We start from the raw sequence: 101,138 nt of genomic DNA, 5'->3' as shown, positions 1-101,138 counted from the left end.
GCGGCTTGGCGGAATTGGTAGACGCGCTCGACTCAAAATCGAGTTCTAACGAGTGTGGGTTCGAGTCCCACAGCCGCTACTTTTCACTCACTGCGACAGCCGGTTTTTCCCCGACACACGCAGCATGGCATCTCCCACCACGAGTCCCCGGACCATCGGAATCATCGCCGGCAGCGGCGTTTATCCGGAGGTTTTCATCACGGCGGCGCGGCGGAAATCACCGGGAGTCCGGTTGGTGATGTGCGGGTTTCCGGGCGAGACGAGGCCGGAAATGGAGAGTCTGGTGGATGCCACCGAGTGGGCCCGCGTGGGACAACTGAGCAAGCCGATCAAGTTTTTCCGCCGCGAGGGCGCGAACGAGGTGGTGATGATCGGTCAGATTTCTCCGAAGAACCTCTTCGAACTGCGGACGGACCTGCGGGCTCTGATGATGTTCGCACGGCTGAAGGCGAGGAATGCGGAAACGATTTTTGGCGCGATCGCCGATGAGCTGGGAAAGGACGGGATCACCCTGCTTCCCGCCACGACTTTTCTCGAAGATCACCTGCCGGGGCCGGGGTCGGTTTGCGGGCCGGTTTTCAAAAAGCGCCAGCTTGCGGATGCGGAGTTCGGCTTCCGGATCGCGAAGGAAACCAGCAAGCTCGACATCGGCCAAAGCGTGGTGGTTCGTCACGGCACCGTGCTCGCTGCCGAGGCATTTGAAGGAACCAACGCTTGTATTAAACGTGGTGGTGAACTTGGGCGGGGCAAGGATGTGATGCTGGTGAAGGTTTCGAAACCGAACCAAGATTTCCGTTTCGACGTGCCGGTCATCGGCCCACAGACCATCGAAACCTGCGCCGCCGCCGGGGTAGGGTGCATTGCGATTGAGGCAGGGAAGACTTTACTCTTGGAAAAGGAGCGGGTGGCGGAACTTTGCGTGAAACACCAGATCGGCATTCACGCGGTGGAGTGACCGCTACGGCAGCAGGTCGATGTAAGTCCCTGGATCGCTGCCGGGAATCTCGATGGCTCCGCAGTTTTTCGCGTAGAATTCCTTGGGGCCGACACCGCCGATGATGGCGTAGGCGTAGCCGATGTCGCGCAATCCTTCGAGCGCTTTGAACAACAGCGCTTTTCCCAATCCGAGGCCGCGGGCCTTTTCGGAAACGCCGGTCGGACCGAAAAATCCGCGTCGGGTTGTCTCGTAGCAGGCGAAGCCGAGGATTTCCTTGTCGCGGGTGGCGATGAAGCAGGAAATCGGCTGGCGGGTCATCGCGACTTCGACCTCGCTGACCCATTTTTCGGAAAAATTGGCCTTCGTGAAGGCGGCGACCGTGTGCTTTTCGAAGGCCCGCGCACGACGGAGCGTGACGCCGCTGGCGGCTACTTTCCCATAAAGGTCGGTGGCGTCCGGCAGGTCATAGAGTCGCACGAGCATGTCGATCATGCCGGGAGTAAGAACCCACCGGAACGCCCGGGAAAGCAGGATCTTTTCAGAACTACCAATTCAGGGAGTGATTGTATGCAATTCTATGCTAGACCTCCTAAATCGCCTTCGTATGTTCGCCCCAATGTTACGCTACATCGCCTGCCTTGCCGCCACCACCGCCGTGGTTCACTCCGCTGAATGGTATCAAGAAATGAAAATTGGCCCCGCATGGTCGAACTCCTTCAAGGACACGTTTCAAGGAAGCGAACGGGTCGCCGCGAAAAAGGGAATCCTCATCGATCTCGGCGAAGGTTATCACGCGCTTTTCGACACTGAAACGCTGCGTCTCGTAACTGCTTACGACGGAAAATGGAAATGGGGCGGCACGCCTTGGACCGGACAACACGGAGTCCTTATCGCCCTAACCGATGAAAAGCCTGTATTCAATACCGCAGCGCTTGCGGGGTGGGCGGATGCGTCCGGTTCGTTCGAAGACAGCCGGGAAAATCCAGGCTACGGCAATTTCAAACACGCCATGTTCAAGGGCTACTATCGCGATGGCGACAAGATCACATTGAACTACTCGGTCAACGGTGCCGAGGTTCTTGAAACGATCAGCCGCGACGGTGCGACGATCACGCGCTCGTTCAAAGTTTCCAAGCGCGCGAATGACCTCCAACTCGGAGTCGCGGACGAAAAAGGAGCCTTCACCGTCGGTGCGGATAAAGCGAAATCCGCCGATGGTCTCGGAGTCACCACTACCGGCGGCGTGAAGCTGGCGGCCGACCCGAAAAACCCCGGCCGTTTGCTGGCGAAATTCTCCAAAGGCGACACCGCGGTTTTCCAAATCGCCCTGGCCCGCGACGTCGAACCGAAAGCTGCGGCTGCTCCTGATTTCAAGGCTCTGACTTCCGGCGGCAAACCGCTCTATCCGGAAATCATCGAGACCAAAGGAAAGGTTTCCACGGACAAGGAAGCGCCTTACGTCACCGATATCGTCACCTTGCCCACGGAAAATCCTTGGAAGGCGAACCTGCGCTTCGGTGGCTTTGATTTCATCGACGAGGATTCCGCCGCGCTCAGTTCGTGGAACGGCGACGTGTGGGTTGTTCGTGGATTGAAAGGGGACTGGAGCAAGCTCAAGTGGCAGCGCATCGCCTCCGGATTGTTCGAGACGCTCGGTCTCAAGGTCGTGAAGGGCAGCATCTACGTCAACGGTCGCGACCAGATCACCCAGCTCATCGATCTCAACGGCGACGGCGAAACCGACTACTTCAAAGTGTTCAATCGCGACGTCATTGTTTCCGAAAATTTCCATGAATTCGCCTTCGAGCTCCAGACCGACAAGGCCGGTAATTTCTACTTCGCCAAGGCCTCGCCGGTGCGCGGTGGCGGACGCGGGTTCGACCGGATCCTGCCTAACCACGGGACGGTCATGAAGGTCTCGCCCGACGGCAAGAAGATGGAAGTCGTCGCCACCGGACTTCGCGCTCCGGGCGGGCTCGCCATCGGACCTAACGGAGAAATCACCACCGGTGAGAACGAAGGCACCAACCAGCCTTGCTGCAAGATCAACTTCATGAAGGGCGACGTGCCGAAATTCTTCGGCACCGAGGCGTCCCGTCAGTTTCTAACGGGTGCCTCCTACACAGAGCCGATCTGCTACCTGCCGATGGATGTGGATAACTCGGGCGGATCCCAGGTGTGGGTGCCGGAAGGGGCGAACTTCGGTGTCGCCGCAGGAACGCTTCTTCATCTTTCCTACGGCCAGTCGAGCGTCTTTGAAGTTCTAACGACTCCGCGGAGCGAAACGATCCAAGGTGGCGTGGTGAAACTGCCGATTGCCTTGCAATCGTCCGCCATGCGCGCCCGTTTCCAGAAGGACGGATCGCTCTACCTCCTCGGCTTCCGCGGCTGGCAAACCAACGCTGCCACCGAGTGTGCGTTCCAACGGATCCGCCACAATGAAGGTGTGGTCGTTCCGGTTCCTACGAAACTGGAATATACGCCGAAGGGCATCCGACTGACGTTCCCGACGAAACTGGATGCGGAACTGGCGGAGGATGTTAGCAGCTACGGCTCGGAGCGTTGGAACTACGTCCGCGGCCCGCAATACGGGTCCGGCGAATTTTCCGTCGATCATCCGGATGTCGAAGCCGAAAAGAACGCGCTTGAGAAGGAGTCGAAGGACCATCATGTGCACGACACGGTGAAAATCGAGTCCGCCAAATTGCTTCCGGACGGTCAGACTATCGATCTCGTGCTGGAAGGCATGAAGCCCGCCATGACGCTGAAGGTGACTTACGATCTCGAAGACAAGGACGCCAAGGTGATGAAGGGCGAGTTCTACGGCACGGTTTACGGCAAATAATTTACATTTAAAAGGCACAACCTGATGGGGCGGATACACATTTGCTGTGGGTATCCGCTTCATCCGTTTTAATCTCCAGACATCATCCGTTTCGAACCCATGTCCTTCAAAGCCCGGCCACTGTTTTTTCTGTTCGCGACCCTCGCCGTCATTCCTGCCAAGGCGGAGCTTGTCGCCACGTTTACCCGTGACGGTGTCACCGATTCCCGGCTCGACCGTTTTCCCGCGCTGGCGATCCAGCCGGGCGAACCGGTAACGCCATTCGTGACACCGGGTGCTTTCCAAGTCGTATGGAAGGGGAAACTCGTGTTGCCACGTCGCGAGCGATTGGTTTTTTCCTTCGAAGGCGAGGGGACCGCCAGTTTGAAAATCGACGGCAAGGATATTCTATCAAGAACTAACAATCTCGCGGAAAAGCCCTCGGAGTCCACCCGCCTCAATCCCGGCGACCACGAAATCGAACTCAGCTACGCCAGCAAGCCGGATGGCTCCGCCGCATTCCGGCTTTACTGGGAAGAGGCGTCGTTCACCCGTCAGACCATCCCACCGTCGGCTTTCAAAGCGGATGCCACAGAGGCTACCACACTCGGTGCGCTGCAGCGCCGTGGGCGTGTGCTTTTCGCCACCCAGAATTGTGCAAAATGCCACAGTGCCGCGTCAGGCTTCGGCACGTCTCCCATGCCCGAAACTGCCGAGATCGGACCGATTCTTTTCGGCTCCGGTGACCGTGTCAGCGAGGAATGGCTGCGCAAATGGATTGCCGGTCCGCAAGCACTCAAGCCGACCACCAACATGCCCGCTTTGGTGGACAGCTCCACCGAGGAAGGCCGCCAACAGGCTGGCGACCTCGCGGCTTATGTCGCCAGTCTAAAAACCGGAGCACCGGCCGGCCCCGCACCCGACGCGGCGCTCGCGCAGGAGGGCGGTGTCAATTTCCACGAACTCGGCTGTGTCGCTTGTCACAATCCACCGGACAAGGGACTAACCGATCCGAGCCGCGTACCGCTCAACAACGTCGCTTCGAAATACCTTCCCGGCGCGCTCGTCGCATTCCTGAAGCAACCGGACGCCTATCATCCATTCATCAAGATGCCGAACTTCCGGTTGTCCGATGCCGAGGCGAATTCCATCGCCGCATTTCTAACGAAATCCTCCACCGGTCAGGAAACCAAACCCGAACACGAAATCCCCGCTGGCGATGTCACCCGTGGCGCGAAGATCGCCGGCTCGCTCCAATGCGGAGTCTGCCACCCCGGCATGCCGATGACTCCGGAAACAGCGCCCGCCAGCATGGATGTGATTTTCAAAAAGGATTGGTCGGCAAGCGGCTGCGTTGCTTCCGCCGACAAGCGCGGCAAGTCACCGCATTTGAACATCGACGACAACGACCGCGCCGCCCTCGTCGCGTTTTCCAAAGCAGGCAGCGATTCCCTCAGCCGTGACAACCCAGCCGAATATGTGACCCGTCAGATCGGCGCGCTCCGCTGCACGGCGTGCCACGGCATGGACGGGCAAGCTCCGCTCCTTTCCAACTTCCAGTCCGAGACGGCAGCGCTGATTGCCCATCTTCCAAAGCTCAATGAACGCGTCGATCAATCCCGTCCGCAGCTCACCTACACGGGTGAAATGCTCTACACGACGGCCATCGAATCGATGATCTCCGGCACCTCCGATCCACGTCCCCGGCCATGGCTGGCGATGAGGATGCCGTCCTTCAAGACTGCGGCTCCGGCGCTTGCCAAAGGATTTTCCAAACTCCACGGCGTCGAACCTAACAAACCCGCCGAGATGAAAGTCGATCCTGCGCTGGCGGAAATCGGCAAGACTTTGGCGGGTGGCACGGGCTTCGGCTGCACCACCTGCCACGCCATCGGAGATTTGAAACCGACCGCTGCTTTTGAGGTTGAGGGCGTCAATTTCAAGCTCGTTCCGAATCGCATTCGCGAGGATTATTACCACCGCTGGATGGACGACCCGAAATCCGTCACGCCGAGCACCAAGATGCCGCTCTACTCGAAGGACGGCAAATCCCAGCGCACGGATATCCTCGACGGCGACTCGAAGAAGCAATTCGAAGCCATCTGGCAATACCTCCACCAGTAAGGAGCGTGGACGCCTTCGTCCACGAAGCCGATGGGGAGCGAAAATCCAGTGCGAAGCGCTTCTATTTCTCAATTCATCGGCCAGGTGGGCCACAGTGCCACTCTCCATAACCATCTCGCTTCGCTTGTCAGTTGACCCCGCGATTCCGGCTACCTAGCCTGCCGCCGTTCCTATGAAAACTCCCATTACCGTTTCCATCACGGGTGCTGCCGGCCAGATCGGCTACGCCCTGCTTTTCCGCATCGCATCCGGTTTCGTCTTTGGTCCTGACCAGCCGGTCAACCTCCGCCTCATCGAAATCGAGCCCGGTCTTCCAGCCCTGCAAGGCGTGATGATGGAACTTGATGACTGTGCTTTCCCGCTGCTCAACAAAGTCGTCGGCACCGCCGATCTCGACGAAGGATTCAAGGACGCCAACTGGTGCCTTCTTGTGGGTTCCGTGCCACGCAAGGCCGGGATGGAACGCGCCGATCTTCTCGGCATCAACGGCAAGATTTTCACCGGTCAGGGCCAAGCCATCGCCCGGAACGCCGCCAAGGATGTCCGCGTGCTTGTCGTCGGAAATCCCTGCAACACCAACGCTCTCATCGCGATGAACAACGCCGCCGGCATCCCCGCCGACCGTTTCTTCGCCATGACCCGGCTCGATGAAAACCGCGCGAAAAGCCAGCTTGCCCAAAAGGCCGGCGTCCATCAATCCAAGGTCACCAACCTCTGCATCTGGGGCAACCACTCCGCCACCCAGTATCCGGATTTCACCAACGCGAAAGTCGATGGCAAGCCAGTCACCGAAGTCATCACCGATCACGAATGGCTCCAAGGAGAATTCATCGCCACGGTCCAACAACGAGGTGCCGCCGTCATCAAGGCCCGCGGTCTTTCCTCCGCCGCTTCCGCTGCGAATGCCGCGCTCGACACCGTGAAAAGTCTCATCACCCCAACACCGGCAGGCGACTGGCATTCCGTCGCCGTCTGTTCGGACGGATCGTATGGCATCGCGAAAGGCATCATGGCCTCCATGCCGATCCGCACTCTCGAAGGCGGCAAGTGGGAAGTCGTCCAAGGTGTCCCGGTTGATGCCTTCAGCCAGGGCAAGATCGATCTAACCATCGGGGAGCTGCTCGAAGAGCGCGAGGCGGTGAAGAATCTGATTCCCGGCTGATGTAAAGGCGATCACCGGTCGCCACGTCCAGACTTCAAAATCCCGCGCGATGCTCGGCATCCCGCGGGATTTTCGTGTCGGGGAACAGCTGCATTTAACGAATTCATCCGCATCTTCGCCGCGCCGAATCACGATGACGGTCCACTGAAATCCTGTTCGCCGTTTGTCGGTCTATCGCCGGCCGGAGAATATCCTATTTCTCATAATGAAACCGGCACTGCATGATGATGATCGTTTCGTTTTCACAGCGGTAAACCAGCCGATGCTCCTGAGTGATCCTGCGTGACCACCAGCCCTTGAGATTTCCCTTCAACGGTTCCGGTTTGCCAATGCCCGAGAACGGGTTCCGCAGGGTGTCCCGGATCAACTCGTTCACCCGCGCGAGGACCTTGCGATCCGCTTCCTGCCACCAGAGATAGTCCGCCCATCCTCCGGGCAGCCACATCAGTCGCATAGTTCGCCGGATTGGAATTTCCCTGAGGCATAGTCATCCAGCCCCTGGCGGATGCGATCCGCGTTCGCCGGGGTGGATAGCAAATGAAGCGTTTCCTCCATCGCCGCGAATTCTTCCGAGGCCAGCATCACCACGGTTCCCGCTCCGTTGCGGGTGATCGTGATCGGCTCGCGGTCGCGTGTGGCCGATTCCATGAGACCGGCCAATTGGTTTCTCGCTTCGGTGTAGGTAACCGTTTTCATGGCCTGACTATGCGACCTGTACAGAATTCTGTCAATTTAGGATTTGAATGGGAAATCAGGTGCCCAGCATGACTTCGACCCCAAGGCCGTGGAGCTTCTCGACAAACTCCGGGTCCGCCGCCTTGTCCGTGATCAGGCACGTTAGATCGGAAACCTCTGCGAAGAAGAAGGCGGATTTCTCCCCGAGCTTGGAATGATCTGCTAGGAAAACGACGTCCTCCGCGTTTTCGATAACGCGTTCCTTGAAGGCCGCCTGGCGGGCGTTGCTTTCGCTGACGCCGCGTTCGAGATGGAGGCCGTTTCCCGAGAAAAACATCCGGTGGATGTTGTAGCGTTGGAGGGATTTCTCGGCGGTCAGGCCGATGAACGAGCGTGACTTGGCGTCAAACAAACCGCCGGTGCAAATCAGGTCGATATTCGGTCGATCCGACAGGGCGGTGAAGACATTCAGGGCGTTGGTCAGGATGGTCAGCGGGATTTCAGGCAGAAATTCGGTGAGCGTCAGGACCGTCGAGCTGGCATCCAGAAAGATGGTCTCGTTCGGCTGGATCCGGCCCGCTGCGAGCCGAGCGATCGCCCGTTTTTCCTCCCGGCGGATGGCCTGGCGCTCGGTGAAGGGGAGTTCCTCGCGGATCCGTTGCGGGCGGCTGGCCCCGCCGTGGGTCCGGATCAGATCGCCGCGTTGTTCGAGGATTTCGAAATCCTTGCGGACGGTTTCATCGGTCACCCCGAGTTCGGCGGCGGTGTCGGTCGTCCGCAATGAACCTGCCTCAAGGAGAAGTTCTAAAATCCGGCGTTGGCGGTCGATGGCGAGCATGATTCGTGTATTTCTTTGTTTTCTTGGGAATGGTTGGTTTTTGGTTTGACTTGTCAATCCAATCCTCCAAAAACCACGGCAACTCATGGCCGCGACGGAAACCTTAGGGAAAATGCTGGAACTCTCACGCCAACTTGGCCGCGAGGAGCGAAAACTCGCCATTCTGGGCGAGGGGAATACCTCGGCCCGGCTTTCGGCGGACAGCTTCGTCGTCAAGGCGTCCGGCTCCAGCCTCTCGACGCTCAGTGAAAGCGGCATCGCGGAATGCGGGTTTGGGAACCTTCTGCCGCTCCTCGCTTCCGAAGGAATGACGGATGCCGCCATCGATGAAGCGTTGTTCGCCGCACGCGTTTCGACGGATGCGAAGAAGCCTTCGGTCGAAGCGATTTTCCACGCCTATCTGCTCACCCTGCCAGGCGTGAATTTCGTCGGCCACACGCACCCCGTCGCAGTTAACGTGCTGCTATGCTCGAAGCATGGCCGCACCTTCGCCGCGCGCCGGACTTTCCCGGACGAAATCGTCTGCTGCGGCGTGGAGAGCGTGTTCGTTCCCTATACCGATCCCGGACTGAAGCTCTCCCAGGCGATCAAGCTCGCCGTCGAGGAATACATCGCCCGCCTGTCGCGCCCGCCGCGGATCATCCTGTTGGAAAACCACGGCATCATCGCCTTGGGAGCCACACCCGAAGCGGTGATCGCCTCCACCCTGATGGCCGTCAAGGCCGCCGAAATTTTCGCCGGCGCGGCCGCCATCGCCGGTGAACCGCAATTCCTAACACCCGAGCAGGTCGAACGCATCGCCGGACGCCCGGACGAACACTACCGCCAGAAAGCCCTCGGTATCTAACTAATCACCTCGAAAACAATCCATCATGTCCAACTACAAACACGTCAATTACCTCTGGGACGATGCCAAAGCCGCGTCGCTTGATCCCGTCGGCCGCCTGATCTATCGCTCGAACCTCCTCGGCAGCGACCAGCGCATCACCAACACCGGCGGTGGCAACACCTCCGCGAAAATCATGGAGACCGACCCGCTCACCGGCGAGTCCGTGGAAGTCCTCTGGGTCAAAGGCTCCGGTGGCGACCTCCGCACCAGCACCCGTGAGAATTTCTCGTCGCTCTATCAGGAGAAACTCATCGGACTTCAGAAGATTTACGATGCCCGTGAAGACAAGGGGCTCAAGTCGCAGGCGGAAGACGACATGGTCGGCATGTTCTCGCACGCCACGTTCAATCTGAACCCGCGCGCCTCGTCCATCGACACCACGCTTCACAGCTTCCTCCCCGGTAAGCATGTCGATCACATGCACCCGAACGCGATCATCGCCATCGCCGCATCGGAGAATCGTGAGAAGCTAACCAAAGAAATTTTCGGCGGTGAAATGGCTTACGTGCCGTGGATGCGTCCGGGATTCGAACTCGGCCTTGCGATGGAAAAAATCGCGCAAGAGCAGCCTGACGTCAAAGCCATCATGATGGGCCAGCACGGTTTCATTTCGTGGGATGACGACGAAAAAATCTGTTATGCCCACACGCTCGATTTCATCGAAACCGCTGCGAACTACATCGAGGCGAAATACGCGGCCAAGGGCGGCGACGCCACCGCCTTTGGTGGACAAAAATACACCACGCTCGATCAGGAAACCCGCGATGCGACGTTCGCCGCGATCCTGCCGTGGCTGCGTGGCAGGGTGTCCGCCCAAAAGCGATTCGTCGGCACCGTGCAGGACGATGAGAAAATCCTGCGTTTCGTCAACTCCCACGACGCCGCCCGTCTGGCCGAGCTTGGCACGAGTTGCCCCGACCATTTCCTTCGCACCAAGATCAAGCCGCTTTACGTCGATTGGAATCCGCAAACCGAGGATGTTGAAACCCTCCGCAACAAAATCGCCACCGGTCTCGAAGGCTATCGCGAGGATTACGCGGAATACTATTCGTTCTGCAAACACGACAACTCGCCCGCCCAGCGCGATCCGAATCCGACCGTCGTGCTCATCCCCGGCCTTGGCATGATCGCCTGGGGCAAGGACAAATCCGAAAGCCGCGTCACTGCGGAATTCTATAACTGCGCGGTCGAAGTCATGCGCGGTGCCGAAGCCATCGACACCTATGTATCACTGCCGCAACAGGAAGCATTCGACATCGAATACTGGTTGTTGGAAGAAGCGAAACTCAAGCGCATGCCCGCCGAGAAGGAACTTGCGCGCCAGGTGATCATCGTGATCGGCGCCGGTTCCGGCATTGGCAAGGAAACCGCCCATCGCCTCGTTAGAGAAGGCGCGCACATCGTTTGCGTCGATCTCAACGAAATCGCCGCGCAGGCGACGGCGAAGGAAATCACTGACAAATACGGCGTCGGCATCGGTGTCGCGGGCACCGGTATTTCCAACTGCGGACCAGCTATCGGACTCGCCGCAAACATCACGAACCGCGAGAGCATCCGGAAAATGTTGGATCAGGTCGCGCTCGCCTACGGTGGTTTCGATTCCATCTGCGTCACCGCGGGTATCTTCGTGCCGAGCGACACCACCGGCCACATCCCCGACGACAAGTGGGCGCTCACCTTCGGCATCAACGTCTCCGGCAGCTACTTCGTCGCCGACGAGGCTGCGAAGACCTGGAAGGATCAGGGCCTGCGCGGAAATCTTGTCCTAACAACCTCAGCCAACGCAGCGGTCGCCAAGAAAGGCTCGCTCGCCTACGACACGTCGAAAGCCGCCGCGAACCATCTCGTCCGCGAACTCGCCATCGAGCTTTCACCGCTCGTTAGAGTCAACGGGGTCGCTCCGGCGACTGTCGTCCAGGGATCCGCCATGTTCCCGCGCGACCGCGTCATCGGCTCGCTCGCCAAATACGACATCCCTTACTCGGATGACGAGGAAACGGATTCGCTGGTGACCAAGCTCGCGCAGTTTTATGCCGACCGCACGCTCACCAAAGCTCCGATCACTCCGGCGGATCAGGCGGAGGCGTATTTCCTGCTGGTGACGCAGCGTCTCAGCAAGACGACGGGTCAGATCGTCACTGTTGACGGCGGGTTGCACGAGGCATTCCTTCGCTAACAAAATATTCACTTGGAGAGCCGCAACCGGTTCGTCCGGTTGCGGCTTTTTTATTTTTCGCCGGCCTCGATCCGCTTGAGCAGTCGCAGGCAGTAGATCAACGGGATGATGCCGATCACGCCAAACGAGCAATCGATAAGCCGCCAGTACAACGGAATCCCTCGCAGCGGTCCGCAGATCATCGCCAGCGGAATCACCGCCACACACGCGGCGATCCCCGTCCAAAGCGTGCTTTTGCTGGAAAGCGGATTGATCAGCGGCCCAACGAAGAATCCCGCAATGACCAGATGGCCGAAGGCGAGCCAGTCGGTCCCGTAGGCAATCCACGGGTAGCCAGCATAGGTGGCTTCCAACCCGTTTCTAACCGTGATGATCCAGAATGCCAGTCCGCCGTGGTCCTGTGGTAACGAGTCCGGAGCTGCATCCAACAGCCGACCCAGCAGCCTCAGCTCAAGAAGCAGGGGAAATGCCGTCAGGCCGCTGATCGCAAGGCCGATGATGAATAGAAGCATCGTCATGCGGAACCGGAATAGCGGGGATTTGAGACTCATCCGGATAAATTTGGCGATTCCGGGACGAAGTTCAATGGCGGACAAAAAGCACCCGCCGAGCGCGATCCTCGGTGTCCACCGCGTCGGGGGTGGAGGTGCTGCCGAAATTCTCGATCTGCCACTCTTCAAAGGGGGCAGGACCTGTGTAATGACGAGGCGCACCTGTTAATCCCGGTCCCAACAGTTGCCCGCAGTTTCCCTTGGAAACGAAAAACGCTCCACCCGCGGATGCAGGTGGAGCGGATGTTTCACAGCCGGCAACCTTACTTCACCGCCTTGAGGCGGCCGAAGAGCGAGGTGTTGGCTCCTTTCGGAACGGTGACGGTCACCGTTTGCACTTGGTTAGGCGCTGTTCCAGTTGGAGCTCCGGTAGAGACTCCCGAACCCGGAGTTGGGGTGATGGCTACGTCCGTCCAACCGGTCAGGTTTGATCCATACTGGAAGGTCTGGACCGTGTCTGCGGCGGAATCCACGCGCTGGGTGAAGGTGAACACGAAGTTCGCCCCCGAGACGTTGACCGTCGGCAGAATCAATGCCGGGGATTCGGGGTTCAAAGGGTCGCCGTTGAGAACGTATTCCAGGAGGTTGGAAATGCCGTTCAGGTTGGGATCCTGGGCGGTTTCGTTGTTGCCTACCGTGAGTCCCTTGGCGGTTGCCCACGAGGAATAGCCTTGCGACACGAGCGAGAGGACGCCGGTGGCTTCGGTGAAGGTCCAGGTGTTGCCACCGTCCACTTTGGTCCAGACGTTGGCGGCTTCCGTGAAGCCTACAACGGTGAAGGTGGAACCGAAGGTTTTGGCGGTGGCATCCACGATCGTCCAACCGTTGCCATTGACGATGCCCGCATTGGTAAAGTCGAAGGTGAAATCACCGTTGAGGGTGGCGGTGCCTGCACCCGTGACCTTGTTGTTCACGCCATTGAGACCGATCACGAACCTCAATCCGCCGTTATCTTCCAAGGCCACTTCGCCAGCGCTGATATTGGTATTGCCGGTATAGGTGTTGATGCCGGACAGGGTGAGTGTGCCGATGCCAACCTTGGTCAAGCCGGTGGCTGCTGTGGTGGTGATGGTGCCTGAGTAGGTTGTGCTCGTGCCCTTATCTCCTACGATGTAGTTGACCGCCCCGCTTAGGTTCCCGGTCGTGCCGGTGCTCGTCAGTGCTCCGAAGGTCCAAGAGCCGCCGTTTTTCGTCCCGGTATAGCCGTCAACGTTGAAGGTGGTGTTGACCCCTCCGTTGGCAGCAGTGGTTCCACGGTCATCGATCGAGGAACCCGCAGCCACATTGACTGTGCCGAGGAAGTTGGTGAACTGCTTCGCGTTTGAAGCGGAGAAATTCATCGCCTGAGTGCTCGGGTTGATGTTGATCACGCTGCTGGCGTTACCGGTGAGGTTGCCGGAGTAACCATTGGCGGTGGCACTGGATTTGAAGGTGGTGGACCCGTTGACCGTGATGGCGGTACCGACAAACGACGAGTTGCCACCGGTAGCGGACAGTGTGAAGGTTGTTCCCGTGTTTAATGTGATGGCGCTCGCTACCGAGCCGGGATATTTGATTTCGAACGTTCCGGCGTTAACCACCGTGCCGCCAGCGATGTTGTTCGCGCCCAAGATCGTGAGCGTGCCGGTCCCGTTCTTGTTGAGTGTGCCGCTGCCGGTCATGCCGGTGTTGACGGTATAGGTTGTGCCGGGATCCGTGGTGATGGCGCTGGTGGCATTTCCAATCGAAATGGGACGCGTGGTGGTGATGTTGGCGGTTGTTTCCAGCGTGCCGGCGTTGATCGTGAGAGACCCTGTCGAATTCCCCAGGCTGTTGGCCGAGTTGATGACGACAGTTCCGGCGTTGATCACTGATGCGCCGGAATAGCTATTGGCGGAGCTGAGAGTCAGTGTGCCCGCTCCCGATTTGTTGAGTGTGCCCACAGAGGCACCGTCATCGCTCATCGTGCCATTAAGGGTGAAGTTGAACCCTGGGTCCACGCTGATCGTACTCGATAGGCTGCCCAAATAGTAGTTACGGCCGCTTGTGATGTCCGCCGTCGCCCGGAGTGTGGCCGCATTGAGTGTCGCAGTTCCGCTACTATCCCCGAGGCTGTTGGCAGAATTGATGAGCACCGTGCCGCTGTTGATGATCGTTCCGCCATCGTAGGTATTTGTACCATACAGGGCGAGGCTGCCCGCGCCGGCTTTGCTGATACCGTTGGTAAAGAGACCGCTGATTTCTCCAGAGACGCTCAAGGTGTCGCTGCCTCCGGTCACCGTGAAGGTGGCTCCATCTCCAGAAGATACTACGAGGGGAGCCTGGATCGAATGGCTGCCTGCCGAATCGGTCACATAGGCACCCAGTCCTAAGTTGTCCAGAGTGATGGACGAACCGCCCCCGTCCGCGAGAGTGTAGGCGACTGCGTTGTTAAACGCGAGTGTGCCGACGGTATAGCCACCGTTCACCGTGATGGTGTGCGGAGTGGTGATGGGGACGCCGCCTCCGCCAAATGATACGAACTTGCCCGCGGCATTGGGAGTGGCGGTGGTCCACGAACCCGGGCTCCAGTTGCCATCGGCGTTCGCATTCCAATAGGAAACGGCCACCAAGGAGTTGGCCACGGTCAGAGTCACATAGCTGCCGGAATCGCCGAAGGTATAGGTCTTGTTCGCCAAATCCTTGTTGGTGATGTTCAGCGATAGGGCGCTAACACCCGTTCCGTTGATCGAACCATTGTGGCCGATCAGGTTATAGACTCCATTTGCTGTGAATGTCCCGGCGGCTCCGTTTAAATTGAACTGGCCGCCGTCGATCGACAGTCCGCCACTATTGGAAACCGTAATCTGATCCAAGGTGGATGTGTTGGTGATATCGAAGTCAAGTTGTGATCCGCTGTTGAGGGCCAAAGAAGCAACTGTCAGGTTTCCGATTCCACTCGAAACCCCAACCACACCTGGTGCGAGATGAGAATTCGATGCCGCAGTCACTCCGCCGGTGACGGTTCCGTTTCCGGCCAAGGTTTGCGAGCCCACCAAGTCGAGCGTTCCGAATGCAAGTCCGGTGGCATCAAGGAAGGCTCCCGATGCGACGGTGACCTTCGCTGACGCGCCGAGGTTGTTCGGGCTACTTGCGTTACCGAGCTTTAGAGTGCCTTGAGATACCGTGGTGCTGCCAGTGTAGTTCGTCGGCCCGTTGAGGGAGAGAATTCCAAGGCCTGTCTTTGTAAGACCACCCGCTCCGCTGTTGCCGACGGTGTTGGCATACGAGACGTTGTTACCATTGGTGTCGATCGTCGCGATACCTGTGAGTGTCACGTTCTTTGCCACACCGGCCACACCCAAACCTCCATCGGAAGTGTCTTGGGTGATGTCCAGAGCGCCATTCAAAGGAGTCGAGTTGTATTGAAGTGTGCCGCCGCTTGCCCCAAAAGTCGTACCGCCGTAAGCACCGCCACCAAGAGCCCACACACTGTTGATGTTGAGAGTGCCGCCATTGATGGTGTTCACACCCGTTTGGCCGTTGCCTCCTCCGTTGAGAGTCAGCGTCCCCGAGTTGACAGTCAGTTTGGTGGCACCGGCGATCTGACCGTTATATTCCGATGTGCCACCCGCGTAAATCAATGTCCCGCCACCATTCACCGTCTGGTTGGCTGCGGTTGCGGTCGCGTCGGTTGTCAGTCCTGCCACGGTCACGCTTTGGCCGTTGGTATTGAGAGTGCCGTTGGTGGCTCCGAGTCCAAGCACGACCGAACCCAATTTTGTTGCCGCGTTCGCCTGAAGCGTGCCGAACTGGATGGCGGTCGTTCCGGTGTAGTTGGGATTCGCGCCCCCGATGGCCAGTGTCGAGACGTTGGTGGTGCTATTGAGGGTCAGCGAGGTGACTTTTGAATCCAGATTTCCGCTGAGTGTGACCAGTCCGGTATCGTAAAAATCCCTCAACGCGATGTTCGCCCCGGACGTGCCGATGTCGCTGTTGATGATGACGCCGTTGCCCGCCTTTTCCGTGCCGCGGAAATTCAGGTTGTGTGCGATCGTGGCGTCACTGGTGTTTCCGGCGTTGTTGAGGGTGGTGGCACCCAGTGTTCCGATCGAGAGTCTGGAAGTCCCGGAAGTAGAGAAGGTCGCTCCCAGGTCAAGATCCGTGTTGAACATGGAAATGTTCGCATTCAAGACGCAGGTGTTGATGCTGGAACTTTGGCGGACCGCCGCAACGTTTGTATTTCCAAAAACATTAGCTCCCATGCCGGTGGCATCGAAGGTGAGCGTCCGGTAGGCGACGCCATCGTAATTGATGTTCCAGCGGGCTCCGCCGCTGCCGGACACGTTCTGTACCTGGCCGATCGTGGCATCGGTGTTCAGAGTGACCGCGTCATTTCCCGCGCTCGCGCCGGTGATCTTCACGATCGCCGCGGTCGCATTTGGATAGGTCGCGCTCTTCCAGTCCGTGGTGGTGCTCGTGCTGTTCCAAACGCCCGTGACATCTCCGGTCGTCCAGGTGAACGTCGCGGCGCTTGCCGAGGTTGCGAGACAGAGGATTCCGAGAGCCAGAGGAACCAGGCCGGAGGAATAACGAACGGATGAGGAGACGAGGGAGCGGAACTTAGGTTTCATCAGGCAGATTTTTGAGATAGGATTTGGAATTGATAGAGATGCCTTCATTCATATCGGGAGGTCATCGCCGAAATTCTTGACATGCCCTCAAGATCGATTTCCCAGGCTCATCCCGCTATTACACAAATGGAGTAGCTCCGTGGGGTGGGGGATTCCCGATAATCAGATTGGCGCTATTCACGACAAAAATCGCCGAGTCAAATCCCTGAAACGGGGAAAATCATCATCTGGAAAATGCCTCGTGTGCGGATTCCGGAACCTGGCCACGGAATTGACCTGAGGTCGGCTTCTCGTTCCCTCCGTGGCGCAAAAGTTCCGCGAAAAACTCGCGGTGAAGCTTGAAGCTTGAAGCTTGAAGCTTTGAAAATCAAGGAATGCACCCGGGTGAAACTCTCGATGATGGGCGGTCAAGCCCATTTCTGCCAGATCTCCGCCGTCGATCAGGAGTGGGATCATGTCTATCCGGCAAGTCTCGCGGCGACCGATAAGGAGGCCATCCATGTAGTGATCCGCGATCAGGCGGTGTTTCATCTGCGAGGCGGCGACAGACGGTTGCCGGAGCGGGTGCGCACGATCGATCTGCCGCCTTACTACCCCGAGCTCAGCCCATGCGAGCAATTGTGGGACATGATCAAAGACGAGATCGGCAACAAGATTTTCGCGACGGTGGAAGAGCTGAGGGAAGCCTCCAGGCCGGCGCTAAAACGGTTTTCAAATGATACCAAGTCAGTCCTGAGCCTGATGGGTCGTAACTGGCTGCGGTCTCAAGCAAACACTACGCATCCAATGCTGGAGCCACTTTAATTTGAAGAACTGGTATCAGGATTTATCTAACGAAGGTGTGCCGGGTGATAGAGGATTAAGTGGATGCAAATCGAGGGAGCTCCGTCAGTCAGTTTCTGGTGGCGGATATTAGGTCGGCCGCAGTTGTAACCCGGCGCAACGGAGGGTGAGTGTTTCCCTCATTCAGAGGCGTCCCGGTCAAATGGAGATGCGGATCCGGTTAGGGTGGCAGTGTGCGAAGGCCGGTCGGCACCAACTCATGTCCCCCGTGAAAAGCCATGCAGTCTTCGTCGGGAAACCAACCCGTCCGACTCTACTCCACACGGGGTATTGAAGCGATTTGCCCGCATATCCATTGTTTATGAGCATACAAAAACCCAAATCTGTAATGAAACTCAAAAAAGGAAACCTCCTGTGCCTTGCCTCCATCTTTGTCTCTCTCTCCGGCCATTCGTCGGCTGCTGAAATTGTCCGGGCGAATGTCGCCATTGCCCTAAACGATCCCACCGCCTGGGTCGGCGGCGTTGTCCCCGGTTCCGCGGATATCGCCCGCTGGGATAGCACGGTCACAACGGGAACGAACTCTTCAACCGCTGTTCTCGGAGCCGACACGACCTGGGGACAGATCAAAGTCGTAAATCCGACCGTCGTTGCGGCCAGCTCCGTCATCATCCCGGCTGGAAGTCTACTTACCCTTGCCGGTGTCTCCGGAACCGGAATCGACGTGAATTCCACCCAGAACCTGGTCATCACCTCGCCCTTGACCTTGTCCGGGAACCAGGAGTGGAGTGTCGGAACCGGCCGCACCGTGACAATCAATGGAGCCACCGTTTTCGACCAAGGTTCGAGCAGCATCACGATGAACGGTCTCGGGGGCGTTCTCATCAATTTCCTGAACGGGATTGCTGCTCCGACTTCCACCGGATCGTTTACGGTAAATCGCGGTCAACTCACTGTGATGTCAGCCAACAGTGCCGGCTTCCCGGGACACACCAACGTCCTCAGCCCGAACACACCGTTGATCATGGGTGGCGGCACTTTCCAGGGCCAGGTAGGCAACAGCGTCGGCACCTACACCCAGAATATGGCCAGCCTGACCATCAATGCGGGAGCATCCGTGCTCACCCAGGTCCGGGGATCCAGTTCCACGGTGGTGAACAGCTTCGGTAGCATTACCCGCAATCTGGGAGGCACGCTAAACCTCACTCCGACCAACAACAACAGCGGCTTTCGGGTTGCTTCCGGCACCTTTCCGATAGAATTGGTGAGCGGCGGGATCACGCTGACCAGCAGTGATTTCGTCCGGGCTGCCACAGCCGCCACTAACATGGCCGCCGCCACCTACACGGCGGACACATGGGCTACAGGAAACCGCACCAATGTCACTGCGGATAGCAGCCAGACGGGTGCCACCACCGGTGCGCTTCGGTTCGCCGCCGCAGGTGCCCGCACGATCACTCTTGCCGGGACCAACATCATCGAATCCGGCGGATTGCTCGTCACTTCCGCCGTCGCGGCGAATACCACCACCATCAGCGGTGCTGGAACTTTGGCCGGAGCCGCCGGCGGCGGGCTCATCGTCCACCAGCACAACACGAGCGCTCCTCTAACGATTTCCTCGCAGATCGTTGACAACGCCGGACCCACCGCCTTGACCAAAACCGGCGCGGGAACCTTGGTTCTGAGCGGGAACAACTCCTTCACCAACGGCGTTTACATCAATCAAGGCAGTATCCAGCTCGGCAATCCCGGAGCACTGAACTCGACGACTCCCAATGCGGTGACATTCACCAACAACAGCGGCGGCAAACTGCAGCTTGGAGGAAACAACTCCACCGTTTCCAGCTTGCAAACCACCTCGGTCGTGGCGGTTGTTCCGCCGGTCGTCGAGAACGTCAGCGCAACCAACGCGACCCTCACGGTGAGCAACGCCTCCGCGGTCCTCTATGCCGGAACTCTCCAGGATGGAACCGGCGCGGGCAAACTCGGCCTCACCAAATCCGCGGCGGGTGTGTTCACCTTGTCAGGGGCAAGCACGGCCTTCACGGGCGCCACCACCATCTCGCTCGGCACGCTCGCTCTCAGTGGCAGTGCCGTACCTGGCACTTCCAATACGGTTTCCGTTGCTTCCGGCGCGATCCTCGACGTGACGGCCCGCACCGGCGGCTCCCTAACCATTGCGAACGCCCAGAATCTCACCGGAGCGGGTAGCGTTGCCGGTGCCATCGTCACTGGCTCAGGTTCGATCATTACGCCCGGCTCCGCAGGCGTGGGGACTCTAACGACACAGGCTCTTGCCGTGGGTAACGGTTCCACGTTCAACTTCGAAGCGAGCACCGGTTCGACCGACCTGCTCGATGTCACCGGCAGCAACAGTTTGACCATCGGCTCGGGCAGCGGCATCAACCTCTACGTTCCGGGAACCCTCAACAAGCTCCAGACTAACGGAGTTTACCGGCTTTTCAAATACGTCGGCACGATCCAGGGAGCCGGAGTGGCGGCGCTCAGCTCCGCGAACATCCTCAACCCACAGGGTGGATTGTCCTACAGTTTCGCGGAAAACGCCGGCTACGTCGAGGTCACCGTCTCTGGAACACCGGTAGTTTCCTCGATCTGGACGGGCACGGGTTCGGGAAGCTGGGGTGATACCACCAAATGGGACACCGGAACCGTTCCGAATCTAGCAGGTGCCACCGCCACGCTCAATGGTGCGATCCTGGCCCCCAGCATCGTTTCTTTGAATGGCAACCGCTCCGTCGGTTCGCTGGTTCTCAACAGCGCCTTCGGTTATACCGTCAATGCGGGAACGCCCACGACCAGCATCCTCACACTCGATAACGGCGCGGGCAACGCCACCATTGTCGTTACCAACGGAAGTCACACCATCAACACGCCGGTCACGCTTCTTTCAAACACATCCGTCACCGTCACCAACCTCGCCGACACGCTTACCTTCACGGGTATCGTTGACGACGGCGGCGGTGTGAAGGGGATCACCAAATCGGGACTCGGCACTCTTAATTTCGCGGCGGCATTTGAAACTCCCAACACTTTTTCCGGTGGCTTGACGGTCACTGCGGGCACCGTCCAGTTCAATGCCCTCGACAGCCTCGGCAGCGATTTCATCACTGTGGCTGGCGGAACCTTGAGATGGGCGTCCGGCATCACCGATGACGTGGAGGATATTTCCACCCGCATCGTCACCATCGGCTCCGGCGGGGCTATTTTTGACACTAACGGAAATGATGTGAATTTCATTGGTGGCATCGGCAGCGGTGGCGTCGGCGGACTGACCAAGACGGGACTCGGCACCCTCACCATGGGTTCCGGCAACGACTATACGGGCGGTGTGACGATCAATGCCGGTGTCCTGCAGATCCCGGATGATTCCGGTCTCGGAGCCGTTCCCGGATCGCCCTCCACCAAGATCACATTCAACCCCGGAACTGGCAATACCTCCACGCTCAAACTCGGTGCCTCGGACGTCACCATCAATGCGAACCGCACCATTCTCATGTCCAGCGGAACTGCCGAATTCGACACCAATGGCGTGAATGGCACCTACACAGGCCTGCTGTTCGGACCCGCCAAGTTCAAGAAATCCGGTGCAGGAACATTGACTGTCACCGGCGTGAACAACGTCAACGCCACCGGTGGCACCGTCATCGATGCCGGCACCATCGGCATCAACAACGAGTCCAATCTTCCCGCCGGAACCGTCACCATGAACGGCACTGCGGCGATCAATACCAATGGGGCGTCGTTCCATGGCAACTACGTCATCAACGGAACCAACTCCATTTCGGAAAACCCTGCGGGCGGCGGTGTCATCACCACGATCGGAGCCCTGACCGGTACCGGCAGTTTCACTCTGAACAATGTTTTCGTTTGCGACTACGCCGCTAACAGTTGGGAAGGATTCAACGGCACCATCAACCTCGGTGGTGGCACCCGACTCAACGGCACCGCAGGCAGTGCCGCGGTGACATTGAATCTCGGAATCTATGGAGTTAGCGTCCGCGACGGCAGGACGGCGATCGCCATTGGTGAGATCCAAAGCCCCGCCCCCGCCGGCATCCTCGGCGGTTCGACAGGCGGTGGCGTGCAGACAGTCACTTGGAACATCGGCGGCAAGAACACCAACTCGCTCTTCGGCGGCGTGATCGGCAACGGCGGTGGACCGTCCGCGATCAACAAAGTCGGCAGCGGTTCGCTGACTCTCTCCAACACCAGCAACCACACGGGACCATCCACCGTTTCCGCTGGCTCCCTCATCTTCAACGGCGGCGGCTTCAGTGCCGGTGCCCTTACTGTAGCAGCCGGAGCGACCCTGACGGGAAATGCCACCCTCGCGGCGGTGACCGTGTCCGCCAATGGCATCATCGCTCCGGGAATCGCCGGCATCGGAACGTTCTCCACTGGAGCGACGGTTCTGGCAGGACTCTTGCAGGTCGAAGTTGACGGCACCACGAATACCGCGGACATGCTGGCTGTTACCGGGAATTTGAATCTCACGGGTTCGACCATTAACTTCAGCTCCATTGGTGGTGCGCTCACCCAGCCAACCTACATCATCGGCAGCTACACCACGCTGACGGGAACACCCACCTTGGAAAGCAACGTTCCGTCAGGATATCGTGTGGATTACAACTTCCACGGGCTGAACCAGATCGCGATCACCACCGAGCCCGCCGATCAATACAGCACCTGGGCGTCCGGCTTCGGACTGACCGGAGGAAATGCTCCGAAGTCTTCGGATACTTCCGACAGCGATGGCGTCGCCAACATCCTTGAGTTCATCCTCGGCGGAAACCCTAACAATGGAAATACCTCGTTCCTGCCGCTTCAGAACACCTCTGATCCGAACACGCTCGTATTCTCCTACAACAGGGCCGATGCGGCGCTCCTTTCCGCCACCGAAAAGGTCGAAGTCAGCGCCGATCTCAGCGATTGGAGCACCATCCCGCCGATCACCGTCGGCGCGGGGAATTCCAGCGGCCCGGGCTACACCGTCGTGATTACCGACAACGGGGCCACGGACCTCGTCACCGTCACCATCCAGCGCGCCGCGAACACGAAATTGTTCGCCCGCCTTCATGCTGAATTCTAAGCGCACGCGCTCGGATTCGCCAAAGGGCGTCACCTTCCGGGGTGGCGCCCTTTTTGGTTTGCGTCCGGTTGGTTTCCTTCGCGGCGGAAGATGCACCGTGGGACTACTTCATTTGCGTCATTGACGTTCGGAGCGGCGATTCGCGAACCTTCCCATGATAGGCTATCAGAATGCCGGTCGTTCGTTTTCCAGTGGGAAACGAGCATCGCCGTCCTAACCCTTTTCAAACCCAAAACCCAACAACCCATGAAGCCCCGTTTTTCCGCATCGCCGCAAACGAAATCTAACAAATGTTTCGCGCCCCTGCTGTGGACTATGACCCTGGTGGCGGCGCCACTCGCCCACGCGAGCAGCGCGGCATGGAACGGCGCGGCGGGTACGGCCCTGTGGTCGAACGTGAACAATTGGGTGGGACCTCCCGCCAGCGTCCCGGGTTCGGCGCAGACCGCCACCTTCAATGCCGCCGCCGGTGCCGGTGGTGCCGTAATCACCACCGGAAACATCACGCTCCGCCATCTCACTTTCGACACTGCCAGCGCGGCGGCCTACACCATTGGCGGAGCCTCTGCCGGCACCGGTCAGATTCTTCATGAGACGAGCGGCACGATCAACCTGAACGCGACCGTCACCACTAATCAGGTGATCAATGCGAACATCCTGCTGGGTTCCTCCGGAGTGATCAGCACCCATACCGTCACTAACAACGCTGCCGGCCGCTCCTTGACCTTTGGGGGGAATCTTACCGGAAATACCGGTGGAACTCCCGCCGCCAAGGCCCTCACTCTTACCGGCGCAGGCCCGATCATCGTCAACGGGGCCATTGCCAATGGCGGAGCGGCGGCCGTCAATCTCACGAAAACCGGGACCGGCCTTCTGACCCTCGGCGGTTCCAACACCCATGGCGGTGAAACTCTTCTCAGCGCCGGGGATATCACTCTAACCGGAATGATCAACGCCTCATCCACTACCGGTTCCATCCGCATCAATCCCGCCTCGGCCGCTACTTCGACGATGAACATCAACGGCGGCACCGTTCTCGTCGGAGCGGCCGGCACCGGCAATACCATCGTTGTCGGCGCGACCACCGGCGGCACGGGGATTCTCAACATGACAAGCGGCTCGGTGACCACCGGCGGTGTCGCAACGGACTTCCGCGAAGTCCATGTCGGCCGGGCGGGATTCGGCGTCGCGAACGTCAGCGGCGGCTCGCTGACCGTCGGCGGATTTCTTGTGGGCGGCATCTCCACGGCGGGTGCCGCGGGCATCTGGAACATCAGCGGAGGCTCGGTATCCATCGCCACCAATGGTGTCTTCGGAGCCACTCTCGGAGCGACGGCGGCCACCACCGGAGTCATGAACATCACCGGCAACGGCATTTTCAATTCATTGCCCGCCGGTGTGGCAGGTGGTCTCTACGTCGGCGAGGCCGGCACCGGGACTCTCAATCTATCAGGAAATGGACAGGCCAATCTCGGCGGGGCCGCCACCTCGGCGAACCTGGTCATCGGAAGGAACAACGTCGCCACCGCCGTCGGGATCGTGAACCTCGGCGGGGTGGGAATCGGCGGCGGAACCATCACCACCAACCGGGTGCAGAAACCCGGTGCCTTGGCGACCGGCTATCTGAATTTCCACGGCGGCACGCTCAAGGTGGGAACCGTTCCGAATGCCGCGTTCATGACCGGCTTGAATGGCGCATACATTTATGGAGAAGGCGGGAAAATCGATACCGACGGGAAAGACATCACCATTGACCAATTTCTCATCGCTCCCCAAGGCGATGGGGTGACCGCGATTTCCTCCGCGGCTGCCGGCTTCACGACCACCGGCTACACCACCGCACCGCTCGTCACCATCACCGGCGGTGGTGGAACCGGGGCCACCGCCGTCGCCACCGTCAATGGCAGCGGAACTCTAACCGGAATCACCGTCACCAATCCCGGCTTCGACTATACCTCCGCTCCGACCGTGACGCTCTCCGGCGGCGGACTGGCCACCACGTCGGCCAGCACGGCGGCCGCCACCCTTGTTGCTAACAACAGCGGCGGATTCACCAAGCTCGGTGCCGGCACGCTCACGATGAACGGAGCCAATACCTATCTTGGCGCCACCATCCTCACCGCGGGCTCGCTCTCGACGAATTATCTCAACGACGGCGGTTTCGAAAGCGGGATCGGAGCCTCGACCAATGCCGCGGCCAATCTCGTCTTCGACGGCGGCACCCTCAGCTACACGGGAGGCGGCGCGGCTGTCTACCGGAATTTCACCATCAATCCCGCCAAGACAGCAGGCATCGATGTGACCACCAGTCTCGTCGACCTCACCATGGGCGGCTCGTCCGGAGCAAGCACCGGTGGCCTTGCCAAAAGTGGTCCGGGGGGGCTTCTCCTCGGTGGAATTCACGGCTACACCGGCACCACCGCGGTCAACGCGGGAACCCTCGGTGTTCTAACGGGATCGGCGCTTTCCACCACGTCCGTGACTGTCGCCAATGGGGCGACTCTCAGATCCGCCGCCGGAACTACCTTCGCCACGACAACGGTTTCCGTTGCGGGTGGCGGCATCCTCGAGGGCGCGGGATCATTCACCGGAGCCACCACCGTCGCCTCCGGCGCGCGGCTCGTCCCCGGCGAATATGGCACGGGAGGGGGATTTCTAACTACCGGATCCCTGAATCTATCTGCCGGAACTTCCGTGGATTTTGAAACCACCGGCACCGTCCCCGGAACCGACCGGATCACCGTCACCGCCGCTGGCGGACTCACACTCGCCGGAACCACCGTCAACCTTTACTCCGCTGGGGCCACCGCGCCGGTGGCGACTAACGGAATCTATCCGCTTTTCGGCTACAATACCTCCTGGACCGGCTCGTTGGCAAACCTGACCATCGGAAACCCGACCGCCGGTAAAATCTACGCGTTCACCGACAACACCACCACCAAACTTATCAATCTGGTCATCAGCAGCGCCCCCGGCGGCCAGTGGAATGTCAATGGCGGCGGAACATGGGGAACCGGAGGCAACTGGACCGGCGTCATCCCCAACGCGGTATCCGCATTCGCGAATTTCAACCAACCCTCCAGTGCCGCAAGCGTTCCGCTTTCGTTGAACCTGCCGGTCACGGTCGGCAGCATGAAATTCAGCAGCACCGCTCCCTACACCATCACCCCGACCGCCGCTAACACCATCACCCTTAACAACGGACCGAGTCCGGCGCTGGTTGACGTCGTGACAGGGAGCCACACCGTCAACGCCCCGCTGGATCTAACGGGAGCTCTGCGGGTCACCGCCGACATCGGTTCGGCCCTTACCATGTCCGGCGGCATCTCCGGCACCCAGGCGCTTACCGCCCTCGGTCTCGGCACCGTGACGCTCGGCGGGACCAACACCTTCTCCACCGTCACCCCCGGCCCCGGTGTCCTCGTTCTCGGTGGAACCAACACCTTCGCCACACTCGCGCTTTCCCAGGGAACCGTGACGCTTGCCGGAACGGAAAACTACACCAACACCGCAGTCAGTGGCACCGGCAAGCTCGTTGTGGGGAATGGTGCCACCGCCGGTTTGCTAGGAGCCGGACCTGTCGCCCTTTCCGGCACCGCCGTCCTCGAGTTCAACCGCAGTGACAATTCCACTCTTGCTAACGACTTTACAGGTGTCGCCACTTCCATCACCAAGCTTGGCACGGGTGTCCTGACACTGTCCGGCACCGGGAGCAATGTCGCCGCGCCCCTCACGGTCGAAGAAGGCGGAATCACTTTCAGCGGAAACCATCAGACCGGCGCGAATACCACATCGCTGGTCACCGTGGGGAACGTGCTGGGTAAAAACGCGAAGCTAACAGTCACCGGCAGCCTCACCGCCGGCAAGACCAGCATTCCGGGTCTCGTCGCCGGCGGTGTGCTCGGATCCGCCGGCTCCATCCGGAATGACGGTGGCGTCCTCGCTTCGACCTCGGAAATCTGGCTCGGAAACAAGCTCGGATCCTACGGCGCGATGACCCTCACCGCCGGAACAACCACGTCCGGTTCATTTCTCGTCGTCGGCAACAGCGACGACACCGGCATCCTCAATGCCAGCGGAACCGCCGCCTTGGTGGTAAGCACGAATTTCATGACTCTGGGTGCCGGGACCAGCGCCGCGTTCGGTATTGCCAGTTTCTCCGGTTCCAGCAGCTACAGCACGACCGCGGCGACCGGCAGCCTGGTCGTCGGCGAGTTCGGGAAGGGGATTCTAACGGTCTCTGGAAACGCATCCGTAACCACCGGAAATTCTGGCACAGGCATCGAGTTCGGCCGGGTCAACACCGGCAGCTCCGGCATCGTCAACCTGTTGGGCGGAACGATCACCACCAACCGCGTCGTCAAGTCCACCGTCGGCGGGATCGCTACTTTCAACTTCAACGGCGGCACTCTGAGGGGGAACGTCAACAACGCCGCGTTCATGGCCGCCCAGACCGCATTCAGTGCCCAGATCCAGAGTGGCGGAGCGGTCATCGACTCCAACGGATTCAACATCGGCATCACCACGCCGTTGCTCGCGCCGGTTCAAGGTGGTATCAGTGCCGCCGGCCTGACGGTTAGTGGCGGAGGCTACATCGATACTCCGCTGGTGGAAATTACCGGCGGCGATGGATCGGGAGCCACCGCCGTTGCCACCATCAACTACGCGACGGGCGCCCTGACCGGAATCGTCATCACCAATCCGGGATCGGGTTACACCGTGCCGCCCAACATCACCCTCATCGGCGGTGGCGAGGAAAATTCCGGCACTGTCGGTGGTGATCCGACCATCATCAGCAACGCCGGCGGCGGGCTCACCAAGGTCGGTCCGGGAAATCTAACTCTCAACGCGGTGAATACCTACGACGGAATCACCACCGTGGGCAGCAATGCCAGCACGGATGCCAGCCGCCTGATCGTTTCAAACGCGTCCGCTCTCGGCAGCAGTCTTGCGGGAACTGTCATCAACGGCCAGACATCGGCAACCACCGGAGCCATCCTCCAGATCGGCACCGGAGTCACCGTTCAGGCAGGCGAGTCGCTGGCATTCGCCACCGGAGCCGCCGGACAGCGGGCTTCGCTTTATGTTGGGGGCCCCGCCGATATCGGAACTTGGGGAGGAAACCTCGTTCTATCAGGAGCTGGAATGGCCCAGTTGTATTCCGATGGCAGCGGTGCCAGCAGCCTCACCATCGGAGGCACGATCACCGGTTCCGCCACGGAAGGACTGCAACTCCGCGGCGGTGCTTCCTCTTCCGCTGTTGGAAAGACCAATGGGCAGATCAGCATCGGCACCACACCGCTGTTGAAGACCGACGGCGGCACCTGGACGCTGAATGCGGCTGCCAACGTCTTCGGGCCGACCACAATTGCCCAAGGCGTTCTCAAAATGGGAATCAACGCTGCGCTCCCGGCGACCACCGATGTCACGATCGGGCAGGCGGCGTCGAGTGCCGTGCTTGATTTGAACGGCACCGGCCAGACCGTCGCCGGTCTGGCGGATGTCACCAGTGTCGGCGCGCCCACCATCACCAGCACCTCGGGTGCGGCACTTACCGTCAACAACGCCACGCCCAAAACCTTCGGCGGCAATGGTGGCGTCATCACCGGCGCGATCGCCCTGACCAAATCCGGAACCGGACTCCTGACTCTATCAGGTGCCAACACCTACACCGGAGACACCACCGTCTCCGGGGGGACGCTCCGCCTCACCACTCCGTATCTTGCGAATGCCGCCAGCGTCCGCCTGACCACTGGTGCCGCGCTTGATCTGACTTATTCCTCCGGAACCCCGGACACGGTGAACGCGCTCTACATCGACGGCGTACAGCAGACCAGCGGGACATGGGGATCGCTGGCATCATCCGCTGCTAACAAAACGGCGCTCATTACCGGCACCGGCATCCTCCAGGTCACCACTTCCGGCGATGTCTATGGGTCATGGGTAAGCGGCTATCCGCTGCTGGTCACCCCGACCGACAAGCTGCCAACCACCGACTTCGACAACGACGGGTTTTCCAACCTGATGGAGTTCACCCTCGGTGGCGACCCGGGCGTTTCCTCGCAGTCCATCAGGCCGCTTCAGACTCTCAATCCGACCCAACTGATCGTCAGCTTCAAGCGCACCGACAGTTCGGAAGCTCCCGTCACCACCCAAACCGTCGAAGTCAGCGCAGATCTTGCGAACTGGACATCGGTTATGCCACCCATCGTGATCGGACCCGGAAACTCCAGTGGAACAGGCTATTCGGTAGCCGTTACTGAAATCGGCGCTGTCGATGACGTGACCGTTTCCATCGACCGGGGTGCCAATTTGAAACTCTATGCCCGTCTGAAGGTGGTGAAATAATCACTTCACCACCTTCACGTCGGAATCCAAGCGGACGACCTGGCCCGGTTGGGTGTCCGACTGGAAAGTCTTGTCGCCATGAGCCGTCCTGAGCTTCGACACGAATGTGAATGATCTCATTCTTTCCAACCCAAACGGCTAACCTGGCAAGGGGATTTTTGATGGAATAAGGGAAATGCGCCGATGGAACGGACGAGCTTCGAGTCATCCCAGATTATTTGCCGCTCTTGCGGGCGCTGTCTAGCAGGACAAAACCGCCCAGTGTGTTCACTGTGTCGCGGATGTGCAGGTCGGACAAAGGCTTGATCGGCGGCAGCTTGCATTCCTAAACGACTTTGCCCCTTCCTCCGGCGCGGCCGGCGCTGGGGGCCCCGTAGGTCCAGCCAGCAGGAATCGGTTTGCCCGGTCCACTGATCCCGCCGGCAAATGTGCATGTCGCGAACAAGAAGGCAGCGGGTAACAGGTTGCGGTCTTTCATGGGCTTGTAGGGATATTCCGTATCGGCCGTGGGAAGGTCGATACCCAGTTGGGGTTAGGAAATTAGCGATCTTTCCGACGAACGAAAAATCCCGCAGGCTGGCGGACCAACCTGCGGGAAGTTTTTTCGAAAAAGTGGAGGCGAGGGGAGTCGAACCCCTGTCCGAAACGCCGTCAACACTGGCATCTACACGTTTAGCATGCGGTCTGGAGTTTCGGATGAACTGGGCCCACACGCGGCGTTGCTCATCCTAGAAACCTGTTTGATCTCGGAAAGAAGCCCGGTTACCCGACCTCGATCCCAGCCTGCTAAGTTGTCGCCATCCCCCTCAGCAGGTGTCGGGGTTCTGACGTGGTCGTCAATTAAGCGGCCAGTGCGAGCTCGTTAGAGTCTGCATTTATTTGTTTTGAGCGGCTTTTTAAGGAGGCCAACCGATCAACCTCCACGTGCAACCAGCGCGTCAAACATCCCGTCGAAACCAGAACGCCCCCGTCACTTGTGACGTGGGGAAGATGCACCCGTCCGGGTTTTTATCAATGGGAAATATCAAGCGAGCCTTTGATCGGCGGAGCCAGGGTGGTGATCAGTCCGGTACTGAGGCGGTAGATCCAACTGTGAATGGCGATCTCCTGACCCCGTTCCCAGGCATCCTCGAGGATGGTCGTGCGGGCGACATGAGCGGCTTGCGAGAGGACGTTGAGCTCGCAAAGGCGGTCCACGGCGGTGTCGGTATCGAGTGCGTCGAGTTCCTCCTTGTTCCTGCGGGCGAGCGATCGAATGCCGGCCAGCCAGTTGTCGATCATCCCATGGCGGAAATTTTCCAACGCCGCGCGCACGCCGCCGCAGCCGTAGTGGCCGCAGACGATGATGTGGCGGACTTTCAGGACATCGACGGCGTATTGCATGACGGCGAGAACGTTGAAATCAGTCTCGACGACGATATTTGCGACGTTCCGGTGAACGAAGATTTCCCCCGGCGCGAGGCCGGTGATCTGGTTGGCGGGGACGCGACTGTCGGAACAGCCGATCCAGAGGTATTCCGGATTCTGCTGGGTGGAGAGTTTTTTGAAAAATTCCGGATCGTTCGCGAGAATCGAGTTCGCCCAGGCGCGGTTGTTTTCCAAGAGTTGAGTGAGACGTTCCATAGTGAATTCTAAGCGGGAGTTAAGCCAGTTTCGGTGCTTTCGTCCATCGCAGGTTTTTGAAATGATGCGGGACTACCCGAATAACGGCTTGACCAAGAGGTCAATTTTCACTTAAGAATACGCCGCTCACAAGCCCATCGGCTTTTGAGTCACCCCCACCACCATCACCCCCCAATGGTATGAAATCGTTCCGAAGGTCACTTCGTGTACTCGCGTCGTTGTTTTGCGCCAGCTTTGGCGTGGCGATCTGTGAAGCTCAGACCCCGCCCATGCGCATCATGCCGTTGGGAGATTCGCTTACCAGCGGTGTCACCAGCGGGACCACGGTCGAAGGCGCTTATCGCAACAAGCTCTACAGTTTGCTGACCACTGCTGGCTACAATGTGGATTTCGTCGGCACTCAAACGGATGCGACCAATCCGACGCTGCCGGACAAGGATCATCAAGGGATGGGGGGCTATCGGATCGATCAACTTCAAGCGGGACTGCCGAGTTGGCTGAATGTGATCGAGGATCCGGATGTGGTTTTGCTGATGATCGGAACCAACGATTTTTCCCAGAATTTCAACATCGCCACCGCGCAAGCCCGACTTTCGAGTCTGGTGACGGACGTGGCGACGAGGCGGCCGTTTGCCAAAATCATCCTCTCGAATCTCCCGTTGCGCACCGATAGCGCAACGTTTGAAGCCCAGCAATCCGCCTTCAACGCGTCTATTCCGGGGATCGTCAGCGATCAGGTCGCGCTCGGGCGGCAGGTGACTTTTCTGGACATGCACTCAGCACTATTGGCGACAGATTTGAGCGAAGGTGTCCACCCCACGGCGGCGGGATATGATAAAATGGCGAACGCGTGGTTTCCGGCGATCACCGGCGTGATAGCTCCACTGGGAACAACCAATCCACCGGCCATCGTTCGCACCGAACCGCCGGTTGATTTGCAACACCTTGCCGTGAGATTCAGCAAGCCTCTCGCGGACAGCTCCACGGCTCTGGCGAATTTCAGCCTGAACGGTGGGTTGAGCATTTCCCAAGCGGTGCTGGATCCGGTGACAAAACGCACCATCACGCTGACAACCAGCGCTCAGACAGCGGGTAAACTTTACACGCTCACGGTTAGCGGTGTTCGCGACCGCACGGCCGCGCAGACCTTGATCGCGCCTGGTTCGACGGTGAATTACTCGTCGTTCACTCTCGCAAATGGAAGTTTTGAAGCTGGCGAAACCGGTTGGACGATGACCGGAAATCGCTTGAACTACGGGTCCGACGGAACGTATGTCGCGACGAACGGCACGAAGATGATGGTGCTCAACGGCGGCAACACGACCCCGAACGCCATCATCACCCAAACGTTCGCCACGGTTCCGGGGCAGTATTATGTGCTGAATTTCGACGTCGGAATTCTGGCGGTCAATGCGGCCACCCAACAGTTGGGCGTTTCGGTCACCGGTGCGAGTACGTTGGTTGCTCAAATGGAAGTGTTGACTGGAAACAGCCTGGGCAACTCGGTGTGGACGGGCAAGAGCTACGCTTTCGTAGCCGACAGCGCGTCGGCGATTCTGGCGTTTCAGGACCAATCCTCCTCGTCCAACGGCATCGACCTGCTTCTCGACAACGTAAGGATCACCGCGACTCTTCCTCCACAGAATACCGCTCCGGTGGCGGTGGCGGATTCCTATGCGACCACGCAGAACCTTGCACTTTCGATTGTCGCAGCGGGTGTTCTCACGAATGACACGGATGCCGAATCCAACGCTCTCACCGCGGTTTTGAACTCCAATCCAAGCCATGGTACGCTCGCTTTGAATGCCAACGGCAGTTTCACCTACACGCCGACCACAGGCTACTCGGGAGCCGACTCGTTCACCTATCATGCCAATGACGGCAGTTTGAACTCCAATGTTGTCACCGCATCCATCGCGGTGAATCCGGTGGCCGTGGGGTCGTTGATCAACGGCAGTTTCGAGTCGGGTGAAGCCGGTTGGGCGATGACCGGAAATCGATTGGTCTATCAGTCCGACGGTACCTATGTCGCCACCGACCCGCTGCCGACCGTCACGGCGTATATGCTGGTTCTCAACGGCGGACCCGCCGTGCCGAACGCCGTCATCAAACAGGATTTCGCCACAACACCCGGACAATCCTACAACTTGTCATTCGATATCGGAGTGATCGCCATCAATGCCGCCGAGCAGAAACTCAACGTCACCGTGACCGGTGCGGGCACGCTGCTCAACCAGACGGAATCCGTGTTTGGAAACAGCGTGGGCAACTCCGTCTGGGCTTCCCGAAGCTACTCCTTCGTCGCCGCCGGCAATCTAACGACTCTCGCCTTCAGCGATATTTCTCCGGCGACCTCGGGGATCGACATGCTGTTGGACAACGTGAAAATCACCACTTCCGCTCCGGTCAACACCGCGCCGGTTGCCGTGGCGGATTCCTATTCGACCAATCAGGGCGTCGCACTTGTCGTTCCCGCCTCTGGCGTTCTATCAAACGATACGGACGCTCAATCCAACCCGCTCACGGCGATCCTCAACGTCGGTCCGGCCCACGGCTCTCTGACGTTGAATGCGAGCGGTGGCTTCACCTACACGCCTACCACCGGATACTCCGGAGCCGACTCCTTCACCTATCATGCCAACGACGGCAGCCTGAACTCGAATGTCGTGACGGTTGGCATCACCGTCAACGTGGTCAATACGGCCCCGGTCGCGGTGGCTGACTCCTATTCGACCAACCAAGGCGTCGCACTCGTTGTTGCCGCCGCAGGCGTTCTGGCTAACGATACCGATGCGCAATCCAACCCGCTGACTGCGATCGTCAACGTTGGTCCTGCTCACGGCTCGCTCACCTTAAATTCCAACGGCGGCTTCACCTACACGCCAACCGCGGGCTATGCCGGACCCGATTCCTTCACCTACCATGCAAACGACGGCAGCCTGAATTCCAACATCGCAACGGTCTCTATCACCGTCAACGTGGTCAATACCGCTCCCGTCGCTGTTGCTGACTCTTATTCGACCAACCAGGGCGTCGCACTCGTTGTTGCCGCCGCAGGTGTTCTGGCAAACGACACGGATGCCCAATCCAATCCACTGACAGCCATTATCAACGTTGGTCCGGCCCACGGCTCGCTCACCTTGAGTTCCAACGGCAGCTTCACCTATACGCCGACCACCGGATACTCCGGAGCCGACTCCTTCACCTATCACGCCAACGACGGCAGCCTGAATTCCAACATTGCTACCGTGAGCATCACCGTCAATCTGGTCAATACCGCGCCGGTCGCCGTGGCGGATTCCTATTCCACCAACCAGAACACCGCGCTCGTCGTTCCTGCCGCGGGAGTTTTGGCAAATGATACGGACGCTCAATCCAACCCACTGACTGCGATTGCCAACGTGGGTCCTGCTCACGGCTCGCTCGCCTTGAATTCCAACGGTGGCTTCACCTACACGCCAACCACAGGCTACTCCGGAGCCGATTCCTTCACCTATCACGCCAACGACGGCAGTCTGAATTCCAACATTGCTACCGTGAGCATCACCGTGAGCGCACCGGTCTCCCAGATTCTCGTCAACGGCAGCTTTGAATCCAACTACATCGGATGGACGAACTCCGGAAACCAAGCCATCGAAACCTATCAGGCGACCGATGGCATCAAGAAGGTGGCCTTCAACAGCCGCAACCTCGCTCCCAATGCGGTGCTTTCCCAAACCTTCGGCACAGTTTCCGGAAAGACCTATACGCTTGCGTTCGATACGGGAGTTCTCTCCTATGTGGGCAAACAGCAGAAGCTGGCCGTGACTGTCACCGGCACCAACAGCCGCTTGTCGCAAACCGTCACTCTCACCGGCGCAAGCGACGGATCCGTGTCGTGGACCGCCAAAAGTTATACTTTTGTTGCTAACAGTGCGACCACCGTTCTTAGCTTCCAGGATCTTTCCTCCTTCACCGACGGCATCGACCTGCTACTCGACAACGTCCGGGTCACCGGGCCGCCAGCCGTTCCGACAGTCGCCCCGGTCGCGGTGGCCGACTCCTATTCGGTGAACAAAAACACCGCGCTCGTTGTTCCCGCCACGGGGGTTCTCGCCAACGACACCGATCCCCAGGGCAACCCGCTCACTGCCTTGCTTGATGGTAGTCCATCACATGGCACGCTGAATTTCAGCACCGGTGGCGGCTTCACTTACACGCCGGTGACGGGTTACATCGGAGCCGATTCATTCACCTATCATGCTTCGAATGGCGGTTTGAATTCCGGAATTGTCGCCGTAAACATCACCGTCAACGAAGTCACCGGGGGCATCCTCGTCAATTCCAGCTTCGAGTCCGATTTCACCGGGTGGACCGCCACCGGCAATCTGTCCATCGGCTACTATCCGGCTACCGACGGCATCAAGCTCGTTTCCTTCAACGGCGACAACCGCACACCTAACGGCGTTTTGTCCCAAGCCTTCGCCACCACTCCGGGGCAAATTTACTCCCTCGCCTTCGACGCCAGCGTTCTGGCCTACACCACCGACTCGCAAATCCTCCAGATAACGGTAGCGGGCACGGGCAATCTGCTTTCGCAATCGGTCACTATCAACGGCCTGGGAACGGGGCTCGGCCCATGGCAGGCCCAGAACTTCACGTTCATGGCTAACAGCACCACCACTACCGTGACCTTCCGGGATCAGTCCGTTGCCACCGTCGGAATCGACCTGTTGCTCGACTATGTCCGGGTGGTCGCCATTGCGGCCCCGGCCCCGGCCCCGGCCCCGGCCGCAGCGCTGCAACTGGCCACCACTCCCGGCGCCACCCCTGTGCTCACGCTGACCAGCACCCCCGAGGCATTCATAATCCGGATGACGGCACCACAGGACGGCATCTATCTCCTCGAACGTTCCGAAGACCTCCAAAACTGGCAGCAGCTCGACAGCATGCGATGCGACGCCCAACACCTCGTCGAGTTCTACGACAACCGTGGAGTCCTCGGCTCGGAAACTCCCCGCAAACAGGCGTTCTATCGGATCGGTTTACCGGCCTCCAACTGAACTATTTTTTGGGGAACTTCACGGAAAAGCTGCATAACAGCACGACGGCGGACTGCCAGTTTCGCAACGGCGTGCGGGCGAGGCTGCGGATTCTGATCCAGCAGCTATTTCGGAAATGCAAGTATCCGCCGGAAGGCTATGAAAATGCGATTGGATTGGTGCTGACGCAGGTGGTGGAGTTAGCGGATACATGGACTCCGCAGGGCGAAACAGGGAGCAGGACGTGTCCTGCAACGGACTGCGGCGAGAACGCCGCAGCCACTCTTGGCAGTTCCGCGGTAGCGTGTGGGGCATCTTTCGGTTTGCGACTTTCCTGCTTTCCAATAGCAATCCGCTAGTTATGCTTCGCGTCGTTTTGTTTTCTTACCCCCAATCCACCTCATCCCTGAAGTCACTGTCATGAACTCCCAGACAATTTCCCGCATGGCCACCATGGTCGTTTTGGTTGCTTCCATCGATTCTTTATTCGCCGGAAGCGACGAGAAACAGGTGATCGAGACTCCGCCCGCACCGGCCGCTTCGGGGTGGGAATTCCGCGCGACGCCTTACGGCTGGTTGACGGGGCTGGACGGCACGACCGGTGCCGGCGGCCTCACCACGGATGTGAACGAGAGTTTCAGCGACGTGGCGGATGTGCTCAAATTCGCCGCCGCGCTCCAGGTCGAGGCCCGCCGCGAGAAGTGGGGAATTATCGTGGATGGGTTTTATGCCTGCCTGGGCGATGACGGCACCACGCCGGGCCCCGCTTATGACCATGCCAGTGTGGATCTCAAACAGTTCATCGGTCAGGCGGAGGTGACCTATCGCGTTTACGAAACGCCGAAGGCCTTCGTCGATGTTTTCGTTGGTGCCCGCTACAACGGCATGTGGCTGGACATCGACGCGGTGGTCGATCCGGCCGGCGTCGCGACGATCAGCAGCAAAGCCAGCGGTGCCATCACCAAGGCCGTGGTCACCGAGGCCGAGGCCATCGTGGAGCCCCGCCTGGAGGAATACAAAAACGCGGCGGCCGCAGATCGCGCGGCGATTGAGGACGAGATCCGCTCATCGATCAAAAGCGACGCGACTGCCCACTTGAAGGAAAAGATCGAGCGCCAGTTGGTGGAAATCCGCCATAACAACGGACTCAGTAAGGAAACCATCGTCCTGAACCACGTCACGCAAGCGATCAAGGCGGAAGCCGCGGCGCTCGCCAAGGCCACCGCCGCGCTGAAAGTCGCGGAACTCCGCGCCTCGGTGGACTCCAGCCTGCAAGCCAAGGTGGACCAGGCGCAGAAGAGAGTGAACAACGCGAATAAACAACTCGCCAGCGCGCTGGATGCGCAAATCACCAGTGCACTGCCGACCAGCGCTTCAGATAACAAGCAGTGGGTGGATCCCATCGTTGGCTTCCGCGCACAATATAATATCAACGACCAATGGTATCTCGCGGGTAATGCGGACATCGGCGGATTCGGCGTGAGTTCGGATCTGACTTGGAGCATCGAAGCCGCGGTGGGCTACAATTTCACCCATAGGGTCTCCGCCGAACTCGGGTACCGCTATCTCTACACCGACTACAGCGACGGCGGATTCGTTTATGACGTGGCCATGTCCGGCGTCTACACCGGCTTGAACATCAAGTTCTGAAGTCGGACGTCCGGACTCAGGCAATCCTTTCAATGCGTGCGGGCCATCTCTAGCGAGGTGGCCCGTTTTCGTTGAATCTGCCAGCGGTCCAGCCGTTGTCCTATCAGAAATCAACAATCGAAATTCAACAATCATCAATCGAATTCCTAGCAAGGATCGGGAAGAGGGATCGGTTGTTTCATTCCCATAGTCATAAGGTTCTATATCCCCACCCATTCCTTTCTGACAGGGTGAGATGTCCAATCGCGCTGAGTGTCCCGACATCCGAAGCCGAGGACAACCGGCCTTTTGAAAGCCGAAACTTCTATCAAACAACCCCGATACCCATCCAATGAAATATCAACATACCGCCGCCATCGCCTTTTCTGCCGTTCTCCTTCTGGGAGGATGCGCCACCCAGATGTCCAGTGATCCGACCGCCCCGACCGGATCTCCGGCCGCCACCCTCACGCTTGATGAATTCCAGGCCTCCTACTACGGCTCGGCTTCGGGCGGCAGCGGCATCATCAGCTATCAGGGCCAGAGCCGGAGGTTCTCGATCCAGGGTGTCGGCGCGGGCGGAGCCGGCGCACAGAGCATTGACGCGGTTGGAAGAGTCTATCACCTCAATTCGCTGGCGGATTTCCCCGGAACCTATACCGGCGCCCGCAGCGGCTTGACCCTCATCGAGGGAAAGATGCACGAACGCTATGAGAACCAGAACGGGACGGTGATCTATATCACCGGCAAGACCAGCGGGCTTTCCAGTTCCCTGGGTATCGACAAGATCATCATCTCCCTGAAGTAATCCGTTCCTATTCTGCCGCCCGGCCAGTCGTAAGGTTGGCCCGGCGGAAATCCAATATTACACGGGGCGTCCCCCTCGGGAGGCGGTCTTTTTTTCCGAGCCCACCTGACGACTTGACCGATTTTCCGGCGGAAATGTGCCGGCCTCCCGACTCCCTGACTAACAAACGGGAAGGGGACTTTGTTTGACGGGGGAAGGGGAATTGTGGAATGTAGGGGCGAATGGATCGGGTGATGATGATATGGTCGGGATTGGCTGGCGCGTGCCTGATGCTAGGGCTGCTGCATCTCGTGGTGTGGTGCCGGAGCCGCCAGGCCTGGGCTAGCTTTTGGCTATCCGTCACCGCATTCGGGGTGATCGGAATCTTGGCCTGCGAGGTTTCCGCGATGTATACGGATTCTCCCGCGGTCTTCGAACGGGCCGTCTGGTGGGGACATCTGATTTTTCCTTCCGTTTGTCTGGGAGTTCTCGGGTTCGTGCATTGCTACCTCGGCACGGGACGCCCATGGCTTTTCGGATTGGCGCTGGGAATGCGGTTGCTGGCGGTGGTGGGTAATCTGACGACCGGAAGCAGCCTGCATTTTATCGCGATCCATAGTCTGAAGAAGTTGATGTTTTTCGGGCGGCAAGTGTCGGTGCCGGGCGTGTGAGAGATGAATCCGTGGGTGGCTCTGGGGCAACTGGCGTCCTTGGTCTGGCTCGCCTATGTGGTCGATGCTTCGGTGCGGTTGTGGCGGACGGGCTCGGCGAGCCAGCGGCGTCAGAGCATCATGGTGGGAGGCAGCATCATACTGTTCATCCTGTGCGCGGCGGCTCTGCCGGGACTGGTGGCCGCCGGGATGTTGGAATTTCCGATGAACTCGAGCATGGCCTTCATCGGGATGATTCTGGTGATGAACTATGAGTTGGGCGGAGACGTGTTGAACGCGGCGCAATTGTCACAAAGCCTGAAGACGAGCGAGCAACGGCTCGCGTTGTCCACGGAGGCCGCGCAACTGGGTGCTTGGGAATGGAACATCAACGCTCGAACGCTCTGGATCTCTGCAAAGGGGCGCGAGCTTTACGGATTTCCCGCCAGCGGGGAGATCGACTTGGAGCATTTTCTCGCCTGCTTGGATCCACACGATCTTGAGCAAGTGACCCTCTCACTCAATGCGGCAGTCTCGGGCAGCGGGAAGTTTTCCAAGGAATACCGCATCGTACTGCCGGACGGAAGTGTTCGCTGGGTTTCCACGACAGGGAAGGTGGAGAAAAATGTTCGCGAGGGGACGGCCCTGATGCACGGCGTCTCCAGGGACATCAGTCAGCGCAAGCTCAGCTTGAGCCAGACGGAGATCCAGCGGCAGGAACTGGCGCATCTTTCGCGGGTGAGTCTGCTCGGTGAATTGGCCGGCACCTTGGCTCACGAACTGAACCAGCCCCTGACCGCCATCCTCAGCAATTCGCAAACCGGCCGTCGCGGTATCAAGGTCGGCAAATCGACCCCCGCGGAATTGGCGGACATCCTGGATGATATTGCGGCGGATGCGAAACGGGCGGGCGGGATCATTCACGGGATGAGAGCCATGCTGAAAAAGGACTCGTCCGTGGATGTCATCCCGTTGGATCCCAATGAGATCGTGAAACAGGTGCTGGTCCTTCTTCATAGTGAGATCATCTTCCGAAAGCTGGATGTCGTATTGCAACTGGACGGAAGTTTGCCGTTGGTGATGGCGGGGCGGGTCGAAGTCCAACAGGTTCTTATCAATCTGGTGATCAACGCACTGGATGCAATCTCCCAGAAATCCGGAAAAGCCACCCTGCGGATCGCCACCGGTTATTTGGAGGATCGTGTGACGATTTCGGTATACGATTCCGGTCCGGGTATTCCTCCTGAGATTGTATCACGGTTATTTGATCCCTTTTTCTCCACCAAACAAGGGGGATTGGGGCTCGGACTGGCGATCAGTCGCAGTATTATGTCGAACTTCGGCGGGGAACTGCTGGCGGACAACAATCCCGACGGCGGGGCGGTTTTTCAAATGCGCTTGCTGACCGCATCGCCCCCAAAATAACCTTGTGCCGCTGAAATGGAAGTTGTGTGATGAATCTAATAGACAGCGATTTTACAGGAAATCAGCCACATGTCCCCCGAGAATCCAACAGTTTTTATCGTGGACGACGATGTTTCCGTCCTGCGAAGCCTTTCGCGGTTAATGCGCCAAGTGGATTATGAGCCGCGGACTTTTGCCTCGGCGGAGGAATTCCTTTCGTCTCCTGACGCGGGTTTGGCCAATTCGTGTCTGGTGCTGGACTTGCGGATGCCGGGGCTGGGTGGGCTGGAATTGCAACGCAAGCTCGCTTCCGTCCCCGCATCCTGCCCGGTAATCTTCATCAGCGGCGATGGCGACATACCGTCTTCCGTCCAGGCGATGAAGCAGGGGGCGGTAACTTTTCTATCCAAACCCTTTGAAAATGAGGACTTGCTGAAGGCTATCGACGAGGCGCTGGAAGTCCACCGTCGCTCGATGATTGCTAGAAAGGGCAAGGATGCTATCCTCGAGCGCATCCGGGATCTCACGGAGCGGGAGCGCGATGTGATGTCCCACGTCATCAGCGGGGAACTGAACAAACAGATCGCCTTCCACCTCGGAATCAGCGAGAATACCGTGAAAATCCACCGCGGCCGGGTGATGGCGAAGATGAATGTTGTTTCGGTCGCGGAACTGGTGCGCCACTGTGAGCAGGCGGGCTTCCAAGCCGCGTCTATTTGAGACGGGTTCATAGAACATAGGTATTATATTCAAATCATTCTCGTTCTGAGAATGTGGCATCTCCAATGCCAGCGGAATGTCATACCATCTATGTCATCGACGATGACGCCAGTATCCGCCGGGCACTGGGCCGGGTGATGACATCAGCCGGTTATGCCTGGGAATCCTTTGATTCCGCGGATCAGTTTCTGGCACGCACCGACCTTGCGGAAAACGCCTGCATCGTGGCCGATATGGCTCTGATAGGAATGAGCGGTCTGGAACTCCAGCAAGAGCTCAATGCCCGGCACTACCGATTCCCGGTAATTTTCCTAACCGCGGAAGATTCTGAAGAAATCCGCAACGTGGCCCGCAATGCCGGAGCCGCCGGATTTTTCCGCAAGCCCGTGGACACGCAGGCACTGCTCGACGCCATCGACTGGGCGCTGCACGAGCCACAGCAAGAACCGAGCGAACCCGATTCTCCCCTAGTGTAACCCCCGCAACAAACCAATACAAACCGAAGAACAAACCATGAAACGAAATCTAATCAACGGCGGTCTATCGCTGCTGACCGTCTCGGCGACGCTCATTTGCGCTGCCGCTCCAGTTCAGGCGCAGACCAAGAAACCTAACATCCTCTTCATCATGGGTGACGACATCGGCTGGATGCAGCCGGGCTGTTATCACCGCGGCCTGATGGTCGGCGAAACGCCGAACATCGATCGCATCGCGAAAGAGGGCGGATTGATGATGACCTACTACGCCGAGCAGAGCTGCACGTCTGGGCGCAATGCCTTCATCACCGGCATGCATCCGCTGCGCACGGGCATGATCCCGCCGCAAATGCCGGGCAGTCCGTCGTATTTGCGACCCGGCACCCCGTGCCTTGCTCAGTTCCTCCTCGACCTGGGCTACAACACGGGTCAGTTCGGCAAGAACCATCTGGGCGACCACCCCGATTCGCTGCCGACCGCCCACGGGTTTCAGGAATTCTGGGGCTACCTCTATCACCTGGACGCGATGCAACAGGTCAGCTTCCCGGACATTAACAAGAGTCCGACCGTGCAAGGCATTGCGCCGCCGGCCCAACAAATTCCGATCCCCGGCGTGCCACCCTTCCCGGGCGCTGTCGATCCCATGACCACCACCGCTTTGACGCCTCCGCGCAATGTCCTTTGGATGAAATCGCCAGACGGCACGGCGGCGAAGCAGATGGGTCACGACGAAGGTCCGCTGACCTTGGAACGCTCCAAATCTGTGGACGAGGAAATCTCGAGTCACGCCATTGACTGGCTCGATCGCAACGCGCCCGCGAAGACCGGCAAGCCGTTCTTCTGCTGGTATAATCCGGCCCGCATGCACATCACGACCGTGTTCTCAGATAAATACGCGGCCATGCTAGGTGAGACCGGCGGCAAAGACTGGGGCATCCAGGAAGTCGGCATGAAGCAGATGGACGACAACATCGGCTACGTCTTCAAGAAACTCGAAGAACTGGGCGAGATGGATAACACCATCATCGTCTTCACGACCGACAACGGCGCCGAGCAGTTCACCTTCCCCGACGGCGGCATCACGCCGTTCAAGGGCTCGAAAATGACCACTTGGGAAGGCGGCATGCGCGCTCCCTGCGTCATTCGCTGGCCGGGGCAAATCAAGCCGGGAACGATCTACACCGATATCTTCGCGTCGCTCGACTGGCTGCCCACGCTCGTCGAAGCCGCCGGGGGACCCAAGGGCAACGACCTGAAGGCGCAAATCGAAAAGGGAGCCTATAAAGGCATCGTAAAAACGACGCTGGACGGGGTTAACCAGCTTGATTACCTGACCGGCAAATCGGAGAAGTCCGCGCGCGACACCTTCTTCTACTACGACAGCACGACGCCCTCGGCCGTGCGCTACAAAAACTGGAAGCTGATTTTCGCGATCGCCGACGAAAGCGCGTTTGGCTTCCTGAATGGACCCAAGTCCCAGTTCATGGCCGGCGTCCTCAACCTCAAGCGCGATCCCTTCGAGTCGAGTTGGGGCGAGGATAAAAAGGCGGGCGGCTGGGTGATGGGCTCGCTCGCCGCGCCGAGCACGGCATATTTATACGACTGGAACATCCTGCCTCTCGGCCAGTTGTTGTGGCTCAAGGAGCTCGAGAGCTACAAGGCGTTCCCGCCTCTTCAGGCTCCGGAGAGTTGGAACTTGGATCAGGTCATGGCGCAGGTCAGGAACGTGAAACACGGGAGCCAGTAGTTCGATTGTGAAACACGCGGGCCGTCTCTCACGAGGCGGCCCGCGAATTCACCAGCGAAAACAACTCCTTCTCAGACCAAACCGAACAACATGAAACTCACCAAACGATCATTCCTCCACCGCGCACTAGCCGGCGGCATCGTCGCTGTTGCTTTGCTCTCTACCAATCCGCCGACTTACGCGGCTTCCATCCGCGAAACCCGGATCAATGGCCAATCGCCAAACACTCTCCGCGAATACCCCTGAAAAAGACACATAGCAAAAAGACAAACCAATGAAACGAAATCTAATTACCGGTAGCTTATCGCTGCTCATTGCCTCGGCGGCGCACATAGGCCTCGCCCTTCCGGCGCAGGCTCAGGAAAAGAAACCAAACATCGTATTAATCGTCTCCGACGACTTTGGTTACGGAGACGCGGGATGTTACGGAGGCGGCGAGGGCCGCGGAATGCCGACGAAGAACCTTGATCGCATGGCAGGAGAAGGCATGCAGTTCATGTCCTTCTACGCGCAGCCGAGTTGTACGCCGGGTCGCGCCGCGATGCAGACCGGGCGCTTTCCAAATCGCAGTGGCATGACCACCGTGGCTTTCCAAGGCCAGGGCGGCGGACTGCCCAAGGCGGAGTGGACGTTGGCCTCACAGCTCAAGACCGGCGGATACAAGACCTATTTCACCGGCAAATGGCATCTGGGCGAGGCGGATTACGCGCTGCCTAATGCCCACGGCTATGACGTGATGAAGTGGATGGGCATCTATCACTTGAACGCCTACACCTATGGCGACCCGACCTGGTTCCCCGACATGCCGGAATCTTTGCGTGCCATGTTCCAAAAGGTGACCAAAGGCATGATGTCCGGAAACGCGGGCGAGACGGCGAAGGAAGACTTCAAGGTCAACGGCCAGTATGTGGACAAACCGGGTGCCCCGATCACGATCGACGGCGTAACCTACCCTGACGGCGTAGTCGGCATTCCTTATCTGGACGCCTATATCGAAAAGGCAGGTCTGGAATTTCTTGATGACGCGGCCAAGCACCCGGAAACGCCGTTCTTCATCAACATCAACTTCATGAAGGTGCATCAACCGAATATGCCGCACCCTGACTTCGAGCACAAATCGATGTCGAAAAGCAAGTATGCCGATTCCGTGGTCGAGAACGACGCGCGGATCGGCAACGTCATGACCAAAATCCACGACCTCGGCCTGGACAAGGGCAACACGCTCGTCTTCTGGACCACGGACAACGGGGCTTGGCAGGACGTCTATCCGGACGCCGGTTATACCCCATTCCGGGGCACCAAGGGCACCGACCGCGAAGGCGGCAACCGCGTCCCGGCCATCGCCTGGATGCCCGGAAAGATCAAGCCGGGGACAAAGAACAGTGAAATCATCGGCGGATTGGATTTCATGGCTACCTTCTCTTCGCTTGCTGGCCTCAAACTGCCGGAAAAGGATCTCGAAGGGCAACCTTGCATGTTCGACAGTTATGACATGACGCCGGTTCTCTTTGGCACCGGTCCGTCCCCGCGGGAAACGTGGAGCTACTTCACCGAAAATGAGCTGCTGCCCGGAGCCATCCGTTATCATAACTACAAGTTCCAATTCAACCTGCGCGGCGACGATGGCGCTCACACCGGCGGTCTGGCCGTTGACACCAACCTCGGCTGGAAAGGCGCTGAGAAATACGTCGCGACCGTGCCGCAGATCTTCGACCTCTGGGCCGACCCGCAGGAACGTTACGATCTGTTCATGAATAGCTTCACCGAGCGCACGTGGCTCGCCCCGGTCATGGGCATGGAACTGGAGCGCATTGGCAAGACCTTCGCCAAGTATCCGCCGCGCAAGCTGCAGAGCGAAGGTTACGACGGCCCTGTCACCATCTCTGGCTATCAGAAGTTTGAAAGCGTGAGGAAGCAGCTTGAAGCCTACAAGATTGACCTCCAGCCCGGCCAATAAGCCGCGTTTGATTCGATTGTGAAACGCGCGGGCCGTCTCTCACCAGGCGGCCCGCGAATTCACCACCGAAAAGACAGAAGGCACTATGAAATCCATGAGACAAACCATTCACCTCGCTGCGACCATCTTCACATTGGGGTTGGTTCCAGGTGCTATGATCATCCCGGCGCTGGCAGGGATGAAGGAGGGCATCGCGGCCTATGAAGCCGGAAACCTGCCTTTGGCAGCCAAGGAATTCCGCGCGGCTGCGGAAAAAGGCGACGCCGACTGCCAATTCAATCTGGCCTTGATGTATGAGCAGGGAATGGCGGTCACCAAAGACGAGAAAGAAGCGGTTGTTTGGTATCGGAAATCCGCGGAGCAGGGCAATGCCAACGCGCAATTCAATCTCGGCGTGCTCTATGAACATGGCCGTGGCTGCGCCGTGGATTTCGCACAAGCCAACCAATGGTATCGCAAGGCGTCGGTGCAGGGCGATGCGCTCGCCATCGGCAATCTCGGCATGCTCTATCTGCGCGGCGATGGCGTGAAAGCGAACACAATCGCAGGCCTCGCGCTGTTGCTCCGGTCAGCGACGATGGACGCTTCACCGGAAAACCATGCCAAGATGAACATCGCGAAGACCAAGGGTCTGACCCGCGAAGCGGTCGCCACCGCCCAGGAACTATCGGACAAACTGGCGAAAGCGAAAAACCTGCTGATCCCGCTGGATGAGTATTTGAAAACCACGACGCCTCCCGCCGCCAGTGAGGTGGAATAACTCGGAAGGCATCCCGAGGAACAATTAAAACAATGGCGAAATCGCCCAAACCATCACCATGAAACTAACCAAACTAACTTTCTTCAAGCGGGCACTGGCCGGCGGCGTTGCCGCCGTCGCTTTGCTCACGTCGAAACTGCCGGTCCACGCGGCGCCCATCACCCCGGAGGAAGCCCACGCCATCGCCGTGGATGCCTACCTTTATCTTTATCCACTCCTTACGATGGACGTGACCCGGAAACAGCTTTCGAACATCGAGCCGGGGAAACAATTCGGCAAAGGGCCGATGAATATGTTCGTTAGCGTGCCCGAGTATCCGCCGGCAGATTTCAAGGCGGTCGTGCGCCCGAATTTCGACACGCTCTATTCCAGCGCGTGGCTGGACCTGACGAAGGAACCTTTGATCGTCGCTGCACCGGATACCGGCGGGCGCTATTACCTGCTGCCGATGCTGGATATGTGGTCGGATGTCTTCGCCTCGCCGGGCTGGCGCACTACTGGCACGCAGGCGACCGGATTTCTCGTAACCCCACCGGGCTGGACGGGCACGTTGCCAGACGGCCTGACGCAGATCAAAGCTCCCACCCCGTATGTCTGGATCATTGGTCGCACCAAGACCGATGGGGCGGCGGACTATGATGCCGTGCACAAAATTCAGGCCGGCTATAAAATCACGCCCCTATCGCAGCAGGGTAAAGCCGCGGAGCCCGCGGCGGTAAAGATCGACCCGAGCGTGGATATGAAGACGCCACCGAAACTACAGGTAGATGGCATGGCCGGGGAAAAATACTTCACCTATGCCGCTGAGCTATTAAAGGGGAACCCGCCGCACTCCACCGATCAGCCGATTGTTGCGCAGATCAAAAGTATCGGCCTCGAGCCGGGCAAGAGCTTTGACTATGCGAAGCTCGATCCCGCAGTGAAGCAGGCGGTGGACAGCGCGCCCGCGGAGGCGCAGAAGCTGATGGCTTGGAAGATGCCTACGCTTGCCCGCGTGGCGAATCACTGGCTCATGAACACGGATACGATGGGTGTGTATGGCAACTACTACCTTAAGCGTGCTTGTGTCACCCAATGGGGACTTGGCGCCAACCTGCCGGAGGACGCGGTTTATCCGAGCAACCTCGGCGATGAGTCCGGGAAGCCACTGGAAGGCGCGAGCCAATACGTGATCCGTTTCGATAAGGCGACGCTGCCGCCAGTTAATGCCTTCTGGAGCATTACCCTCTACGATGCGGACGGCTTCCAAGTTCCTAACTCGATCAATCGCTTCGCCGTCAGCAGTTACATGCCTTTCACCTTTAATAGTGACGGTTCGCTGGACCTTTACATCCAAAATCAAAGTCCCGGCAAAGGCAAGGAAGCCAACTGGCTACCTGCGCCCAAGGGAGGGTTCAATCTGCTCATGCGCCTCTACGCGCCCAAATCCGACGCGCTCACCGGCAAATGGAACCCTCCCGCTGTCACGAAAGTCACAGATCCAATGCTCTTCCAGGCAGAGTGAACCGCCCACAAGATAGGTCGTTCAAAACCCCTACTAACAACACCTACGTAACTCTACTATGAAACTAACTAACCGAACCGTCCTGCGCCGAGCCTTGGTTGGCGGCATTGGCGCCGCCGCCTTGCTCTCCACCAACCTCCCGAGCCACGCCGCCCCGCTCACTGCGGCGGAAACCACCGAACTCGGCACCGAAGCCTATATCTACGGGTATCCGCTCGTGACCATGGAATATACCCGTCGCGTGATGACCAACGTCGCCAAGGTCGAAGGCTCGCGCGCCCCGATGGGGCAGCTCGGAGCCATGCGGAAATATCCCGATCCGACCTTCCTCGATGTCACCGCCCCAAATGCCGACACCCTTTATAGCTTTGGCTTCTTCGATGTCAGCAAAGAGCCCTTCGTGCTCAGCCTGCCAGAAGCCAAGGACCGCTATTATCTCTTCCCAATGCTCAGCGGTTGGACCGATGTCTTTCAGGACCCGGGCAAGCGCACGACAGGCACCGGCCCGCAGAAGTACGTCGTCACCGGCCCCGGCTGGGCTGGCACGTTGCCGGAGGGCGTGAAGGAATACAAATCGCCGACGGGCATCGTCTGGATTCTCGGCCGCATCTATTGCACGGCCACGCCGGAGGATTACGCGGCGGTGCATAAGATGCAGGACGAGATTTCGGTCGTGCCCCTCAGTGCCTACGGCAAGCCTTACACCCCTCCGGCGCACGAGGTCGACCCGAGCATCGACATGAAAACCGCCGTGCGCGAGCAAGTGAACGCGCTCAATGCAGAGACTTACTTCAGCCTCCTGGCCAAGCTGATGAAGGATAACCCGCCCGCATCCGCCGATGCGCCGATGGTGGCAAAGCTCACTAAACTCGGGATCACGCCCGGCGAGGCCTTCGACGCCGGCAAGCTCGGGGCGGACGGCGCGAAAGCGCTGGCCGAGGTGCCAAAGCTCGGCGTGGAAAAGATTATGGGCTGGTTCAAGGGCGGAATCGCCGCAGGCGACGGAAAACTGGAGAACGGCTGGCTCTTTTCCATTAAGACCGGCCTCTACGGCACGAACTACATCCAACGCGCCTTCGTCACCGCCATCGGCCTCGGAGCGAACCGTCCGCAGGACGCCATTTATCCTACTTCAGAGGCGGACGCGGAAGGCAAGCCCTACAGCGGCGCGAACAAATACGTCATGCACTTTGACAAAGGCCTGCTCCCGCCCGCCCAAGGCTTCTGGTCGCTGACGATGTACAACGGAGGATACTTCTTCGTCGCCAACCCGCTCAACCGTTACAGCATCAGCGCCCGCCAGGACCTCAAGGCGAATGCGGACGGCTCCGTGGACCTTTACCTCCAAAACGAAAGCCCTGGTGCGGACAAGGAGTCGAACTGGCTCCCCGCGCCAAAGGACAAATTCATCCTCATGCTCCGCCTCTACTGGCCCTCGGAAAAGAACCCCTCGATCATCGACGGGACGTGGAAAGTCCCGGCGGTGAAGGTGGTGGAGTGACCCGCATGCGCCCGTCAACCACGCGGACTGCCTCTCCCTGATGTGGCCCGCGTATTCACTAGCGAAATGAACAAAACCGGCAAACCAGAACATGAAAACGATCCATACCCACATCGCCCTCCTGGCTGTGGCCATCGCGGGGCTCGCCCACATTCAGGCCCAGGACCCGCTCCCCGCGTGGAATGACGGTCCTGCCAAAAAAGCCATCACGGCTTTCGTCGGAAAAGTAACGAAGGAAGGGAGTTCCGACTTCGTGCCGCCCGCCGGGCGCATCGCCACCTTCGACAATGACGGCACGCTCTGGGCGGAGCAGCCGATGTATTTCCAAATGCTCTTCGCGCTTCACCGTGTGGGAGTGCTCGCGCCCCAACATCCCGAGTGGAAGGACAAGGAGCCTTTTGCTTCGCTGCTCAAGGGGGATGTGAAGGCCGCACTGGCGGGTGGTGAAAAGGCGATGTTGGAAATCGTCATGGCCACCCACGCCGGGATGACCACGGCGGAGTTCGAGCAGGTCGTTAGAGAATGGATCGCAACCGCGGAGCATCCGAAATTCAAGAAGCCCCTTATCGAGTGTGTCTATCAGCCGATGGTCGAACTGCTCGCGTATCTGCGCGCGAATGGTTTCAAGACCTTCATCGTCTCCGGTGGCGGCATCGAGTTCATGCGCCCATGGACGGAGAAAGTTTACGGTATCCCGCCCGAACAGGTCATCGGCAGCAGCATCAAAACAACGTATGAAATGCGCGACGGCAAGCCGGTGCTGGTGCGGTTGCCGGAGATCGATTTCATCGACGACAAGACCGGCAAACCGGCTGGCATCAATTCGCACATCGGCCGCCGCCCCATCGCCGCCTTCGGCAATTCCGATGGAGACCAACAAATGCTGGAGTGGACGCAAGCCGGTGGCGGCGCACGGTTGATGATGCTGGTGCATCACGATGACGCCGAGCGCGAGTTCGCTTACGGTGCGGAGTCGAAGATTGGCACGTTCAGCGACGCGCTCATGGCTGAGGCGAAGAAGAGCAGTTGGGAGGTGATCAGCATGAAGAACGATTGGAAGACAATTTTCGCCTTCGAGGTATCCCATTGAAACATGATGAAAACCATTTCTCCCCCAATACGATCCGGCGCCAGTGAAACTGACCCAACGAACGTTCCTCCACCGGTCTTGGTTGGCTCCATTGTTGCCGTCTCATTTCTCCCGACTCCATTTTCAAACCCGGCACCGAAGCCTGGATTTACGGATAGGCACCTGTCCCCTTACAAATAACCATGTACGGCCTGATTCATCACCCGCTGCTGGTGTTTGCGGTTTCCCTGCTGCTCTTGTGGCTTTCGGCACGGCTCGGCAGACGGCTGATCGGACGACAGTGCCAGTTGGAAGAGGAATTGCGCGCGGACTTTGTCGTGATCCTGGGAGCGACGTTGACCCTGCTGGGACTGATCATCGGATTCAGCTTCTCCATGGCCATGGTTAGGTACGACCTGCACAAGGGGCGAGAGGCCGCGGAGGCCATCGCAATCGAGACGGAATACGTCCGCGCCGGCCTGTTGCCCGCCTCCGATGCGGAAAAGCTGCGGACGATGCTGAAGCTCTACCTCGGCGAGCGGATCAATTTCTATCAGACTGCCGGCGACTCCGAACTCCGGTCGATCGCCGCCCGCACGGCCGTGTTGGAAGCCGGGATGTGGTCCTGTGTCATGACAGCCGCCGATGCGCGGCCGACCCCGGTCATCGCCCTGACCGTATCGGGCTTGAACGACGTGTTGAACTCGCAGCGTTTCACCCAGGCCGGCTACTGGAACCGGATTCCGCTGGCGGCATGGGGGATGATGGGCGTTATCGGCATCGGTTGCAACATGCTCGTCGGCTATGGTTCGCGCAGCCTGACCGCGAGGTCCTGCATGCTGCATGTCCTGCCGGTGCTCGTCTCGATCTCCTTCATGTTCATCGCGGACATCGACAGCCCCCGGCACGGCATTGTCCGCGTCCTGCCCCAGAATCTGACAAACCTAGCCGGGTCGCTGAGCTAGTTCCCACATTCGATGTTGAAACGAACGGAGCGACTCCCTATCACCAGTAAGACTGTCCGTCACATCCGCCCTGGAGCGAAAAATTCCCTAGCAACCACTAAACAACAAATCATGTTAGCCTCCCATCCTATGAAGACCAACCCCATCAAATCCGCCGCACTGGCGCTCCTGCCAGCGGCTCTGCTCGCCCTCGCTTCCTGCTCCACCTCCATCCCCGGAGAGCAGAACACCGAGGTGAAAAAATCCGCCACCGGCACCACCGTCATCGACACGTTCAAGGCCACCGCGACGGTGACCTCCATCGACAAAGCGAACCGCAAACTCACACTCACGTTGTCCGACGGTAAGCGCAAGACGGTCACCTGCGGCCCGGAAGTGGTAAACTTTTATTCGATCCACATCAATGATCAGGTCAAAATCACGATGATGGACGAGCTCGCCGTTTATTTGGACAAGGGCAAGACCATGAGCACCACGGATACCTCGACTGTCGGCCTCACGCCGCTGGGTGCCAAGCCGGGAGTGGTCACGGCGGATACGGTGAGGTCGGTCGTGAAGGTCACTGCTATCGACACTACCGCCCGCAAGGTGACATTTGAAAACAAGGACGGTGTCTCGAAGACTCTCAAGGTAGGCGACCACATCGACCTGAAGAAGGTGAAGGTGGGGGATACCGTGACAATCCGCAGGACCGAGGCCATGGCGATCCTGGTCGAGACACCCTGATTTGCGGATCTTTCATCCGAAAGGGTCCGCGGGCGCTAACGGAAGCCGCGGGCCAAACCTGTTCCAACCGATGTCGTCATCGCCGAAATCCAACAGTTGCGGATCGAATCACGCCGCCGTCAAGCTGCTGGTCGCGCTGGGGATTTTCATGGTGACATTGCCGTTCGTGCAGGAGATGGCCGACGGAGATCTGATCGAATCGATCGTGCTGACCGTGGTCATGTTCGCGGCGGTGCGGGCGGTGGGAGGCCGCCGCCGGACCCATCTGATCGCGCTGGCGCTGCTGGTCCCTCCGCTGGCGGGCAAGTGGATCAACCATTTCCACCCGGAGCGGATCTCTCCGCTCGTTTACATCGTGGGGACGATTGTTTACTTCGGATTCGTCGTGGCGCATCTGTTGCGTTTCATCGTGCGGGCGCCGCGCGTGGATGGGAACGTGCTCTGTGCCGGGGTTTCCGGTTTTTTGCTGTTAGGATTGCTGTGGGTGCCGGCATACATGCTGGTGGCCCGCGTGAATCCGGCCGCGTTCACGCTGCCGGCCGGCACCGTAATGAACGGCTTCGGCGCCTTTTATTTCAGCTTCATCACGCTTTGTACCGTGGGTTACGGGGACGTCGCGCCGGTGTCCAACTTCGCCCGGATGCTGGCGGTGTTGGAGGCGGTGACCGGACTCTTCTACATGGCGGTGCTCGTGTCGCGGCTGGTGTCGATGCATTCTTCAGGCCATTCCTCGGACAGGGACGTGCCTTGATTTTTCGATGAATCATCAGCCTTGATGTTTCGGGGGAAATACATTCCTATCGTGCAGTCGGGAAATCGTGCGGACCTTGCCCGCGTGTCTTCCGACAGGTCTTACTCCACCCCCGATAGAATACCAATACCATGAAACTAACAACCACCGCGCTCGCTCTGGAAATCCTCGCGTGCACGATGCCCCTACACGCGGCGACAGTCGCGGCATCCACCGCCGACGAGCAGGCCAAGCTTGCCGAGCAACTGAACAATCCGGTCGCCGCGCTGATCAGCGTGCCGCTGCAATCCAACTGGGACTTTGGCATCGGGCCGAAGGATGCCTACAAATACACGCTGAAGATCCAGCCGGTGGTGCCGATCACGCTCAATGCCGATTGGAATGTCATTTCCCGGACCATCCTCCCGGTGATCGATGCCGAGTCGCCGGCTACCGGCATTGATAGCGCTTCCGGTCTGGGAGACACGACCCAGAGTTTCTTCTTCTCGCCGAAAGAGCCGACCGCGGGCGGATTGATCTGGGGTGTCGGACCTGCCTTTCTCCTGCCGACCGCCAGCGACGATCTGTTGGGAAACAATCAATGGGGTGCCGGCCCGACGGTCGTGGCGCTGAAACAAAAGGACGGCTGGACCTACGGGATGTTAGCCAACCAGATCTGGTCGTTCGGCGCGAGTGACGAACAGGTGAGCGCGCTCTTTGTGCAGCCCTTCGTTTCCTACACGACGAAGATGCATACGACGTTTTCCCTCAACACCGAGTCCACTTATGATTGGGAGAACCGCGAACTGTCGGCTCCGATCAACCTGGCGGTGGCCCAGCTTGTGAAAATCGGCGAGGTGCCGGTGCAGTTCCAGTTGGGCGGACGCTGGTATGCGGATGGTCCCGACGGTGGTCCCGAGTGGGGACTGCGCTTCGCCATCACCTTCCTGTTTCCGAAGAGCTAAGCGATCGTCCTGCTCCCGCCAGTTATCTGCCGCGTGAGTTTGGGGAAACGACGGACCAGAAACAGGCCGAATTCTAATGACTGCCACGACGCTCCTATCGCAGAACGTCCGCCGCCACCGGGTATGGAAATACTCGACGGTGCATCTTTTGTGCGCGCTGGTTTTGCTGATCGCGGCCACGCCGTTCATCGAGAATTCCCATAACGGAAAGTACGTTGAGACCGCATTGATGACCTTGGTCCTGATCTCGGCCGGCCTTGCGGTGGGAGGGCAGCGTAAAATGCTGGGGCTGGCGATGTGGTTGCTGTTTCCGACAGTTTTGGTCAATTGGTTCCACCACCTGTTTCCGAAACTGGTTCCACCGACGGCTCATCTCGTTTGCAGCGTCTTGTTCATCGGGTTTATCATCGTCTGCATCCTGCGTTTCATCATGAATGCCAGGCGTGTTGATTCCGAAGTGATCAGCGCGGCAATTTCCGTTTACCTCATGTTCGGCCTGCTTTGGACCTCCGCCTATCTGATCACGGGCCAGCTCAATCCGAATGCCTTTTCGATCCATACCGACCCCAGGGATCCCCAGACGATGACGAGTTTCAACGCCCTCTATTTCAGCTACACGTCATTGTGCACGCTGGATTTCGGCGACATCATTCCCGTTTCAAAAGCGGCGCGCACGCTGGCCTTCATGGAGGCGATCACCGGCATGCTCTATGTGGCGATCCTGATTTCCCGGCTGGTTTCGATGTATGCGCCGGCGACCGTTTCCCAAGACACCGATTCAAAATCATGAAGATTTATCTAACCCTCCTGACGACTCTCGCATTGGCGGGCTGTGCAAAATTCGCCACGGTGAAGGTGATCAAGCCGCAGCTCGCGGGATTCACGGTCAAGACCAGCACGGACCCGCTGGTGATGATCGATGAATATGTCGGAGCGGCGGAAACCGCATGGCACAAGCTCGAACGGAACCCGGCGGATGACCAGGCCATGCGGGATTATAACTTCGCCGTCTCCAGAATCTGCGGAACCCTGCGGACCTCCAAGCTAACACCTTGGACCGCGCCAATCAGGCTGGCCTCCCACACGCTGGCGTGGGAACACGATTCACGGCCCGAACGGAACCCGTCGAAATACGATTTCATCCCCTCCGACGAACTTAAGATCACGGGGAAATACATGGATGTCCGCGAGGTCAAGGCCGGGATCGGTGCGCCGTTGGTTGCGAAGCGAATCGCCGATCAAGTCCATGAGCTGGCACCGACGCCGCATTTCTACTATAATGTGACCGCCACGGCCAACTTCGTCGGATCGCGTTGCGTAATTTCAATCGATGAGCCGCTCGAACAGGAAACGGTGCGCGTCGGTCAGCGTACTTGGCCGCTCGCCGCGGACTATACCGCTCCGCTGGCGATGATGCTGGTGGAGATGGAGCCGGAAAAACTGAACATCCCGCGGTTGCTCCATCCCGCGGAGTTTGCCGCCACCACCCGGATCGCGAGGCTGGAGCCCTACAATCCTAACAAGACTGTGGTGCTTTTGGTGCATGGCCTGGCTTCGTCTCCCACCACGTGGTTTCCGTTACTGAATCATCTGCGGGGCGATCCCGAAATCCGCGACCACTATCAGTTCTGGTTCTACAGCTATCCGAGTGGCTATCCCTATCCGTATTCGGCCGCCATTCTCCGGCAGGAACTCGATCAGGCGGAGAAGCGCTATCCGTCGAAGAAGAAGATGGTCGTGATCGGCCACAGCATGGGCGGCTGCATCAGCCGTGTGCTGATCACCGACAGCGGGCACCGCATCTGGGATAAGATGTTCACCGTTCCTCCGGAGAAAATGGACGTGAGTTCCGAGGACAAGCACATCCTTACCGAGTCCTCGATCTTCAGCCATCGCCCTGAAATCGGCCGTGTGATCTTCATTTCCACGCCTCATCGCGGCAGTGACCTTGCAACCAACTGGCTCGGCCAGGCTTTCACCCGCCTCGTGAAACTACCGGCAACGATGGTGAGTATCGGGCTCGACGACGCCCGCTATCAGCGGAGCGCGAACGGGCTAAAGCACATCAGCCGGTTCCCGGACAGCGTGGATACGCTGGCTCCTAACAATGATTTCGTGGTTGCCCTGAATGAAATACCGATCAGTCCCGACATCCCATACCACACCATCGCCGGTGACCGCGGGAAAGGGGATTCACCGAATTCGAGCGACGGCGTCGTGCCTTACTGGAGCAGTCATCAGAGTGGTGCTCGTTCGGAATTGGTCGTCCCATCGCATCATGGCGCGCACCAAACGAGCCAGGCGATTGCCGAAGTGGATCGCATCCTCCGGGAGAACCTCAAATCCTCACGGTAATGTCCGACCACGCATCCCACCCGCGCCGGAGAGCCTCGCACTGGGGCAAGATCGTTCTCGTCCTCCTCGCGATCTATCTGCTGATTGCCTACATCGTGATGCCGCAGTTGGACCGGAGGAAGGTCCACAGGCATCCCGACCTTGAAGCCGGCGAACACCTCACGCGGACGGGAACGGGGCTTCCCGGTGATCCGCTCGATATCTCCCTCGTCGGCAGCGAAGCCGATGTCGTCCTCGCCCTGCACGCGGCCGGTTGGGATCCTGCCGACCCGCTGAGTTTCGACAGCAGTGTGCGCATCGCGGTGGATACCGTTTTCAACAAGCCGGATCCGAACGCCCCGGTGAGCACGCTCTATCTGTTCGGACGGAAGGAGGATCTCGCGTTTGAAAAACCGGTGGGTCACAGCCCGAAAGAACGCCATCATGTGAGGCTGTGGAAATCCAAGGAACCGAAGGACGGTCGTCCGCTGTGGCTTGGCTCGGCGACCCACGATATCGGTGTCGAACTCAGCCGGACGACAGGGCAGGTCACCCATCACATCGCTGCCGACGTGGACACCGAACGTGACATGCTCATTTCCGAACTGAGCGCTGCAAAGCATGTCCTGGAAACGACCTGGATCGATGGCTATCAAACCGTCTTGCAGGGCAGGAACGGAGGCGGCGACCCGTGGCACACCGATGGACGGCTTCCCGTGGTCAAGTTAACCGAAACGCAGCCGTGATGTCCTCAACGCCAACAAGGATGGGGATTCTCCGCTGTTGTGGAGTGGCAGTAGTCGCTGTGGTCATCGTGATCGCATTGGCGTGGGCGTACGGAGCGTTGCATTTCGACGGTCCGTCCAAGGCGCTGGCGATGGTCCAAGTCGTTGCGATCCTCGCGGTGTTCATTTTCGTGAAGCGTTGGTGTCGCAAACTTTCCATTTTCGGCCTCTGGTTCGCCATCGTGCTGGCATGGTGGCTCTCGCTCAAACCAACCAACGTGGGTGACTGGCAGGACGATGTCGCGCAGCTTCCGTGGGCTGAGGTCGATGGGGATGAAGTGATTCTGCACAACGTACGCAACTGCGAGTATCGGACGGAGAGCAACTATACGGCGCGCTGGGAAGACCGGACGGTGAGGCTTTCGAAGATCACCCATGTCGACATGGCGATCTGTTATTGGGGATCTCCGTGGATGGCGCATCCGATTCTCAGTTTTCAGTTCGAGGATGCCCCGCCACTGTGTTTTTCCATCGAGACGCGCTACAAGGTGGGGCAGAGCTACTCCGCGATCGGAGGACTCTATCGGCAGTTCGAGTTGGTTTACATCGCCGCCGACGAGCGTGACATCATCCGCGTCCGGACCAACTACCGGAAGAACGAGGATGTCTATCTATTCCGCCTTACGGCCGGGCCGGCCGAATGCCGCGAGCGTTTTCGCGAGTATGTCCGTTCCATCAACGCGCTTCGTGATCATCCGCGGTGGTATAATGCCATCACGACGAACTGCACCACGGCGATCCGGCACCAGCATCCCGCAGCCGAGCGCTCGCGGTGGGACTGGCGAATGCTGGTCAACGGCAAGGGCGACGAACTCATGTACGAACGCCACAACCTCGTGACGGACGGGCTGTCTTTTACCGAATTGAAACAGCGGGCGTTGATTAATCCCACCGCGAAAGCAGCAGGCGATTCGCCGGATTTCTCCGCGCTGATCCGTGCCGGTCGGCCCGGGATGGAGGTCGTGAAACCCGCCGAAACGGATTCGGCAGTGAAACCCGATCGGTAACCGGATCGATGTCCCGGATTCATTGGTGTAACTGATATTTTTACTGGAAATCCCGGGCCGGAAGAATAAAAACGGGACGTCTATCCCTAGAAAACCAAAATCATGAAATCGAAAATACTCGCACTCGCCTTGACGTCCGCCGGCACTCTAACACTTATTCCCGGTTGCGCCACCAACGACCCGATTACCAACGCGAACGCCTCCACTTCGAGCGGTTCGAAAATCGCCGGTGATTCGCGCAAGGCGCTGGCATCGCTCTACGCCCAGAACCCCGCAGCCAAAGCCATCGGCAAAAAGGCAAAAGGTGTGCTGGTGTTCCCGTCGATCGTCAAGGGAGGCCTCATCGTGGGAGCTCAGGCTGGAAATGGAGCGTTGATCCGCGGCGGCGGAGAGATTGGTGGTTTCTATCAGACCACCGCGGCGTCCTACGGACTCCAGGCCGGGGTTCAGGAATTCGGCTACGCGCTTTTCCTCGTGGATAAGGAGGCGTTCGACAGCCTCAATCGCAGCGGCGGCTGGGACATCGGCAGCAGCCCGAGTCTGGTCGTCGTGGACAAGGGAATGGCCACAACCATGTCCACCACCACTCTCGACAAGGGAACCTACGCCTTCATCTTCAACCAACGTGGTCTGATGGGTGGCATCGGTCTCCAGGGATCGAAGATCACCCGGATCCATCCGCGCGAATAGTTTCGATAGGCCGGGCAGCAATGCCCGGCCTTTTTTAGGCTCAGTCGGCGACGGTCTATAGTCGCCATGACTTCCGGCAACCGGTCCATTGATTCATCAAGGTTCGGTTATCCGACAAAAAAGCCCGGCAGCAATGCTGGGCTTTTCGCTGATGGTTGATAGGGGCTTCCGGATTATTTGATCTCGTCGTCCTCGTCGATGTTGTGGGTGAGGATGCGGTAGGCGATAGCCTTGTTTTTCTGGCCGATCCTGCGCGCTGTACTGGATTAGCTCCCCACGGATGATGAACGCACATTGCGCCTGCTGTTTCGACCTCCCTGCCTATGGATGAGGATCGGGCGTTTTACCCTCACTGGCCTCTCCAGCAGAGTCACCGTGCAATAACCTCAGCGCCGTGAACGACGCCGGAGTTGGCGCGGTTTCGGAAATAGTGTCCATCGGCTTGCCGTTATTGGCCTCAGCGCTTTTTGAAATCTCCGCCGTGAAGAGCGAGCCACTCCCACGGCGGACTTGTTTTCCAGAGTCATCCCGCCAGACTATCGGTATGAATCGGGACGAGTGCTTCGATGAAGCAAGACGGCGGATCGCGATAGAAGCGGAGGAAAAGACGGGAAATCTTGATCTATCGGGGTTGAACGAACTCGATGTTTTGCCTGATGAGATTTCGAATCTGGATAATTTGAGGGCGCTTGATTGTTTTAATAGTCATGTTGGCGACCTGACTCCACTGAGTGGTTTAAAGAGCATGCAGTGGCTGAATTGCTCTTGGACCCGGATCGATGATTTGAGTTCGTTGAGCGGCTTGACCAGCCTCGAGTCTCTGGATTGTTCCGGCACCCGAATCCGCGACCTTAGTCCTCTGAAGAATTTGATCAATCTCCGTATGCTTCGGTGCGGTAAAACGCTGGTTACGGATTTGGGTCCGTTGAAATCCTTGGTCAATCTCTGGTCGCTTAACCTGCTTCGATGCAGGATTACGAACCTTCCGCTAGAACTGCTGAATTCCCCGGCACTGGAGAGATTGGAGTTTATAGGAGTCCATTTAGTCGGGACACCGCCTGAGTTGTTTCAGACTGAGAATTGCTTGGAAGCACTGCGCAGCCACTTCCGAGACCTCGAAGCGGGGGAGGAACTGCTGCCGGATGTGAAGGTGATCGTGTTGGGCAACGGGAGAATTGGGAAAACGCAGCTCTGCGGGCAGCTCAAGGGGGAAGCGTTCAAAGCAGACGCGGAGAGCACTCACGGGATTACGGTTTCCAGCACCGAGCTGGGAAATGATCGTCTACATCTGTGGGACTTCGGCGGTCAGGATCTCTATCACGGCACGCACGCGCTCTTCATGCGGACGCGGGCAGTTTTCGTGATTCTATGGACACCGGATTCTGAAAACCTGCATGAGGATGAGTGGCAGGGTATGACCTTTCGGAACCACCAATTGGACTATTGGTTGCAAATGATGAAGCACTTGGGAGGAAAGGAAAACCCGTTGCTGATTGTGCAATGCCGCTGTGATACGCCTGAGGATGAGCTGGGTCATCCTCCGCTGCAGGCCGGGCTGTTGGGAAAATTCCCCTATCACAAGCTACTCCATCACAGTTCTGCCACACCACGCGGACTCTCGGCTCTCAGGGAAGCACTGACGGATGCGGTAAAGTGGATGCGTTCCAAGCAAGGTGAGGTGAAGATCGGTGCCGGGCGGCTTCGGGTAAAGCGCCGGCTTGAAACCCTCCGCGAGGTCGATGCCTCCAGACCGGTGGGCGAGCGCCAGCATCGATTGGTTTCCCAAGAGTTTTTCCAGGGGATTTGTAAGAACGAGGGCGGAGTGTCTGATCCGTCGGCCCTGCTCTCCTATCTGCACGAATGCGGGGTGATCTTCCACCGGCCGGGGCTGTTTGGCGATCAAATCATTCTGGATCAGGGGTGGGCGCTGGAGGCGATTTATACGGTTTTCCATAGGACGCAATGTTGGCGGCAGCTCCGCTGTCTGAACGGGCGTTTCACCCGCGCCTTGCTGGAGGCTCTGGTGTGGCAGGGTCACAGTCGGGACGAACAATTGCTATTCCTCAGCATGATGGAGTCCTGTGGCATCTGCTTCGTCCTCCGGGAACTGGAAGATGGGGAGAAGGAATATATCGCGCCTGATCTGTTGCCACCGATGGAGGACGTAACAGACGAGCTAACCGCTCGATGGGGAGAGGAAGGTCCGGACCAGTCGCATATCTATGATTTTCCTTACGAACATCCGGGCTTGGTTACCGCCGTGATTTCCAAGGTGGGCGCTATGGCGGGGATCGATGCGCTCTACTGGAAAGGCGGTTTCTGCGGGTATGAGAAGAATTCCCGCAGCAGGGTGAGAATCCGGCAGATTTCGACCGGCTATTCGGGAAAGGAAATGCATATCAAGGTGGAGACCAAGGGCGGAGATGCCAAAGCTCTGATCCGTGAGATCTCCAAATCCGTCGAGCAAGCGGCTTATCATGCCGGTTGTCGCCAATGGGGACGTGAACAGGAAAACGAAGATCTGCTGCGGGTGATGAAGGGGCTGCCGATGCGGAATAGTCGAGAACCGGATGAAGATCAGGACAAGGAGACGAGTCTTGAATTCATTCAAGAGCCGAGGGATGGCAGGACCTACGCCGTCTCCTACGCATGGACGGATGAAAGCACCAAATTTGTGGACGAACTCTGCGAACGGGCTGAAAAAGATGGCGTTACCGTCCTCCGGGACAAAACTGCATTGGGATTGGGAGAGCGGCTCACGCAGTTCATGCAAAGGCTGGCTGAGCAGGACCGGGTATTCGTGATTCTGAGCAAGAAGTATTTGGAATCACCTTATTGCATGTTCGAGCTGCTGGAGGTTTGGCGACAGAGTAAGATGGACGGTAGGGAATTTTTGAAGAGGGTGCGCTGCTTCGCTCTGCCGGATGCAGAATTCTCAAACGAGACACAACGATTCGATCGTGCGCTGTATTGGGACAATAAGTTCAACGAACTGGACGCTCGGGTAAGGACACGTCCCAAGCTGGTAACTGAGGAAGATTTTCGCCGCTACAAGCGGATGCTGGATTTCGCCCATCGGGTAGGTGACATTCTCAGCGTGATGGCCGATACCCTTCAGCCTCGGACACTCGATGACCTGATGAAACATGGATTCTACGGGTCGCCGCCGGAATAAAATCGATCCTCATTCTCCGGCGAGCCGGGCAATTTCGGCTACGATCCTGTCCGATAGCCAGTAGCCGTTGCTCCGCATCCGGTCGATCAATGGTCTCACTTCGCCGATCAGGTTGGCCCGCTTGGCTTCGACGAGAAGCCGTCCGGTGCCGATTACCGCAAGACCATGGATGCCGCGTGCGATCCTACGGCCCTTCAGTTCGTCCATCAGGATCAGGGATGCGGATGAATGGATGGCAAGGGCGATGGTGGCCGCCTCACCTTTGTCTAGCAGGGATTCCAGCAATGGATCGATCCTGATCTGAAAGTCTGACTGTTGAATCCATGGCGCGTTGGATAACAGATTAGCTCCGGCTCCCTTGCTTCCGCCCGCCTCTACCTCGTTCCTTACTTCCCGAGCCACAAATACCACGTCGAACAAATCCCTTAAAATGCCCAACTGCCCAATCCCGGCCAGTGCGATGAGCGGACCCGCGTTACAAACCACGGTGCTCATACGCGGCTGGGCAGCGGTGTGGAGAACTCAGCTTCGATTTCCGCTTCGTCCCAATTCACGCTGTCCACTCCCCATTCCCGACAGCCGAGCAGGAACTCGCGGCGTCCCACGCCCGCGAATTGCGCGGCTTGGCCACTGGTGAATTTGCCCACTTCGAAGAGTTTCACCGCGGCCGCCATCTTGGTATCCTGTGCGAAGTGGAGGGCATCGGTTCCCATGGGTATCAGCCACGTTTCCGGATACTCCATCGTGATCGCGTTCATGTGGGTAGAATAGGGGCAGCGCTTCGAGCTGTCAATTGAACGGCGGGAAAGGGAGTTCGGAAGGAATAGGCGAGAGTGCACATACACAAAACAAAGCCCAAGCTACCGGAGAAACCAGCGGCTTGGGCTTTGTGGAAGGGGAGTGATCTTATTTGATCTCGTCGTCCTCGTCGATGTTGTGGGTGAGGATGAACTGGAGGTCATCCAGACCGAGGTTCGAGGCGAAGCCTTCGTCGCCGAGCACGTTGGTGACGAGCTGGGTCTTCTGGTGTTGAAGGATCCGGATCTTCTCTTCCACGGTGTCGCGGGTGAGGAGGCGATAGGCGATGACCTTGTTCTTCTGACCGATCCGGTGGGTTCGGTCGATGGCTTGGTTTTCAACGGCGGGGTTCCACCATGGATCGTAGAGAATGACATACGATGCCGAGGTGAGGTTGAGGCCGGCGCCACCCGCCTTGAGCGAGAGCATGAAGACGGACGGGTCCTTGGTCGTCTGGAAGCGCTCGATTTCGCCTTTCCGGTCCTTAGTCTGGCCGGTGAGGTAGTTGTAGGGGCGGTTTTCCAGTTCGAGGCGCGCCTTGATGAGGTCGAGCATCGAGACGAACTGCGAGAAGACGAGCACCTTGTGGCCTTCCTCGTGGAGCTGATCCAACAGATAGAACAGCGATTCCATCTTGGCGGATTCCTCCTTGAGGTACTTCGGATCGATGAGACCCGGGTGACAGCAGATCTGGCGCAGGCGCATCAGACCCTGAAGGATGGCGAAGGAGTTTTTCTTCACCGCTTCGTCGGAATCGAGTCCTAACAAGGCCTTCTGGATCCGCTTGAGCTCGTTCTTGTAGAGCTCGACCTGGATACCTTCCATCTTCGAGTAAACTTCTTCTTCGGTCCGTGGCGGAAGGTCCTGGGCAACCTGCAATTTTGTCCGGCGCAGCAGGAACGGGCGGAGACGCGAGGCGAGACGGGTCTGGCTGAGCGGGTCCTTGCGTTTGTCGAAGCGCTTCTTGAAGTAGGCACGGCTGCCGAGCACGCCGGGCATGGCGAAGGCCATGAGCGACCACATGTCGAGCAAGCGGTTTTCAATCGGCGTTCCCGTTAGGACCAGGCGGTTTTGGGAATCGAGCTCGCGGGCGCACTTGGCGGCCTTGGAGTCCGGGTTCTTGATCTGCTGACCTTCGTCAAGGATGGTGGTGAGCCACTTGATGCCGTTGAGTTCCTCGCCGCAGACGCGGAGCTGGGCGTAGTTGAGGACGAGGATGTCGATGTTGTTCTGAATGTGGGGAACATCGATATCGTCGCGGTTCTTGAGGATTTTGACCTTGAGGTTGGGAGCGAATTTTCCCGCCTCGCTGAACCAGACGTCCAGAACGGATTTCGGACAGACAACGAGGGCCGGCTTTTTGATGCCACCGGTTTTCGCGTGCTCCGCAAACAGCCAGAGCAGATAGGTGAGGGACTGGATGGTTTTTCCAAGACCCATGTCATCGGCGAGAATTCCGCCGAAATTGTTGACCGATAGATAGGCGAGGAATTTGAAACCGTCGATCTGATAGGGCCGCAGTGTGGCGTTGAGCTCGGAAGGGACATCCGGGTTGACTTCGAGCTGGATGTCGCTGGCGCGGTTCTTGATGCGTTCCCATGCCTTCGGGTCGAAGACTTCGGCGGCCTTCGGATCGGCAAGCTGGAGGGCGTGCATCCGGTGGGTTTCGCCGGAGAGATCGAAGGGATCGAGACCGAGGCGGGTGACCGCTTCGCGCTGGTCGGCATCGAGTTTGATTTCGAGGCGCATCCAAGAGCCGTCTTCCATCCGGACGTAACCGCCGCGGGCGGCGACGAGTTGGCGGATCTGGGCTTTGGATAGATTGACGCCCTGCACGTCGATGACGATGCGGAGGTCGAACCAGTCGATGTCCTGGCCGACGACTTCAAAGCGGACGGCGGCGGTGACGGGATCGGCGAGGATCGAACGCAGGCGGAGATCGATATCGAGCTCGATGTTTTCCGGCATCGCCTTGATCCATTCCGCGAATTTTTCGGGGAATTGTTTGGTGATGCGGGATTTGAACGAAAGGAGCTTTTCGTCGTAGGTGAGGCCCATCTCATCGAGGATGGAAGGGACTGGATAGAGATCCTCACGGGCGAAGCGGAGGAGCTGCTTGCCTTTGACTGGTTGTTGTTCGGCGAGCTCCCAGCCTTCCTTGGTGAGGCGCTCGGTGCGGCGGCCCTTGGTTTCGATGGCGTTGACATCGATGACAAGGTGCTCGGTTTCTGCTGCGGTTAGGCCGGCGACGAGGCTCATGGAGAACTTCGGTTTCAGTTCAAGATCGACGACGCGTTTCTTGAGCGACTCGGGAAGAGACGCGCCGATTTTTCTGAGGAATTCCACGCCTTCGAGCGAGTCAATGACGCGAATCGGAATCAGGTAGCGCGGCATGACGTCGGTTTCCTCAAGCCAGCGTGGCGGGCCGGGGAAAACGGTTTCGTCGGACTGATAGAGTTCCTTGCGGCCGGGAAGCAGTCGGACCGAGTGGGAGACGTTTTCGCCGGATGCGGTGACAAGCTGGAGTGCGAAACTCTTGGGATCGTATGGATCGTCCTCGCAGACCCAAGAGAGCTTTTCCTCGACGACCTTGAATTCCTTTTCGTCGAGGTTGACGATGTAGCCCTTGAGCGCGGGCTGGCGGAAAACGCGGTTCATGAACCGGCAGGATTCCTCCTGGTCGAAGTCGAGGGTGGTGTCGCCGTATTTTCGATAGAATGCGAGATAGTGTTCCCACAGCGTCTGACTGGAGGCGTCCATCAGGAGGGCGGCCTCGTGGTGGAGGTTGACGTAGTTCTCGATGTCGTTTTTCTCGCGGAGCTGGATCCACACGCCGGCCTTCTCCTCCTTCACTTCGAGGCGGGCCTCGTTGATCGTGGCTACCAAGCGGAAGCCGACGTTGAGCGGTGCGTCCTGCGGCGGGCGTTCGTTGACCTGTTCGATACGCTCATACCAGGCGGCGACTTCGCGCTCCTGTTCCCAGTCCGCCATTTTTTTCTGCACGTGACCGAGATCGGTGATCACGCTCATGAACTCGGGGTAGGGGAGTTTCTTTTTGTAGAAGGCGTAGGCGATGTAGTTCCAGAACTCCAGGATGTCGCCGGGCGGCATCGGCCACAGCTCTAACGGCTCGTAGGTAGTGATTTCCCAACGCGGGGTGATCCGGACCATGTCGTGGTCGTGGAGCTCGCCCTCGATGACATAGCGGCGGTAGCGCTTTTCGATTTTCGTGACGAAATCCGCTTCCTTGTCGTCGAGTTCACGGCCGAGTTTTTCCTCGATGATGTCGAGCACCGGCGTGTCGTCGAATTCGTTAGGCGACTCCGGCAGATCCTCGCCGCGGTGCATGCGCTCCATCATCGTCGCATACTGGCAGGCACCGGCGATCAGCTCGTCCTCTGCGGTGCAGGAGCCGAACCAACGGTTGCCTTGCAGGCGGAGGCTGGTGCGGAAAGTGCCAGCTTCGTCCTCGACCCGGCCTTGGATGAAAAGGTGGTTTCCGAAAATCTGGGTAACGGCACCGTCTTTCTGAAGCATTTCACCCCTTTTTCTAGCCTCCTCGGGAAAACTGTTGAGGAAGTTGAGGGTCGCTCGATCTGGATTCATCGCGTCTTTGGAATGTGAAAAAATGACCCGGAAATTTCCGCGCAAAGCATTTTGCCATGCCACGCATCGCCGGGACGCGAGTTTAAGTCACGAAATCGAGACGACGCAATCAAAACCTTGTGACTGCGAATTTTTCAGCTCTTGCGCAGTGCGCGCACGCTGATTCCCAGGCCGCCGATGACGAACAGGCTTGGAAACCAGATGGAATACCCCGGTGCCAATGAATCGGTTTTCAGGACGGCGATTTCCGGTGAGGCTGGATTGAGCCGACAAGTTGTCACTTTTCCCTCGGGAAAATCGTGTGAGCGCTGTTCTACCAGCTCGCGGTTTGATGACCATGGATTTTCCCGCAGGGTCAGGTGGCTGCCTGTGAACGGCTGTTTCTGCCACTCGTAGCCGTATGTCAGGTTCTGGCGGTATTCTGTGGGGGAGAACTCATCATGGCGCCTTTCCTCGATTTCGGAGGAAAGGATCACGCAACTTACCTCGGGCCATGAGCGCATTTTCCAAGCTCGCATGAAGCTGCGTCCAAGAAGTCCGACAAACAGGCCGCCGATCGACGCCAAGGAAAGCCCGAGGAGGACAAGGAACCAGCGCCCGGAGTTAGTGTTTTTCGGGGATGGGGAGCGATTGGCCTCAGTCGTCACGGCCAAAACCTGCTTGAAACCCGCGCGATGCGCCATCCGAAATACAATTACCCCCACCGTCTTGTTTTGTCATATGATAATACAATTATCCCCCGAAAGGGGGAGAAGAAATAACCCATCTTGGGTAATGGACATTGTAGTTACAAAATGATAGTTTGAAGACCAGTTGCTGAATTTGGTAAGTGTTGGACTCATCAAGGCTGGAAACCCATTAAAACCCCGACCTTTTTGAATTCGATGTCTTCCAATCTACCAAGGTAAGCGTCCTCTCCCGTAGACAAGTTCGAATCCTTCCTAGAATCCTCATTTAGCCCAAGACCATGAAAATAAACCCACCTCAGTTTCAATCGAAAGGTTTCGCTCTTATCGTCACGCTGTCGCTGATGATCCTGCTAACAGTGATCGCCGTTGGGCTACTGACTTTGTCGAGTATCTCGCTCCGCTCCTCGGGACAGGGAGACGCGATGGCCAAAGCTCGTTCCAACGCGAGGCTGGCGTTGATGCTTGCGATCGGCCAATTGCAAAAGACGGCCGGACCGGACCAGCGGATTACGGCTCCTGCCAATCTGGTGAACAGCACCGCGCCTACAGGAGTGACCGGGGTATGGAAATCCTGGCGGCCGCCGGTTTCCAGCCCGGACTACACCTCCGCCAAAGGGGGGAAGAATTTTCTCGGCTACCTGATGTCGGATTCCGATCCCGCCAAAGATCAGGATCCCAAGGAGTTGCCAGCGGTGTCTTCGAATGCACAGAAGCTTGTCGGTCCGATAAGTGTGGGTTCCGGTAACAGCAGTGCGGAAATCAGCGCTCCTTTGGTAACCATCGCCACTGGCAAAACGAAATCCGCTACTGGTGCGATTTCGTATGTTACCTTGGATGAAGGGGTCAAAGGGCGGATCGATTTGCTTCCGTCGGAAGAACCGAAAGGTCTGGGGGAAACCATTACGCAGGTTGGCTCGTCGGCTCGCAACGGCTTTGAGACGGTCGAAAAGATGGACTTTTTGAAGGATGATCGCACCAAACTCAAAGAGACGCTGCCGAAGCTTGTGACTCTCAATCAGGCCAGCTTGAAAAGTACGTCCACGGATGCCGTTGCCAAGTACTTCCACGATTTCACGGTTTCCTCCAATTCACTCCAAGTGGATGTCGCCAACGGCGGATTGAAGACCGATCTCAGCATGCTGTTCGAGGGAACTTCCGGAGCTGCCTTGAATGTGGGGAACTACGGCAGCCGCTATCTTTACTCGGATACAACAACTCCATTCCAAGGAGCGGCGACGAGTTCGGACGTGCAGTGGAGCTTGTATGCGAACTATGCGAGACTTTATCGCCGGACCACATCCAATGACAACCCGCGGGACGGGATGAAAGCCACCACGCCCTCGGGGATCCTCAGATCCATTGGCGATACCACCCTCAAAAAGACCCGCTATGAGCCTAACATGGCCATTCTCAAACAACCTTTGATGATGCCCACCGTGGTTCGGGTCGATACCCTTTTCAGTCTCGTCACCCATGACGCCCATGCGGGGCGGGCGAACGCGACCTATCCCTACATGCTCCATCTGATGTACTTGCCGGTCATCACGTTGCACAATCCGTATAACGTGCCGTTGCGAGTCACCAACCTGCAGGTGGAGTTTTCGGACATTCCCGTGGCATTCGATTTTCTTATCAACGATCTGCCCGCCACAACTTCCGGGTTGACCACGCTGAACAATTTCTACGTCAGCGCGGGCGGGCAGAAAAAGACGTTCAATATGCAACTTTCCAACAGCCTGACCGGCGCGGCCGAAGTCGTGATGGGTGCTGGTGAAACCAGAATTTTCGGCACTCCTTTCAAGCCGGATACGAATTGGGGGGCAGAAACTTCCAGCAATGGCAGCGGGACGGGACTGATGTTTGATTGGCAGAGCAACCAGACTGCTGGTGCCTATTCGATTCCCGGTATGATCACCTCTTCGAAAGTCGGTATCGGGTTCGATGTGGACTGGCTCGCGCCGGCAAATCGCTCCGCATGGCTTACGACTCGCCGGAATGACGGTGTCGTGATGCTCAAGGCGGACGACCGGATCAAGGTTCGTTACGCTCCGCAGGCTCCTGCCACTGCGGATAACAGTTTTTCCATCACGACCCGGATGGGATCGGGAACGTCCGCTCCAGAAGTGGCCAGAACTCAAGTGTTTTACATGAACAATACGCGGCTGAAGTCCATCATGGAGGAAGGTACGTCCGAACGTTTCCCTGACGCCCGGTCCTTCCCCGAGACTTGTCCCCGGTCCACGGAAAGTCCGATCACCACCATGAGTCTCTACGAGGCCAATACGAGGCCGATCAAGGATTATGCTCTTTCCCGGCCGTTCGCTGTCTTCAGTGTGACTGCCAAGACAACGATGGAGTCGTTTACCAAGAGCCGCCCCATCACGGATACCGGTATCGCCTTCCAGATGGCGACTTGCGATTTCACTACCAAATCGTCAGCAGGATCCAGCCCGTTGGAATTCGGCTTGGTCCCCGTGAAACAAGGGGGAGTGGCGATCGAGTCCGGCGGCCTCAAAGACTCGAAAGGCACCTCGTTGCAGGCCTTCATGTTCGGAGGTCATGGCACTCGCAACGGGACGAACAATTCCACTCTTTATGAAATCCCGATGTCCCCCTTGCAGTCGATCGCCCAACTCCGCCATGCCAATGCGGGAAGCCTCGGCAGCGAACCTTTCGTAACCTATACCGTCGGCGAATCCCGTGCCCATCCCGCCGTCCCCTCCGATGCTGCATTTGTCAAAGCGGATTCTTCGCGAACCGTTTTGGATCGCTCGTGGCTGGCAAATGACCAGTTATGGGACAAATACTGGTTTTCCACCTTATCCACCCTTCAGGGAACCGCTTATACCGGCACTTCGGCGTCCACGCAGCAACAACTGGCGAGCGCATTCTTTGCAGGCACCAAAACCCTGCCGAATCCACGCAATGCCGCCTACATTCCCAGTGGCAAGAGTGCGAGCCAAGTGGCCACCACCGCCTGTACTTTGCTTTCCGCAGCTCCCTTTACCCAGTCGGCCGACTATATCTTGACGCGTGGCGGATTCAACGTGAACAGCACGTCGATCGCGGCATGGACCTCGGTTTTGTCCGCTCTGTCCACCAGCGATGTGCCGGTAGTGGGTGGATCCACCGAAAAAGATCCGGCCGGCACACCATTTTTACGCGTCCGCCAACCCGTCAGCGGCAGCAAGCTCCTTCCCAAGGAAAAACTCTGGAACAGTTACCGGACTTTGGACGCGAACGAAATCTCCACCCTTGCCAAAGCGATCGTCGAAGAAGTCAAAGCCCGTGGTCCATTTCTTTCGATGTCCGAATTCGTCAACCGCCGTCTTGGTGCCGCATCCGACCCGATGTCGCAAAAGGGTGCCATCCAAGCTGCGCTGGATCGGACGAATCTCAACGTCGGGATGGAATTGAACGCCCGCACCGTGGCTCCTGCCGACGTTTCCGGATACGGTTGGATCAACCCGAGCGCTGTTGATAAAAACACCGGCTCCGGCGCTCCCGGCGAAGTTTCCCAAGGAGATATCCTTTCTGCTATCGGGTCGTTCGTTTCCGTCCGCTCGGACACCTTCCGTATTCGTAGCTACGGCGATACCCGCAATGCCAGCGGACAGGTCATCGCCCGGGCATGGTGCGAGGCCACCCTCCAACGCTTGCCCGAATACGTCGAGAGCACCGATCTTCCCGAGGCGGTCGCCACCGCTCCCGCCAATCTGAATTTCGGTCGCCAGTTCAAGGTCGTTGCCTTCCGTTGGCTTAGCCCGGATGAGATTTGACCTTTGCCTGTAAATTTCCTAGACCACGTTTGCTGAACCCATGATCTCTGTTAAAAACCTATCCACCGGCTGCCTAGCTCTCATCATTTCGACTTCGGCGATATTCGCGGAGGATACCCGGAAAGTGGCGTTCCGCACGCTTTGCCTGGAACGCGTCAATGACATCGGAACGGTGATCATCCCGGGAAGCGGTCCGGAGTCAGTCCAGAAGGTCGAGCTTTATACCGATGTTTCCCCAGTCGTGGAGGGAGTCTTCGCAAATCAAGAGGCTGCATTTTATGTGGAAAAAGGAGTGGGTGCGGATGGCAAACCCATCCGTGTGCTTGTTGGAAAAGCCGAGCTCGGGAAATCCGATCGCCAGTTGTTCTTGTTCACCCCCGGCGAAAAAGGCGAGGGAAAGACCCCTTACAATGTCCGGAGCTTCGATGACGACACCAAGAGTTTCCCGATGGGCTACGTGAGAGTCGTCAATATTGCGCCTGTTCCGGTGCGTTTCCTCCTTTCCGGCGAGGTAACTCCCCAGATCCCACCGGGAAAATTCGCCCAGTTTCCCCATTCCAAGAAAGTCAACGATTACAACATGTACGCCGTCGAGGTGCAGTTCCTCAGCGGCAACGGACAATGGGTCAGCGGACAGTCCGTGAGCTGGAAATCCACGGAACGGCTGCGGGACATCGTCATCACTTCGGTGGACCTGCGTTATAAACAACCGTCGGTCCAAGCGTTTTCCGATCTTCCACCGTGGATGATGCCGCAGGTCCCCCCGGTGAAACCTTAGTTTCCCGGTCGTTGTTCACAAATTGAGCAAAATTTTTCCTGCCGTTTCCCGGTTTTCGGGGTTATTCGTGGATCATGCGTCGTCGCCACTTGTTCCTCGTCCTCGGTTTCGCGCTGACAGCACTGCTAGGCTACTGGATTGCAGACAGTGCCGCCCCCCGACAGGCGGCGCGTGTACAAGCCATCCCCACCGAGCCCAAGCGGCTCGTAGTTGATGAAAACGAGGCTTTGCCAAAATTCCGGCGGGGCGATCGCATCACGACCTATCGGCACGATGATGAGGCCACTGCAAACGGAGCGCTCGCCGGGCAACGGAATGTGGTTTTCAAAGACCGCGCCGCCTTGGAGGATTTTCTCAAACGGGCAGGGGAGCATGTGCGGGTGATGGGTCGGCTCGATGCTTTGAATGCCTTGCGCGTGGCGTTTTTGGATTACGACGACCTTGCCTCGCTGCTTGATGACAGCCAAAAGGAGTCGCTGGTGTTTCCGGTTGATGTTCCCACTGCGGGGCAGGGAACCACCCAACCGGGAGCGGTGGGGTTGGGAGCGGGGCTGCTCGATTGGCTGGGAATCACCGTTGATAATTCGGCGTGGGGTGCGGGAGTCCGGATTGCCATCCTCGATACCGGAGTAACTTCCAGCAGGGCGTTTTCCAGCAGTATTTCCGCCATCAATATGGTCGATCTTCCATACGACCTCGCTGCGCAAAACGGACACGGAACCGCCGTAGCTTCGATGATCATCGGACAATCCTCGCTGACGCCCGGAGTCGCGCCGGGATCAAATATCCTCTCCATCCGGATCGCGAACGATTTCGGACAATCGGATAGTTTCCTGTTGGCTCAGGGAATCGTCGCCGCGGTCGATGGCGGTGCGCAGTTGATCAACATTTCCATGGGCAGCTTCGGCGACAGCGGACTGGTTAGGGATGCCATCGAATACGCGCGTGCTGCCGGTGCATTGATCATTGCCGCAGCCGGCAACAACGGAACGGACCAGGTGACCTATCCGGCGGCGAACTCCGGTGTCATCGCCGTGGGTGCCGTGGACGCTTTGGGCAACCATCTTGATTTCTCGAACACTGGAAGCCAGATCTCGCTTTCCGCACCCGGATTTGAAGTCAACGCCGCATGGATAGCCGATCAGGCCGCCAAAGTCAGCGGGACCTCGTTCAGCAGCCCTATTGTGACTGGTACCATAGCCGCGCTGATGAGTCAGCCCGGATCGGCCAAACTCACCGCCCGCCAGGCAGTCGATCTCCTTTACAGCTATCTCAACGACTCCGGAGCCGCGGGAACCGATACCGCGGTGGGAGCTGGAATGCCCGACATCGGCCGCGTTTTGAACGGAAAAACCCCGAGCATCTATGACGCCGCAGTGGCTTCGCAAAGAGTCATCCCGCCCAGCGCGGGGAATCCTAACGGGCAGATCGAGGTTCTGGTCCAGAACCGCGGAACCGAGACCTTGGTTAACACCAATGTTCAGATCTCGACGCCCGGAGGAGTGGTCAATACCAACATCACCACGCTTCCCGCCAACGGAGTGCAAACCATCCGCATTCCCATCAACGGAGTTCCCACGACGGATCTGCGTTTCGGCTCCTCGGTTTCTATAACTGGCGGCCACCGGGATGTGAAGCCGTCCAACGACAGTCGCGTCGAAACCTATGTTCCGCCTGTTAGCAAGTAGCCTGCTCCTTGCTTCGGGCCTGCTGGCGACTGCGGCTCCCCCTCTGAGGGAAGCACCGAATCCCACTGCGATCACTGCGAACCAACTCGTCGTCTCGGGAAATGCTTGTGGTCCCACCGCGCTGTTGAACGCTTTCCGTTTCGGAAATCCGGAATGGCAGCGCGCATCCAACGCCATCACCGGAGAAACCGACAAACAACGCATTTACACCATCATCCGCGAGTATGGCATGCGGCCGTCGGTCGCCATCAAGGGGCGTCCCCGCTGGTCGAAAAAGGGCGTGAATCTCACCGATCTTTGCGACATCGCCAACGAAATGACGCGGGGCCATTACCTGCCGCAGGTGAGCCAGGAAGTCCTATTTCGGACTTCCGGCGAGACGCCTGAAAAACTTCTCAAGCGTGTCCACGCCCGTCTCAATACGTCGCTGGAAAAAGGCCTGCCACCGATCATCAGCCTGCGGCGCTTTGTGAAACGCGGCAAGTTATGGGTCCCACTGGACGCACATTTCGTCACGGTCACGGCCATTCCCCGTAAGCTCGAAAAAGGAAGCGGATCCTTCGCGATTTCCTACATCGATCCGTGGGGCGGGAAGGCGTGTCAGGGGAGCATCGTCATACCGCAACACCCGGTGCTAGCGGATACGCCGGGCGATTCACCGTGCCTTGAAGCGGATTTCCCACAGGCTTCGGTGGGGAAGAAACTCGTCCGTGCGGGAGAGCCAACGGCATTGACCTTGGCGGCGGTGCTCGGTCGTTGGTGAGTCATCGCAAATCAGCATCGACAAGCCGGGAACGAGCTGCGAATTCTCCCCGCGAGGAGAGGCGGCAATGCCGGATTCCTGCTGGAAAGCCGCTGTGGTGGAATGGTAGACACCCCAGACTTAAAATCTGTTGCTCTTCGGGGCGTGCCGGTTCGAGTCCGGCCAGCGGCACCTATTGAAAGTGAGTCACTTGTAGATTTCAAATGATCCGTTTTCGTTAGCTTCTGAGTTTCTCTGGTAGCGCTATGGTGCCGTTATTCGGCGAAGAGCGTGGATAACGAGGTGCTGCTGACGATGCTGGACGGATGGAATTGAAAATCCGGCTGTGGGGTCGCCTTTGTCTGATTGAGGTGCGACGGCGATGGGAAAGTTTATTTTGGAGAATATGCCCGGTGCCAGACGAACTGGGCTCTTTGGTGCGTTTCTACTCTTGTCGCGATACGACATGCGGACCGACTGAGATGCCATCCTGGGTTAATGGGTTTTCCCGGGGGATGATCGGTCGGTCCGCCTTTTCTCAGAGGTGTGACGCGGAGGGCTCGAAGCGTATCGCGAACTGGCGGCCTTACAGGCTTTGATCTGCGCGGGCCAACACGCTTTCCCGACTGCTAGGCATGCGGTGAGACCGGGGCAGGCCCTCTCCTCATCCATCGACGGGCCGTGGCAATGGCTGTCGGTTCGCTGCGGTTGCTTGGAGGTCCCGTGTCACGATGATGTCGCCCGTGTCGGTCTTGTCGGAAGTGTCGGTGGGTATTTCTATCACCCTCAACGCCGCCGACGCCTCCAAGCATGTCCTTCACGATACGCCGTGTGAAACCGGGCGCACGAGGCGCTCCCTCTGTGCTGTTTAATTCAGACTTCCAGCAGCGGAGCGTTGCTGTTTGCAAAGTTCAGTCGTGCTCCTTCCACTTGTTCCCACACTCCTCCCACACAGCGCGCCAGCTTTGCTGTTTCAAGCCACCTCAGACACTCATAGCTTTCGGCGGCGGGGATGTTCAGATTCTTGTAAATCATACGGGCGTCAGCGCGGTCGTTGCCAAGCTTCCCAAAGACCCGCTCGATCTGCAAGCGCCGCCGTGCGATCTCACTAGCGTGCAGAATCGCTGTCCGGGCGTTTGTCATCCTGAGAACGAGGAAACGGGCGAACGCCACGACCCCCTCAATGGAGAATTCCAGACGTGTCGCTCCGACGCGGGAGATTTGGTCGAACCCGAAGACCAAAGACGTGAGCAGGTTTCTGGCGGCCCCGGAAATGCCAGGCAGGCGCGATTCCATCTCCTTGAGGAAGGCGGTCCATTCGACTCTTGCTTTTCGGGTGTTCAAATGGAGGACCACCGGCCGCTTTTCAGGTAGGTTCAGCCGACTCGTCATTACTCTGCCAAGCGCGTCTCGAAAGCGTCCGGTAATCGTATCTCCATTCACCAGATTCGTGTCCTCGATCCCCGGTGGGCCTTCCGGGCCTGCATCCCCGTCTGATAGCCACAGGAAGTGCTTGAGCCACCCGGTCCGTTCGTCAGGTGTGTTCGCGGCCTCGCGAACAACCTGCATTGAGTCGGTGATCAGAAAGTTGGCGCGGACGGTCTCACAGCCATTGCCGGCCACGTAACGGCCCTCCACCAGCGCCGCGCCAAGTTCGCTGAACTCAGGCAGGTCTGACGGGCGGGAGAAGCCAAGGTGAACCAGCGGCCGGCCACGGCGAAGTCCATTTAACTGCGACTCCAGATCCTTAGGGCGGGCGACGCTGACTAAAAACTTCGGGCAGGCGGCCAGATCCGTGACTGTCTCATTTGGCGGATCCATTAAGGCTTGGCACCAGTAGTCCTGCCGGATACCGAATAATGGCTCGAGGGGACTCTGAGTGGTTGAAAACACGTCTTCAGCCGCACCGGATCCCCGGCCGGTCGACGGCAGCGTCGCTCCCTGCTGACGACGCAGTTCGTTCGTCGCTTCGAGGTAGTATTGAAGGTGGGCAACCAAGTTGGTTTGCCGACGGCCAACCTCGGTGATAATTTCGTCCACCGCGCGTCCGCTGCTGGCAGATCCGATTATCAGCAGGTTGGTTCCGAGCCGGGCGGGACTTCCGTCGCGGTTGCTGACAGAGCCATCCTCAGCTGCGAGGTCGGCCAGCGTGATTGCCATGCTGGCTAGCATGTTGACGCCCGCGATTGCGTCCCCATCGCCGAGAGTGGCAACCTGGAAGACGTTGAGGAATCCGATTAGGCTGTCTGTGTCGGGTAAGCGACTTGTCATGATGGTGGCTTCTTTGAAGGACTGCCCGGGGGAGGTGACAGCAATGCCCGTCGCGTCGATTTGGATTGATTCCTCGCTCTAACACGAGGTGGTTGCAAGATTCTTACAATTCTTCCATATCAGGAATGGTTCCGCTGCCATCGTCGTGGTAAGTGTTTGAAGCATACTGTTGAGCCCTTTGCTGGAGCACGCTCTTGATTCCATCATCGTCCAAAATCCTGCTTTGCATGAGACCAACCAAGGGGATGGCAATCTTGTCGGTTATCTCCTGATCGATCTTGCTCGCTAAATGCGCGATCATGTTTGGCGAGAGCGCGCGGGGCATCGAACTGGTCCCCTGGATGTGGGCAAGCGGCTTGTTGTCGCCCTGTACGATCCGGACATCCCAAGTCAATAATAGATCATCCTCCCTTAGTAGCTGCATGGCTTTTTGAAGATCAACTACGGGCTGTAGTTGTTTCATTAGCTCCTGCATCATTTTCAGCGCAGTAGTGGTTGGATCCTCTTCAGGCAGGGCAGCACTTTGGGTGTTTCGTTTTTTGGTCGTAGACATGTCGGGTAGTTTCGGTGTTTGAGGGACGTGGATGATCACTGTCCGGGGGACCATCATTCAATATATCGAAATCTTAAATATTGCAATGAATATTGCAAAATAACAATAACTATTGCAAAGGTCTCTCGTGATGCCCTTTTATCCACACAATCGCCTGCCTGACGCCGCGCTCCGTGAGTTCGAGAAGACAAGCGGCTGCGAGTGGGAAAACGGGGTTCCGCTTGCCGAGCTGCTCAGCCGGGTCAATCGAGTCGCATCGCAGTTTTTGCCTATGGAGGACCGAGAGAATTCCCGAGTGAAGCGCCTTTTCACCGACCGAAGCTTCCGGCATTATCAAACACTCGGCTGCATTGACTCGCCGGAGAAAGACGGGCGTCGTGCTGTGTACTGCTTCCGCCACCTCGTCCAGGCTCTACTGGTTAGAAAGCTTTTGTGGGAGAGGGTAACTTCGGAGCAGATCGCGGTTCTGATGGCAGGACGCGGAACGGAGGAGACGCAGCGGATGTTCTTGGGAGGAATTGAGATGGTGGCCAGGGGAGGGGTGGGGGAGGAGGCATTTGGCTCGGCTGCGGAGACAGCTGAGGTCTGGCTGCGAATTCCCATCGCGCCGGGTGTCGAGCTGCACCTTTATGATGACCCATCTCACCGGAGTCAAAAGGAAGTGGAAAAGCTAGTCGCAAGAATAGAAGTTATATTGAGGAGCAGGGTTCCCCGGTCGAGCACAGGCACTTCGGATAATGGTGGGCAGTATTGAAACACCTGGCACTAAGACGGGTAACGTGACGCCGATCACGGACCAGCGAGGAAGATGGTCCGAGGCCAAATTGGGGTTCGCTGTGACGAGCTATGTTCCCACGGTGGAGACGGTTAAAGTGTCGGGCAATTTTCTGGCGGACGAGCAGTGCGGAATCATCGTTCCAGATAATCAGGGAGCCTTACCCCCTTGTCAGAGTGCTCCAATCTAGCATCTATCCAACGGCGTGGTCTTGACCAATCGGTGCTGAGGACCCGCGGCCGGTGACGTTGCCAACTGCCTTCCAAGTGGGATGCTTCGGTCGCCCCGGCTTACATCCGACGGATAGTTTTGGTTCGAGTTTGAAATTGCCCCAGTCCTTAGTCTGCTCTCAAAACGAATTCATTGTCCCGGCTGATGCAACTGCGGCTCACTGTCCCTGTCGATTCTTCTCGACGATTACCTATCTGACTGGGCATTGAATGGGTTGTGTCGTTTCCTATCCGGCAATTTTCGGCACCAGAACCTGCACACATGCCGACCCCTTGCAAACTCTCTGAATGTTGGGCGAAAACCGACCCTGTTTCAGGCAAGCCCGCGCTTACCGTCCGGGATCACTGTCTCATTGTCGGGGCGGTGGCAGAGGCTGTAAAGCGGTTGCTCCCAGCGGCCTGCCAGACACTTGTTCAGTCGGGTGCGGTTACACTCGCCGCCGCCCACGATATCGGGAAAATCACCCCCGGCTTCCAGTTGAAGGCCCGGCCGCACTGGGATTTTCCGAATGCCAAGGGCGGCGACTCTTATCAGGGAAATCACTCCATCGTCAGCCAGGCCTACCTTGCTTCGTTGGACTCGGTGCGAGTCGGGCGACGTCCGTTCGACTGGGTGCTTGCCGCGGGTGGTCACCATGGGAAATACTGGGCTTCCGAGGGAGGATTCTATCGAAAGATCGACGAGGACGGGCTGACATGGCCACCGGTTCTCCGCGACGAACTCCTTCAGGAGCTGGAAGCTGTATTCGGCAAACTGCCGTCTCACGACATTCCCAAGGGCTCCATCGTCCATTGGCTCACCGGATTCATCACTTTTTCGGACTGGATCGGCTCCGACACCCGCTGGTTTCCTCTCTCGTCCGGCGGGCCGCTCGCCGATCGGGAAACTCCCGCCGCCGTTCGGGAAAACGCAGCCAAAGCCATCGCCGATCTCGGCTGGCACCAGCGCGAAGTTCACCCGCACCGCGATTTCAGCGCACTCTTCCCAAGCGTGGAATCCCCGCGTCCGCTCCAATCCACTCTCATTGCCGCGATGGATGCGCCCGGCCTCTACATCGTGGAAGCGCCGATGGGAGTCGGCAAAACCGAGGCCGCGCTCGCCGCCTGTTATCGCCGCTGGAGGGAAGGGGAGGAGCGCGGACTTTATTTTGCACTGCCTACCCAACTCACCAGCAACCGCATCCACACCCGCGTCGGAGGGTTTCTGAAAAACGTCGTTTCGGACTCCGTCATCGCTTCTCTCGTCCACGGCAACGCCTGGATGAACCCCGACCGCATTGTCGAGATTTCTCCAACCATCGCGGACGAAGAAGACGCGGCGAAACTCTGCGAATGGTATGCCTCCGGTCGAAAATCCCTGCTTGCCCCTTTCGGCAGCGGCACCATCGACCAGGCCATCATGTCCTGCCTGCCGGTGAAGCACTCCGCGCTTCGCCTCTTCGCTCTGTCGGGGAAAATGGTCATCATCGACGAAGTCCATTCCTACGATCCCTACACCTCGGTCCTCGTGGACCGCACCGTGAAATGGCTCATCGATGTCGGCTGTTCGGTTATCGTTCTTTCCGCAACCCTTGCGTCTTCCCGTCGGAAATCACTCGTCGCCGCGGTCGGTGCGGCGGAATCCGGGACTCCCACTGCCTATCCACTCATCACCAAAGTTGCCAAGGGCAGTCCTCATGCCGAAAGTATTTCTGTAACCGGGGACGATCTATCTTCCACCGAGGTTACCATCGAGCGGGTTGCCAGCAGCTCCGATGAAATCTGGCAGAAAATCGCCGCCGCCGCCGAGTCCGGTGCCTGCGTCGTGGTCATCCGCAACACCGTCAAACTCGCCCAAGACACTTATCGCCAGCTCAAATCCCGCTGCCGGGATCAGGGCATCACCTTCGGCCTCATCCACAGCCGTTTTCCCCAGTTCCAGCGCGACGAAAACGAAAAGTCCTGGATGGAAAAACTTGGAAAAACCGGCGACTCCCGCCCGCAAGGCTGCATCCTCGTCGCCACCCAGGTCGTCGAGCAATCCGTCGATATCGATGCCGACCTGCTCGTCACCGATCTCGCCCCGGTCGATCTCATCCTTCAGCGTCTCGGCCGTCTCCACCGCCACCCGCGCTCCCGCCCCGCTGGATTTGAGACACCGCGCGGCATCGTCCTCATGCCGCAAGTCGATTGGACTGCGCCGGAAATCGAAATCAAATCCGCGCTCGGGCCTTCCGCCTGGGTCTATCCGCCGTTCTCGCTCTATCTGGCGGCGCGGGTCATCTCGGAGCTTCCGCAAAACACGATCTCCCTGCCGCGTGACATCCGCGATCTCGTGGAGAAATCATCTGAAGTCCCGGAAACCCTCGAATCTGGCGCAGCCATCTTCCGTGAACACCTGGATCAGGAAACCCGGAAGATGCTCAATACCGCCCGGATGTTGGACGTTTTCAACTCCGCCACCTACGATGACAAGGAGGGTGCTAGAACCCGCTGGAATAACCAGCCAACCGCCCTGCTCGTCCTCCTGCGCCAACCGTTCCACGCCGCCTCCACCCATCTCGACTTCTGCAACGACGAACGCATTACCTTCCAGCAGGGTTCCTACGGCCCGTTCAACTATCCGCTCGCCCTCGCCCTCCATCGCAACGCCATCCGCATCCCGCGCTACCTCGTCCGACATCTGAAGGAACAGCCTGCCTGGCTCGGGAAGCATTGCAGCGACGCCGTTCTCGCCATCGTCCCGGCCGACACCACCGCCTGCGAACTCATCGGCTCGCCGGAAACTCCGCCCTACCTCCTCGATTACCATCCTGAAACCGGCCTCAGCCACACCCGTAATCCAGCAGCCCAATTCCCTCCGTCTTTCGAATCCGAAGATGACGGCTGGTTCTAACGATATCCATTCATGTCCGACTTCAACCTCATCGCCCACCCCTGGATTCCCGTCCGTTGGCTCGACGGCCACCACTCGCTCACCAGCCTCGACGAGCTCTTCCGCCAAGCCGGGGAGATCGCCGATCTCGACGCCGCTCCTCACGAACGCATCTCGCTAATCCGCTTGCTCGTCTGCATCACCCAAGCCGCCCTCGGCGCACCCAAGGACATGTATGGCTGGCCGGACTTCGGCGGCGACCTCGAAGAAAAAGTCCCCGCCTACCTCGCTCGTCCGGACATTCACCCGCACTTCGCTCTCTTCGGCGATGGGCCGCGTTTTCTTCAGTGCAAGGCCACACCCGGCGACAAAAGCTATCCGCTCGTGCAGATGAGTTTCACCTTGGCGGCGGGGAATTCGCCGACGCTGTTGGATCATTTCGGGGAAGATGCCCGTGACATCGATCCCGCAAGTCTGGTCCGGCTGATCCTCTGCTATCAGAATTTTTTCGTCGGCGGCAGCATGGCGAAAAAAGTGAAGGGGAACGGCCCGAGCTTGAAAATGCTCCACACCTTTCTCACCGGGATAAACCTGAAACAGACCATCCTCGCGAATTGCCTGGATGCCGCAAACGCGCCGAACTTCGGCAAGCCCTATTGGGAAATCGGCACTCCGGACCAAATCAAAGGCGATGCGGCCAGAGATATCACCGAGAGCTATCTAGGACGCCTGGTCCCGCTTTCCTGTCGTCTCGATATCGGAGGAAATATCCGAGATGGTTTCTTCATGTGTATAGACAATGGATTGGACTATCCCGCCTATCCTTCTTCAAAAGAGCCTTCCGCCACCATCGTTCCTTTCAAGGAGGAATTCCGCCTTCTTCGGGCTGACACCAGTCGTGGAATCTGGCGCGATCTCCATTGTCTTTCCGTTCTGCGGGGCACCCAAGCCCAGTCGGCACCGCTCATTCTCCAGAGCCACATATTTGAGCACGAAGATGGGGACGTAGATCTCTGGGTGGGCGAACTCATCAAAGGGGAGAAAGCAACAATTCTCGATGGCATCGAAGACCGCTTCACTGTGCCACACGGACTTTTTACCGACAGGGGCCAGCGCACTTATGCCAACGGGGTGAAACATGCGGACAGCCAATCGACGCTCATATACTCAGCCGCCAAAGCCTATTGTGAATCGATGAAGATAGTTGCTCCGCCCAAAAAGTCACCAGCTCTAGTTGAGACGGCCCAGCGGCACTTCTGGAATGCGCTCGATCTCCAGCGCCAGCTTCTGTTGGAGCTCGTCAAGGATCCCGCACCCCTCGGTGCGGCTAATTTCGGCGAAGCCTCCGACCCGTGGTCTCTTGCCATCCGCAAGGCGGTCTATGCCGCTTACGACCATGCCTGTCCGCGCTCCACTCCTCGCCAGATCGAAGCCTACGCGCTCGGATTGCGCCGCCTCCGCCCGAAATCCACCAAGTCGAAAACTCCCAAAGCCACCCCATGAAATCCCACGAAGAATCCAACTCCCAGTTCATCGCCCAGCTCGCGAAGATTTGCGAAAATGACCGGGGGCACGCCGCTAGCCTCCGTCGCTATTGGAGCGCCACCACGGAGCATCAAGCCCTGCCCATCCTAGGCCGACTCGGTGCCATTGGCGATGATCGCAAGTCCACCGTCGCCGCGCTTTACGCCGTTCATCCCGCTCACGCGGAAGGAATGGGAATCGGCCGTGCCGCTATCCGTTTGGGTGAAAGGAAGGACGGCGAGCATCCCTACGACCGCCATTTCCGGCGTTTGTTAGCCTGCGGTGATCTTACCGATCTTGCCCCGCAGCTCCACCGTCTGGTGAAGCGCCTCAGCAGCGAAGCCGTGCCGCTCGACTACGCCAAACTCCTGCGGGAGCTGAATTTCTGGTCCGCCGGCTACTCCGAGCGGGTGAAAACCGATTGGGCCAAGGAATTCTGGCAAGCTCCCTTCGACCTCCCCGCCGCATGAACCTTCACCTCACCCAAGCCCTCGTTCCCTACGAGATCGTCGCCCGCTGGCGGAAAGACGGCGGTTTCTCCGATAGCTACGCTTGGCACAAGCGTGCCTGGGATTGTTTCCCCGGCCAGCCGGATGCCGCCCGTGATTTCCTCACCCGTCTCGATGACACCGGTCAGGGATTCCGCCTGCTGGTTCTATCCGCCACCCCGCCGACCAAGCCCGATTGGTGCCCGGATACCGTCTGGAAAAGCAAGCCCGTGGGCGAAAATTTTCTCACCCACCCGTCCTATCGCTTCTCCCTGCTCGCCAATCCGACCACGAAAGTGCGCTCCAACAGCAAGGGGGAACTCCTGAAAAACAGCCGCCGCATCCCCATCTCCAAACGTGAGGACCTGCTCGGTTGGATCGAGCGCAAAGCCGCCCAATACGGCTTCACCCTCGGCCCCGGCGAGATTCGCACCATCCCGCAGCCACGCCAACCGTTTTTGAAAGCCGGAAAGCCCGGCCTTCACACCGCCACCGAGTTCACCGGCATCCTTACCGTCACCGATCCCGCCCTCCTCCGCGAAGCCTTCACTCACGGCATCGGCTCCGCCAAGGCTTTCGGCTTCGGCATGCTCTGCCTTTCCCCCACCTGATTCCTGAAAACTGAATACTCAAAAACTAGCAAACTCTAATCTCATGAACCTCATCGAACTCCACATCCTCCAGTCTTTCCCCGTCTCTTGCCTCAACCGCGACGACGTCGGCTCTCCGAAATCCGCCGTTTTCGGCGGCGTCACCCGCGCCCGCCTTTCCAGCCAATCGCTGAAGCGCGCCGTGCGGCTTAATTTTAATGAATCCCACTATGGCGACGCGTTTCATACGACGCGGACAAAGCTCGCTCATGAGAAGTTGGTTGAGGATCTCATCGCTGGAGGTTTGTCTCTGGAAAGCGCAGAACCTTTAGCCCTCGAAGTCATGTCCAAGCTCGTTGATCAAGCCGGAGCGGCTAAGGCGAAGGTCGATAGAAATGGCAGAATGAATATGCCTGCACTTATCTGGCTCTCTCCCTCCCAACTCCAAGCGGCAGCTGCGGCTATTTTGGCGAATAAGGATACGATTGAGACGGCTACTGCCGCAAACTCGACAACGGACAAGGCAGCAAAGAAGGCCGCGGAAAAAGCGCTCAAAGACGCTCTCACACCAGTGACAAAGGCGATCCAAAAGGCAGGCATTTCCGATGCGGCGGACATAGCTTTCTTTGGGAGAATGGTTGCCAACGATCCATCGCTGAACGTTGAGGGCGCATCCATGTTTTCGCATGCGCTTTCCACGCACTCTTCGTCGAACGAAATCGATTTCTACACTGCCGTGGATGATGTGAAGCAAAGAGACGGCGAAAATGATGAAACTGAGGGAGAGGAGGCTGGTGCCGGAATGATCGGCACGCTCGAATTTAACTCCGCCACCTACTACCGATACACAGCGATCAATCTGGATCTACTTTTCGACAAAAAGCACCTCGTCTCGCTTCCGGCAGCAGATCGCAAAGAAGTGCTCCGTTCGTTCATCAAGGCGTTGCTCATCGCCATCCCCGGTGCCCGCCAGAACTCGATGAACGCCGCCACGCTTCCCTTCGAAGTCCTCGGCATCCGCAAGATCAAGGGCCAGCCGCTCCAGCTCGCCAACGCCTTCGAAGCCCCCGTCAAAGCCAATGGCAAGGGCCTCCAGAGCGCTTCCCTAACGGCGATGAAGGAGCACCTCGAAAAACTCGAAAAAACCTGGGGCAGCCTCGGCGAAAAACTCTGGCTCACCGAAATTGGCCTCGATTCCTTCCTCGATCAACTCCTCGACGCGGATGTCTGATACCCTCGCCTTCCTCATCGATGCCCCGCTCCAATCCTGGGGCGTTTCGTCCAAGTTCCAGCGCCGGGAAACCGAAAGCTGGCCGACCAAGAGCGCCCTCGTCGGCGTGCTTGCCGCCGCCCTCGGCATCGACAAACAATCGCCTGACGAGTCTGAGAAAGTGGCCCCGTTCGCAGCGCTGGCTTTCAGCGTCTTCCGTTGGCCGAAGCCGCACCCGTCATTCCGACTCACGGATTTCCACACCATCGGTGGCGGCTATGACAAGGCGGACTCGCGCGAGAAGCTCCACATTCCTCGAAAAGCCGGTGATGGCAGCGCGTTCGGCACCGTCATCACCCGCCGCACCTATCTCACCGATGCGCGGTTCATCGCTCTTTTCCAAGGGGATCGCGCCACGCTGGAAGCTGCCGCCGCCGCATTGCTCGATCCCGTCTGGGGCGTCTGGTTCGGCAGGAAAGCCTGCATTCCGGCGGAACCTCTATCACCTGTCATCGCGTCCGGTCCTCGTGAGGCTCTCGCCGCGCTCATCAAAGAAGAGGTCGCAGACTTGGAGGGGCTGACGGAAAAGGCAGGCCCCGGCAGTTACTATCAATCCGACCAGCCCATTGCCTTTGGCCAGCATCATGGCCCGATTCCCGAAGCCTACCTCTCACGATCCGTCCGCCGGATCCTAGCCTCCGAACTCTGACTTTCATGCCCATCTTCGAACGCCCGCCTCTGGATACCCTCGCTCCCGCCAAGGACCGCTGGACTCCGATCTATCTGGAACACGGGCGACTGGAGGTGGATGACTCGTCGGTGAAATGGATCGGGAAAGACGGTCTCATCACCCGGCTTCCCGTGGCCACCGTTTCCGCGCTTATCCTCGGCCCCGGCACCACCATCACCCATGCGGCGGTGAAGGCTGCCGCCCAGTGCAACTGCCCGCTCTTCTGGCTGGGTGAGGATGGCCTGCGCTTCTACGCGTTCGGCATCACGCCGAACCACGATAACTCGATGGCCCGCATCCATGCCACCGCTTGGGCGAACAAGAAGTCCCAGAATGAGATTGCCCGCCGCATGTTTCTCCATCGTTTCCCGGAGGCCAGCGTGCATGGGGTGAACATCAAGCAACTCCGGGGCATGGAGGGGAAACGCGTGAAACAAACCTATGCCGATCTCGGCTTGAAATACGGCGTCACGTGGAAAGGCCGCGACTACAAGTCGGACAACTGGCAGATGGCCGATGGGATCAACCGTGCACTATCCGCCTCCAATGCCTCGCTCTACGCGCTCACCGCCGCCGTGTGCTGCTCAATGGGTTTCATTCCGCAGTTGGGCTTTGTTCATGCGGCCGGGACCCTGCCATTCATCTATGACGCGGCGGATCTTTACAAACATGAGACCAGTTGGCCCGCTGCCTTCGAGGCTCTTTCCATCAATCCGAACGACGACGGCACCCTCGTCCGGAAACTCCTTAAACAAAAGGTCGAGGAAACCCGCATGCTCCACCGCATGCCGGATGATTTGAAAAAGCTTTTCCACGGTCTGGGCGAGAATCCTGATGAAGCGCCGCCGGATCATCCCTTGCAGCCGCATAGCGAAGCCTGAAAACCTCCCGATCAATCCCGATATCCCATGACCGTGCTCGTTTGCAACGACGTTCCACCCGCCATCCGTGGCCATCTGAAACGATGGTTTATTGAACCCAAGCCCAACGTCTTTATCGGCACTCTCAACGTGCGCACCCATCGCAAGGTGATGGATTTCATCCTGAGGAATGCGACGAAAGAATTCGGGCTGCTGGTCATTTCCTCCGCTCCGAACTGTCAGGGCTATCAGGTTGAAAGAATCGGGCCCGAAGGAAAGCTCGGCAGGATAGGAATCGAATTATCCGGAATTCCCCTGATCGCCGAGTCGTGGATTGATCCCGATAATCAACCATTCTAGTAAGAAGTGGACAGATTGACACATCTGCGGATTCATGGAGAATATTGAATTCTTCGGCCATAAGTCATTAAATCATGCAGAGCTTTCCCCACCAGCGTGGGGATGACCCGACTGATAGCGGGTGCATGACTTGTTCTGCCTGGCTTTCCCCACCAGCGTGGGGATGACCCGACGGCCAGCCAACAGGACGCTGGCGCATGACAGCTTTCCCCACCAGCGTGGGGATGACCCGGCTCACCCCTTCTCCGCTCCATAAATCCAATGGCTTTCCCCACCAGCGTGGGGATGACCCGTCGTTCTCGAACGTCGCCGTGTTATTCCGGCTGCTTTCCCCACCAGCGTGGGGATGACCCGGGGTGACCGCTGAATCCCTCGAAGTGTGCATCGCTTTCCCCACCAGCGTGGGGATGACCCGTCGTGGATTGGCTCTGAGGTATCGATGGTGTCGCTTTCCCCACCAGCGTGGGGATGACCCGCACTGAGGGATGCTCTCCAGTTTCTGGAAGGAGCTTTCCCCACCAGCGTGGGGATGACCCGCCGGGAAACCGTTGCCAATGCGTTGTATGTGAGCTTTCCCCACCAGCGTGGGGATGACCCGACTCAGAACCAGACCCTGGATGGAACGCCGGGGCTTTCCCCACCAGCGTGGGGATGACCCGCGTGATTTCCACCCGTGGGCATTTCGCATCCTGCTTTCCCCACCAGCGTGGGGATGACCCGGCCGCGTCCGAAATCCGCAAACTTCTCGCTACGCTTTCCCCACCAGCGTGGGGATGACCCGCATGGCAACGCGACCGCTCTGATCTTCGCTCGGCTTTCCCCACCAGCGTGGGGATGACCCGACGCGACAGGAACCCGGACTCTGACACTGCCGGCTTTCCCCACCAGCGTGGGGATGACCCGGCCGCACGATTAGAACCCACGCGGCTGGCGGCGCTTTCCCCACCAGCGTGGGGATGACCCGCGCACGGAATGGATGATCTGTTTTCACACGATGCTTTCCCCACCAGCGTGGGGATGACCCCCTGTGGTGACGTTGACGCTCGGGTTGCTCTCCGCTTTCCCCACCAGCGTGGGGATGACCCGCTGGGATACACGACGGCAGACGGCCTGATCGGGCTTTCCCCACCAGCGTGGGGATGACCCGTTTCGCCAGGGCGACGTATCCTTTCACATCCCGCTTTCCCCACCAGCGTGGGGATGACCCGGGACTGGAGTGCCATGTGGGCTTCCAGAGCGAGCTTTCCCCACCAGCGTGGGGATGACCCGGCGATGGTCTTGCTCTGGGTGCGGTGGAAACCGCTTTCCCCACCAGCGTGGGGATGACCCGTGACTCTTGAGCGCATTGGTCGAGATGATGGAGCTTTCCCCACCAGCGTGGGGATGACCCGAGCGATGGATTGATGAATGAGGATTTTGGCTTGCTTTCCCCACCAGCGTGGGGATGACCCGGCATTGGCCGACGAACTCAGGACCGAGCGTCAGCTTTCCCCACCAGCGTGGGGATGACCCGCGTCTGGCGATGGCTAGTTGCGCGAGCAGTTCGCTTTCCCCACCAGCGTGGGGATGACCCGTCGCCTTGCTCGTCGCGGACTTCGTTCTTTTCGCTTTCCCCACCAGCGTGGGGATGACCCGATCGTTCGGGACGCCGTGTTTATTCATGATCCGCTTTCCCCACCAGCGTGGGGATGACCCGAAATCGGCGCGGGATCACGCTCAGGAGACTTTGCTTTCCCCACCAGCGTGGGGATGACCCGCCAACGCGAGGTGAGGACTGCGAGTGGACGAAGCTTTCCCCACCAGCGTGGGGATGACCCGCAGGGCGAAATAGCCCGGAATCAAGGGTTGTGGCTTTCCCCACCAGCGTGGGGATGACCCGTTCTCGCGGGCCTTGGTCAGCTTCAGGATTTGGCTTTCCCCACCAGCGTGGGGATGACCCGCGTCGCTTGGTTTCCCGTAATCGCGGTGAGAGGCTTTCCCCACCAGCGTGGGGATGACCCGCCCCACGCGCGGGATTTCGGCAGCACGATGACGCTTTCCCCACCAGCGTGGGGATGACCCGCGACGAACGTGCAGCGATCCGCGCCAGTGACGGCTTTCCCCACCAGCGTGGGGATGACCCGCCGCGATCATCGCGGCGGATCTCGAATGTTTTGCTTTCCCCACCAGCGTGGGGATGACCCGGGCGGCGGACAGGGAAATATGGTGGATTGGGTGCTTTCCCCACCAGCGTGGGGATGACCCGGTGCGGATCCCGGTATGGGTGACAATCAAGGAGCTTTCCCCACCAGCGTGGGGATGACCCGCAGCCGATGGTGTTGTCCATACGGGTGATGCGGCTTTCCCCACCAGCGTGGGGATGACCCGCTCCGCACTCAGACCAACAGCAGCGGCAGACGGCTTTCCCCACCAGCGTGGGGATGACCCGTCGTGCTTGCTCACTTCGGGCCGCAGATGATAGCTTTCCCCACCAGCGTGGGGATGACCCGATGACCGGGGATTTCATCCCAATGCCGTTCATGCTTTCCCCACCAGCGTGGGGATGACCCGCTCTTGCGATTCGACGGATGCGCGACCGATGGGCTTTCCCCACCAGCGTGGGGATGACCCGGCTGCGCACCATGGCCAGCTTTCGTGAGGTGGGCTTTCCCCACCAGCGTGGCGATGACCCGCCGGAAAATGCAGACCAGGTGATCGACGCTTTGCTTTCCCCACCAGCGTGGGGATGACCCGTTGTAGCGACCCAGCTCTTCACTGGTGGTGACGCTTTCCCCACCAGCGTGGGGATGACCCGTGATTCGCCGGGTTGATTTCAGGCCGTTGCATGCTTTCCCCACCAGCGTGGGGATGACCCGGCCCGTTAAATCCCGGCAACACCGCTGATATTGCTTTCCCCACCAGCGTGGGGATGACCCGCATCGATCCAGTATGTTCCAACGGGCACCGCTGGCTTTCCCCACCAGCGTGGGGATGACCCGTGCTACGGGTGCGGCGATGCCTGTTACCTGCGGCTTTCCCCACCAGCGTGGGGATGACCCGAGTCATACCGGGCATATGAGATCGCAGCTCTGGCTTTCCCCACCAGCGTGGGGATGACCCGGCGGCATTCTTCGGCCCGCGCCTGCCGTTTGAGCTTTCCCCACCAGCGTGGGGATGACCCGCAGCGCAACTGGTCGCTGGGGGATCTGGCCAAGCTTTCCCCACCAGCGTGGGGATGACCCGTTGCGATGGATCGGTCCCATCATCAAGGCCCCGCTTTCCCCACCAGCGTGGGGATGACCCGCGGGTCGTCTAACGCCGCCTGAACGTTCACCCGCTTTCCCCACCAGCGTGGGGATGACCCGCCATTCAGGATCGCATCGTCCGGGAGAAGGAAGCTTTCCCCACCAGCGTGGGGATGACCCGCGGATGCGCTGGCCATTGCTCGCTCTGCGGAGGCTTTCCCCACCAGCATGGGGAGTCAAAGCCTTTATCCGTCTAACAATTAAAAAATTGATAGAACGATTTTCGCTCATTTCTACAGTGCCGCCATGGAGGTGCTTTTCTCCATGGCGGCCCGGTGTTTGGTCCCGTCGGCGCTTGGGCGTGTCGTGCCGTCGGGATGGTCCCCACTGACGAGCGGGGGCGTGTTGGAATTCAGTTGGCGTCGGCGACGCGTCGGCTGTCGCGTGGCGTGGTAGCGTTACGTTTCGCGGCTTCGCGTGCCCGTCCCTGCGCCCATTGGCGGAGGGCGGTGATCTGTCCGTCCATGAGCCGGGCCAACGGCACGGTGCGTGCGGTCGCTTCGAGGATCTCCTTGGGTCCCGGTTCCTTCCCTTCGGCATAGGCCTCGTGCATGGCGTCGATGAACACGGCCTCGATCTCGGCTCCGGTGAACTGCTCGCAGGCGCGTGCCAGTGCCACGGTGTCGAAGTCCCGGGCCTTGCGACCATGGCGGGCGATGACGATGTCCCAGATCTGGGCCCGCTCCAGAGCGTCTGGCAGATCGACGAAAAACATCTCGTCGAAGCGCCCCTTGCGGAGGAATTCGGGTGGCAGCTTCGATACATCGTTGGCGGTTGCCACGACGAACGCCGCCTTGGTCTTTTCCTGCATCCAGCTCAGGAATGAGCCGAAGACGCGGGACGAGGTGCCGCCGTCGCTGCTGCCGCTCGACTTGCTGCCTGAGAAACCCTTTTCGATCTCATCGATCCAGAGGACGCACGGGGCGATGGCCTCGGCGGTCTGGATGACAGACCGGAGGTTTGCTTCCGATTGGCCGACGATTCCGCCGAAAACACAACCCATGTCGAGGCGTAACAATGGCAGCCCGAACGCCCTGGCAGTGGCTTTGGCGGTTAGCGATTTCCCGGTGCCGGGGATGCCAACGATCAGCAGACCTTTCGGCGCGGGTAGTCCGTAGGATTTCGCGGATTCGCTGAATGCACCTGCCCGGCGTGTCAGCCATTCCTTGAGCAGCCCGAGGCCACCGATGTCGTCGAGGGAAGTGGTGGCTTCCACGACTTCGACGAGGCCGTTTCGCTTGAGCGTGCGGGCCTTCTCGCGGGCGACGACCTTGTGGTCGATGCCTTTGGTTTCGACGACAGACAGGGCGAATGCGTTTTCGGCCTCGGTAGTGGTGAGTCCCAGAGCGCATTGCAACGCGGATTCGCGAACGACCGGGTGGACGTTCTTGATCTTGGCGGACTTGAGGATGCCGTCGAGCACGGTGCCGAGCTGGGCGCTATCAGGCAGCCTGAAATCGACGTGGGTGATTTCATGCTCAAGCTCGGCCGGAAGCTTCAGCCGGCAGCCTAGCAGGATCAGCGCATGGCCCCCGGCTTTCGCGATCCGCAGCAGGTCCTTGATGCGGCGGATGAGGAGGGGATCGGTTTGATCCAGGTGAAGCTGGAGGTCCCGCATCACGACGACATGGCGCGGTTCCTCGCTGGCGAACAGTTGCTCGATCAACTGGAGCGCTTCCAATGGATCGGGACAGGAATTGATCCGCTTTTCGGCGGTATCGACGAGGCCTTCGGAGGAAGACCAGGCGTGGAGGCGGTGACCGAGGGTGGTGCAGGCGGCGGCGATTTCAGCCTCCGCCCGGACTTCCTCGGGGGTGATGACGGCGAGACCCGGATAGCCGGCCCGCAGGTAGGTGGTGAGTTGGTGTTGCATGAATGGAGTTTGTTAGTTCGTGGTTTTCAGTGTTCGGGAAAGAGAAAGACCCCGGCCTCACGAGGGAGACCGGGGTCTGTGTGTTTCGGTGCCGATCGCGGATCAGTTCAGCTTGGCCACGATTTCCATCCGTCGCTTGGCGAGGGCTTCGTAGCGCTGCTTGAGCTGATCGAGCGAATAGCTGGATGCGTCGTATTGCCGGGAGGATCGGGCGACAGCGCCTGCTCCGTCTCCGGCGAGTTTGTAGTCGCCGGAAGTCGTGCCATAACCGGCGGCGAACGATCCGATGAACGCATCGTATTCCGCCTGATCCATCTGAGCCCGGTGCTGTTCCGCAGAAATGCGGAGGCTCACCATTTCGGATTCGATGGACTGGAGTTCGGCGCGGAGTTGGGCCTTGTTCGGGCCGCAGGCGACGAACAGGAAGGTGAATGCGATGAGGAGGATGTGTTTCATGATGTTTTGATAGAGGTTGTTTGGAGGGTGGAATCAGTGGTGCGACGGCGAGCCCGGCTGGAGGTTGGTTTGCTCCCAGAACAGGCACTCGTCGCGGGAGGTGTGGGAAAACAACACTTTGCCCGTATCGGCATCGTGAACGTCCCACTCCTGGCTGGTGTCGTTGAAGCGGATGTCCGTTGCCCGGACGACCTGGAGCCGTCCGAGCACACGGAGATCAATCGCTTCGGTGTAGAGGCAGTCGATGGAACCGCCGGGATTGAAGCGGAGGGTCGATTTCATGAATCGCCTCCGCCGAGGGTTTGCCGGCTTTGATGGGATAGAGGCTGGCTCCAGTAATCGGATTTACGCCGGCTCGAAACCTTCGCGCCGAGCGCTTCCTCGATTGCCTTGGTCGCGGCCTCGCAGCCGCTGCCCCTGAAACCATAGGCCTCGACCGTGATTTCCCCAAGTGGGGAAACCTTCACACGGATCTGGCGGCTCACAGCGAACCTCCCTCCAACGTGAGCAGGATCGAGCCATCGGCTTCGATCCGGCGTGTGGTGCGGAGTCCGCGTGAACGGGCTTCGCGGAGGGTCTTGTGGACGCCGTAGCCTTGCAGCAGACGGCAGTAGCCGGTGCCGACCTCGCGGGCGACGTAGCCGTCCCACCAGTCGGCGGAAAAGCCATACCGTCCTCCTTCGACGGAATCGACGGCGATGTCATACGGACCTTTGAGCGCGATGACGTGCTCGGCCATACGATTCACCCCGGCATAGCCGCGGCAGTGGGAATTGGGATACATCTTGAGGCCGAGTTCGGCGCAGGCGTCCTGAAGAGCATCCAGGTCGCGGACTTCGGTTTGAATGGTGGTGAAATGGCTCATGGTGATTTTCGGTTCTGGTTTTTGAATGTTAGGGGCTGGATGCGCCAAGGGCGGCCCGTTGGAACAGGCCGCCCTTGGTGCGGTGGTTTCAGGTGATGGATTGGCGTGTTAGGTGGGGGTAGGTGCTTTGAGAGGGTTGGTTTTGGTGGTGGTTTAAAAAGTTCGCTGGTGGGGAGGAAATTGGCGTGTCGAGTGTGGGTAATGGCGTGTTGGGAGAAAACGGAAGGTGCCCGGTTTGCGGACACGAAAAACCCGCCGGGCGTCATTGCCGGGCGGGTTTGGGAATTCAGATGGGTGCCTGTGAATACTATCGGATCACAGCGATCCGGCTCGCCATCCACCGGATGAATTCCCACTTGCGAACGATGCTTGGTTTTGCGGCGAGCCGGACCGGAAGCCGCCCTTTGTGACGGAGATAGAAGTGGAAGACTTCCGCGAAATCCTCGCAGGCCGAAGTGGACGCGTATTTCGTGAGGTGGATGGCAGGATCGAAACCCGCCACTTTCGCGGTGGATTCATAGGGGCCGCCGAAAACGCGTTCGAATCGTTTGGACTGAATCAGCTCCGGCCAGTAGTCGGCCAGCGCGTGCGCCCATTCATGGCGTAGCACGTCGGTAAGGCGGGTCTGCCGCCCCATGACGAGATCGGACAGGCGGGCTCCGCTGATGGCGGGAATGTAGATGTCCCCCTGATACCAGCCGTAGCAGTTGTATGAGCTGCTCACCCAATAAACCTGCACGGCCTCGATCCGGCGGTTCCAGAACCCGAGTTTGACCAATTCACCGCACACCGGACCGTGCGCCCGGCAGACATCGCCATAGGCGATGAGGTGACTGCGGACGCGCCGGGTCGATCGCTGCTGGTAGGGCATGGAAATGGGATACTCCCGCCGGTGGATGGTGTCCACCGGCGGGAGGCTTTGTTTTGCTGATCAGCCGACGGCGGAGAGCCGGCGTCCACCTTGTTGACCGAAACGGGCGATCAGGTCGCGCGCGTCATTGCGAACCAGTTGCACGGCGCTTTCGCGCAAGCGTGACAAGCCATCGGTAAGGCTCGTCATCGCGCCGCTGTTGTTGCGGTAGTGCTCGGCGCTCTGTGTTAGCAGATCGCGGCGGAACTTCTCCAAGGTGGCTTCGAGTTGCTGGTCCCCGGCGAAATTCAACGAGCGGAAGCTGTCGATGAACGAGGTCAGCTTGTTAAGCGTTCGCTGGTGGACACCGTTCTCGCTGCCGTTGATGGTGGCAAGAACCTCCTCGGCAAGTCGGGCGGTTTCCTGCCGCATGGAAGCGACGCTCTCGCGGATGAACCCGTCGAGGTCGGATTGCAGGCGTCGTGATGCGTCGTCCGCGATGCGGCGGCGGTCTTCGGCGACTTCCATCTGTTCGATACCTTCGGCGACCTCCAGGCGAATGCTGTCCGGGGCGGCGATTTGGAAAAGCCGCATCTCGAAAGCGAATCGCTTGGTGATGTCACCGGCGGGTGGGAACGACTGCTCGATGGTATGGATCAACCGCTCGGCGCTGCCGTTGAGTTGTTGGGCGGCTTCCCGCCACTCTCCCATCGCGGTATCACGCAGCGGGCTGTAACCTGCCACGAAGTCCAATGTGGCCTCGCGAAATTCGTCCTTGAGCTTGTCCAGGCGGTCGGTGAGATCTCCGAGCCGTGCATTGGGGACGAAGCGGGCAATGCCTCCGAGGAATGGAAAGCTGGAGCTTTCGACAGTGGCGTTGGCGCGGGATTCGATCAACGCGAAGGCTGATAGGGCATCGCGCGGAATGAGACGTTTGTGACCGAGCTGGATCAGCCGGTCGGAGACGTGTGCGGGATTGAGACCGAGATCTTCGGCGTTGAGGCGTTTGCACCCGCGCCAGTAACGGACGGAGGTCGAGATGAGGACTCCCCGACGGCAGATGCCTTCGAGAAGCGTTTGGTTGTTATTTGAGTTGGGATTCATGATTTCAATTTTGGGGTTGGTTTGTTGGTGTGTGTGGGAAATGAAAACGCCCGCCGCAGTCGCAATGGACCGTAACGGGCGTTGATGGAACTACGGGGTGCGTCGTAGCTGCTAGGCGGTCTTGCGTTCGGGCAAAAGTTGTCCGGGAAGCCAGGCCATGCATTCATTACGGAACTGGCACCATGAGCAGTGCATTCCGGGCTGCGGGTGGAACCGGTTTGAAGCGATTCCTTCGACGGCCGTTTCCAGCAGTGCGGTCACCCGGCGTTTTCGATGGGCGTCGGCCGGCGGCGATGAAACCCTGATGACCTGTGGCTTTTTGGTTTTCACCAGGAAGACCAGATCCAGTGACGGCGGGGATTCGCCCGTCGCCGCCTCCATCAGGAGTTGATAGGAGACGAGCTGGATTTCATGATCGAACGCGGCGTGTGCCTTGTCGGGTTTGGCGGCTGCCGATTTGAAATCCACCGGGACATAGTTGCCCTCTACCAGATCCATGGCACCGGTAAGAGGCACGGACAAGCCGGCGATGTCTTCCTTGAGCAGGACTTCGACCGCACGCGGCTTGTCCTTCATCGCTTCCGGGGAATCGAGGTAGGCGGCGACCACGCGCAATCCATCGAGGCGGACTTCCTCGCGGTGACCGTCGTTCTTGAAGTTCACGGGGCCTTCGTCGCGTTCGAGATCGCTGAAGGCTTTCTCGTAAGCGGCGGCAATGGTTTCGGCTGAATCATCCGTGCCCCGCCATCGTGCCAGATGAAAGGCTTGAAGCGCGGCGTGAACCGCTTTTCCGAGGTGGAGGGCCGATGGTGTTTTCTTCCGGATGCAGGCGACACGTTCGAAGTAGAACTTGAGCGAGCACCCGAGGTAGGTCTTCGCAGCCGAGGGGCTGATGTGATCCGGGAGAGTTCCGGCATACCACGTCAGCCCGGTGGTGAACGGCGGTTCCTCGACGGACGAGATCACGCCGCCCTGCCTTTCCGGTTGCCGGAATAGGCCGAGTTGTCGCCACGTTTGCCTTGGTCGTGGCGCTGCCCGCCGCCGTAGGTTTCGAGCATTTCGTCAATGAGCCCGGAGGCTTCGACCTTGTTGAGCAGGCGCACGCCCTTGCCGAAGCGTTCGACGGCGAGGGCTTCGATGTCAGCTTTGTCCAGGCGATGTTCTTCGACGAGTTTGAGGATCAGATCCTTCTGCTTGTCGGAACATTTCCAAGCCGGGCCTCGCTGCCAGCTCGCCACTTGGGTGACGTTGGTCGGGTTATCCCGCGAGGTAACGGATTTGGTGGAATCCGCAGGCGGGTCCATGCCGTAGTCGGCGGGCGGGACGAATCCCGTATGGAGGATTTGCTCGTCCACGGTGGATTGCAGTCGTTGATAGAGACGCTCGGATTCGGCGGCGACATCGTCCGTGGTCACCAACTCGGTCTCAACGGAGACGGAGAACTGATGGGACGAGTAGCCGGGGAGCCCGAGACGCTTGGAGTAGTTTGCGATGAGTTTGATAGCCATGATGGTTGTGGAGTTGGGATTGATGGGGCTGGTGGTTTGAAACGGAAAAGCCCGGCGCGTGGCCGGGCGTTCATCTGGGATGGTGTTCGTTGTGTTAGCGGGCGAGTCGGATCAGCAGAGTGACGACGACCGCGCCAACAAGCATCGGTATCCAGAAATCGCTCAGGATCGAACCTGAGAGTGCGACAATAGCGAGCCAGGCGAATGCGGTCAGGTAGGCGGTAGGATTCATGGGAATGTAGGGTAATTGGTTCAGCGGATCATGCGGCCGAGGACACAGACGACCGCGGAATCAAGAAGGGCAAAGCCGAGGACTTTGAGACCTTCTCCGACAGGACGGGTGTCGGTGACCGCGACTGCGGGAGAGGCTGCGACCGTCCGCTGCTCGCACGATCCCGTGGCAAGCAACAGAAGGCAGGATGGAATCAAGAGAGTGTTCCTGAGATGATAGGTCATGAGTCGTGGGATGGGGTTGGTAGGTGGAAACGAAAAAACCCGGCGGAATTGCCGGGCTCGGACGGGTGACGGATGGTTAAATGCTTTCGTCAAAATCTTATGACGCCGAAGGGCGATGAATTGCGGTGGTTTCATTTGCCATCGGTAGGTCACCCTTGCGAAAATCACTGAAGTAACCGGCGCGCAGGTACCCGCATCCCGGCTGAACGCGCCGCATCGCCCTCTACTTCGACCGCGAGTTCGCCACAAACAGGCCACGACGTCGTCGCACGGAGACGTCAGCAACTGAGGCGCTTGCCGTCCAGATCTCGACGGATTACGGGAATCTGGCCTACTCGATCGCGAAAAACTGAGAGAAGAAATGCGCTCCACAGGAAATGTTCAGCTGCATTCCCCCATTTTTACATCGTGCGAGCGTGCAAATCCGCCTGAAGCGTCACTGCCACGTAAAGGCCATACATAGTTAGAAGGATAAAACCGCGCCAGCGGCCCATGGCTCCGCCGCGTCCCGGAAGGATCAGCAGCGTGGTGACGGCGCCGAAGATGAGGCTGGGAAGCAGTTCCGGCAGTTTCACCCGATAGGGATGGATGAGGTCGGCCAGGGCGGCGACGAAGAGCGCGTTGAAAATGTTGCGGCCTAGGATGTTGCCCAGCCCGACGTCGTGATGTCCGCGCCAGCGTGACATGACGGTGGTGGCCATTTCCGGCGTGCCGGTGGCGACGGAGACGACCACCGCGCCGACGATGAAGGGACTCCAGCCCAGCGCGGCGGCCACCCCCTTGCCTCCGTAAACGACGAACTGCGCGGCCACGACCAGCAGGACCAGTCCGGCTGTCGCCTGAGCCACCGCTTTCACGGATGTAACTTTCCCGCCGCCGGAATTTTCCGGATGGATCGAACGCGCCGAATGACCGCGGGCGTGGCGGATGACGATGACAAGCCAGACGACGAAAATCCCCATCAGCACCAGCGCGTCCACACGCGAGAACCATCCATCCCACAGCACGGCGGAGAGAATGAATGGCACCGCCAGCGCCCATGCCCAATCGCGCCGCACGCCATCGTCTTCGGCCTTCATGCGGCGACGGATAGCACCAGCCCGAGGATGAGCGAGATGTTCAGCACATTGCTGCCTAACACATCACCCAGGGAAATGGCGGGCACCCCTTCCACCGCCGCCCCGACGGTGACCATCAGTTCGGGCGAGGAGGTGCCGAAGGCCGCGACCGTGACCCCGATGACTAGCGCCTTTCGCGAACGTATCCTCCCCATCTTGGCAAGATGATGAAGGCCCCCAAGTTCCCTGCCACCAAGGCGCATGATGATATCGCGGTGAATTCCAGTCATTCGCTCAATACCCCAAGTTGCAGCGTCAAACTCCAGAGAATCCCGATCCGCAGCCCACAAAAAAGCGCGCGCTGGTTACCCCCCCGGATTTCACAACGCGCACTTTTCCATGGGCCGCCTAACCAGAGCTTCGTCCGATTGAATTCCCCCCGGAGTTCAAGATCGGAACACTGAGCCCTAGCTTCTGGGGGCTTGAGTTCCGCCGGTAAATCACCCTCGGAACAACTTTACTTTAGTTAAAAGTCAGGGCAAATAAAGGAATAAGGAGGGCCAAATCCGGCCAAATAGTCCCAAAAACGGCCATAACCAATGGTGATTTCGGCTGTAAGGACGCGCGATTGTGCGTTCTGGATTGCCCGCATTCTCCGCCGCATTCCAACCTCCTTCACCCGAGCCGCTCCAATTCTTCTCGAATTTCTTCCTCCATGAGCTTAAATTCTCCAACGACCCCCCGATGATCCCCCGCTTGTTGGCGACGACAGATTGGATTTTCGAAAATGCTTCCAAAATCGCCCCAGGGAAGCCTGAGGACAGGATTGGCACTGGGATATTTCTCATACTCGATCCGGATTTGCTCCGCCGGGTCGAAGAGGAGGCCGATGTGATAATCATCGCCGCAACCTCTAGCCGAGACACACGCGAGAAGGCTCCGTTTCTCGGACCATCATCGGTTCCAGCAGTTGGCGTCGAGACCTCCTTTGAGATTGTCTCTGTCCTCAAAGGCGAGAAGTTCCTGAAGAAGATTGTGTTTCACCACCTCCGGCTGAGAAACCAAATGACATGGTTACCGGCGGCCCTAGCCCGGTAGCCTTCAACCCTAAAGAAAATAAACGATTTCTGCTTTTCCTCAAGCTAGAATCCGATGGTCGCTACTCGTCACTTACAGGCCAGACGGATCCGATCGATGAACCAAGGACTTAGGAACACACCCGTGAGAACGTCGCTTATCCATGCGCTTCAGCGAACGGCGGCAGGGTGCCGCGGTTGCAATCGACGCGCCCCGCGGCCGCCGTCGCTGAGCTTGGGTCGTCGGTCACAAAATTCCGCATAAATCGCCTGACGCGGGACTTCTACTTAATGGCCAGCAGAACCTCCCTCAGATGAAGAGCCACGATCGGCAGCAGCGCCATCGCAAACAACAAGGCGCCGGGAATCATGAACGCATCGAAGAGATTGCCCCGACGGCGAAACCAGACCGCGCTGTCGAGTGCCAGCATCAGGAATAATCCGACGGCGAGATAGAAGAACCGGCCGCCGACAAGATACACGTCCGCAAACGCACCGAGACGCCATGCGGCCCAAGCCTGGACCCCTAGTAAAGCAATCACCCAGATTCCGAAATGGCTCATGAGATCTCCCAGATGCGTCACCGCCAACGGATGCGAAGGTGGTGGCCACTGCTCTCCCGTTGCAGTTGGGGAGAGTGCCATCGGCTGAGCGTCCACAGGGGGCTGTTTGCCAAGAAGTGGACCGATAGAGTACCGCTGATGTTTGTTGAATGACCGGATCCGCGCGCCGATATAGGCATCTTCAAATTCACGCGTCCCTCTTGCGAGGCCGCGACACGAGCTGAAGACAGTGCGCGCGTCGCATTCATCATGCTTCAATTCATACTCGATCCTGCGCATCAGGGAGCCGGAAACCACCATGCGGTTCGCATCCAGAACCGAATGACGTTTACGAGGAAGCAGTGGGATGGCCGGCAAACAATCCGCCGAGTCCAGCGGGCGGAACGGTAGAATTTCCGCGTCCGAATCGTAAGTCTTCGGAAGGGGTTTCAGAGAGGGTGATGTCATAATATACGGGTGGTGATGCTGAAATCCTCGAGGTTGGTTGTGGATATTGCGCTATTCATGGCTGATGGTCGGTCGCTAGACTCCGGGCCAAACGAGTTCCATTGACCTTCAAGAAGGAAATGTCGGAATCGGGAACCGTTTCCCGCGGGGCGACGGAATGGCAACCATGACGGATTGGCGGAGACCGCGTCCATGCGGACGGCGGCGAAAAAACAATGCCCAACCCGCAGCCACGCAAGCCATGGGCCTGGTGACGGCATTCGGAACTGTTATCCTCGGGTATTCGGAGGTGGTGGTTTTGTGATTTCCCACCGACGCAGACGATGTCGATTGCTTCATCCCGTCCGCCACGGCCAAATCCGGAAAATTGTGGCGGGAATGACCCGGTCGGCTGTTGTGCTCTGCATGGGTACTGGCGAGCTTGGCGTTTCCTCCGGTGCTGTCGAAATCTTCGCACGCTGGGGACCCCGAGATATAAGATAGATTTAAAAGCTCCTGCGCCCGCGGGGTCATGGTCACATTTTGCTAGCGCGGCGGCGCATGGGAACGACAGCATTGCAATGCGACCCGATAAACGTCTGATGATTTGATATCGCGGCTTCATGTGGGTGTCAGGATTCCTTACTTCGCGCGCTTTTCCATGGGCAGCCTAACCAGGGCTTCGTCCGATTGCCCCCGGGAGATCAAGATCGAGCCTAGCTTTCGGGGGCTTCCACCGGTAGATCACCCTTGGAACAACTTAGCTTTAGTTAATGGTTAGGGCAAATAAAGGAATAAGAGGGGCCAATTCCGGCCAAGTGGTCCCAAAAACGGCCACATCTACGATGAGTCCCACTGAAATGACGCTCGGTATCCTCAGTGCGCGTAGCCCGAGCCGGCTTGTCTTTGTCATCCCGCTGCTTGGCGGGCAAAATAGACGATTGTCCACCTGTTCACCAATGCAAGAGAGTCATCGAAATCATCGGTTACGATCCTTATCCGCACATATCCCGCCGCATCACGACCTTCGTTGATCAAATGCCATCGGCAGAACAGCCTTCACCCGAGACGATCCAATTCTTCCCGAATTTCCTCCTCCATCAACTTGAATTCTCCCACGAATCCCTGGAGGCTCCCGGCTTGTTGGCGGCGGCAGACCGGATTTTCAATGTTCCCAAATTCGTCCAAGGGAAGCCTCAGGACAGGAATGGCACTGGGATACTTCTCGTAATCGATCCGGATTTTCTCCGCCGGGTCGAAGTAGGAGCGCACGATGGCTTCCACCGCTCGACGCTTGGAACAGTCGATTGCGCATTCATTCAGAACGACCACCTGGCCATGCTGATTTGAGGAGAAGCGGACTTCCATAATAGGTAACATATGCGCATATTCTCCAAGGGGCAAATAATGCCGAGTGATGATCAACAGAATAGAATTCATTGATGGCATCCGTGCCAGACGGCTCCTTCATGCCTTCGCATCCAACAGAGAACGTCCAAGTCAAACGGTGCCTCTCCGGAGGGCTTCACAACCGTCCCCGCGCGAACGGATCCCTGAGCCCGAAGTTCGAGTCTCCTTAGAATTCCCGCTAAGGCTTGCGACCCAGTCAAGGCTTCGGTGACAGAAGAGTAGGACCGGGCAAGGTCGGCATTTTGAGTTGCGGTCAGGTCGGCGTGGAGATCTATCAGTCCGCCCTCGATCTCGTCCTCAGGGGCCTGCGCGACCACGGACTGCTCAAAGGCCGCCACCTCGGCATCGACTCCAGCGTCATCGAAGCCAACGCCTCCCTGCGCGAACCCGTCCACCGCAACACCGAGGAGCAATACCGGGACTACGTCAAACGCCTCGCCGCCGCAGCCG

General features: G+C 58.7%; 75 protein-coding genes, 2 tRNA genes, 1 other RNA gene, 1 pseudogene and 1 CRISPR repeat array. Of the genes and pseudogenes, 50 read left to right on the top strand and 29 right to left on the bottom strand.

Translation table 11 applies throughout. The features are described 5' to 3' along the window. A tRNA-Leu gene (locus tag ABIQ96_RS14710) sits at window positions 1-79 on the top strand. 45 nt (window positions 80-124) lie between these two features. Then, entirely contained in the window at window positions 125-955 is an 831-nt protein-coding gene (lpxI, locus tag ABIQ96_RS14705) for a UDP-2,3-diacylglucosamine diphosphatase LpxI (protein WP_348215364.1), read from the top strand. A 3-nt stretch (window positions 956-958) separates the two neighbouring features. On the opposite strand, the gene ABIQ96_RS14700 is transcribed toward lpxI, so the two are convergent. Then, entirely contained in the window at window positions 959-1,429 is a 471-nt protein-coding gene (locus ABIQ96_RS14700) for a GNAT family N-acetyltransferase (RefSeq protein WP_348215363.1), read from the bottom strand. Between the two features lie 124 nt (window positions 1,430-1,553). Between ABIQ96_RS14700 and ABIQ96_RS14695 the strand changes: the two genes are divergently transcribed. From ABIQ96_RS14695 to ABIQ96_RS14685, 3 genes are all read left to right on the top strand, one after another. After that, window positions 1,554-3,782: a DUF6797 domain-containing protein gene (locus ABIQ96_RS14695; RefSeq protein WP_348215362.1), complete on the top strand. Its 2,229-nt coding sequence runs from the start codon at window positions 1,554-1,556 to the stop codon at window positions 3,780-3,782. Window positions 3,783-3,881: 99 nt separating this feature from the next. Continuing rightward, complete coding sequence (locus ABIQ96_RS14690; protein WP_348215361.1) at window positions 3,882-5,885, top strand: c-type cytochrome; 2,004 nt, start codon at window positions 3,882-3,884, stop codon at window positions 5,883-5,885. Between the two features lie 172 nt (window positions 5,886-6,057). Beyond that, window positions 6,058-7,047, top strand: a complete 990-nt coding sequence (locus tag ABIQ96_RS14685) for a malate dehydrogenase (protein ID WP_348215360.1) — start codon at window positions 6,058-6,060, stop codon at window positions 7,045-7,047. 193 nt (window positions 7,048-7,240) lie between these two features. Here the strand turns inward: ABIQ96_RS14685 and ABIQ96_RS14680 are convergent, their stop codons facing one another. The 3 genes from ABIQ96_RS14680 to ABIQ96_RS14670 are packed head-to-tail and all read right to left on the bottom strand — an operon-like array spanning window position 7,241 to window position 8,560. Next, window positions 7,241-7,501 carry a Txe/YoeB family addiction module toxin gene (locus tag ABIQ96_RS14680; protein ID WP_348215359.1) on the bottom strand — a complete coding sequence of 87 codons (261 nt, stop codon included), beginning with the start codon at window positions 7,499-7,501 and terminating at the stop codon, window positions 7,241-7,243. Then, the gene (locus tag ABIQ96_RS14675) at window positions 7,492-7,743 is read right to left on the bottom strand and encodes a type II toxin-antitoxin system Phd/YefM family antitoxin (RefSeq protein ID WP_348215358.1); all 252 of its coding nucleotides are present in this window, start codon (window positions 7,741-7,743) and stop codon (window positions 7,492-7,494) included. Before ABIQ96_RS14675 ends, ABIQ96_RS14680 begins: the two co-directional genes overlap by 10 nt. 55 nt (window positions 7,744-7,798) lie before the next feature. Further along, entirely contained in the window at window positions 7,799-8,560 is a 762-nt protein-coding gene (locus tag ABIQ96_RS14670; protein WP_348215357.1) for a DeoR/GlpR family DNA-binding transcription regulator, read from the bottom strand. 85 nt (window positions 8,561-8,645) lie between these two features. On the opposite strand from ABIQ96_RS14670, the gene ABIQ96_RS14665 reads away from it, so the two are divergent. Continuing rightward, the gene (locus ABIQ96_RS14665) at window positions 8,646-9,407 is read left to right on the top strand and encodes a class II aldolase/adducin family protein (RefSeq protein ID WP_348215356.1); all 762 of its coding nucleotides are present in this window, start codon (window positions 8,646-8,648) and stop codon (window positions 9,405-9,407) included. 25 nt (window positions 9,408-9,432) lie between these two features. After that, entirely contained in the window at window positions 9,433-11,625 is a 2,193-nt protein-coding gene (locus tag ABIQ96_RS14660; protein ID WP_348215355.1) for a bifunctional rhamnulose-1-phosphate aldolase/short-chain dehydrogenase, read from the top strand. A 50-nt stretch (window positions 11,626-11,675) separates the two neighbouring features. Here ABIQ96_RS14660 and ABIQ96_RS14655 read toward each other — a convergent pair whose 3' ends face one another. Together ABIQ96_RS14655 and ABIQ96_RS14650 are read right to left on the bottom strand one after the other, a co-directional pair. Beyond that, window positions 11,676-12,143: a hypothetical protein gene (locus tag ABIQ96_RS14655; protein ID WP_348215354.1), complete on the bottom strand. Its 468-nt coding sequence runs from the start codon at window positions 12,141-12,143 to the stop codon at window positions 11,676-11,678. A gap of 296 nt (window positions 12,144-12,439) precedes the next feature. Next, window positions 12,440-16,768, bottom strand: coding sequence for an autotransporter-associated beta strand repeat-containing protein (locus ABIQ96_RS14650; RefSeq protein ID WP_348215353.1), 4,329 nt, complete (start codon window positions 16,766-16,768; stop codon window positions 12,440-12,442). Between the two features lie 345 nt (window positions 16,769-17,113). Here ABIQ96_RS14650 and ABIQ96_RS14645 point away from each other — a divergent pair, with 345 nt between their 5' ends. From ABIQ96_RS14645 to ABIQ96_RS14635, 3 genes are all read left to right on the top strand, one after another. Next, a complete protein-coding gene (locus tag ABIQ96_RS14645) occupies window positions 17,114-17,572 on the top strand; it encodes a transposase (protein WP_348215352.1) in 459 nt (152 codons plus the stop codon). Between the two features lie 367 nt (window positions 17,573-17,939). Beyond that, window positions 17,940-22,661 (top strand): autotransporter-associated beta strand repeat-containing protein, encoded by a 4,722-nt coding sequence (locus ABIQ96_RS14640; RefSeq protein ID WP_348215351.1) that lies wholly within the window; start codon window positions 17,940-17,942, stop codon window positions 22,659-22,661. A 246-nt stretch (window positions 22,662-22,907) separates the two neighbouring features. Continuing rightward, the gene (locus ABIQ96_RS14635; RefSeq protein ID WP_348215350.1) at window positions 22,908-29,009 is read left to right on the top strand and encodes an autotransporter-associated beta strand repeat-containing protein; all 6,102 of its coding nucleotides are present in this window, start codon (window positions 22,908-22,910) and stop codon (window positions 29,007-29,009) included. Between the two features lie 610 nt (window positions 29,010-29,619). Here ABIQ96_RS14635 and ssrA read toward each other — a convergent pair. Further along, window positions 29,620-29,978, bottom strand: a transfer-messenger RNA (tmRNA) gene (gene ssrA, locus ABIQ96_RS14630). Between the two features lie 42 nt (window positions 29,979-30,020). Continuing rightward, window positions 30,021-30,632, bottom strand: coding sequence for a carbonate dehydratase (gene can / locus ABIQ96_RS14625; RefSeq protein WP_348215349.1), 612 nt, complete (start codon window positions 30,630-30,632; stop codon window positions 30,021-30,023). A gap of 269 nt (window positions 30,633-30,901) precedes the next feature. Between can and ABIQ96_RS14620 the strand changes: the two genes are divergently transcribed. The 24 genes from ABIQ96_RS14620 (at window position 30,902) to ABIQ96_RS14505 (ending at window position 61,234) form a co-directional block, all read left to right on the top strand. After that, complete coding sequence (locus tag ABIQ96_RS14620) at window positions 30,902-35,674, top strand: Ig-like domain-containing protein (protein ID WP_348215348.1); 4,773 nt, start codon at window positions 30,902-30,904, stop codon at window positions 35,672-35,674. A gap of 399 nt (window positions 35,675-36,073) precedes the next feature. Continuing rightward, window positions 36,074-37,303 carry a hypothetical protein gene (locus ABIQ96_RS14615; RefSeq protein ID WP_348215347.1) on the top strand — a complete coding sequence of 410 codons (1,230 nt, stop codon included), beginning with the start codon at window positions 36,074-36,076 and terminating at the stop codon, window positions 37,301-37,303. Between the two features lie 331 nt (window positions 37,304-37,634). Further along, window positions 37,635-38,090, top strand: a complete 456-nt coding sequence (locus ABIQ96_RS14610; RefSeq protein ID WP_348215346.1) for a hypothetical protein — start codon at window positions 37,635-37,637, stop codon at window positions 38,088-38,090. Between the two features lie 353 nt (window positions 38,091-38,443). After that, on the top strand, window positions 38,444-38,740 hold the full coding sequence (locus ABIQ96_RS14605) for a hypothetical protein (protein ID WP_348215345.1): 297 nt from the start codon (window positions 38,444-38,446) through the stop codon (window positions 38,738-38,740). Between the two features lie 3 nt (window positions 38,741-38,743). Beyond that, complete coding sequence (locus ABIQ96_RS14600) at window positions 38,744-40,144, top strand: ATP-binding protein (RefSeq protein WP_348215344.1); 1,401 nt, start codon at window positions 38,744-38,746, stop codon at window positions 40,142-40,144. A 69-nt stretch (window positions 40,145-40,213) separates the two neighbouring features. Continuing rightward, window positions 40,214-40,843, top strand: a complete 630-nt coding sequence (locus ABIQ96_RS14595; RefSeq protein WP_348215343.1) for a response regulator — start codon at window positions 40,214-40,216, stop codon at window positions 40,841-40,843. Window positions 40,844-40,908: 65 nt separating this feature from the next. Further along, window positions 40,909-41,319 (top strand): response regulator, encoded by a 411-nt coding sequence (locus tag ABIQ96_RS14590; protein WP_348215342.1) that lies wholly within the window; start codon window positions 40,909-40,911, stop codon window positions 41,317-41,319. Window positions 41,320-41,356: 37 nt separating this feature from the next. Next, window positions 41,357-43,066, top strand: a complete 1,710-nt coding sequence (locus ABIQ96_RS14585) for an arylsulfatase (protein WP_348215341.1) — start codon at window positions 41,357-41,359, stop codon at window positions 43,064-43,066. A gap of 90 nt (window positions 43,067-43,156) precedes the next feature. Beyond that, entirely contained in the window at window positions 43,157-43,312 is a 156-nt protein-coding gene (locus ABIQ96_RS14580) for a hypothetical protein (RefSeq protein WP_348215340.1), read from the top strand. A gap of 28 nt (window positions 43,313-43,340) precedes the next feature. After that, window positions 43,341-45,023, top strand: a complete 1,683-nt coding sequence (locus ABIQ96_RS14575) for an arylsulfatase (RefSeq protein WP_348215339.1) — start codon at window positions 43,341-43,343, stop codon at window positions 45,021-45,023. A gap of 94 nt (window positions 45,024-45,117) precedes the next feature. Continuing rightward, entirely contained in the window at window positions 45,118-45,783 is a 666-nt protein-coding gene (locus ABIQ96_RS14570; protein WP_348215338.1) for a tetratricopeptide repeat protein, read from the top strand. A gap of 58 nt (window positions 45,784-45,841) precedes the next feature. Further along, entirely contained in the window at window positions 45,842-47,287 is a 1,446-nt protein-coding gene (locus tag ABIQ96_RS14565; protein WP_348215337.1) for a DUF1254 domain-containing protein, read from the top strand. A 58-nt stretch (window positions 47,288-47,345) separates the two neighbouring features. After that, the gene (locus tag ABIQ96_RS14560; protein ID WP_348215336.1) at window positions 47,346-48,788 is read left to right on the top strand and encodes a DUF1254 domain-containing protein; all 1,443 of its coding nucleotides are present in this window, start codon (window positions 47,346-47,348) and stop codon (window positions 48,786-48,788) included. A gap of 91 nt (window positions 48,789-48,879) precedes the next feature. Further along, window positions 48,880-49,878, top strand: a complete 999-nt coding sequence (locus ABIQ96_RS14555; RefSeq protein ID WP_348215335.1) for an HAD family hydrolase — start codon at window positions 48,880-48,882, stop codon at window positions 49,876-49,878. Window positions 49,879-50,060: 182 nt separating this feature from the next. Continuing rightward, window positions 50,061-50,822 (top strand): hypothetical protein, encoded by a 762-nt coding sequence (locus ABIQ96_RS14550; RefSeq protein ID WP_348215334.1) that lies wholly within the window; start codon window positions 50,061-50,063, stop codon window positions 50,820-50,822. 111 nt (window positions 50,823-50,933) lie between these two features. Beyond that, entirely contained in the window at window positions 50,934-51,548 is a 615-nt protein-coding gene (locus ABIQ96_RS14545) for a hypothetical protein (protein WP_348215333.1), read from the top strand. A 70-nt stretch (window positions 51,549-51,618) separates the two neighbouring features. After that, a complete protein-coding gene (locus ABIQ96_RS14540; protein WP_348215332.1) occupies window positions 51,619-52,299 on the top strand; it encodes an ion channel in 681 nt (226 codons plus the stop codon). A gap of 179 nt (window positions 52,300-52,478) precedes the next feature. Continuing rightward, on the top strand, window positions 52,479-53,243 hold the full coding sequence (locus ABIQ96_RS14535; RefSeq protein WP_348215365.1) for a transporter: 765 nt from the start codon (window positions 52,479-52,481) through the stop codon (window positions 53,241-53,243). Window positions 53,244-53,319: 76 nt separating this feature from the next. Beyond that, on the top strand, window positions 53,320-54,033 hold the full coding sequence (locus ABIQ96_RS14530; protein ID WP_348215331.1) for an ion channel: 714 nt from the start codon (window positions 53,320-53,322) through the stop codon (window positions 54,031-54,033). Beyond that, window positions 54,030-55,598 carry an alpha/beta fold hydrolase gene (locus ABIQ96_RS14525; RefSeq protein ID WP_348215330.1) on the top strand — a complete coding sequence of 523 codons (1,569 nt, stop codon included), beginning with the start codon at window positions 54,030-54,032 and terminating at the stop codon, window positions 55,596-55,598. Before ABIQ96_RS14530 ends, ABIQ96_RS14525 begins: the two co-directional genes overlap by 4 nt. After that, the gene (locus ABIQ96_RS14520; RefSeq protein WP_348215329.1) at window positions 55,598-56,323 is read left to right on the top strand and encodes an LssY C-terminal domain-containing protein; all 726 of its coding nucleotides are present in this window, start codon (window positions 55,598-55,600) and stop codon (window positions 56,321-56,323) included. Before ABIQ96_RS14525 ends, ABIQ96_RS14520 begins: the two co-directional genes overlap by 1 nt. A 44-nt stretch (window positions 56,324-56,367) precedes the next feature. Next, window positions 56,368-57,369, top strand: coding sequence for a DUF4105 domain-containing protein (locus ABIQ96_RS14515; RefSeq protein ID WP_348215328.1), 1,002 nt, complete (start codon window positions 56,368-56,370; stop codon window positions 57,367-57,369). A gap of 102 nt (window positions 57,370-57,471) precedes the next feature. After that, entirely contained in the window at window positions 57,472-58,059 is a 588-nt protein-coding gene (locus ABIQ96_RS14510) for a YSC84-related protein (RefSeq protein WP_348215327.1), read from the top strand. Window positions 58,060-58,690: 631 nt separating this feature from the next. Continuing rightward, window positions 58,691-61,234 (top strand): COR domain-containing protein, encoded by a 2,544-nt coding sequence (locus tag ABIQ96_RS14505; RefSeq protein ID WP_348215326.1) that lies wholly within the window; start codon window positions 58,691-58,693, stop codon window positions 61,232-61,234. A 9-nt stretch (window positions 61,235-61,243) separates the two neighbouring features. Here ABIQ96_RS14505 and ABIQ96_RS14500 read toward each other — a convergent pair whose 3' ends face one another. From ABIQ96_RS14500 to ABIQ96_RS14485, 4 genes are all read right to left on the bottom strand, one after another. Then, complete coding sequence (locus tag ABIQ96_RS14500) at window positions 61,244-61,729, bottom strand: DUF3368 domain-containing protein (RefSeq protein ID WP_348215325.1); 486 nt, start codon at window positions 61,727-61,729, stop codon at window positions 61,244-61,246. Next, window positions 61,726-61,992, bottom strand: a complete 267-nt coding sequence (locus tag ABIQ96_RS14495; RefSeq protein ID WP_348215324.1) for a UPF0175 family protein — start codon at window positions 61,990-61,992, stop codon at window positions 61,726-61,728. The genes ABIQ96_RS14500 and ABIQ96_RS14495 overlap by 4 nt, the downstream gene beginning before the upstream one ends. Window positions 61,993-62,140: 148 nt before the next feature. Continuing rightward, window positions 62,141-65,638: a DEAD/DEAH box helicase gene (locus tag ABIQ96_RS14490; RefSeq protein WP_348215323.1), complete on the bottom strand. Its 3,498-nt coding sequence runs from the start codon at window positions 65,636-65,638 to the stop codon at window positions 62,141-62,143. Between the two features lie 134 nt (window positions 65,639-65,772). Further along, complete coding sequence (locus ABIQ96_RS14485; RefSeq protein WP_348215322.1) at window positions 65,773-66,321, bottom strand: DUF3592 domain-containing protein; 549 nt, start codon at window positions 66,319-66,321, stop codon at window positions 65,773-65,775. A 284-nt stretch (window positions 66,322-66,605) separates the two neighbouring features. On the opposite strand from ABIQ96_RS14485, the gene ABIQ96_RS14480 reads away from it, so the two are divergent. The 5 genes from ABIQ96_RS14480 (at window position 66,606) to ABIQ96_RS14460 (ending at window position 73,506) form a co-directional block, all read left to right on the top strand. Next, the gene (locus ABIQ96_RS14480) at window positions 66,606-70,106 is read left to right on the top strand and encodes a hypothetical protein (RefSeq protein ID WP_348215321.1); all 3,501 of its coding nucleotides are present in this window, start codon (window positions 66,606-66,608) and stop codon (window positions 70,104-70,106) included. A gap of 40 nt (window positions 70,107-70,146) precedes the next feature. After that, entirely contained in the window at window positions 70,147-70,884 is a 738-nt protein-coding gene (locus ABIQ96_RS14475; RefSeq protein WP_348215320.1) for a hypothetical protein, read from the top strand. A 74-nt stretch (window positions 70,885-70,958) separates the two neighbouring features. Then, a complete protein-coding gene (locus ABIQ96_RS14470) occupies window positions 70,959-72,572 on the top strand; it encodes a S8 family serine peptidase (RefSeq protein ID WP_348215319.1) in 1,614 nt (537 codons plus the stop codon). After that, window positions 72,550-73,335, top strand: coding sequence for a hypothetical protein (locus ABIQ96_RS14465; protein WP_348215318.1), 786 nt, complete (start codon window positions 72,550-72,552; stop codon window positions 73,333-73,335). The genes ABIQ96_RS14470 and ABIQ96_RS14465 overlap by 23 nt, the downstream gene beginning before the upstream one ends. Before the next feature lie 88 nt (window positions 73,336-73,423). Continuing rightward, window positions 73,424-73,506: transfer RNA gene (locus ABIQ96_RS14460), tRNA-Leu, on the top strand. Window positions 73,507-74,187: 681 nt separating this feature from the next. Here ABIQ96_RS14460 and ABIQ96_RS14455 read toward each other — a convergent pair. Further along, on the bottom strand, window positions 74,188-75,585 hold the full coding sequence (locus ABIQ96_RS14455; protein WP_348215317.1) for a hypothetical protein: 1,398 nt from the start codon (window positions 75,583-75,585) through the stop codon (window positions 74,188-74,190). A 103-nt stretch (window positions 75,586-75,688) separates the two neighbouring features. Further along, a complete protein-coding gene (locus tag ABIQ96_RS14450) occupies window positions 75,689-76,138 on the bottom strand; it encodes a hypothetical protein (RefSeq protein WP_348215316.1) in 450 nt (149 codons plus the stop codon). A gap of 130 nt (window positions 76,139-76,268) precedes the next feature. Between ABIQ96_RS14450 and ABIQ96_RS14445 the strand changes: the two genes are divergently transcribed. The 9 genes from ABIQ96_RS14445 to cas2e all read left to right on the top strand — a co-directional run bounded on the left by ABIQ96_RS14445 (window position 76,269) and on the right by cas2e (window position 85,759). Then, window positions 76,269-76,892, top strand: coding sequence for a hypothetical protein (locus ABIQ96_RS14445; protein ID WP_348215315.1), 624 nt, complete (start codon window positions 76,269-76,271; stop codon window positions 76,890-76,892). A gap of 513 nt (window positions 76,893-77,405) precedes the next feature. Then, window positions 77,406-80,018, top strand: coding sequence for a CRISPR-associated helicase Cas3' (gene cas3, locus ABIQ96_RS14440; protein WP_348215314.1), 2,613 nt, complete (start codon window positions 77,406-77,408; stop codon window positions 80,016-80,018). A 12-nt stretch (window positions 80,019-80,030) separates the two neighbouring features. Then, entirely contained in the window at window positions 80,031-81,500 is a 1,470-nt protein-coding gene (casA, locus tag ABIQ96_RS14435) for a type I-E CRISPR-associated protein Cse1/CasA (protein WP_348215313.1), read from the top strand. Continuing rightward, window positions 81,497-81,991: a type I-E CRISPR-associated protein Cse2/CasB gene (casB, locus tag ABIQ96_RS14430; protein WP_348215312.1), complete on the top strand. Its 495-nt coding sequence runs from the start codon at window positions 81,497-81,499 to the stop codon at window positions 81,989-81,991. The genes casA and casB overlap by 4 nt, the downstream gene beginning before the upstream one ends. Next, a complete protein-coding gene (gene cas6e, locus ABIQ96_RS14425) occupies window positions 81,988-82,620 on the top strand; it encodes a type I-E CRISPR-associated protein Cas6/Cse3/CasE (protein ID WP_348215311.1) in 633 nt (210 codons plus the stop codon). Before casB ends, cas6e begins: the two co-directional genes overlap by 4 nt. 43 nt (window positions 82,621-82,663) lie before the next feature. Continuing rightward, the gene (gene cas7e, locus ABIQ96_RS14420; protein ID WP_348215310.1) at window positions 82,664-83,830 is read left to right on the top strand and encodes a type I-E CRISPR-associated protein Cas7/Cse4/CasC; all 1,167 of its coding nucleotides are present in this window, start codon (window positions 82,664-82,666) and stop codon (window positions 83,828-83,830) included. After that, window positions 83,823-84,518, top strand: coding sequence for a type I-E CRISPR-associated protein Cas5/CasD (gene cas5e / locus ABIQ96_RS14415; RefSeq protein WP_348215309.1), 696 nt, complete (start codon window positions 83,823-83,825; stop codon window positions 84,516-84,518). The genes cas7e and cas5e overlap by 8 nt, the downstream gene beginning before the upstream one ends. A gap of 5 nt (window positions 84,519-84,523) precedes the next feature. After that, entirely contained in the window at window positions 84,524-85,420 is an 897-nt protein-coding gene (gene cas1e, locus ABIQ96_RS14410; protein WP_348215308.1) for a type I-E CRISPR-associated endonuclease Cas1e, read from the top strand. Window positions 85,421-85,447: 27 nt separating this feature from the next. Next, window positions 85,448-85,759 carry a type I-E CRISPR-associated endoribonuclease Cas2e gene (cas2e, locus tag ABIQ96_RS14405; RefSeq protein WP_348215307.1) on the top strand — a complete coding sequence of 104 codons (312 nt, stop codon included), beginning with the start codon at window positions 85,448-85,450 and terminating at the stop codon, window positions 85,757-85,759. An 81-nt stretch (window positions 85,760-85,840) separates the two neighbouring features. Then, window positions 85,841-89,225: a CRISPR direct-repeat array (repeat unit 29 nt; unit sequence GCTTTCCCCACCAGCGTGGGGATGACCCG). A 170-nt stretch (window positions 89,226-89,395) separates the two neighbouring features. Here the strand turns inward: cas2e and ABIQ96_RS14400 are convergent. From ABIQ96_RS14400 to ABIQ96_RS14340, 13 genes are all read right to left on the bottom strand, one after another. After that, a complete protein-coding gene (locus tag ABIQ96_RS14400) occupies window positions 89,396-90,916 on the bottom strand; it encodes an AAA family ATPase (protein ID WP_348215306.1) in 1,521 nt (506 codons plus the stop codon). 102 nt (window positions 90,917-91,018) lie between these two features. Continuing rightward, the gene (locus ABIQ96_RS14395; RefSeq protein ID WP_348215305.1) at window positions 91,019-91,372 is read right to left on the bottom strand and encodes a hypothetical protein; all 354 of its coding nucleotides are present in this window, start codon (window positions 91,370-91,372) and stop codon (window positions 91,019-91,021) included. A gap of 33 nt (window positions 91,373-91,405) precedes the next feature. Further along, on the bottom strand, window positions 91,406-91,654 hold the full coding sequence (locus ABIQ96_RS14390; protein WP_348215304.1) for a hypothetical protein: 249 nt from the start codon (window positions 91,652-91,654) through the stop codon (window positions 91,406-91,408). Continuing rightward, entirely contained in the window at window positions 91,651-91,857 is a 207-nt protein-coding gene (locus tag ABIQ96_RS14385) for a DUF2997 domain-containing protein (protein WP_348215303.1), read from the bottom strand. Before ABIQ96_RS14385 ends, ABIQ96_RS14390 begins: the two co-directional genes overlap by 4 nt. Beyond that, on the bottom strand, window positions 91,854-92,237 hold the full coding sequence (locus ABIQ96_RS14380) for a DUF1257 domain-containing protein (protein ID WP_348215302.1): 384 nt from the start codon (window positions 92,235-92,237) through the stop codon (window positions 91,854-91,856). The genes ABIQ96_RS14385 and ABIQ96_RS14380 overlap by 4 nt, the downstream gene beginning before the upstream one ends. Before the next feature lie 307 nt (window positions 92,238-92,544). Then, a complete protein-coding gene (locus ABIQ96_RS14375) occupies window positions 92,545-93,144 on the bottom strand; it encodes a hypothetical protein (RefSeq protein ID WP_348215301.1) in 600 nt (199 codons plus the stop codon). A gap of 24 nt (window positions 93,145-93,168) precedes the next feature. Continuing rightward, on the bottom strand, window positions 93,169-94,191 hold the full coding sequence (locus tag ABIQ96_RS14370; RefSeq protein WP_348215300.1) for a DUF3150 domain-containing protein: 1,023 nt from the start codon (window positions 94,189-94,191) through the stop codon (window positions 93,169-93,171). Between the two features lie 111 nt (window positions 94,192-94,302). After that, window positions 94,303-95,157: a PD-(D/E)XK nuclease family protein gene (locus ABIQ96_RS14365; protein WP_348215299.1), complete on the bottom strand. Its 855-nt coding sequence runs from the start codon at window positions 95,155-95,157 to the stop codon at window positions 94,303-94,305. Continuing rightward, a complete protein-coding gene (locus ABIQ96_RS14360) occupies window positions 95,154-95,699 on the bottom strand; it encodes a hypothetical protein (RefSeq protein ID WP_348215298.1) in 546 nt (181 codons plus the stop codon). Before ABIQ96_RS14360 ends, ABIQ96_RS14365 begins: the two co-directional genes overlap by 4 nt. Before the next feature lie 94 nt (window positions 95,700-95,793). After that, a complete protein-coding gene (locus ABIQ96_RS14355) occupies window positions 95,794-95,931 on the bottom strand; it encodes a hypothetical protein (RefSeq protein ID WP_348215297.1) in 138 nt (45 codons plus the stop codon). A 20-nt stretch (window positions 95,932-95,951) separates the two neighbouring features. Then, window positions 95,952-96,155, bottom strand: coding sequence for a hypothetical protein (locus tag ABIQ96_RS14350; protein ID WP_348215296.1), 204 nt, complete (start codon window positions 96,153-96,155; stop codon window positions 95,952-95,954). A 401-nt stretch (window positions 96,156-96,556) separates the two neighbouring features. Beyond that, a complete protein-coding gene (locus ABIQ96_RS14345) occupies window positions 96,557-97,234 on the bottom strand; it encodes a hypothetical protein (RefSeq protein ID WP_348215295.1) in 678 nt (225 codons plus the stop codon). Then, window positions 97,231-97,503, bottom strand: coding sequence for a hypothetical protein (locus ABIQ96_RS14340; protein WP_348215294.1), 273 nt, complete (start codon window positions 97,501-97,503; stop codon window positions 97,231-97,233). Before ABIQ96_RS14340 ends, ABIQ96_RS14345 begins: the two co-directional genes overlap by 4 nt. Window positions 97,504-97,957: 454 nt before the next feature. On the opposite strand from ABIQ96_RS14340, the gene ABIQ96_RS14335 reads away from it, so the two are divergent. Continuing rightward, window positions 97,958-98,311 carry a hypothetical protein gene (locus ABIQ96_RS14335; RefSeq protein WP_348215293.1) on the top strand — a complete coding sequence of 118 codons (354 nt, stop codon included), beginning with the start codon at window positions 97,958-97,960 and terminating at the stop codon, window positions 98,309-98,311. Window positions 98,312-98,573: 262 nt separating this feature from the next. On the opposite strand, the gene ABIQ96_RS14330 is transcribed toward ABIQ96_RS14335, so the two are convergent. Further along, entirely contained in the window at window positions 98,574-99,299 is a 726-nt protein-coding gene (locus tag ABIQ96_RS14330; RefSeq protein ID WP_348215292.1) for a hypothetical protein, read from the bottom strand. 1,038 nt (window positions 99,300-100,337) lie between these two features. After that, entirely contained in the window at window positions 100,338-100,718 is a 381-nt protein-coding gene (locus ABIQ96_RS14325) for a hypothetical protein (protein WP_348215291.1), read from the bottom strand. A gap of 155 nt (window positions 100,719-100,873) precedes the next feature. Between ABIQ96_RS14325 and ABIQ96_RS14320 the strand changes: the two are divergent. Beyond that, window positions 100,874-101,138: pseudogene (locus tag ABIQ96_RS14320) on the top strand (hypothetical protein); the annotation flags it as partial.

Source organism: Luteolibacter sp., from assembly GCF_039920825.1.
Lineage (GTDB): Bacteria > Verrucomicrobiota > Verrucomicrobiia > Verrucomicrobiales > Akkermansiaceae > Luteolibacter.
The sequence above is the reverse complement of the archived record's forward strand: the minus strand, read 5'-3'. Positions and strand labels throughout refer to the sequence as shown.

Coding starts and splice junctions, on each gene's coding strand:
- lpxI (WP_348215364.1), top strand. CDS start 125: ATGGCATCTCCCACCACGAGTCCCCGGACCATCGGAATCATCGCCGGC.
- ABIQ96_RS14700 (WP_348215363.1), bottom strand. CDS start 1,429: ATGATCGACATGCTCGTGCGACTCTATGACCTGCCGGACGCCACCGAC.
- ABIQ96_RS14695 (WP_348215362.1), top strand. CDS start 1,554: ATGTTACGCTACATCGCCTGCCTTGCCGCCACCACCGCCGTGGTTCAC.
- ABIQ96_RS14690 (WP_348215361.1), top strand. CDS start 3,882: ATGTCCTTCAAAGCCCGGCCACTGTTTTTTCTGTTCGCGACCCTCGCC.
- ABIQ96_RS14685 (WP_348215360.1), top strand. CDS start 6,058: ATGAAAACTCCCATTACCGTTTCCATCACGGGTGCTGCCGGCCAGATC.
- ABIQ96_RS14680 (WP_348215359.1), bottom strand. CDS start 7,501: ATGCGACTGATGTGGCTGCCCGGAGGATGGGCGGACTATCTCTGGTGG.
- ABIQ96_RS14675 (WP_348215358.1), bottom strand. CDS start 7,743: ATGAAAACGGTTACCTACACCGAAGCGAGAAACCAATTGGCCGGTCTC.
- ABIQ96_RS14670 (WP_348215357.1), bottom strand. CDS start 8,560: ATGCTCGCCATCGACCGCCAACGCCGGATTTTAGAACTTCTCCTTGAG.
- ABIQ96_RS14665 (WP_348215356.1), top strand. CDS start 8,646: ATGGCCGCGACGGAAACCTTAGGGAAAATGCTGGAACTCTCACGCCAA.
- ABIQ96_RS14660 (WP_348215355.1), top strand. CDS start 9,433: ATGTCCAACTACAAACACGTCAATTACCTCTGGGACGATGCCAAAGCC.
- ABIQ96_RS14655 (WP_348215354.1), bottom strand. CDS start 12,143: ATGACGATGCTTCTATTCATCATCGGCCTTGCGATCAGCGGCCTGACG.
- ABIQ96_RS14650 (WP_348215353.1), bottom strand. CDS start 16,768: ATGAAACCTAAGTTCCGCTCCCTCGTCTCCTCATCCGTTCGTTATTCC.
- ABIQ96_RS14640 (WP_348215351.1), top strand. CDS start 17,940: ATGAAACTCAAAAAAGGAAACCTCCTGTGCCTTGCCTCCATCTTTGTC.
- ABIQ96_RS14635 (WP_348215350.1), top strand. CDS start 22,908: ATGAAGCCCCGTTTTTCCGCATCGCCGCAAACGAAATCTAACAAATGT.
- can (WP_348215349.1), bottom strand. CDS start 30,632: ATGGAACGTCTCACTCAACTCTTGGAAAACAACCGCGCCTGGGCGAAC.
- ABIQ96_RS14620 (WP_348215348.1), top strand. CDS start 30,902: ATGCGCATCATGCCGTTGGGAGATTCGCTTACCAGCGGTGTCACCAGC.
- ABIQ96_RS14615 (WP_348215347.1), top strand. CDS start 36,074: ATGAACTCCCAGACAATTTCCCGCATGGCCACCATGGTCGTTTTGGTT.
- ABIQ96_RS14610 (WP_348215346.1), top strand. CDS start 37,635: ATGAAATATCAACATACCGCCGCCATCGCCTTTTCTGCCGTTCTCCTT.
- ABIQ96_RS14600 (WP_348215344.1), top strand. CDS start 38,744: ATGAATCCGTGGGTGGCTCTGGGGCAACTGGCGTCCTTGGTCTGGCTC.
- ABIQ96_RS14595 (WP_348215343.1), top strand. CDS start 40,214: ATGTCCCCCGAGAATCCAACAGTTTTTATCGTGGACGACGATGTTTCC.
- ABIQ96_RS14590 (WP_348215342.1), top strand. CDS start 40,909: ATGCCAGCGGAATGTCATACCATCTATGTCATCGACGATGACGCCAGT.
- ABIQ96_RS14585 (WP_348215341.1), top strand. CDS start 41,357: ATGAAACGAAATCTAATCAACGGCGGTCTATCGCTGCTGACCGTCTCG.
- ABIQ96_RS14580 (WP_348215340.1), top strand. CDS start 43,157: ATGAAACTCACCAAACGATCATTCCTCCACCGCGCACTAGCCGGCGGC.
- ABIQ96_RS14575 (WP_348215339.1), top strand. CDS start 43,341: ATGAAACGAAATCTAATTACCGGTAGCTTATCGCTGCTCATTGCCTCG.
- ABIQ96_RS14570 (WP_348215338.1), top strand. CDS start 45,118: ATGAGACAAACCATTCACCTCGCTGCGACCATCTTCACATTGGGGTTG.
- ABIQ96_RS14565 (WP_348215337.1), top strand. CDS start 45,842: ATGAAACTAACCAAACTAACTTTCTTCAAGCGGGCACTGGCCGGCGGC.
- ABIQ96_RS14560 (WP_348215336.1), top strand. CDS start 47,346: ATGAAACTAACTAACCGAACCGTCCTGCGCCGAGCCTTGGTTGGCGGC.
- ABIQ96_RS14555 (WP_348215335.1), top strand. CDS start 48,880: ATGAAAACGATCCATACCCACATCGCCCTCCTGGCTGTGGCCATCGCG.
- ABIQ96_RS14550 (WP_348215334.1), top strand. CDS start 50,061: ATGTACGGCCTGATTCATCACCCGCTGCTGGTGTTTGCGGTTTCCCTG.
- ABIQ96_RS14545 (WP_348215333.1), top strand. CDS start 50,934: ATGTTAGCCTCCCATCCTATGAAGACCAACCCCATCAAATCCGCCGCA.
- ABIQ96_RS14540 (WP_348215332.1), top strand. CDS start 51,619: ATGTCGTCATCGCCGAAATCCAACAGTTGCGGATCGAATCACGCCGCC.
- ABIQ96_RS14535 (WP_348215365.1), top strand. CDS start 52,479: ATGCCCCTACACGCGGCGACAGTCGCGGCATCCACCGCCGACGAGCAG.
- ABIQ96_RS14530 (WP_348215331.1), top strand. CDS start 53,320: ATGACTGCCACGACGCTCCTATCGCAGAACGTCCGCCGCCACCGGGTA.
- ABIQ96_RS14525 (WP_348215330.1), top strand. CDS start 54,030: ATGAAGATTTATCTAACCCTCCTGACGACTCTCGCATTGGCGGGCTGT.
- ABIQ96_RS14520 (WP_348215329.1), top strand. CDS start 55,598: ATGTCCGACCACGCATCCCACCCGCGCCGGAGAGCCTCGCACTGGGGC.
- ABIQ96_RS14510 (WP_348215327.1), top strand. CDS start 57,472: ATGAAATCGAAAATACTCGCACTCGCCTTGACGTCCGCCGGCACTCTA.
- ABIQ96_RS14500 (WP_348215325.1), bottom strand. CDS start 61,729: ATGAGCACCGTGGTTTGTAACGCGGGTCCGCTCATCGCACTGGCCGGG.
- ABIQ96_RS14495 (WP_348215324.1), bottom strand. CDS start 61,992: ATGAACGCGATCACGATGGAGTATCCGGAAACGTGGCTGATACCCATG.
- ABIQ96_RS14490 (WP_348215323.1), bottom strand. CDS start 65,638: ATGAATCCAGATCGAGCGACCCTCAACTTCCTCAACAGTTTTCCCGAG.
- ABIQ96_RS14485 (WP_348215322.1), bottom strand. CDS start 66,321: ATGGCGCATCGCGCGGGTTTCAAGCAGGTTTTGGCCGTGACGACTGAG.
- ABIQ96_RS14480 (WP_348215321.1), top strand. CDS start 66,606: ATGAAAATAAACCCACCTCAGTTTCAATCGAAAGGTTTCGCTCTTATC.
- ABIQ96_RS14475 (WP_348215320.1), top strand. CDS start 70,147: ATGATCTCTGTTAAAAACCTATCCACCGGCTGCCTAGCTCTCATCATT.
- ABIQ96_RS14470 (WP_348215319.1), top strand. CDS start 70,959: ATGCGTCGTCGCCACTTGTTCCTCGTCCTCGGTTTCGCGCTGACAGCA.
- ABIQ96_RS14465 (WP_348215318.1), top strand. CDS start 72,550: ATGTTCCGCCTGTTAGCAAGTAGCCTGCTCCTTGCTTCGGGCCTGCTG.
- ABIQ96_RS14455 (WP_348215317.1), bottom strand. CDS start 75,585: ATGACAAGTCGCTTACCCGACACAGACAGCCTAATCGGATTCCTCAAC.
- ABIQ96_RS14450 (WP_348215316.1), bottom strand. CDS start 76,138: ATGTCTACGACCAAAAAACGAAACACCCAAAGTGCTGCCCTGCCTGAA.
- ABIQ96_RS14445 (WP_348215315.1), top strand. CDS start 76,269: ATGCCCTTTTATCCACACAATCGCCTGCCTGACGCCGCGCTCCGTGAG.
- cas3 (WP_348215314.1), top strand. CDS start 77,406: ATGCCGACCCCTTGCAAACTCTCTGAATGTTGGGCGAAAACCGACCCT.
- casA (WP_348215313.1), top strand. CDS start 80,031: ATGTCCGACTTCAACCTCATCGCCCACCCCTGGATTCCCGTCCGTTGG.
- casB (WP_348215312.1), top strand. CDS start 81,497: ATGAAATCCCACGAAGAATCCAACTCCCAGTTCATCGCCCAGCTCGCG.
- cas6e (WP_348215311.1), top strand. CDS start 81,988: ATGAACCTTCACCTCACCCAAGCCCTCGTTCCCTACGAGATCGTCGCC.
- cas7e (WP_348215310.1), top strand. CDS start 82,664: ATGAACCTCATCGAACTCCACATCCTCCAGTCTTTCCCCGTCTCTTGC.
- cas5e (WP_348215309.1), top strand. CDS start 83,823: ATGTCTGATACCCTCGCCTTCCTCATCGATGCCCCGCTCCAATCCTGG.
- cas1e (WP_348215308.1), top strand. CDS start 84,524: ATGCCCATCTTCGAACGCCCGCCTCTGGATACCCTCGCTCCCGCCAAG.
- cas2e (WP_348215307.1), top strand. CDS start 85,448: ATGACCGTGCTCGTTTGCAACGACGTTCCACCCGCCATCCGTGGCCAT.
- ABIQ96_RS14400 (WP_348215306.1), bottom strand. CDS start 90,916: ATGCAACACCAACTCACCACCTACCTGCGGGCCGGCTATCCGGGTCTC.
- ABIQ96_RS14395 (WP_348215305.1), bottom strand. CDS start 91,372: ATGAAACACATCCTCCTCATCGCATTCACCTTCCTGTTCGTCGCCTGC.
- ABIQ96_RS14390 (WP_348215304.1), bottom strand. CDS start 91,654: ATGAAATCGACCCTCCGCTTCAATCCCGGCGGTTCCATCGACTGCCTC.
- ABIQ96_RS14380 (WP_348215302.1), bottom strand. CDS start 92,237: ATGAGCCATTTCACCACCATTCAAACCGAAGTCCGCGACCTGGATGCT.
- ABIQ96_RS14370 (WP_348215300.1), bottom strand. CDS start 94,191: ATGAATCCCAACTCAAATAACAACCAAACGCTTCTCGAAGGCATCTGC.
- ABIQ96_RS14360 (WP_348215298.1), bottom strand. CDS start 95,699: ATGGCTATCAAACTCATCGCAAACTACTCCAAGCGTCTCGGGCTCCCC.
- ABIQ96_RS14355 (WP_348215297.1), bottom strand. CDS start 95,931: ATGAATCCTACCGCCTACCTGACCGCATTCGCCTGGCTCGCTATTGTC.
- ABIQ96_RS14350 (WP_348215296.1), bottom strand. CDS start 96,155: ATGACCTATCATCTCAGGAACACTCTCTTGATTCCATCCTGCCTTCTG.
- ABIQ96_RS14345 (WP_348215295.1), bottom strand. CDS start 97,234: ATGAAGGCCGAAGACGATGGCGTGCGGCGCGATTGGGCATGGGCGCTG.
- ABIQ96_RS14340 (WP_348215294.1), bottom strand. CDS start 97,503: ATGACTGGAATTCACCGCGATATCATCATGCGCCTTGGTGGCAGGGAA.
- ABIQ96_RS14335 (WP_348215293.1), top strand. CDS start 97,958: ATGATCCCCCGCTTGTTGGCGACGACAGATTGGATTTTCGAAAATGCT.
- ABIQ96_RS14330 (WP_348215292.1), bottom strand. CDS start 99,299: ATGACATCACCCTCTCTGAAACCCCTTCCGAAGACTTACGATTCGGAC.
- ABIQ96_RS14325 (WP_348215291.1), bottom strand. CDS start 100,718: ATGAATTCTATTCTGTTGATCATCACTCGGCATTATTTGCCCCTTGGA.